The following is a 111,793-nucleotide window of genomic DNA, read 5'->3' as shown; positions in this document are numbered from 1 at the left end:
TGACGACGAGCGGGTTGATCTCCAGCATGGTGCCGTCGCAGTCGCGGAACGCCCGGTAGGCGTTCATGATCGTCTTCACCGCGGCCGAGACCTGCTTGATGTTGAGCCCGAGCTGGAAGGCGATCTCCCGCGCCTGGAACTGCTGCAGGCCGACCGCCGGCTCGACCACCACCTGGATGAGCGAGTCGGGCTCCTTGGCGGCGATCTCCTCGATGTCCATGCCGCCGCGCTGGCTGGCGATGACCCGCACGCGCTCGGCCTTCCGGTCCAGCACGTAGCCGAGGTAGAGCTCGCGCTCGAACGGGTCGGCGGTCTCGACGTAGACCCGCTGCACCGGCTTGCCCTCGGGGCCGGTCTGGTGCGTGACGAGGCGCTTGCCGAGGAGGTCCTTGGCGGCGTCGCGGACCTCGTTGTAGGTCCGGCACAGCTTGATGCCGCCGGCCTTGCCGCGGGCGCCGGCGTGGATCTGCGCCTTCACGGCCCAGAATGAGCCGCCGAGCTCTGTGGCCGCGTAGACCGCCTGGTCCGGGCTGAAGGCGATCGCGCCTTTCGGGACGGCCACGCCGAAGCTCGCGAGCAGCTCCTTGGCCTGATACTCGTGGACGTCCATTCGGCGCCTCCTCCGCGGTTCGTTGCCGCCGTTGACGCCCTCTACTTTAGTTGAGTCGAAAGATTACGCCCGTCAAATTTTTTAAGCTCCTGATTGACCGCGACTTTTTCGCGGTCGCAACACAGATCGTATTTCATATTGCGATGCAGCATACAGGAAAACAGCGAGGCCGGGAGCGCGATGCACCCGGCCTCGACTGTTGAATCGCTACAAAGTACGCCGGAACGCTTCGTTCAGGACGCTCTGTCCGTCATCGCGAGCGCAGCGACGTGACCCAGGGCAGCGCGACCTCTGAGATCGTGGCGCCGACTGGATTGCTTCACTGCGCTCGCAGAGACAGCGGCGTCGACGGGGCCGACCGGACACGCTGTGACGCGTGGTGCTGACCCAAGTCGCCGGGTCAGTTCACCTTGTCCTTGACGACCACGTAGACCTTCTCGGTGAGTGCGCCGGCCTCGCCGAGCAGATCCTCCAGCTCCTTCAGCCGCTCCTCGGCGAACGCGCGGTCCTCGAGACCCTTGGCGTTCACGTAGACGTTCAGCGCCGCGCTGCGCAGGCCGGCATAGGCGGAGAGCACCGCCACGCCGGCATCCGACACGACGTTGAGGTTGCCCTTGTCGGCGGTGATGGCCGCGAGGTCGATCACCGCGCGGCAGGCCCGGCAGCAGGCGAGCGGCACGTCGCAGGCGGTCTTGAGCGCCGCCTGGATCTTCTCGGCGCGGGCCGCCTTCTCGTCGTCGGTGTTCTTGGGCAGGCCGTAGGCGCCCATGACGGCGTCGAAGGCCTGGACGTCCTCGCCGATCATGCCGGTGAGCACGACCCGCAGGCCCTCGGACTTGGCCAGGACCTCCTTCAGCTCGGCCTCGACCTCGACGTACTTCTTCTTGCCGATGGTGAGGTTGCAGACCATCGACACCAGGGCCGCGCCCATGGCGCCGGAGATCGCCGCCGCGCCGCCGCCCCCGGGGGTGGGGGCAGCGCTCGCCAGCTCCGTCAGGAATTTCTCGATGCTGTCGGTCTCGGGGCGATGCGTCTCGGTCACCGGCGCCTCCTCAGGCCATCGTCTTGGCGAGGGCGTAGATCTCCTCGGCGTCGAGCACCTTGTCGGTGCTCTCGAAGAGCTGGCCGACGCAGGCCCGATGCAGCTTGAGCTTCAGGCCGCCGATGCCCAGCGCCCCGAAGGCCTGCTTGCCGTTGCGCTCCTTGCCCTTGTCCATCACGTCGATGCCTCCGATGCCCGTCGGGGGCTGGGCGTTGTAGTCGGCGACGAACTCGATCGACGATTCCTGCGCCCAGGCGGCTTCCGGCAGCAGCTCGACGCCGATGGCGCCGGCCGTGAACACGAGGTTCGTGCCCTTCACCAGAGCGACGCGGGAGGCCTCGTCGGGGGTCGCGGCGGCCTTCACGTTGACCTTGAAGCGCGTGTTGATCTGGTCCGCGGCGGCCTGGGTCTTGTCGAGGGCGCGGCCCGCGATGGTGACCTCGGCGCCCTCGCCGGCGAGCAGAGCGGCCGAGCGCATGCCGACCGGGCCGGTGCCCGCCAGCACGACGGCCTTCTTGCCCTGGAGCGAGCCCGCGGCCTTGGCCACCAGCGCGACGCCCGCGGCGGCCGTGGTGTTGGAGCCGTTGGAATCGAGCATCACCGAGACCCGGAACGGGCCGAAGAACCGCTTCTTGACGGCGGTGAACAGCGCCTCGCCCGCCGCCATGCTGCCGCCGCCGACGAAGATCGCCGTCGACTTCTTCTCGGAGCCGCCGCGGGTGTAGATCGTGCCGTCGACCAGGGCGCCGACATTGTCGGGATTCACGCCGCCGTAGCCGGTGATGTGGTCGGCGCCGCCGTCGTAGCCGACGACCGTGTCGAACACGTTCGGCACGGCATCGGTGTCGAACAGGAACAGCAGCTTCTTCGTCATTTTCCTGGGACCTTTCCGTCGCGCCCGTGGGGCGCCGGCGCTGATGTTGGTTGGGTCGGTGCGTGGACGCAGCCCCTCTTCGCCCCTTGCGGGAGGAGCCGGAGGTGGGGGTGGTGCTGAATCGCGCGGAGCGGTGTCTCCTGCACCACCCCCATCCCTGGCCCCTCCCCGCAGGGGGGAGGGGAACGCCCGTCGCTGATTTTGAGCTTAGGCTTCCACCACGTTCTGCGGCTTGCCCGCCACGAAGGCCTCGACGTTGTCGACGAGCTGATCGGCCAGGATCTGCATCGCCTCCTTGCTCGCCCAGGCGACGTGCGGCGTGACGATCAGGTTCGGCAGGTCGGCGTCGCACAGGATGTTGCCGTCCTTGGGCGGCTCCTGCGCCACCACGTCGAACCCGGCGCCCGCGATGGTGCCGTCCCTGAGCGCCTCGAGCAGCGCCGCCTCGTCCACGAGCCCGCCGCGGGCCGTGTTGATGAGGATTGCGCTCTTCTTCATCTTCTTGAGCTCGGCGGCGCCGATCATCCCCTTGGTGTCGGGGGTCAGCGGCACGTGCAGCGTGATCACGTCGGACTGCGTCAGGATCGTCTCGAAATCGACCAGCCCGTCCTGCGGGAACACGTCGTAGGCGATGACCTTCATGCCCAGCGCCTCGGCGCGCTTGGCGATCGACTTGCCCAGCGCCCCGTAGCCGACGATGCCGAGCGTCGAGCCGGCGATGTCGTAGATCGGATAGTCGAAGTAGCAGAACTGCTTGGACTTCGCCCAGTCGCCGCGCCGCACCGAGTTGGCGTAGGGCACGATCGCCCGGCGCAGGGCGAACATCAGCCCGACCACGTGCTCCGGCACGGTGTTGAACGCGTAGTTGCGGATGTTGACGACCGTGACCCCCTGGGCCTTGGCCTGGGCCTTGTCGACCACGTCGGTGCCGGTGGCGGCGACCGCGATCAGCTTCAGGTCGGGGAGCTGCTTCAGCGTCTCGGCCCGCATCGGGACCTTGTTGATCAGCGCGATCTCCGCGCCCTGGAGGCGGGAGACGATCTCCTCCGGCGTCCAGGTCGACTCGTGCTCGACGTATTCGTGGGGGAAATTGAACGGTCGGACCCTGGCATCGAGGGATTCACGATCCAGGAACACGATCTTCTTGGTCATAGGACCCCTCTCGTACGACGGGCGGTTTCCTCGATAGTCTTGTTCTTACTTGCGCGTCGGGGCGGGCCCGGCAACCCGGTCCCGCCCCGATCGCGGGCGCAGATCACGCCTTATGCAGCGGATTCTCGCGCAGGTAGCTGGAGGCGGCGGCGACGCCCGAGCCCGGGGTGACCTTGATGCCGCAATCGAGCATGGCCATCTCGGCGCCCGCGATGGCACCCAGCAGCGACAGCTCGTTCAGGTCGCCCAGGTGGCCGATGCGGAACACCTTGCCGGCGACTTTCGACAGGCCGGCGCCGAGCGAGAGGTTGTAGCGCTCGTAGGCGTGGGTGATCACCTTGGCGGCGTCGGCGCCCTCCGGCACCACGATCGCCGTGACCGTGTCGGAGTTCCACTTCGGCCCCTTGGCGCAGGGCTTGAGGCCCCAGGCCGCGACCGCCTGGCGGGTCGCCTCACCGAGCACGTGATGGCGGTGGTAGACGTTCTCCAGCCCCTCCTCCTTGACGATCTCCAGGGCCTCGCGGAGGCCGTAGAGCAGCGGCAGGACGGGGGTGTAGGGGAAGTAGCCGGTGGCGTTGGCGGCCAGCTGGTCCTTCCAGGCGAAGTAGGCGTGGCCGAGCCGGTCGTTGCGACCGGTGCCGCCCTCGGCGATCTTGAGCGCCTTCGGGCTGATGCAGATCAGGCCGAGGCCGGCCGGCAGCATGAAGCCCTTCTGGGAGCCCGCGATGGCGCAGTCGACCTTCCAGTCGTCCATGTAGAACGGCAGCGAGCCGATCGACGAGATGCCGTCCACGAACAGCAGGGCCGGGTGGCCGGCGGCGTCGATCGCCTTGCGCACCGCGCCAATGTCGCTGGTGACGCCCGTGGCGGTCTCGTTGTGGACGACCATCACGGCCTTGATCTTATGGTCCTTGTCGGTGCGCAGGGCCTCCTCGATCTTCTGCGGATCGGCGCCGGTGCCCCACTCCTCCTCCTGGACGACCACGTCGAGGCCGAGGCGCTGGGCCATGTCGACCCAGAGGTGGCTGAACTGGCCGTAGCGCGAGGTCAGCACCGTGTCGCCGCGGCAGAGGGTGTTGGACAGGGCCGATTCCCAGATGCCGGTGCCCGAGGACGGGAACAGGATGACCGTCCCGGCGGTCGAGCCGAACACCATCTTGGAGTCCTGCAGGAGCGGCTTCACCAGCTCGGGGAAGCTCGGCGAGCGGTGATCCTCCGACGGCACGTGCATGGCGCGCAGGACGCGCTCCGGGATGTTGGTGGGGCCCGGGATGAAGAGGTGGTTGCGACCGGGGCGCCGGGTTGCGGCCATGATGTTTCCTCCGAAAAGTCCATTGCGCGCGGGCGTGAACCCGCGCCGGGTTGTCCAAGCGTCCTCAGGGAGTCGGTCCGGCGCCGTCGAGAGCGGCTCGCGCCGCACCCCCTCGAACGCCATCCTCTGCCGTGATCGGGGGGTCTCCGCGGAGCGGCAGGCGGCCTCACGCCGCTCGCGTCGCGGCGCGCCCCCGCGCGCCGGTCGCCTCCGAATTGCCGTCCCGTCCAACGGCTCCAGGGCCGTCCTCGCCGCCTTCCTGTCAAGGTCCGGCCGTGCTCGTGCCGAGCGGCCGGTTCTTGGTATTATGAGGCGGTGACGCTCGAAAGGAAAACCGGAAAAACTTCCGGAACTTGCCAAAAAAATTTTTTGTGCGCCGCAACGAAGTCGTGCTCCGGTTGAGAGGCTTCGCGGCACCGCACACCGAAGTCTTTCCGCCCCGTCGGAACCCGCGTCATCAAACTGAGATCGGATCGCGCTCTGGATCCCGGCACCGTTCAGCCGCCGGGAGAGGATGCCGTGGCCGAGGTTGAGGAGATGCCGGTCCGCGTGCGGACGCTGTTCCTGTCCGACCTGCATCTCGGCACGCGCGGCTGCCAGGCCGGCCTGCTGCTGTCGTTCCTGAAGGACTACGACGCCGACACGATCTACCTCGTCGGCGACATCGTGGACGGCTGGCAGCTGCGCTCGGGCTGGTACTGGCCGCAGGAGCACAACGACGTGGTGCAGAAGCTCCTGCGCAAGGTCCGCAAGGGCGCGCGGATCGTCTACCTGCCCGGCAACCACGACGAGTTCCTGCGCGACTACGTGGGCACGAGCTTCGGCGGCATCGAGCTCGCCGAGACCGCGATCCACGAGGCGGCCGACGGCAAGCGCTACCTCGTCATCCACGGCGACCAGTTCGACATGGTCGTGCGCCACTCGCCGTGGCTCGCCCATCTGGGCGACGGCGCCTACACGCTGGCGCTCTCCCTCAACACGCTGATCAACAAGGTGCGGCGGCGGCTCGGCCTGTCCTACTGGTCGCTGTCGGCCTGGGCGAAGCTGCGCGTGAAGAACGCGGTGAGCTTCATCGGCCGCTTCGAGACGATCCTGGCCGAGGAGGCCCGCCGCCAGGGCGCCGACGGGGTGATCTGCGGCCACATCCACCACGCCGCGGACCGGCCGATCGGCGACCTGCGCTACCTCAACACCGGCGACTGGGTGGAATCCTGCACCGGGCTCGTGGAGCACTACGACGGCCGCATCGAGGTGCTGCACTACCCGAGCCTCCTGCGGGCGCGGGAGGCCGAGGTCGTGCCGCAGCCCCTGCCGGGCCGGCGCGCGGTGGCGTGAGGGCGCCGCCGTGAAGCTCCTGATCGCCAGCGACGCGTGGCACCCCCAGGTGAACGGCGTCGTGCGCTCCCTCGAGCAGATGGTCCGGCGCGCGCCGGGGCACGGCTTCGCCACGACGCTGCTGTCCGTGGCGGATTTCCGCTCGCTGCCGCTGCCGGGCTACCCCGAGATCCGCCTCGCCTATGCCGGGCGCGAGCGGGTGGCGGCGCGCTGGCGGGCCGAGCGGCCGAGCCACGTGCACATCGCCACGGAGGGGCCGGTCGGCCTCGCGGCGCGCCGGCACTGCCTCGCGCACGACCTGCCCTTCACGACGAGCTACCACACGCGCTTCCCGGAATACCTCGCCGCCCGCGCCCCGGTGCCGGAGGCGTGGTCCTACGCGTACCTGCGCCGGTTCCACGGCGCCGCCCGCGGGACGATGGTCAGCACCGCCTCGCTCCAGGGCGAACTCGCGGCGCGGGGGTTCGGCCGGCTGATGCGCTGGACCCGGGGCGTGGACACGGAGCGGTTCCGGCCGGCCGAGCCCGGGACGCCCGTGCCGGCGGAACTCGCCGGCCTGCCGGGGCCGCTGTTCCTCTACGTCGGGCGGCTGGCGGTGGAGAAGAACGTCGCGGCCTTCCTCGCCCTCGACCTGCCCGGCACCAAGGTGGTGGTGGGCGACGGTCCGGACCGCGCGCGGCTGCAGGCGCTCGCGCCGGCGGCGCACTTCCTCGGCACCCGCACCGGCGCGGACCTCTCGGCGGTCTACGCGGCCTGCGACGTCTTCGTCTTCCCGAGCCTCACCGACACGTTCGGCATCGTGCTCTTGGAGGCCCTGGCCAGCGGGCTCCCGGTGGCGGCCTTCCCGGTTCCGGGTCCGAACGACGTGGTCGGCGGCACGCGGGTCGGCGTGCTCGACCCGGACCTGCGGGTCGCCGCGCTGGCGGCCCTGCGCCTGTCGCGCGCCGAGTGCCGGGCCGAGGCCCTGCGCCGCGGCTGGGACGTGAGCGCGCGGCAGTTCTTCGGCAACATCGTCGAGGCGCATGGCGGCGCCCGGAGCACTCGCGACGCCGCCTGACGCGTGACGGCGTCCGCGCGGAATGGCAGGAGGGCGCGATGCCACCCGCCAAGCCGCCAGCCAAGCCGCCAGCCGGATCGCCCGCCGGACCGGCCGGGTCCGCCAGAGCCCGGCCCCCGGTCGCCGGGCCGTTCGATCCCGCCCGGGCCGCCGCCTATCCGGCGGCGATCGGCTGCGACGAGGTCGGGCGCGGCGCGCTCTGCGGGCCCGTGGTGGTGGCCGCGGTCTGGTTCGATCCGGCGGCGATCCCGGCCGACCTGCTCGCGGCCCTCGACGACAGCAAGCGCGTCCCCGAGCCCGTGCGCGACCGGCTGGCCCCCCTGATCCGCGCCCACGCGCGGGTCGCGGTGGCGGCGGGGTCGCGCGCCCTGATCGACCGGATCAACATCCGCGGCGCGACCCTCGACGCCATGGCGCGGGCGGTGGCGCGGCTCGGCCTCGCCGCGCCCGTGCTGGTCGACGGGCGCGACGCCCTGCCGGGCTTGCCCGGCCGCGCCGTCATCGGCGGCGACCGCTTGGTGCCCCAGATCGCCGCCGCGTCGATCGTCGCCAAGGTGCTCCGGGACCAGCTGATGCGGCGGCTCGCCCGGCGCCATCCCGGCTACGGCTGGGAGCGCAACGTCGGTTACGGGACGGCCGTCCACCGCGCCGGCCTGTCGCAGCTCGGGCGCAGCCCCCACCACCGGCTCAGCTTCACCCGCGGCTTCGACTGAGCCGGGCGACGGGTCACGCGGCCCGGACGCCGGTGAGGAAGCGCTCGACCTCCGCGGCGAGCTCCTCCGACTGACGCGTGAGCGCGGTGGCGGCCGTCAGCACGTGGTCGGCCGCGCGACCGGTCCGGTCGGCCGCCTGCGCCACGCCGGCGATGTTGCCGGTGACCTCCTGCGTGCCGGCATTGGCCTGGGCGACGTTGCGGACGATCTCCTGCGTCGCCGCCCCCTGCTGCTCCACCGCGGCCGCGATGGCGGCGGCCACGGCGTCGATCTCCCCGATCCGGCCGGTGATCGTCCCGATCGCCCGCACCGCCTGACCGGTCACGGTCCGGATCTCGCCGATCTGCCGGCCGACCTCGTCGGTGGCCCGACCGGTCTGGGCGGCCAGTTCCTTGACCTCGGTTGCGACGACCGCGAAGCCGCGCCCGGCCTCGCCGGCCCGCGCCGCCTCGATCGTGGCGTTGAGCGCCAGCAGGTTCGTCTGCGCGGCGATGCGGGCGATCAGCTCGACGACGGCGTCGACCCGGGCGACGGACGCGTTCAGCGCCGCCACCAGGGCGGCCGTCTGGTCGGCCTCGCCGACCGCGCTCCGGGCCAGCTCGGACGAGCCCTGGACCTGCCGCCCGATCTCCTGGACGGAGGTGCCGAGTTCCTCCACCGCGGCGGCCACCGTCCTGACGCCGGCGGACGCCTCCTCGGCGGCCGCGGCCACGGTATCGGACTGGCTGGCCGTCTCCTGGGCTGTGGTGGTCATCTCCCAGGCCGTGGTCTGCAGTTCGGCCGCGGCGGCGGAGACCTGCCCGACGATGCCGGCCACCGCCGCCTCGAAGGTCTGCGCCATCGTGTGCGTCATGGTCCGGCGCTGCGCCTCCGCGGCGCGCGCCGCCTCGTCCGCCTCTGCCTCCAGGGCGCGGGTGCGGACGAGGTTGTCCCGGAAGACCTCCACGGCCGCCGCCATCGCGCCGATCTCGTCCCGCCGCCCGCGGGCCGGGATCTCCACGGCGACGTCGCCGGAGGCGAGCGCCCGCATCGCCTGGATCATGGCCCGGAGCGGCCCGAGCACGCGGCGGACGACGACGACGGCGCCGGCACCGGCGAGCAGCACCGATGCGGCCAGGAACAGGCCGGTGTGCAGGAGCGTCGCCCCCGCCTCAGCGAAGAGTGCCTGCGCGCGGGCGACCATCGCGTTCAGCGCCGCCTCGGCGAGGTCGGCGATGGTGTTGACCTCCCGCGTGTTGCGGTCGCGCAGGTCCTGGATCGCGACGCCCGGCGGCTGGCCCCGGCTCAGGGCCGCCCGCAAGGCCTGCCGCCGCGCCGCGACCTCGCCCTCGAAGTTGCTGCTGCCCGCCCTCACGAAGGCGTCCTGGACCGCCCGCGGCAGCGTGTCGTCCATGTGATCGACGAGATTCGCCCAGCTCGCCGCGACGCGGCCGCGCTCCTCGGCCTCCGCGAGGCGCTCCTCCTCGGACCAGCCCGTGCCCCGCGTCACGGCCGTCTCGGCCCGCGCCACGTTGCCGCCGATCGCGACCCGCGTGATCCAGGCGGCGCGCTTGATGTCCAGGGCGCGGGCCAGCGCCGCGTCCCGGCGCGGGATCGTGACGTCGACGGCCCCGCTGGTCGCCGTGAGGGCGTCGAGCAGATCCCGGAAGGCGGTCGCGGCGACCTCCGCGGTCGCGGCCTCGCGCTCCGCGACCGGGACCGCGAGGGCCGCGTCGATCCGCGACGTCAGGCCGGTGACGGCCTCGTGCGCCCGTCGAAGCGGATCGACCGTCTTCGCCACCGCGGCGGTGTCGATCGCGCGCACCAGCCTCAGGAGCGCCTCCAGCCGGTCGATCCGGGTCGCGCGCTGTCGGGCGATCAGGGCCGCGTCGGCGGGCGGGATCCTGCCCGCGGCGATCAGCGCCTGCAGGGTCCGCCCCCGCTCGAGGCGCACGGCGAGCAGGATCTCGAGGAGGATACGGCTGCCTTCCGTGAGCGCGACGACGCGGCGGCTCTCCCGCTCCTGCACCCCGGCCTCCAGCGCCGTCCGGGCGCCCGCGGCCAGGAGCATGGCGCTGAGTGAGAACAGGATCGCGCACAGGATCGTGCCGATGGACGGACGCGGAAGACGCAGCATGAGGGTCGGGATCTCTCTTCGCGGTGCGTCGAGGCGTGCGGCCCGCCCCCGGGCTGCCCGGTTCGAGCAGGGCGGCCGGTCGGCCTCGGTCGACGGAAAGGCTGAGCGACGCGACAGGCACCCCGACGCGGCGCCGGCCCGGTTCGCTCGAAGGGCGCGGCGAGGGCGCGGCGAGTCCGGGGGCTCACCGGCGATCCCGGTCCGGTCATCGGACCGGGAGTTCGCCCGGTCGGCATCGGAGGTCGAAACCCCGACACGCTACCGTCTCAAGGAAGGCCGGCAGTCGCGACCGGCAGAACCGAGCCGGGCCGCGGCGCGCGGCTCGCCCGCGACCGGATCACGGCGCACAGCGTCCACTGGCGGGATCTGCGGACACGGACGCCGGACAAAATCGCGCTCTTACGCACAGAACGACCCTCAATATAGAACTGAAATTCGATAACTCAATCAAACTTGGTCAAAATCTCGCAGTAAACCTCGCGATCTCAGGCATTTGAACCACAATGACACAGATGTCAATCTTACGTTCTGCGATTTTCCTCACACGTTAGAAATCTAAAAATCCACTTTTGAAGCAAAATTTGAGTCGTTTTCTATCTTTGAAACTATATTTCTACGCCGCTTCCGGCCAAAATGACTGGAATTTTCGCTGAACCGTACTGTGGGACAGGTCCGCTGCCTCGCGCGCGCCGCCGCGTCGGTCGCGTGTCAGAACAGCGCCAGCTGCGCGCCGGGCTTCCGGAAGGCGTCGCGATTCAGCGCGATGCGCCCGAAGGCGAAACCGAGACGCGTGCCGGCGAGCCGGACCCGCTGGCCGATCATCGCCGCGTAGGCGCCCTCCCCGCGGAAGCGGTGGCCGAAGCGCGGGTCGTTCTCGCGCCCGCCCCGGGCTTCCCGCAGGAGTGCGAAGGCCCGCGCCCTGCGTTCGGGATAGTGCTCGGTGAACCAGTCCGCCACGAGGTCCGCGACTTCGCCCGGGAGGCGCAGCAGCGCGTGGCCGATCCGGCTCGCTCCATGCGCGCGCGCTTCGGCCAGGATCGATTCGATCTCGTGGTCCGTCAGGCCGGGGATGATCGGCGAGACGTTGACCATGACGGGCACGCCCGCCGCGCTCAGGCCCCGCATCGCCGCGAGCCGCTTGCCCGGCCGCGGCGCCCGCGGGTCGAGGCGGCGGGCGAGGTCCGGATCCAGCGTCGGCAGCGAGATCGCCGCCAGCACGAGGTTCTCCGCCGCCATCTCGGCCAGGAGGTCGAGGTCGCGCAGCACGAGGTCCGACTTGGTGGTGATGCTGACGGGGTGGCGGGCCTCCCGCAGCACCTCCAGAACTGCGCGGGTGAGCCGGTGCTCCCGCTCGACCGGCTGGTAGGGATCCGTGGCGGTGCCGAGGGCGATCGTGTCGGGCCGGTAGCCCGGCGCGGCGATCTCGCGGGCGAGGAGGCGGGCGGCGTCCGGCTTGGTGAAGATCCGCGACTCGAAGTCGAGCCCCGGCGACAGGCCGAGCCAGGCATGGGTCGGGCGCGCGTAGCAGTAGATGCAGCCGTGCTCGCAGCCCCGGTACGGGTTGATCGACCGGTCGAACGGGATGTCGGGCGAGCTGTTGTGCGCGATGATCCGGGCGGACCGCTCCGGCGTGACCTGCGTGCGCAGGGGTGCCGGAGCGTCCGCCGTCCAGGTCTCGTCGTGGAACGCCTCGCGCCGGGCGGATTCGTACCGGCCCGTCGGGTTGGCCGTCGCGCCGCGCCCGCGCCGGGCGGCCGGTTCCGCGACGCTCGGCCTGAGTCGCGGCGCGGCCCCGGATGCGGTCCCATCGCGCGTGTCCCCCATGACGACTCGCCTCCCTCGCGGATCCATACAAGAACATAGAGCGAACACGACGGCGAAGGGCGCCTTTTTTTCAGGCAAATGCGGCTCTGCAGACCGTCCGGGCGACGGCGCGTCGCCGCGCGGGCCGCGGGGCAGTTTACGGCGCCGCAGAATCGTCTATGCGCGCGCTCATGCTCTCCGCCGTGACCTATCTGGCCGAACCGGCCGATCCGGACGCGATCGATCGCCTGGCCGACACGCTCAGCGTGCTCGTCTCCGGCGTGGCCGGCGGCCTCGTCGGCGACGCGGTGATCGTCGCGGGCCGCGAGAGCGAGGCCGTGGCGGCCGTCGCGGAGGCCACGGGCGCGACCCTCGTGCTGCACCGGGGCGGCAATCCCTACGCGGCGGGCGCCGCCGCGGCCCGGCGGGACTGGATCCTGTGCCTTGAGGCCGGCGACGTCCCGGCCGAGGGCTGGATCCGCACCCTCGACCGCTTCGTCGGGACCGCGCGGCCGGAGACGGCGCTCGGCCGCCTGCACCGCCCGGCCGGGCACTGGCTCGGCCGGCTCGTCAGACGGGCGGAGACCGTCGTCGGCGCCCGGCAGGCCCGGGCCGGCGACGTCGTCCGGCGCGAGGCCCTGCGTGCCGAGGGCGCGTTCACGGGTCGCCTCAAGGTCAGACCACTGATCGCGCGGATCGAGCGCGCCTGACCGGAAAGATCTTGCTCGGGAGAATCTTGCTCGGAAGAATCTTGCGCCCGCTCACGTTGTTGTCGGTCGATCCGCCTCTACAACTCTGAAAGCGCGGCAGGATCGTCGCCGTCTCCGGACATGATGACGCGCGCTGAGCCACCCCGATCTGGAAGGATGGTGCAATGGATTCGTCGGGCCTGATGGGGCGCAAGTCGGTCGAGGACATCGTCGAGAGCGGCGAGGGCGAGCAGCAGCTCTCGAAGTCGCTGGGCGCCCTCTCGATCACCGCGATGGGCATCGGGGCGATCATCGGCGCCGGCATCTTCGTCCTGACCGGCACCGCCGCGGCCCAGTATGCCGGGCCGGGGATCATGCTGTCCTTCGTGCTCGGCGGCATCGCCTGCGCCTTCGTCGGCCTCTGCTACTCCGAGATGGCCGCGCTGATCCCGGTCGCCGGATCGAGCTACACCTACACCTACGCGACGCTCGGCGAGTTCTTCGCGTGGCTGATCGGCTGGGACCTGATCCTCGAATACGCCATGGGCGCCGCCACCGTGGCGGTCGGCTGGTCGGGCTACGTGACGAGCATCCTGAAGAGCGTCGGCATCGTGATCCCGGCGCAGTTCGCCAACGCGCCGGGCACGCCGATCGAGGGCGGCGGGACCGCGCTGCTGAACCTGCCGGCGGTCCTGATCGTAGCGCTGATCACGATCCTGCTGATGCGGGGCACGAAGGAATCGGCGCTCTTCAACAACATCATGGTCGCGGTGAAGCTCACCGTCGTGGTCGCCTTCATCGCCCTGGGCTGGGGCCACGTGAACGCCGCGAACTGGAGCCCGCTCATCCCGGACAACGACGGGACCTTCGGCCATTTCGGCTACAGCGGCGTCCTGCGCGGCGCGGGCGTGGTGTTCTTCGCCTTCATCGGCTTCGACGCGGTCTCGACCGCCGCCCAGGAGGCGCGCAAACCCCAGAAGGACATGCCCATCGGCATCCTGGGCTCGCTCGCGGTCTGCACGATCCTGTACGTGCTGGTCGCCGCCGTGCTGACTGGGCTCGTGCCCTACAAGGACCTGAACGTCCCGGACCCGATCGCCAAGGGCGTCGACGTGATCGGCATCGGCTGGTTCGCGTTCCTGATCAAGCTCGGGGCGCTGACCGGGCTGACGACGGTGATCCTCGTCCTGCTCTACGGCCAGAGCCGGATCTTCTTCACCATGGCGCAGGACGGCCTGCTGCCGAAGATGTTCTCCCACGTCCACCCGACCTACCAGACGCCGTATCGCAGCCAGGCGATGATCGGCGCCGCGGTCGCCGTGGTGGCGGCCCTGGTGCCGATCCACATCCTCGGCGAGATGGTGAGCATCGGCACGCTGGCCGCCTTCATCCTCGTCTGCGGCTCGGTGCTCTACCTCCGGCGGGCCGAGCGCACCATGAAGCGGCCGTTCCGGGCGCCCGCCGTGCCGGTCGTGCCGATCCTCGGCATCCTGTCCTGCCTGCTCCTGATGATCGGCCTGCCCCTCGACACGTGGCTCCGGCTGGTGATCTGGATGGCGCTCGGCCTCGTCGTGTACTTCTTCTACGGCCGCAAGCACTCGGTCCTGCGCCGCAAGGAGGGGAACCTCGCGTAGCGCGCGGCCTCACACCGTGAGGCTCGCGCCGCGCCGCAGGTGCTCGTCGAGGCGCGGCATGATCTCCACGAAATTGCAGGGCCGGTGCCGGTAGTCGAGCTGCTGGGCCAGGATCCCGTCCCAGGCGTCGCGGCAGGCGCCGGGCGAGCCCGGCAGCACGAACACGTAGGTCGCCCGCGCGACCCCCGCGGTGGCGCGGGATTGCAGGGTCGAGGTGCCGATCTTGTCGTACGAGATCCGGTGGAACACGGCCGAGAAGCCGTCCATGCGCTTCTCGAACAGCGGCTCCAGCGCCTCGGGGGTGACGTCGCGGCCGGTGAAGCCGGTCCCGCCGGTGGTGATCACCACGTCGACGCCGGGGTCGCGCAGCCACGCCTCCACCCGCGCGCGGATCGCCGGGACCTCGTCCGGGACGATCGCGCGGGCCGCCAGAGCGTGCCCCGCCGCGGTGAGGCGCTGGGTCAGGGTGTCGCCCGACCGGTCGTCCTCCGGGCGGCGCGTGTCGGAGACGGTCAGGACCGCGATGTTCAGGGGGATGAAGCGGCGGGCGTCGGTCTGATCGGCCATCGTGCGGGCTCTCCGGGGCGGGAGACCGATATGGGCCCGGCGGGACCGCTTGTCGCCCCCGGGCCGCCGCGCGCGCAGCCCCCTTGCGGCCCGCCGCGAAGTCGGCTGTGCTCGCTCGACCCCGTCGGAGACCGCTGACCCATGCACATGTACGGCAACTGGCGCTCGGCCGCGGCCTTCCGGGTGCGGATCGCCCTGAAGCTGAAGGGCATCGCCTACGAGGAGACCTTCATCGACCTCGACGCGGGCGACCAGCACGAGCCGGCGTTCCGGAAGATCAACCCGCAGGGCGCGGTGCCGGCGCTGTTCGACGGCGACGGGCCGCCGCTCACCCAGTCGCTGGCGATCCTCGACTACCTGGAGGAGACGCGCGGCGGCGTCCGCCTCCTGCCCGAGGAGCCCCGGGCCCGGGCCCGGGCCCGCTCGCTGGCGCAGGTGGTCGCGTGCGACACCCACCCGCTCTACGTGCCCCGGGTGCGCACCTTCCTGATGGAGCATTACGGCCTGCCCCGGGAGCGCATGCTGGATTTCCTGCGCAACGCCTTCGAGACCGGCCTCCGGACCCTGGAGACGCGCCTCGCCACCGAGCCGGGGACGGGCCGGTTCTGCCAGGGCGATTCGGTGAGCCATGCCGACCTCTGCCTCGTCAGCCTCTGGGTCGGGACGGACATCTTCGGCATCGACACGGCGGCCTACCCGACGGTCGCGCGAATCGCCGAGGCCTGCCTCGCCCTGCCGGCGGTCGCGGAGGCGCACCCGCTGCGCCAGCCTGGCGCCCCGCCGGCGTGACCGAGCTCCGCGCGCCGCCCGTCCGGTGCGCGACGTCGCACTCGTGACCGGGGGTCGCGGCCGGCGATGTGGTATTCGGCAACCCAGGCCGTGTAAGGAGGCCGGCGACTGATCCCGGTCCGGGAGGAGAAAGAGTGTCGATGGCATCCGTCGAGAACGAGTCGGGCCTTCATCGCGTCGTGGTGGTCGGCGGCGGCGCCGCCGGACTGCAGCTGGTCACGAAGCTCGGCGACAAGCTCGGGCGCGGCAAGCGCGCGCACGTCACCCTCGTGGACCGCGCCCGGACGCATATCTGGAAGCCGCTGCTCCACGAGGTGGCGGCCGGCAGCCTCGACGTCGGCCACCACGCGGTGGATTACCTGCACCACGCCCACATGCACGGCTTCCGCTACCGGATCGGGCGGATGACCGGGCTCGACCGGGAGGCGCGCACGATCCAGCTCGCCGCGAGCCACGACGCGGAAGGGCGCGAGATCACGCCCGAGCGCGCCGTCCCCTACGACACGCTGGTGATGGCGGTGGGCTCCACCACCAACGATTTCGGCACGCCGGGCGTCGCCGAGCACGCCATCGCCCTCGACACCCAGGACCAGGCGGTGCGCTTCCACCAGCGCCTCGTGAACGCCTCGCTGCGCGCGCACACGCAGGCCGGCCCGGTCCGGCCCGGCCAGCTCCACGTCACGGTGATCGGCGCGGGCGCGACCGGGACGGAACTCGCCGCCGAGCTCCACCGGACCCTGCGCCACGTCGTCTCGACCGGGCTCGACAAGATCGACCCGGGCAAGGACATCCGCATCACCCTGGTCGAGGCCGCCGACCGGATCCTGCCGGCGGTGCCGCAGCGCCTCTCGGCCGAGGTGATGCAGCTCCTCAGCAAGATCGGCGTCGACGTGCGCGTGAAGGCGCGGGTCACCGAGGTCCGCGCGGACGGCGTGCAGCTCGCCGACGGCACCTTCATCCCGTCCGAGCTGGTCGTCTGGGCGGCCGGCGTGAAGGCGCCGCCCTTCCTGCAGGGCATCGGCGGCCTGGAGACGACGCGGACCAACCAGCTGGTGGTGACGCCCACGCTGCAGACCACCCGCGACCCCGACATCTTCGCCATCGGCGACTGCGCCTATCTGGTCGAGGCCGGCTCCGACACGCCGGTGCCGCCCCGCGCGCAGGCGGCCCACCAGCAGGCGAGCCACCTGATCAGCCAGATCCCGGCCAGGATCGACGGCAAGCCGCTGAAGCCGTTCCGGTACAAGGATTTCGGCTCGCTGGTCTCGCTGGGCGAGTACTCGACCGTGGGCAGCCTGATGGGCTTCGTCCGCGGCAAGAACATGCTCATCGCCGGTCTGTTCGCCCGGATGATGTACCGCTCGCTCTACAAGATGCACGAGCGGGCGCTGCATGGCACGGCCAAGACCGCCCTCGACACCCTGGCCCGCGCGCTCACCCGGCGCACCGAGCCGCGGGTGAAGCTGCACTGACCGTCGCCGTACGAACCGAGGACGGGCGCCCGGATCGACCGGGCGCGACACAGGAAGGAAACGCCATGATCCTGGTAAGCGTGATGTACCCGGCCGGCCCGAGCTTCGACATGGGCTACTATCTCGGCCACCACATGCCGCTGGTGCGCGAGCGCTGGTCGTCCCTCGGCCTCCACGACGCGAAGGTCGTCAAGGGCGCCGGCACGCCGGACGGCGGCGCCGCCCCGTTCCAGGTGATGGCCCTGCTGACCTTCGAGTCGGTCGACGCCTTCAAGAAGGCCGTGGCCGCCCACGGCGAGGAGATCTTCGCCGACATCCCGAACTTCACCGCGGCGCAGGCCCAGGTGCAGCTCAACGACTTCGCGGAGAACCCGTGATCGACATCGTCAAGGCGGTGCAGGAGGCCGATCCGAGCCTCGGCAGCTACGTGGTCGTGCTGCGCACCGACGCCCGGGCCCTCGACGGCGCGGAGCGATTCACGCCGGAGGCGCAGGCCTGGATCGCCGAGAAGGCGCCCAGCGGCCGGCTCGCCCGGGTGCGCGTCCTGCTGGCGCCCTATCCGGGCGCGGAGCCGGCCGCGCGCGAGGTCACCGTGGCGGCCTTCGCCGACGCGCGGGAGCTCGCCGCCTTCGCGACGACCTGGACGGGCGATCCGCTGCCGGAGGAGCCAGGGGACTCTCTTCCCGACTGACGGCTCCGGAGCCGCCGTCTCTGCGAGCGGAGTAGGCGATCCAGGGCAGCGCGGCGCTCACCGGCGGCGCGCCGACCCTGGGTCACTTCGCTCCGCCCGCGACGACGGAAAGGGTCCTCGATACCGCGCGCGGACTCACGCCGCGCGCAGCTGCCGGATGGCTCGCAGCGCGGTCGCCCGCTGGATCTCCAGGCGCCGGATCAGCGGCATCAGGTCGGCGCCCGCGTGGGCGGCGGCCTCGACCTCCCGGCACAGGCTCGACAGGCCGACGAAGCCCAGCAGCCCGGCCGCCGCCACCAGAGCGTGCGCGTCGTGGGCGATCTGCAGGCGGTCGGTCTCGCTCGGCCGGAACCGCTCGGACAGCTCGTTCGCCAGGAGATCGAGCAGCGCCCCGACGCGATCGGTGCCGAAGCTCGCCTCCATCTCGGTCAGGACCGCCGCGTCGAGCACGGCCGAATCGACCTGCGGCAGGCGGCGCGGCACCTCGGCCCGCGCCGGCCGCCGCGCGCCCGGCGCCGTCCAGCGGCTGATCGTGGCGAAGAGGTCGGCCCGCCGGAACGGCTTGCCCACATGGTCGTCCATCCCGGCCTCGCGCAGCTCCTCGATCTGCGACGGCAGGACGTTGGCGGTCATGGCGACGATCGGGATGTCGCAGGCGGGCGGCGCGAGGGCGCGGATGCGGCGCGTGGCCGTGAGCCCGTCGACGCGGGGCATCTGGACGTCCATCAGCACGAGATCGTAGGCCCGGCCGGCCGCGACGGACGACCCGACCGCCGTGATCGCCTCGGCGCCGTCCCCGGCCACGTCCACCGCGTAGCCCTGGGATTCGAGCACCGCGCAGGCGAGTTCCTGGTTGAGCGGCACGTCCTCGACGAGGAGCAGCCGCAGCGGCGCGCCTAAGACCTCGCCGGCCGCCGGAGCCGCGGCTGGGGGCGGCCGCGACGGCCCACCCGCGTCGGCCGCGGCGCCCGGGGCCGCGGTGTCCCGCTCGCCGCGGGGCAGCACCAGCCGGAACCAGAAGGTCGAGCCCGCCCCCTCGCGGCTCTCGACCCCGATCTCGCCGCCCATCAGCGACACGAGGTGCCGGGAGATCGCGAGGCCGAGGCCGGTGCCGCCGAAGCGCCGGCTGATCGAGCCGTCGACCTGGCTGAACCGCTTGAACAGCCGGTCCTGCTGCGCCGGCGCGATGCCGATGCCGGTATCGACCACGGAGAACCGGACCGCGTCGCCGGGGCGCCCGTCGGGGGCGACGCCGTCGCCCTCCCGCTCCGCGGTCACCGTGACCGAGCCCTCGGGCGTGAACTTCACGGCGTTGTTCAGCAGATTGAGCAGCACCTGCCGCAGGCGCCCGGCATCGCCGACCACGAAGGTCGGCAGGGCCGGGTCGATCCGGGCCTCGATGGCGAGGCCGCTGCGGAGTGCGCTGCCCCGCACGATCGAGACCGTGCTGTCGACGGTCGAGGCCAGCGGGAAGGTGACCGGATCGAGGGTCAGCTCGCCGGCCTCGATCTTCGAGAAGTCGAGGATGTCGTTGACGACCGTGAGCAGGGCCGCGCCGGAACTCTGGATCAGCTCGAGGCGCCGCCGGTCCTCGTTCTGGATCGCGTCGCCGTCGAGGAGCAGCTCGGCATAGCCCAGGATGCCGTTCAGCGGGGTGCGGATCTCGTGGCTCATGGCGGCCAGGAACTCGCTCTTGGCCGCGCTCGCGCGCTCCGCCTCGGTGCGGGCCGCCTCGGCGTCGCGCGTGGCGGTGCGCAGCGCCGCCTCGACCGCCTTGCGCTCGGTGATGTCGAGGTGGAGGCCGACCATCCGCTGGGGCTGCCCGTCGGTGCCGCCGAGCGTCCGGCCCCGCGCGTAGAGCCAGCGCGCGCCGACCCGGAATTCGGCCGCGTAGGGGGTGCCGGACTCGACCGCCCGCCGGATCTCGTTCCAGACATCGGAGACGTCGTCCGGATCGATCAGCGCCGTCCACGCGGAGGCCGAGATCGTGTGGGCGCCGCCGGTCTCCGGCAGGCCGTGCATCCGCGCGCTCTCCGGGCTGAGGACGGCGAGCCCCGTGCGCATGTCCCAGTCCCAGGTGCCAGCCTCCGCAGCGTCGAGGGCGATGTCGAGCAGGCCGCTCGCCTCCTCGACGGCGAGCCGCGCCGTGACGATGTCGTCGACGTCGAGGGCGGTCCCGAGCCACTCCGCCACCGCGCCGTCCGCCGGGTCGAGGCGGATCGGGATCAGCGAGAGCTTGTGCCACCGGTAGACGCCGTCCTGACGCCGGATCCGCCACTGGCCGCTGTAGCCCGTGCCGGTCTCGACCGCCCGGATCCAGGCCGCCTCCATGGCGGCGGCATCCTCGGGGTGGTTCCGGACGAGGCGCTCCGCGCGCTCGGGCCCGATCGGCCCGTAATAGGACTGGAACTGCGCGTTGGCGTAGGTCGCCTGACCGTCCCCGACCCGCATGGTCCAGACCAGGAGCGGCAGCGCCTCGGCGAGGCCCCGGTAGCGCAGCTCGCTGCGGCGAACCTCGTCCTCGGCGCGCCGGCGCTCGGTCACGTCGATCAGGACGCCGAACAGGCCGGCGCCCGCCCCCTCCCCCCGGGCCATGCCGCGCACGACCACGTCGCGCAGCGCGCCGTCCGGCCGCAGCAGCCGGGCCTCGAAATCGAACCGGACCCCGCGGGCGATCGCGTCGGCGACGATCGCCTCGAGCCGGGCGCGGTCGTCGGGGTGGTAGATCTGCGCGAAGGCGTCGAGATGCGGCGGCGGGGTCGCCGGGTCGCGGCCCGCGATGGCGTAGAGGCTCGCCGACCAGACCGGCTGCCCGTCCGCGAGCTCCACGCGCCAGTTCCCGACGCTGGCGAGCTGCTCGGCCATGGTGAGCTGGAGGTTCGCCGCCTCCTGGGCGCGGGCCCGGGCGTTGATCTCCCGGTGCTGCTCGCGGATCAGCGCCTCGCGGATCGCCGCCTGCGCGATCTCCCGGTCGCGCCGCGCGTTGGCCTCCGTGAGGCGCAGATGCGCCACGACGATTTCGGCGAGGTCGCGGAAGGCGGCCGAATCCTCGGGCGAGAAGTCGGAGCGGGGCTCGGGATCGGCGAGGCAGAGTGTTCCGACCGGCAGGCCCGGCTGGAGGCTCAGGGCGATGCCCGCGTAGAACCGGATCCCGTCCGGCGCGGCGGCCACGGGCAGGTCGCGGAAGCGCGCGTCGAGCCGCGCGTCGGGGACGACCACGAGGGCGTCGCTGCGGATCGTGTGCTGGCAGAAGCTCTCGTCCCGCCGCATCGTGGTCGGCACCCCGGCACAGGGCGTCTTGAGCCACTGGTGCGTGTCGCCCAGGAAGGCCACGAACGCGCTGCGCACGCCGAACAGGCGCCGGGCGGTCCGGCAGACGGCCTCGAAATGCGGTTCCGGCGGTGTCCCGAGGATCGCGAGGGCCTCGAGGGCCGCGAGCCGGTCGCGCTCGTTGTCCGGCTGTGTGCTCACGTACCGTCTCCGGGTGCCGATCGGCCGCGACCGAGCGATGCCGCGCCTAGCGCCGCGTTTCAAGCGCGCCCGCCTGCGGCCGCGTGCCCATGCGCAACCGCGCGGCCTCCAGCGCCCAGACCATGCCCAGCATCATGTAGACGTGGCGCCACTTCTCGATGTCGATCTGGACGGCCTGCAGGAAGAACATCAGCAGCGCCGGCCAGACGATCTGGGCGTGCGCCCGGACCGGCGACGGCCGCGCCAGGAGCCGGAAGCCGACGAGGCCGGTCGCCACCACGAGGCCGATGAACACGGCCCCGCCGAGCCAGCCGCCGTTGGCGAAGGAGCCGATGTAGGAATTGTGCGGTTCGAGCCCGAAGATCAGCCGCCAGTGCATCGGCCCCATCCCGAACGGCCGCTCCAGCAGCATGGCGAAGCCGCGGATCTGGTTGCCGAAGCGGCCGGTCTCGCCCTGGTCGTAGTCCTGGGTCAGGGCCGCCCGGGTCTCGAACATCTTGTGGACGTGGTCGACCGAGAGCAGCCCGATCACCGCGACGGTGCCGAGAACGATGGTCGCCAGGGTCAGGAGCACGATGCGGCGGCGCAGGCGCGGGGAGTCGCTGCCGGCGTAGACCGATCCCACCATCAGCAGCACCGCGACGGCGCTCCCGCCCCAGGACCCGCGCGAGAACGACAGGAAGATGCCGGCCACGATGATCAGCAGGCCGGCGAGGGACACGAGCGGCCGGCGCGTGGAGCCGGTGAGCAGGCCGTGCATCAGGTAGAGCGCGCCGAGCGTCAGGAACGAGCCGAAGACGTTCGGGTCCTGGAACGTGCCCGAGGCCCGGTCGTACTTGTAGAACAGGTCCTCGATCCCGAGCCATTGCAGGTAGCCGACGATGCCCAGCGCCGCCGAGAACACGCAGCTCGCCGTGTAGGCCTTGAGCGCCAGCTCCATCCGGGCGTGCGTGTCGTCCGCGAAGAACATCGCGAAGAAGATGCAGGTGATCGAGAGGTAGACCAGCTGCACCGTCCAGGTGACCGGGAACTCCTCGTTCAGGTAGGGCAGCAGCGCGGTGACGATGCCCGCGAGGTAGAGGAGCAGGAGCGCCACCAGGGGCACCGCCCCGCGGTGCAGCCGGACGCCGAGGCAGAGCCAGAGCAGGATCGTGGGGATCGCGACCGCGTCGTAGGGCGAGGTCTCCGAGAAGGCGAAGCAGGCGAAGAATACGAACGCCGCGAACAGCGCCTTGCCCAGCCCCTCGACGGCCGCGATGAGCGGGATTCCGCCCGCCGACCCGGACGGGACCGGGCCTGCGGGCGCTGCGGTGTGGGCCATGGATACGCGGGCTCCGCGGGCCGGTTACGCGGGCCCGCGCCGTCCGTGATGCCACGGAAACGTTGAGAATCGCCTTCCCGGCGCGGGGCGCCGGGGAGGCGGCGCCCGTTCAGGCGCGGCAGGCCTCGAAGCCCTCCTTGATCGCCGCCGGATCGAGGTTGCGGCCGATGAACACCACCCGCGAGACCCGCTCCTCGTCCTGGCCCCAGTCGCCCTGCACGTCGCCGTCGAGGATCATGTGCACGCCCTGGAAGACGAAGCGCTTCGGCTCGTCGGGGAAGGCCACGATCCCCTTGCACCGCAGGATGTCCGGACCCTGCGACTGGGTGAGGTTCGAGATCCACGGCATGAACTTGTCCGGGTCGACCGCGCCCTCGATCTTGGCCGAGATCGAGCGGATGTCGGAATCGTGATGGTGGTGGTGCCCTGCCTCGAGGAAGTCGGGCTCGACGTCGAGGATGCGGTCGAGGTCGAAGGCGTTGCGCTCGAGGACCGCGTCGAGGGGCACGGCGCAGTTCTGCGTGCGGTGGAGCTTGGCCAGCGGGTTGATCGTGCGGATCTCGGCCTCGACGCGGTCGAGGTCGGCCGGGGAGACGAGGTCGCTCTTGTTGAGCAGGATCACGTCCGCGAAGGCGATCTGGTTCTTCGCCTCCGGCGCGTCCTTCAGGCGGTCGGACAGCCACTTGGCGTCGGCCACCGTCACCACGGCGTCGAGGCGGGCGGCCTCGCCGACATCCTGGTCGACGAAGAAGGTCTGCGCCACAGGGGCCGGGTCGGCGAGGCCGGTCGTCTCGACGATGATCGCGTCGAACTTGCCCCGGCGCTTCACCAGCCCGTCCATGATCCGGATCAGGTCGCCGCGCACCGTGCAGCAGACGCAGCCGTTGTTCATCTCGAACACCTCCTCGTCCGCGCCGACGACGAGGTCGTTGTCGATGCCGATCTCGCCGAACTCGTTGACGATCACGGCGTAGCGCTTGCCGTGGTTCTCGGTGAGGATCCGGTTGAGGAGCGTGGTCTTGCCCGCGCCGAGGTAGCCGGTGAGCACGGTGACCGGGATCTTGCCGGCGGCGGAACCGGGAGCGGCCGGGGCGGAAGCGTTGCTCGTATCGGACATGACGGCTTCTTCGGTGACGGGTGCGGGATCGCGCGGGCCTGGACCCGCGAGCGTTGTCATATTGTAACAAATCCCGTCAAAGGAAGACGGGGCCACACGGTTTCGCGACCGGGGCGCCGGATCGATTGCCTGTCGGACAAGCTTTGCTCTAGGCACGCCGTACCGCCCGAATCTTCCCGCGGCGCGCCATAGAAAAGCACCAGCGACCGCATTGATGTAGGCGTCGTCCGGGCACGTATCGTACTCTCGTCACCCAGCCCGGACTCTCGGTCCGGACCTAGAAGATCATCCGCATGGACGCCCGAAATCCGCTGGACCAGGACGAGGCCGTCGCCGTCCCCGCGCGCGGGCGCCGGTGGCCCGGCCTGCTGATCGCCGCCGTCCTGCTCGCGGCCGCCCTGGGCGCCGCCATCGCGTTTCCCGACCGGACCCGCGAGGCCGCCGCGCACCTCGTCGCGGCCGTGACCGGGCTGTTCGCCCCGGGCAACCCCGACCCGGGCATCGACGTGGAGAAGGCCGGCCCGGTGGAGCGGGTGTTCCGGCCCTCCAAGGAGCAGCGGGCCGCCTTCGAGATCCTGCCGGTCGCCAACCTCGTGTTCCGGCCCGAGGGCTCGGCCGAGGGACGGATCGCCCTCAACGAGGACGACAACGTCCCGGTGGTCTCGCCCTATGCCGGCCGGGTGACGAAGGTCCTGGTCCGCGCCGGCGACGACGTGAAGGCCGGCGACGTGCTGCTGACGCTCGAGGCCACCGACATGGTCCAGGCGCAGAACGACTATCAGGCGGCCGTGAACAACCTCCAGAAGCAGCAGGCGCTCCTGAAGCTCGACCAGACCATCGCGCAGCGCCAGCAGGAGCTGTTCCAGGCCCGCGCGACGGCACTGAAGGACTACCAGTCGGCCCAGAACGACGTCATCGCCGCCCAGAGCGACCTGAAGACCGCCGAGGGCGCCCTCGACGCGGTGCGAAGCCGCCTGCGCCTGCTGGGCAAGACCGACGCCGAGATCGCCGCCTTCGAGAAGAACGGCACGATGAGCGCCGAGACGCAGATCCGGGCGCCGATCGCCGGCACGATCGTCCAGCGCAAGGTCGGCATCGGGCAGTACCTCTCGGCCTCCAGCGACCCGGTCTTCGTGATCGGCGACCTGTCGACGGTCTGGCTCGTGGCCAACGTCCGCGAGAGCGAGATCCCCAAGATCCGCATCGGCCAGGAGGTCGAGGCGAAGGTGGCGGGCTTCGGCGCGCGGGTGTTCAAGGCCCGGGTGAACTACATGGCCTCCAGCCTCGACCCGGCGACGCGGCGCCTCGCGGTGCGCAGCGAGGTCGACAACCCGGACCGGGTGCTGCGCCCGGAGATGTTCGCCACCTACACGATCATCACCGGCAAGGGTGAGCCGAGCCCGAGCGTGCCGGTGGCCGCCATCGTGTACGAGGGCGACCGCACCCACGTCTGGGTGGCGCGGCCCGACGGCGCCGTGGAGGCGCGCGACATCAAGCTCGGCCTGATCAACGGCGACAACGCCCAGGTCGTCCAGGGCCTGAGCGCGGGCGAGCAGGTCGTCACCCGCGGGGCCCTGTTCATCGACCGGGCGGCCACCGGCGACAAGGCGTCCTGAGCGGGGATCCGATGAACGCCCTGATCGCCTTCTCGCTGCGCCAGCGCGTGCTGGTGGTGCTGCTGTTCGTCGTGATGCTCGGCGTCGGCTACGGCGCCTACACGCAGCTCAACATCGAGGCCTACCCGGATCCAGTCCCGCCGCTCGTCGACGTGATCACCCAGAATCCGGGCCAGTCGGCCGACGAGATCGAGCGCTACATCACCATCCCCCTGGAGGTGGCGCTCGCCGGCATCCCGAACGCCCAGGTGGTCCGGACGATCTCGCTGTTCGGCCTCTCGGACGTGAAGGTCCAGTTCAACTACGAGTACACGTACGAGCAGGCGCTGCAGCGGGTGCTCAACCGCCTGTCGCAGGCGCCGACCCTGCCCAACGGCGCCACGCCGCAGATCTCGCCGACGAGCCCTGTGGGCGAGATCATGCGCTACAAGCTCGTCGGCCCGGCGGGCTACTCGCCCATGGACATGAAGACCCTGCAGGACTGGGTGCTGCAGCGCCGGTTCAAGGCGATCCCCGGCGTCGTCGACGTCACGGCCTTCGGCGGCAAGGCCAAGGAGTACGAGGTCGCGGTCGACCTGAACCGCCTCCAGGCCCAGGGCCTGACCCTGGTGCAGCTGACCAACGCGCTGAACAACGCCTCGATCAACGTCGGCGGCCAGACGCTGAACGTCGGGCAGCAATCGGCGGTGGTGCGCGGCATCGGCCTGATCCGCGACATGGACGACATTCGCGACACGATGATCAGCCTCGTCAACGGCACCCCGGTGCTGGTGCGGGACGTGGCGGAGGTGCGCGTGTCGAACGCCCCGCGCCTCGGCATCGTCGGCCACGACAACCAGCCCGACATCGTCGAGGGCATCGTGCTCATGACCCGCGGCGGCAAGAGCCTGCCGACGCTGGAGCGGGTCGAGGCCGAGATCGACAAGATCAACAGCTCCACGATCCTGCCGCCCGACGTGAAGATCGAGCGGATCTACGACCGCTCGGGCCTGATCCACACCACCACCCACACGGTGATGCACAACCTCGTTTTCGGCGTGGTGCTGGTCTTCGTGGTGCAGTGGCTGTTCCTCGGCTCGCTCACGAGCGCGATCATCGTGGCGGCCACGATCCCGTTCGCGCTCGGCTTCGCGATCCTGATCCTGGTGGTGCGCGGCGACTCGGCCAACCTGCTGTCGCTCGGCGCGATCGATTTCGGCCTGATCGTCGACGCGACCGTGATCATGGTGGAGAACGTCTTCCGCCACATCGCCGAGCCCGATCACGTTAAGGGCGAGGATCCGCCCGACGGCCTCACCGGGCGGCTCGGCACGATCGCGATCGCCGGGCGCGAGGTGAACCGGGCGATCTTCTTCTCGGCGACGATCATCATCGTCGGCTTCCTGCCGCTGTTCACGATGACCGGCGTCGAGGGCCACATCTTCGGCCCGATGGCCAAGACCTACGCGTACGCGCTGCTCGGCGGCCTGCTGGCGACCTTCACGGTCTCGCCCGCGCTCTCGGCCCTCATGCTGCCGAAGAAGCTTGAGGAGCGCGACACCCTGATCGTGCGGGTGCTGCGCGTCGGCCACGAGGCGGCCCTGCGCTTCGGCCTGCGCAACCGGATCCTGGCGGTCGCCGTGATGCTGGCGGTTCTGCTGGTCTCGGGCCTCACGGCCCGCAATCTCGGCCTCGAGTTCCTGCCGCGTCTCGAGGAGGGCAACCTCTACGTGCGCGGCACGATGCCGTCCTCGATCTCGCTGGAGGCCGGCAACGGCTACGTCCAGCGCATGCGCAAGATCTTCCAGGAGGTTCCGGAGGTCACCACCGTCCTGTCGCACCAGGGCCGCCCGAACGACGGCACCGACGCCACCGGCTTCTTCAACGTCGAGATCCTGGCGCCGCTCAAGCCGATCGACCAGTGGCGCAAGGGCCTCGACAAGGAGACCCTGATCCAGGACCTCAGCAAGAAACTGGAGGCCGAATTCCCCGGTATCGAGTTCAACTTCTCGCAGTATATCGAGGACAACGTCCAGGAGGCCGCCTCGGGCGTGAAGGGCGAGAACTCGGTCAAGATCTACGGCAACGACCTCGCGCAGCTCACCAAGACCGCCAACGCCGTCAAGGCCGCGCTCGCCACCGTCCCGGGCGTCACCGACCTGTCGGTGTTCGAATCCCTCGGCCAGCCGACGGTGCGGATCGACGTCGACCGCCACAAGGCCGCCCGCTACGGCCTCTCGATCGGCGACGTGAACACCACGATCCAGGCGGCGATCGGCGGCCAGACCGCGGGCGACCTCTACGAGTACGGCTCCGACCGCCACTTCCCGATGCGGGTGCGGCTCGCCAAGGAGTACCGCTCCTCGCTCGCCGGCATCCGCAACATCGCGGTCGGCGCCCAGAACCCGAACGGCGGCGTGATCCAGGTGCCGCTCTCCGAGATCGCCGACGTCGACCTCGTCTCCGGCGCCTCGTTCATCTACCGCGAGGACCAGCAGCGCTACATCCCGGTGAAGTTCTCGGTGCGCGGCCGCGACCTCGGCAGCGCCGTGCTCGAGGCCCAGCGCAAGGTCGCCGACGCGGTCGACCTCCCGCCAGGCTACCGGCTGGAATGGGTCGGCCAGTTCACCAACCTGAAGGAGGCGGCCGCCCGCCTCAGCCTCGTGGTGCCGATCACGCTGCTGCTGATCGCGCTGCTCCTCTACATCAACTTCTCATCGGTGGCCGACATGCTGCTGACCCTGTCGGTCATCCCGATGGCGATGATCGGCGGCATCTTCGCCCTGGCGCTGACCGGCACGCCGTTCTCGATCTCGGCGGCGATCGGCTTCATCGCGCTGTTCGGGATCTCGACCATGGAGGGCGTGATCCTGCTCGCCTACTACAACCAGCTGCTCGACGAGGGCTGGAAGCGGCAGGAGGCGGTCTGGCACGCCGCCGTGGTGCGCATGCGCCCGGTGATGATGACCTGCGTGGCGGCCTGCGTCGGCCTGCTGCCGGCCGCGGTCTCCACCGGCATCGGCTCGCAGGTGCAGAAGCCGCTGGCGCTCGTGGTGGTGGGCGGCATCATCCTGGCGCCGAACCTGATCCTCGTGATCGTCCCGGTGCTGATCTCACTGTTCTCCCGCCGCCGCCCGAACCCGGACGCCCGGGCGCGGCCCGCGCACCGGGCCGCCGCGTGAGCCGGCTCACGACCCCGCGGGCCGGCGCGCGGCCCGTTGCAGGGGGGCCACAACGGCCACACCGCGCGCGCCGCCCGGGGATGGTCGGATTGACTTGGCAGCGGGTCGCGCCGCTCTACCGAGGTGAGGTTTTCGGGGGCGGGATGGTGAGCTTTGCGCCGAGACGGTGCGGACGGGCGACCGCGTGGCTGGCGGCCTCCCTGGGCCTGTCGGCCTGCGCGGTCGGCCCGAACTTCGTGGCGCCCGAGGCTCCGCCGGTCGGCCGCTACACCAGGGAACCGCTGCAGAATCCCTCCGCGGCCGACAACATCCGGACCCGGCAGGGCGGCTCGGCCGACCAGAGCTTCGTGTCCGGCGCCGACATCCCGGGCGAGTGGTGGAGGCTGTTCCACTCGAAGGCCCTGAACCGCGTCGTCGAGCAGGCGCTCGCCAACAACCCGACGCTGGAGGCCGCGCAGGCCTCCCTGCGGGTGGCGCAGCAGAACGTGCTGGCCCAGAAGGGCACCCTCTACCCGAGCCTGACCGCGACGCCACAGGTCCAGGGGGCGCTAGCGCCCGGCCTCGACCTGCAATCGCCCCTCAACAATCAGAGCCGGTACCTCTACAGCCTGTCCACGCCGCAGGCGGTGGTCTCGTACAATCCCGACGTGTTCGGCGGGAATCGCCGGCAGATCGAGTCGCTGGAGGCCACCACCGAGAACCAGCGCTTCCAGCTGGAAGCGGCCTACCTGAGCCTGACCGCCAACGTCGTCGCCGCCGCGATCCAGGAAGCGTCCCTGCGGGCGCAGATCGACGCGACCCGCAAGGTGATCCAGGCGCAGACCGAGGTCCTGCAGCTCTACAACAAGCAGCTCTCGCTGGGTCAGATCGCCGGGGCCGACGTGGTGCAGCAGCAGGCCGCGCTGGCGCTGTCGCAGCAGCTCCTGCCGCCGCTGGAGAAGGCGCTCGCGCAGCAGCGCAACCTGCTGACCGCGCTGGCAGGACGCCTGCCTTCCGACGAGGTCTCCGAGACCTTCGACCTCGCCGCCCTGCGCCTGCCGACCCGGCTCCCGGTGAGCCTGCCCTCGCGGCTCGTGCAGCAGCGGCCCGACGTGAAGGCGGCGGAGGCCCTGGTGCAGCAGGCGAGCGCCAATGTCGGCGTCGCGGTGGCGAACCGCCTGCCGCAGTTCAGCCTGACCGCCACGGGCGGCTCCAGCGCCACGCGGATCGCCCAGATCGCCAATCCGGGCGCGGCGTTCTTCACGATCGTCGGGCAGGCCACGGCGCCGATCTTCGATGCCGGCACCCTGTTCCGGCGCCAGCGGGCCGCCGAGGAATCGCTGACGGAGGCGCAGGCGCAGTACAAGGCGACGGTGATCACCGCCTTCCAGAACGTCGCGGACGCGCTGCGCGCGCTCCAGGCCGACGCGAAGGCCGTGGCCGCCGCCGACGCCGCGGTGAGCGCCACGAACCAGAGCCTCGCGCTGATCCGCAAGCAGTACACGGCCGGGGCGATCACCTCCTCGCAGGTGCTGATCGCCCAGCAGGGCTACCTCTCGGCGCTGGTGACCTCGGCGGCGGCGCGCGCCACCCAGTACGCCGACACCGCCGCGCTGTTCGTGGCCCTCGGCGGCGGCTGGTGGAACCGCGCCGACGTGGCACCGCCGCCACCCGAGAAGGACCCGCTGAAGTTCCTCTGACGGGGCCGCCTCAGGTGTACATCGCGATGGCGTCCTGCAGCATCTGGTCGGTGGTGCTCATGACCTTGGTGTTGGCCGTGTAGGCCTGCTGGGTCTCGATCATCTTCGAGAACTGATCCGAGATCCCGGCATTCGACTGCTCCACCGAGCCGGCCGTGATGGTCGCGCCGTTGAGGCCGTAGCTCGGCGTCCCGGACTGGCCGGTGGCCACGTAAGTGCCGCCATCGAGCGAGGCGAGGTTGTCCTGCATGCCGAACTGCGCCAGCTGCAGCGTGCCGAGGGCCAGGGTGCTGCCGTCCGCGGCCGTGCCCGTGAGGGTGCCGGCTGGCGAGACCGCGAGGCTCGCCAGGGTGCCCGCCCCGGTCGGAACCTGGACGGGGGTCGTCGCCGAGGGGCCGGCGAACAGGTAGTAGCCCGCGCCGTTGGAGAGGTAGCCGCTGGCGTCCGGCGCGAAGTCGCCGCGCCGCGTGTAGCCGGTGTCGCCGGCGAAGGCCGGGCTGTCCGGCGTCCCGGTGTTCTTCTTGACGACGAAGTAGCCGTTGCCCGAGATCGCGAGGTTGGTCGCCACACCGGTCGACTGCATCGTGCCCTGGATGTTGAGGCTGTTGCGCGTGCTCGGCAGCACGCCACCGGTCAGCTGCGTGCCGTCCCGGGTCTCGGCCAGCATGTCGGCGAACCGCGTCTCGGTGGACTTGAAGCCCACCGTCTGGGTGTTGGCGATGTTCCCCGAGATGTTGTTCAGGGCCAGCGACTGCGCCGAGGCGCCGGAAATCGAGTTCGAGAGCGCGGTGTAAAGGCCCATCGGGGTCTCCGTTCGCCGGAGCGGCACGGTCCCCGATCCGACGGAAGCCGATAAGGACCCACTATGGTTAACCGACGGTGTGTGACCGCGTGTTGCTGAGCCGGCCCGCGCCGCTCGCGCGACGCCGGCGGACGCGTCACGCCCCGAGGGCGCTCAGCACGATCTCCCGCCGGTGCGGCCGGTCGCGGTGCTCGATCAGGTAGATCCCCTGCCACGTGCCGAGCGCCAGCGCCCCGCCGACCAGCGGGATGGTCAGGGCCGAATCGGTGACCAGGGTGCGGATATGGGCCGGCATGTCGTCCGGCCCCTCGGCGCCGTGGACGTAGCCGGCGTGGCGCGGCGCGAAGCCGTCGAGCGCGGCCATCAGGTCGGTCTGGACGTCGGGATCGGCGTTCTCCTGGATGGTCAGCGAGGCCGAGGTGTGCCGGCAGAACACCGTGACGAGCCCGTCCCGGACGCCGCTGTCGCGCACGAACGCGGCCACCGCCGCGGTGAAGTCCGTGAAGCCCGGTCCCGGGGTCGCGACGGTGAGGCGCGCGCTGGCGTGACGCTCCACCGGACCGGAGGCCAGCGCCTCGACCGGCCCGATCCTGCTCTCCCGACCGTGTCCCTGCCTCATGTGATCGTCTCCGATAAGGTCGTGCCCGGCGCGATCTCGCGCTCGCCGCGGGCGAGGATCCGTTCCAGCACGTCGATCCGGTCGGCCTCCGCGGGCGGCTTGTCCCAGCGGATGCGGCTGACCCGGGGGAAGCGCATCGCCACCCCCGACTTGTGCCGGGTCGAGCGCTGCACGCCCTCGAAGGCGATCTCGAGGACGAGCCCGGCCTCGCGGCCGTGGGCGACCTCGCGCACCGGACCGAACCGCTTGGTGGTGTTGTTGCGGACGTAGCGGTCGAGCTTGGCGAGCTCGGCGTCGGTGAAGCCGTGATAGGCCTTGCCCACCGGCACCAGCTCGTCGCCCTCGGGGGCTTCCCGCCAGACGCCGAACGTGTAGTCCGAGTAGAAGGAGGAGCGCTTCCCGTGCCCGCGCTGGGCGTACATCATCACGGCGTCGACGATGTGCGGCTCGCGCTTCCACTTCCACCAGGGTCCCTTGGGGCGTCCCGGCAGGTAGGGGCTGTTGAGGCGCTTGAGCATAACACCCTCGATGGCGTCGGCATCCGCGCCGGCGCCCACCGAGGCCGGGTCCGCCCGGGCGGCCGCCAGGGCCTCCCAGTCCGCGAAGGGCACGAGCGGCGAGATGTCGATCCGCGCGTGGTCGAGGCGCGTGACCAGCGCCTCCAGCTTCCGCCGCCGCTCCGCGAAGGGTTCTGCCCGAAGGTCGTCGCTCTCCAGGGTGAGGAGGTCGTAGGCCCGCACGTGGGCCGGGAACTCCTCCAGGAGCTTGCCCGTCACGGCCTTCCGGTTCAGGCGCTGCTGCAGCACGTTGAAGCTCTGCACCCGCCGCTCGCGGAGGATCAGAAGCTCGCCGTCGAGGGCGCCCGCGAAGGTGATGGCCTCGGCGAGGTCCGGGAACGCCCCGGTGATGTCCTCGCCGGTGCGCGAGTAGACCTTCCCGACCTGCTGGCCGGCCCGGTCGAGACCGCCGACGAGCTGGACGCGGATGCCGTCCCACTTCCACTCGGCCGAGAATGCCTCGGCCTCCAGCTTCTCGAGGTCGGCCTCCTCCTCGATCGGGTGCGACAGCATCGGCGGCCGGAACGGCGCGGGGTTCAGGGTCTCGGGCCGCTCGGCCCGGCCCTCGACCCAGGCGAACAGGGTCTCGAAGGGCGGGGTCAGCCCGTGCCAGACCTCCTCGACGGCGTCGGCGTCGTGGCCGCCCAGCGCGCCGACCGCCGTCTTGGCGAGACGCGCCGAGACGCCGACCCGCAGGTTGCCGGTGACGAGCTTCAGGAGCGCCCAGCGCCCGGTCTCGTCGAGGGCGTCGAGCCAGTCGGCGAGATGGCGGGACAGCTCGCGCTTGGGGATGGTCGCGAGGGTTTCCACGACCTCGGCCAGGGTCGGGACATGCGGCGGCGGGTTGTTGTGGCCGGGCCCCGGTTCCCGCGGCGCCTCCGCCGGTCCCGGCCAGATCAGCGCCGTCGTCTCCGCGAGGTCGCCCACGTAATTGTGCGACAGCCGGAACAGCACCGGGTCGATCCGCTCCTCGACCAGTCCCCGGATCAGGGCCGGCTTGGCCTCGCGGAAGCTCAGCGTGCCGGTCATGGCGCCGAGCGCGTAGCCGCGCTCGGGATCGGGCGTGCGCGCGAAGTAGTCCTGGAGCATGCGCAGCTTGGCGTTGCGGCGCGGCTCGTAGGCGAGGCGGTCGAGCAGGTGGGCGAAGTCGTTCACGCCGCCGCCTCCGCCTCGGAGCCCGCCTCCGAGGTCCCCTCGACCTCGCCGTCATCGCCGTAGCCGAGCAGGTGGAGCGGCTTCGCCCGGATCCCCTGCGTCCCGCACCAGTGGACCAGCGCGTCCTCCTGGCCGTGGGTCACCCAGACCTCGCCGGCTCCGGTGTCGCGGATGGTGCGGCACAGGTCCGGCCAGTCGGAATGGTCGGAGATCACCAGCGGCAGCTCGACGCCCTTCTGGCGGGCGCGGGCGCGCACCCGCATCCAGCCCGAGGCGAAGCAGGTCACCGGGTCGGGGAACTTGCGGGACCACAGGTCCTGGATCGACGAGGGCGGGCAGAGCACGATCGCCCCGTGCAGGTCCTTCCGCTCGGCGGCCACGACCTTGGGCGTGTCGCCGAGCGGCACGCCCTCCTCCTTGTAGAGCGTCGTCAGCTTCTCCATGGCGCCGTGCAGGTGGATCGGGCGGTCCCAGCCCTCCTCGCGCAGGAGCGCCATCACCCGCTGCGCCTTGCCGAGCGCGTAGGCGCCCACGATGTGGGCGCGCTCCGGGAACAGCTTCACCGATTCGAGGAGCTTGCGGACCTCGCCCCGCGTATCGGGATGGGTGAAGACCGGCAGTCCGAAGGTCGCCTCGGTGATGAACACGTCGCAGGGCACGACCTCGAAGGGCAGGCAGGTCGGGTCCGGCGCGCGCTTGTAGTCGCCCGACACCACGACGCGGACGCCGTCCCGCTCGATGGCGATCTGTGCCGACCCGAGGACGTGGCCGGCCGGGGCGAAGCGCACGGTCACGTCGCCGACGCGGAGCGCCGCGCCGAGCTGCGCCTCCTGCCGCTGGCGGCAGAAATCCGCGCCGTAGCGCACCGCCATGATCCGCAGGGTCTCGGGCGTCGCTAGCACCTGGCCGTGGCCCGCGCGGGCGTGGTCGGCGTGCCCATGCGTGATCAGCGCGCGCTCCACGGGCCAGGTCGGATCGACGTGGAAGCGCCCGAGGGGGCAGTAGAGACCCTCGCGGGTCAGGGTGAGGAGATCGCTGGCGCGTATCGGCATCGGGTCCGTGCTGCCGGTGGAGTCCGCCGGTGGCCCCGGTATATAGGCGCCCCCGACCCGGCAGACGCATGGCCTCGCAGCTCAGTTCCGGCGACCTCCTCGCCGATCGCCGCTACCGCTACGCCGAGGCCTGCCTCGCCGACGGCGACCACGCGGGCGCCGCCGACCTCGCCGAGCAGGTCTTGGAACGCGCCCCGCGCTACGCGCCGGCCTGGCTCCTGCTGGGCCGGGCGCGCGCGGGTCTGGCCGCCGCCGGCACCGATCCGACCTTGCGCGACGCGGCGGCGCGGGCCTTTTCCCGCGCCCTCGACATCGATCCCGAGGACCGGCTGGGCGTGCGCGCGCACCTCGCCCGCCTGGGCGGCGGCGACACCCTCCCGGTCCTGTCGCCGGCCTATGTCCGCGCCCTGTTCGACGGCTACGCGCCGCGCTTCGAGCGCCACCTCGTGGACGGCCTCGGCTATGTCGGCCCGCAGCTCGTCCGCGACGCCCTGCCGCGCGTTCCGAAGCGCTTCGCGGTCGGTCTCGATCTCGGCTGCGGCACGGGGCTGATGGGTGAGGTCATGCGCGACCGGGTCGACCATCTCACCGGGATCGACCTCTCCCCCGGGATGTTGGCGGTGGCGCGGGCCAAGACGGCGCAGGGTCGGCCGCTCTACGAGCGCCTCGTCGAGGGCGACATCGGCGCCGCCCTGGCCGACCTGCCGGAGGCGTCGGCCGACCTCTGCCTCGCCGCGGACGTCCTGATCTACGTCGCGGACCTCGCGACGTTCCTGGCGCGGGTGGGGCGGGTCCTGCGGCCGGGCGGGCTCGGCGCCGTCACGGTGCAATCCCACGACGGCCCCGGTTCCGTCCTGGGCGAGGACGGCCGCTACGCCCACGCGGAAGCCCACATCGCGGCGACGGCAGCCGCGTCCGGATTGGAGCTGCTGACGACGAGACCGGCGGAAGTCCGTCGCGAGGGCGGACGACCGGTGCCGGGGCGCGTCGTTGTGTTGCGGCGCACATCGGCATGAAACCGCTCCGCTATTCGTCCATTGTCAGTCGACCGCGACTAGGCGCGGCGGCTCGATCGGGGGATCAGCATGGCGGAATACGGAAGTCGGACAGGTGGTGCAGCACCGGAGCGGAAACCTGAGCCACCGGCCGACAAGTCGTTTCCCGCCGATCCGCGAACCCGGATTCCCTTCGCGATCGCCCTCGCGGCGCTCGCGGGCTGCGCCGATTCCATCGGCTTCCTGGAATTCTCGCAGCTCTTCATGTCGTTCATGTCGGGCAACACCACCCGCTTCGGCGTGGCGGTAGCCAACGCCGACTGGGAGAACGTCAGCCGCGTCGCCAGCACGATCTGCATGTTCTGCTTCGGCGCCTTCCTAGGAACGCTGATCGCCGCCTGGGTCGGGCGCTGGCGCCTCGCCGTCCTGCTGACGCTCCAGGCCCTGCTGCTCGCCGGCGGCCTGCTGATGCCCTGGGGCACCTTCGCTTACCCGCTCCACGCCTACCCGATCGTCCTGGCGCTGGGCCTCCAGAACGCGACGCTGCAGGACGAGGGCGGCCGCTCCCTGGCGCTCACCTACGTCACGGGCGCCGTGGTGCGTTTCGGCACGGGCTGCGCCAACCTGCTGCTCGGCACGGTGGCGCCGTCCTTCTGGATCCAGGCGCCGCTCTGGGCCGGGCTCAGCACCGGCGCCGTCGTCGGCGGCCTGCTCGACATGCGCTACGGCGAATCGGCCTTCCTCTTCCCGGCGGCGCTGGCCGCCATCCTGGCGATGATCGCGATCGTCCTGACCATCGCCAAGCCGGGCAGCACCCTGGTGGCGGGCTCCTCCCCGGCACCCGACGCCAGCCCGAAGGCCGAGGTCATCGACGCGATCCACTGAGACCCGGCCGCGGCGGGATCGGGGTCAGCCGTCCGAATCCCGGACGCTGCCCCGGCCCTGCTTGATCGCGGCGCGGCTCTTCTTCGCGCCGATGCGCCGCTCCTGCGAGCCCCGGGTCGGCTTCGTGGGCCGGCGGATCGGCGGCGGCGGCTTGGCCGCCTCCGCCACCAGATCGACGAGCCGCTGCAGCACGTCGGCCCGGTTGCGCTCCTGCGTCCGGTGCCGCTGCCCGGCGAGGACGAGAACGCCGTCCTTGGTCATCCGCCGTCCGGCGAGCCGCACCAGATTGGCCCGCACCCGCTCGTCGAGGGCGGGCGAGGCCAGCGCCGCCCAGCGCAGCTGGACCGCGGTCTCGACCTTGTTGACGTTCTGTCCGCCGGCCCCCGAGGCGCGCATGAAGGACAGCTCGATCTCGTCCTCGTCGATGGCGATGCGCGGCGTCACGCGCAGGGCCATGGCGCCCTCCCCGGCTGCGCGACGACGGCGCGCCGCGCCCCCGCGTCGGGTGCGCAGCCCGCGAGCGGGCGGATGCGGATCGGCGGCTCCGTCACCATATCTGTCCCGTGCCTCCCGTCCCGTACCCCGTCGGCGCGATCCCGCCCGCGTCCCCAGCGGGGCCCCGATTCAGGCCGCCTCGGCCGGCGTGCGGGCGCGGAGCGCGAGGGCGTGCAAACCCCGCTTGAACGCGTCGTCGAGCAGCGCATTCACCAAGCGGTGCCGCTCGACGCGGCTCTTGCCCTCGAACGCCGACGCGACGATGTCGAGCCGGTAATGGGTCTCGCCCCCCGGCCGCGCTCCGGCGTGGCCGGCATGCAGATGCGACTCGTCGATCACGTCGAGCCGCGCCGGCGCGAGTTGCTCCCGCAGCCGCGCCTCCATCCAGTCCCGCAGGGTGCCGCCCGCGCCCGCACCGTCCGTCATCGTGCCCTCGCGTCGTGTCCGTGGGCGCCGTCAAGCCCGATCCCGCGCATGCGTCATCAGGCCCGGTGCCCTTGTGTCTCAGGTCCGCCCCCTCATAATCGGCCCGTCATGGATCTCAACTCGCGCCTGTTCGACAGCATCCGGATCAAGCCGACCTGCGACGAGCCGAAGCCCGCCGCGGAAGCCGGCTGCGAGAGCCCCGGCTGCACCCATCCGGGCCTGTACCGGGCGCCGAAGGGGCGGAAGGCGGAGGGCCAGTACTGGCGCTTCTGCATCGACCATGTCCGCGCCTACAACGCCACCTACAATTACTTCGATGGCATGAACGACGCCGCCGTTCAGGCCTACCAGAAGGACGCGATCATCGGTCATCGCCCAACCTGGGCGATGGGCGTGAACCGGACCGGCGAGGCCAAGCCGGCGGACGAGCCGGTTCGGGACTGGGCCTACGTCGATCCCCTCGGCATCCTGCGCGGCGAGGGCGTCGGCGACGCGCGCCGGCGTGCCCGCCAGCCCGAGGAGCCGCGCAAGCCCAAGCACTCGGCGACGGTGCGCCGCGCCCTCGACGTGATGGGCCTCGAGGAGGGCGCGGACGCGGCCGCCATCAAGGCGCAGTACAAGGTGCTGGTGAAGCGCTTCCACCCGGACGCCAACGGCGGCGACCGCTCCTTCGAGGAGCGCCTGCGCGACATCATCCGCGCCCACGACGTGCTCCGCGCGGCCGGTCTCTGCTGAGCGGCACGAACGATGCACGCCGGTTCGCACCCAGGATAGGGCAAACCGCGCGGGGCGGCCCTATATGGGATCCATGCCGGTCGGTGGCGCGCGAGCGCGCCGCCGTCTAAGGATGGCTCCGCCCCGCCGCGGAGGCCCGGCTCGACGTCCTTCCGCGCGGATGCTTCACTGTTTGGGAGTGGAGCGCCCGCGCCTCACGAGGTTCCGAATGCTCTCTGACGCTACGCCCGCCGCGCTGCCCGACCGCACCGTCTCCGTCCGCGATGTCTTCGGCATCGATCTCGACCTCAAGGTGCCGGCCTTCGCCGAGCCCGAGGAGCACGTGCCGGATGTCGACCCGGACTACATCTTCGACCGGGAGACGACGCTCGCGATCCTGGCCGGCTTCGCCCGCAACCGCCGCGTGATGGTCACCGGCTATCACGGCACCGGCAAGTCGACCCATATCGAGCAGGTCGCCGCCCGGCTGAACTGGCCGTGCATCCGGATCAACCTCGACAGCCACGTCTCGCGCATCGACCTCGTCGGCAAGGACGCCATCGTCCTGCAGGACGGCAAGCAGGTCACCGCCTTCCAGGACGGGATCCTGCCCTGGGCGCTGCAGAACAACGTCGCGCTCGTGTTCGACGAGTACGACGCCGGCCGCCCGGACGTGATGTTCGTGATCCAGCGCGTGCTGGAGCTCTCGGGCCGGCTGACGCTCCTCGACCAGAAGCGCGTGATCCGCCCGCACCCGGCCTTCCGGCTCTTCGCCACCGCCAACACGGTGGGCCTCGGCGACACGTCGGGCCTCTATCACGGCACGCAGCAGATCAACCAGGGCCAGATGGACCGCTGGTCGATCGTCACCACGCTGAACTACCTGCCGCACGACCGCGAGGTCGACATCGTGCTCTCGAAGGCGACGCATTACCGGGGCGACCAGGGCCGCGACATCGTCAACCGGATGGTGCGCGTGGCGGATCTCACCCGCAACGCCTTCATGAACGGCGACCTCTCCACCGTCATGAGCCCGCGCACGGTGATCACCTGGGCCGAGAACGCCGACATCTTCAAGGATATCGGCTTCGCCTTCCGGGTGACGTTCCTCAACAAGTGCGACGAGCTGGAGCGGACGCTGGTGGCCGAGTTCTACCAGCGCGCCTTCGGCAAGGAGCTGCCCGAGAGCGCGGTGAACGTCGCGCTGAGCTGACCCGCATGGAGGACGCGATGGCGCATCCGGCCCCGACGCGCGAGGACGCCCCGGCGACTGCGCACGCGCGGGGACGGACCCGCCACGCGGACGATCTCTACACCTGGGTTCAGGAGCAGGTGGCACTGCTCCGCGCCGGCCGGGTGGACGCGCTCGACCTCGACAACATCGCCGAGGAGCTGAGCGACGTGGGTTCGGAGCAGTACGATAAGCTCGAGAGCGCGATCGAGGTGCTTCTCGCCCACGCCCTCAAATGGGATCTCCAGCCCGAGCGGCGCAGCCGAAGCTGGTCGCTGACGATTGCGGAACAGCGCGTGCGGATCGACAGGCAGGTGCGCAAAAATCCAGGTCTCAAGCCGCGCATCGCCGAAGCCGCCAGCGAAGGCTACCGGATCGGTCGGATCCGAGCCGCTCGCGAGATGAAGCGATCGCCCGAAACCCTGCCCACGGACTGTCCCTACAGCTGGGACGAGATCCTGAACCGCCCCTTCGCGTTCGAGGACGACCGGTAGCGCTGATGTCCATCTCCAACCGCAAGCCCGGCGAGCGCCGCGAACCCGTGGCCGAGCCCCTGAAGCGCTCGGTGGCCGGGTGCCTGCGCGCCATCGCCCGGCGCTCCGAGGTCGAGGTCACCTACGCGACCGACCGGCCGGCGCTCACCGGCGACAAGGCCCGCCTCCCTGAGCCCCCGCGCAAGCTCTCGGCGCAGGACGTCGCGGTGCTGCGCGGCAATGCCGACGCCATGGCGCTGCGGCTGGGCTGCCACGACGTGGCCGTCCACCGCCGTCTCGCCCCCGAGAACGCACCCGCGCGCGCCGTGTACGACGCGGTCGAGCAGGCCCGGGTCGAGGCGATCGGGTCGCGCCGGATGGCGGGCGTGGCCAGCAACATCTCGGCGATGCTGGAGGATCGCTACCATCGCGGCGGCAAGTACGAGTCCATCACCGACCGGGCCGACGCTCCGATGGAGGATGCCGTCGCCCTGATGGTGCGCGAGCGCCTGACCGGCCAGAAGCCGCCCGAGGCCGCCACCAAGATCGTCGAGCTGTGGCGCGAGCATATCGAGGCCAAGGCCGGCCCGAACCTCGACGGGCTGCTCGGCTCGATCGAGGATCAGCGCAAGTTCGCCCGCTCGGTGCGCGACCTCCTCACCTCCCTAGACATGTCGGACGAGACGCCGTTCGACGCGGAGGACGACGAGAACGACGACGAGAACGACGCCCAGGACGACGAGCAGAACCCCAGCGAGGGCGATTCGGAGGAGAAGAGCCAGGGCGAGCGCGCCGAGATCGAGACCTCCGAGGAGGCCTCTGACGAGATCGAGGAGGGCGCCCAGGAATCCGCCGACGCACCGTCCGGTGAGTTGCCCGAGGAGGCCGAGGACGCGGAGTCGGAGGAGGCCTCGGAGGCCTCGCGCCCGCCGCAGCGGCAGGGCAACGAGGCGCGCGGGCCCGAGTACAAGGTGTTTAATCCGCGGTTCGACGAGGTCATCCACGCCGAGGAGCTGTGCGACGCCGACGAGCTGTCGCGCCTGCGCTCCTACCTCGACAAGCAGCTCTCGCACCTGCAGGGCGTGGTCGGCCGCCTCGCCAACCGGCTCCAGCGCCGCCTCCTCGCCCAGCAGAACCGCGCCTGGGAATTCGATCTGGAGGAGGGTCAGCTCGACCCGGCGCGGCTCGTGCGCGTGGTCATCGACCCGTACCAGCCGCTCTCCTTCAAGCAGGAGAAGGACACCAATTTCCGCGACACGGTGGTCACGCTGCTCCTCGACAATTCGGGCTCGATGCGCGGCCGGCCGATCACCGTGGCGGCGACCTGCGCCGACATCCTGGCGCGGACGCTGGAGCGCTGCGGCGTGAAGGTGGAGATCTTAGGCTTCACCACCCGTGCCTGGAAGGGCGGCCAGAGCCGCGAGGCGTGGCTCGCCGCCGGCAAGCCGCCGAATCCCGGTCGCCTGAACGACCTGCGCCACATCGTCTACAAGTCGGCCGACGCGCCCTGGCGGCGCGCGCGGAAGAACCTCGGGCTGATGATGCGCGAGGGGCTGCTCAAGGAGAACATCGACGGCGAGGCCCTGGACTGGGCGCACAAGCGCCTGCTCGGACGGCCGGAGCAGCGCAAGATCCTGATGGTGATCTCCGACGGCGCGCCGGTGGACGACTCGACCCTGTCGGTGAATGCCGGCAACTACCTGGAGCGGCACCTGCGCTGGATGATCGAGGAGATCGAGACGCGCTCGCCGGTGGAACTGCTGGCTATCGGCATCGGCCACGACGTGACCCGGTACTATCGCCGCGCCGTGACGATCATCGACGCCGAGGAGCTCGGCGGGGCGATGACCGAGAAGCTCGCCGAGCTGTTCGAGGAGGACGGCGCGGCGCCGACGGGGCGGATGCTGCGCGCAGCGGGCGGGCGGCGGTAATCACGCCCCGCGCTGCTGCGCGCAACAGACGATCCGCGTCGAGGAAGCTGGCAGATCCGGACCGAACCTCGACACGGTTCATGTTCGCAACTTGGACGGCGAAGCCCCCTCCGTCATCACGAGCGCAGCGAAGTGACCTAGGGCAGCGCGGGGCTTGTCCACGTGGCGCCGCCTGGATTGCTTCGCTCCGCTCGCAAAGACGGCGCAGGGGCATCGGCCGGACATTGACGGCAGCCTGCGGCCGAGCTCTGGATTGCTTGGAGTGGCATGCCAGACGCAAACAAGCGGAAACCGCCGCGGCCTCGACGGCCACGGCGGTTCAAACCGTCCGATAGGGGCGTGAAGCCCGACGACTCAGGCTGCGGCGGCCGGGGTCTCGGCGAGCTTCTTGTGGATCTCGCGCTTCAGGAGGCGCGCGGTCTGCGACAGGTCGCCCTCGCTGGCCTTGATCAGGAAGGCGTCGAGGCCGCCGCGGTGCTCCACCGAGCGCAGGGCGTGCGCGGTGACCCGCAGGCGGACGCGCTTGCCCAGCGCGTCGGACTGGAGGGTGACGTTGCACAGGTTCGGCAGGAACCGGCACTTGGTCTTGCGGTTCGAGTGGCTCACGAGGTGGCCGACCTGAACGGCCTTGCCGGTGAGTTCGCAGCGGCGCGCCATGATAAAAAACGATCCCGTCTCGTTCCGCCCGGTGAAGACCCGATCGCGGCCGGCGCGATCATCGTCGCAGCGGGCGGCGCCCATTGCGTGTTCCAGGTCCGGCGGAGTCCTGTTGAAGGCGCGAGCCTATAGGCGACGAAGGCGCGGTGCGTCAAGGTGCCGGCGGGGGCAGGCGGGGTCCGGCGTCGCGCCGGACGACCAACGGTCTGTTAACCACGATGCCGGGATATAGCCTTCTTCCACCTGCAGGAAGGCACCTCTCCCCGCTCCGTGCGTCGCAGAGGACGTCGGCGAGCGGGTGTGTTCGAGAGGGTGCGTTCGAGCGAGTGTCTTGGCCCGCCCGCCCTGGGATGCGATCCGGATCATGAGCGCCACGCCAATCCGTCGAATGATCAAGCCGTCGAAGAAGCACGCTGCCGGGCGCCTCGCGGGCAGCCTCCTCGCGGTCGCGGTCCTCGCGGCCCCGACCGATGCCGGCGCGCGGACGTCGCGGGCCAAGCGGGCCGCGCCCGCCGCCGCGACCGTGGCGGTCGATTACGGTATCAACCTCGCCGGTCTCCCGATCGGCACGGCCCGCCTCGCCGGCTCCTTCGACCGCGACCGCTACATGATGGACGTGTCGGCCGTGCTCACCGGCCTCGTCGGCGCGATCACCGGCGGCAAGGGCTCCGCCCGGGCCTCGGGAAGCTTCTCGGCCGCGCCGCAGCCCGGCGCCTTCGCCATCGCGACCCAGACGGCGAGTTCCGGCATCGCGGTGCGCATGGCCCTGGCGCGCGGCAACGTCGTCCAGGCCGAGATCACGCCGCCGCTCGTCGACATGCAGGACCGCGTGCCGGTCACCCCGGCCAACAAGCGCGGCATCATCGACCCGGTGAGCGCGCTGCTGATGCCGACCCAGGGGCGCGGCGAGCCGCTCGACCCGGAGAACTGCAACCGGACCCTGCCGGTCTTCGACGGCGCCACCCGCTTCAACGTGGTGCTGAGCTACGCCGAGACCCGCCCGGTGCAGAAGCCCGGCTATGCGGGGCAAGTCCTCGTATGCAACGCCCGCTACCAGGCGGTCGCCGGCCACCGGCCGGACCGGCCGGGCGTCAAGTTCATGGAGGAGAACCGCGAGATGTCGGTCTGGCTCGCCCCCGTCGAGGGGACGCGCGTCCTGATCCCGCTGCGCATCTCGGTGCTCACCACGATCGGCACCAACATCATCGAGGCCACACGCTGGAGCCAGAGCGGCACGCCGACGACCACCGGCACGGCCGGCGCCGCCGGCAACAGTGTCGCGCAGGCGAGCCTGTCCGGGCAGTAGCGGCGCGTCAGGGAGCGTTTGACCGGCGGCCGGTTTCCCGGCACCTCGGCGCGGCGCGGCAGCCGCGCGGGGAGGTCAGCAGTGCCCAAGGGCTACATCATCGTCCGGATGACGGTCACCGACCCGGACACCTACAAGGACTACGCCGCCATGGCCTCCGAGGCGATGCGCAAGTACGGCTGCAAGCCGCTGGTGCGCGGCGGCCGCTGCGAGGCGCTGGAGGGCGAGGGCCGTCCGCGCAACGTCGTGCTGGAATTCGAGTCCTACGAGGCGGCGCGCACCTACTACTTCTCGCCCGAGTACCAGGCTGCCGTAGCCAAGCGCCGGCCCGCGGGCATCGGCGAGGTGGTGCTCGTCGAGGGCGTCGACTGATCGACGTACCGGTCGCAGCCGGGCTCGACGCGGCCCGCGCCATCGGCGCGTGCTGCGAGATGACCCAGGGAGGCGCCGGGCCGGTGGGAACCCTCGCGGCGGGGACCGCGGCCGCGCGGGTGGAGGGAATCTTCACGTTCCCGGCGATAATGCCCGGATGTGCTCGCCTGCCCTCCGAATCGCCCTCGCCCTGGCCGCGCTCGCGGGGCCGGCCGCGGCGCAGTCCCTCAGTGCCGGGTCCGCCGATCCGGGGTGCGGCGGTGACGCCTTCTCGTCGGCCGAGGTCGTCGAGAACAGGCCGCCCCGCCGCGGTCCCCTCGTCGCGACCCCCGACACGCTCTGCGCCGACCTCGCGCCGCAGCCGGGCACGCCGACGACGCAGATCGACATCTACCCGATGATCACGCCGCAGGTTGGACCTGGGGGCGGCGGCATCCCATATGAGGGAGGATCGTTCCGGCCCTACCGTCCCTGACGCGACCGGCCGGTCGAACCCGCCTCCCCGCCCGCGCCGCGACGGCGCCGCGACGGCCTTCCCGCTCGAAGGAACCGCCGACCATCGACGCGCTGCTCCGCCCCACGCCCAGCCGCTCGCTGTCCCGCGAGGCCCGCGCCCGCGGTGTCACCGCGGTCCTCGGGCCGACCAACACCGGCAAGACCCACCTCGCCATCGAGCGGATGCTCGCCCACCCGACCGGCATGATCGGGCTGCCCCTGCGGCTGCTCGCCCGGGAGGTCTACCTGCGCGTCGTCGCCAAGGTGGGCCCCGAGAAGGTCGCGCTCGTCACCGGGGAGGAGAAGATCAAGCCGGACCGGCCGCGCTACTGGATCTGCACCATCGAGGCGATGCCCCGCGACATCGACGTCGCCTTCGTCGCCATCGACGAGATCCAGCTCGCCGCCGACATGGACCGCGGCCACGTCTTCACCGACCGCCTGCTCTACGTGCGCGGCCGGGAGGAGACCCTGCTGATCGGCTCCTCGACCGTGCTGCCGCTGGTCCAGAGCCTGATTCCGAACGTCCACACCACGACCCGGCCGCGGCTGTCGCAGCTCACCTTCGCGGGGGAGAAGCGGCTGTCGCGCCTGCCCCGGCGGACCGCCATCGTGGCGTTCTCGGCCGAGGAGGTCTACGCCATCGCCGAGCTGATCCGCCGCCAGCGCGGCGGCGCCGCGGTCGTGCTGGGCGCCCTGTCGCCGCGGACCCGCAACGCCCAGGTCGAGATGTACCAGGCGGGGGACGTCGACTACCTCGTGGCCACCGACGCGGTCGGCATGGGCCTCAATCTCGACGTCGATCACGTCGCGTTCGCGGCCAACTGGAAGTACGACGGCACCCGCTTCCGCAAGCTCACCCCCGCCGAGATGGGCCAGATCGCCGGCCGCGCCGGGCGCCACCTCTCGGACGGCACCTTCGGCTCCACCGGCCGCTGCCCGCCCTTCGAGGCCGAGCTGGTGGAGCGGCTGGAGAGCCACGACTTCGATCCCCTGCGCATCCTGCAATGGCGCAACCCGGATCTGAGCTTCGGAAGCCTGGAGGGCCTGCAGGCGAGCCTCGACGAGCACCCGCGCGAATCGGGCCTGACCCGCGCCCCCATGGGCGAGGACCAGCAGGCCCTCGAGATCCTCATGAAGGAGGACGACATCCGCGACCTCGCCCGGAACCCTGCCGGCGTGCGCCGGCTCTGGGACGTCTGCGGCGTGCCGGATTACCGCAAGGTCCACCCGCAGGTGCACGCCGACCTGGTGGCGCAGCTCTACCGATTCCTCATGAAGGGCATGGCCGGGCGCATCCCCGACACGTGGTTCGCCGAGCAGGTCGCGATGATCGACCGGACCGACGGCGACATCGACACGCTGTCCCGCCGGATCGCGCAGGGACGCACCTGGACGTTCGTTGCAAACCGTCCCGACTGGCTGCGCGACCCAGAACATTGGCAGGGCGAGACGCGTCGGGTAGAGGACAGGCTGTCCGACGCCCTGCACGAACGCCTCGCGAGCCGCTTCGTCGACCGGCGCACAAGCGTCCTGATGCGGCGCCTGAGAGAGAACACGATGCTCGAAGCCCAGATCACCGCCGACGGTGACGTCACCGTCGAGGGTCAGCATGTCGGCCACCTTCACGGATTCCTGTTCGTTCCCGATGCCAGCGCCGAGGGGCACGAGGCCAAAACCCTGAGGAGCGCCGCCGAGAAGGCGCTCGCCGGGGAGATCGAGTCCCGGGCCGAGCGGTTTTCGGCAACGGCCGATTCGACCCTCGTGCTCTCGCACGACGGCACGATCCGCTGGACCGGCGCGCCCGTCGCCAAGCTCACCCCCGGCGAGAAGCTGTTCGCCCCGCAGATCCGTCTGCTGGCGGACGACAGCCTGACCGGCGCGCATCGCGAGAAGGTCGAGGCGCGCCTCGACGCGTGGTTGAAGGCCTACATCGTGCGGCTGCTCGGGCCGCTGATGGAGATCGAGACCGCAGCAGACCTGACTGGCCTCGCCAAGGGAATCGGCTACCAAGTCGTCGAGGCGCTCGGCGTGCTGGAGCGCTCGAAGGTGGCGCACGAGATGCGCAGCCTCGACCAGGAGGGCCGCGGCGCCCTGCGCCGCCACGGCGTCCGGTTCGGCGCCTACCACATCTTCCTGCCGGCGCTGCTGAAGCCGGCGCCCCGCACGCTCGCGGCCCAGCTCTGGGCCCTGCGCAACGGCGGCCTCGACCAGCGCGGCCTCGACGAGATCGCGCATCTCGCCGGCTCCGGCCGCACCTCGATCAAGGTCGACCGCGAGATCGCCAAGGGCCTCTACCGCGCGGCCGGCTTCCGGGTCAGCGGCGAGCGGGCGGTGCGGGTCGACATCCTGGAGCGGCTCGCCGACCTGATCCGCCCGGCGATCGCCTACCGGCCCGGTACCACCCCGGGCGCCCCGCCGGACGGCACCGCCGACGGCGACGGCTTCGTGGCCACCGTCGGCATGACCTCGCTGGTCGGATGCTCGGGCGAGGATTTCGCCTCGATCCTGAAGTCGCTCGGCTACAATTCCGAGGCGCGCCCCGGCCCGGCCATCACGGTGCCGCTCGTCCCCGCTGCCGCCACCGCGCCGGCGGCGCCGACCGCCGCCGAGGCTTCCTCCGAGGAGGCTGTCGCCGCGCAGGCTGATGCCGCCGAGCCGGTCGGCGACGAGGCCCCGGCCGCCGAGGGTGTCGAGACCGCCGCCGATCACGCTGACGCGGCCGAGGAAGCCCCGGCCGCCCCCGAGGCGGAGCCCGCCGAGGGCGAGGCTGCGGACGAGTCGGCCGGCACGCCGGTCGACGCGGCCACCGAGGCGCCCGCGACCGAGGCGCTCGCGACCGAGACATCTGCGACCGAGTCGCCCCACGCCGAGGCGGAGCAGCCGGCCGAGGCGGAGCAGCCGGCCGAGGCGGACGCCGCGCCGGCGGCCGAACCCATCGCCGAGGAGACCGCGGCCGCCGAGGCGGAGCCCGACGCGGCCGAGACGGCCGAGAGGGCCGAGGCCGTTGGTGCCGAGGGCGAGGGTGCAGCCGAGATCCCGCAGATCGAGGTCTGGCGCCTGCAGCGCCACCAGCGCCCGGCCCACCAGCGCCCGCAGAACCGTCCCCGCGGGGCGGGTCGGGGCCGCGACGGTGGCCAGCAGGGCCAGCACCCGGGTCAGGGGCGTCCCGACGGTGGCCGGCCCGAGCAGCGCCGGGCCGAGGGCGACGGCGGCCCGCGCCCCGGCCGGGACCGCGGTCCGCGCCGCGACCGCTTCGAGGGCGGCCGTCCGGAACGCCGCGACGACCAGCGCGGCGCCGAGCAGCGCCATTCCGGCCCGCGGCCCGACCAGCGGCCGCCGCGGCGCGAGCGGGCGCCCGATCCGGACTCGCCCTTCGCCAAGCTCGCGGCCCTGAAGGCGCAGCTCGAGGCCGGCGACGGCGGGAAGCGCTGATCCGCGGCGGATGCGCGAGGACCGGCAGCGCCTCGACAAGTGGCTGTGGTTCGCGCGCTTCGCGCGGACCCGGTCGCTCGCGGCGCGGCTGGCCTCCGACGGCTTCGTGCGGGTGAACGGCAGCCGGACCGAGAACCCCGCGAAGGCCATCGGTATCGGTGACGTGGTCACGGTGGCGGCGCCCCACGCGACCCTGGCCGTGCAGGTACTCGGTCTCGGCCTGCGCCGCGGCCCGGCGTCGGAGGCGCGGCTCCTCTACGACGACCTGTCGGGCGGCACCCTGTCGGTCGAGGACGGGCCGGACGGGCCGTCCGAGTGATGAGGTCGCGCCACAGCGGCCGCGCGAGCGACCCGACGCGAACCCTTGCGGCGCCCGCACGCTTGTCAGTCCGGGAGGCAGCGTCTAGAGCCGTGGGCCTCCGAGATCCGTCCCCGTGTCGGGTCTCACCGGCGTTCCCCTCGCAGCACCCTCCGGGCGCGCGGGCCGTCTCCAGGCTCCGCCCGGGCCAAGTCGAGTTTTAGGACGAAGACATCCGATGACCTACGTCGTCACCGACAATTGCATCAAGTGCAAGTACACGGACTGCGTCGAGGTCTGTCCGGTGGACTGCTTCTACGAAGGCGAGAACATGCTCGTCATCCATCCGGACGAGTGCATCGATTGCGGCGTCTGCGAGCCGGAATGCCCCGCCGAGGCGATCAAGCCCGACACCGAGTCGAATCTCGACACGTGGCTGAAGCTGAACGCCGACTACGCCAAGTCCTGGCCCAACATCACGCAGAAGAAGGAAGCCCCGGCCGACGCCAAGGATTGGGACGGCAAGAGCGGTAAGCTCGAGGCGCATTTCTCGCCCAACCCTGGCTCGGGCGACTGACCCCGCGCCGGCCCCGCAGGTTCTGACGCCGGCCCGCGGCCCGCTTCCCAGATTGCGGGAAGATCTGTCGGGCCCGTGCCGCCGCTGAACCCCGCGGCGGGGCTGCGTCATACGAGGGCCTGATACGCGGCCAGGTCATTCCTGTCCCGCCGCACCAGTGTAAAACTCTTTGGCGCCGCGCTTGGTCCGCGCGTGCGTCTTCAGGGATGCTTTGATCTGCGCGCCGGATTGTGGTAGACAATCCGCCTGCCGTCGCTCGCGCCTGACGTGCTCCCTCCGGCTGAAACGCCTTCGCTTTTCGTGGGTTAGGAGTAGTACGCGCTCGACCGCTGGAGGCGACTTCGGCGGGCGGGCCAGGCGTTCGCACGGCCGCGCCGGGGAACGCCCGGATTCGTGCGCTCGGCGCCGGGTCCGGGAGCGGCGAGGCAGACCGGGTGTCCCGCCCGGAAGAACACGGTTTCGCGCGGCGCCGAACGCTGCGCGCCAGTGGAGGCCCTTCTCGCATGACCACAGCCAAGAAGACGACGACCGCAGGCCGGCAGGGCTTCAAGACCGGCGAGGCTGTCGTGTATCCGGCCCACGGCGTCGGTCGCATCACCGCGATCGAGGAGCAGGAGATCGCCGGCTACAAGCTTGAGCTGTTCGTCGTATCGTTCGAGAAGGACAAGATGGTCCTGCGCGTCCCCACCGCGAAGGCCAACAGCGTGGGCATGCGCAAGCTCGCCGAGCCGGAACTGGTCAAGAAGGCGCTCGACCTGCTGACCGGCCGCGCCCGGATCAAGCGCACCATGTGGTCGCGCCGCGCGCAGGAATACGAGGCCAAGATCAACTCGGGCGACCTGCTCGCCGTCACCGAGGTCGTGCGCGACCTCTTCCGGTCCGAGGCTCAGCCGGAGCAGTCCTACTCCGAGCGCCAGCTCTACGAGGCCGCCCTGGACCGGATCGTGCGCGAGATCTCGTCGGTGAACCGCATCACCGAGACCGAGGCCCTGAAGCTGATCGAGCAGAGCCTCGCCAAGTCGCCCCGTCGGGCGAAGAACGAGGCGGAGCCCGAGGCCGAGGCCGACGGTGACAGCGAGGGCGACGACATTCAGGAGGAGGCCGCCTGAGGCGCGCTTCCCCCCGCGGACGACATCGAACCCGGCCCCTGTGGCCGGGTTTTTTGTGCCCGGACCGGTCCGAACCGGCGCGCCGGCCCGGTCGTTTCGGGACATCCGGGCTGGACGGCGCGCGGCCGGATCCCATCTGATCGGAACAGAACACGATTTCGTGGCCGCCCGGTTGTCGCATTGTGGGGCATCGGGACGGAACTTTCGCGTTTTGCCTTCCGTTGTCGGTTGCCTGGCGTCGCCTCCCGGTGGCGCCTGCGCGTCGGGCTATCGGCTCGACGCCGCAACAGCACTCGACAACAAGAGGCAGGCGGATGGCTGAGATCGCGGGAATTCGACGGCAGTTCATACGGACTGCCATGGAGGCACCCTTCCTGGCCCGGGAAGAAGAGCGCGGCCTCGCCGTCCGCTGGAAGGACGAGCGCGACGAGCGGGCCCTCCACCGTCTGATCTCCGCCCATATGCGCCTCGTCATCGCCCTGGCGGGGCGTTTTCGTCACTACGGCCTGCCCATGGCCGACCTCGTCCAGGAAGGGCATGTCGGCCTGATGGAGGCCGCGGCCCGGTTCGAGCCCGAGCGGGACGTCCGCTTCTCGACCTACGCGACGTGGTGGATCCGCGCGTCGATCCAGGATTACATCCTGCGCAACTGGTCGATCGTGCGCGGCGGCACCTCCTCGGCGCAGAAGGCTCTGTTCTTCAACCTGCGGCGGCTTCGCGCCCGGCTTATGCAATCCACCGAGGAGCATGTCGGCGACGAGATCCACCGCCGCATCGCCAGCGCCATCGGCGTGTCGCGGGACGACGTCGCCCTGATGGACGCGCGCCTGTCCGGTCCCGACATGTCGCTCAACGCCCCGGTGGGCGAGGACAGCGACGCCTCCTCGGAGCGGATGGACTTCCTCGTCGACGGCGCCGACCTGCCGGATGAGACCGTGAGCGCCACGGTCGACGGCGAGCGTCGGTTGAGCTGGCTCCAGCAGGCCCTGACCGTGCTGTCGGAGCGCGAGCTGCGCATCCTGCGCGAGCGCCGCCTCGCCGAGGATCAGGCGACCCTGGAGGCCCTGGGCCAGCGGCTCGGCATCTCCAAGGAGCGCGTCCGCCAGATCGAGAACCGGGCCCTGGAGAAGCTGCGCCGCGCCCTGGCCGACCGCTTCCCCGCCGCCACCGGCAGCCCGCATATCGGCTGAGCCCACACGGTAGCAACACCGACGCGAAGCCCGGCCCCGAGGCCGGGTTTTCGCGTTTCAGAGGGCCCCGCGTCCCATACCCCGGATCGCCGCGCGGCGATCCGGGGTATGGGACGGCAGTCGGCGCGGCGTCGTCGGGCGGCACCGCAACGCGCGGGGGCGGCCGCGATCGGGTCCTATAGCGGGTCGACCCGGGTTTCGGTCGCGCGGCCGGTTCAGGCTCCCTGAGCGGCGGTGCTCCGCCGCTCCCGCCGGCGACTGCGCCGGCCGGGCTCCGGCGTCGCGTCGAGCCAGATCACCAGCGCGAGGGCGATGAGCGCCGGCAGGCCGAGAGCCAGGAAGGCGCCGGTCCAGCCGAACATCCCGTAGGACAGGCCACCGTACCAGCCCGACAGGGCGCCGCCGACACCCTGCACGGCGTTGACGCTGCCGATGGCCGTCTGGGTCCGGCCGGATCCCCAGGTCAGGTCGGCGACGATGACCGGCACCGCCACCCCGACGATGCCAGAGGCGACGCCGTCCAGCACCTCGGCGGCGATCAGCCAGACCGGATCGTCGATGAGGCCGGACAGCAGCGCCCGCACCGGCAGGACCGCGAAGGCGACCATCAGCAGCTGGCGGCGGCCGCGCTTGTCGGCGAGCGATCCGGCGAACAGCGCCACCGGGACCATCACCAACTGGGCCACCATGACGTAGCGGGCCGTCCAGGTCGTGGCGTCGGCCGCGGTCGCGACCAGCTTCTGGCCGAGCAGCGAGAGCATGCCGCCGTTCCCGAGATTGAACAGGGTCAGCGCCACGGTCAGCACCAGCAGGCGACGGTTCCCCAGGACCTGGCGGAGGCCGCTGCGCTCCGGCTCGTCCGAGTCGTCCTCCTTCCAGCCGACGGCGCGGCGGCGGCTCCACGCCTTGGCCGGCATCGTCGCCGTCGCGACGATCGCCGCCAGCGCCATACCGCCCAGCACCCAGAAGGCGATCGCCGGGCCGAAATAGCCGGTGCCGAGGCTGATGGCGCCCGCGGCGATCAGGATGCCGACGTGATTGAAGGCCTGGTTGCGCCCCTGCTGCGCGGGGAACCGGTCCTTGCCGACGATACCCAGGGTCAGCGCCGCGACGGCCGGCAGCAGCAGGGTGCCGCCGGCCGCCGCGAACAGCTGCGCGCACAGCACCGCCGGGAAGCTGCGGGCCGGCAGGAGCAGCAGCGTTCCCACCAGGATCGCCCCGCAGGCCAGCGCGATCAGCAGGCGCGGGCGCGGGAACCGATCGACCAGGGCACCGAACGGTCCGCTCAGGAACAGCGTGCCGATGCCGACCAGCGTGATGACGAACCCGACCCGCGCGGGGCTCCACGAGGCCGATTCTGCCAGCCAGGTCCCGAGAAAGGGTCCGAGGCCGCCCTGGATGTCCCCGATGAACAGGTTGATCAGGGCGAGGTTTGCGGTGGGGGCCATGCGATCCTGGAGCCGTTTCGGGCCCCGGACCTGTACTCCGCCCCCGGAACGGTCAAGCCCGGATCGCCGCCATCATCGCCGCACCGCTCCCGCGGCGGACTCGCTGCCCCGGCCTCACGGCTCCCGCGGGCCGTACTGCATCAGCCCCTCCCCGAATGACCAGTTCTCCGGGTTGACCTCGACGAGGTTAATGAAGACGTCCCCCGGCGCCACGCCGGGATCGCGGGCGAGGTTGCGGGTCACGGCGGCGTAGAGGGCGCGCTTCTGCGCGGTGCCGCGCGTCGCGTTGGCGGTGATCTGGACGATCACGAGGCGGTCGCTGCGCCGGATCCCGAGATACTCGGGACCGTAGACGAAGTCCGACGCGTCGTGCTGGTGCACCAGGGCGAACAGGTCGCCCTCCGGCACCGCGAAGGTCTCGCGCATGGCGTCGTAGACACCCGCGACGAGAGCGGCCCGGTAAGTCTCGGTCGTCCCGGCACGCAGGGAGATGCGGGTCAGAGGCATGGTCTCACTCCTCGATCGGTCCGAGATCAGCGGCCGCGCGCCGCGGCGAGGCCGGGCGCGGCGAGGTGGGCGATCGCGGTTCCGGACAGCCCGGCGGCCGGCTCGGCGCGGAGGGTGAAGCGTGTGAGACGCCATCCGTCGGGATCGAGCCCGGCCACGGTGGCGAGGACGTCGCGCCCGGCCGCGATGTCGCGCCCGCGCCCCCGCTCGTCGTCGCGCAGGGCGGCGAGATCCTCCGCCGGCCCGACGAGACGCGTCTCCTCCGAGAGGGCGCCCGCCGCGTCCCCCGGCCCGAACGCGGCTGCGACCGCCAGCCACGTCTCGATGCGCGGCCGGCCGAAGCTCGCGATCACGGCGCCGAACCCGGCCCCGGCCAGGAACGCGGCGGCAGCGCCGGCATCCTGCCAGAGATAGAGCGAGCTGTAGGCGTTGGCGGCGGCCCCGCGCGCCCGGTCCTCGACCGTGAAGGCCTTGAAGACGAGGCCGGGCACCGCGTCCCAGGCCGGCGCGCGGGCGGCGACGCGCGCGCGGATCCTGTCCATGGCGTAGTCGGCCGGCAGACGATGCCGGTAGCGGGTGATCAGCATGGGGCACTCCCGAAGAGGCCCGCAGGCTTGCACGCCGCGTCGATAACAGCGACATATCGGCGCCGATATCTACGATAAGAGTGCGTTATGGTCGCCGACCGTCCCCTCGACCTCGAAGGCGTCCTGGCCTTCGTGCGCGTGGTCGATCTCGGCAGCTTCACCCGTGCCGCCGAGGCGCTCGCCACGTCGCAGGCGGCGATCAGCCTGCGGCTGAAGCGGCTCGAGGACCGGCTCGGCACGCGCCTCCTGGACCGGACCCCGCGGCACGTGGACCTGACGCGCCAGGGCGCCCTGTTCCTGCCGGCCGCTCGGCGCCTCCTGGACGCCCATGACAGCGCCGTGGCCGACGCGGCGACGGCGCAGCCCGCCCGGCTCAGCCTCGGGATCAGCGACCACGTCGCCGGCCCCGACCTGCCGGTGCTGCTGCGGCGCCTGGGCCTGGATCGGGCCGGGCTGATCACGGAGGTGCGGATCGTCCCATCGCGCGACCTCGCGGCCGCGTTCGGATCCTCCGGCGAGGGCGGCTACGACGCGGTGATCTTCCGGACGGAGGACGAGGCCGGCCACGGCGGCGCGGTCCTGGCGGAGGAGCGGCTGGGCTGGTTCGCCGCACCGGATTTCCCGGCGCCCCGGCCGGGCGAGACGCTGCGGCTGGCGGGACTCGCGGGTCCCTGCACGGTCCGGGGCGCGGCGATGCGGGTTCTCGACGCGGCCGGGCTCCCCTGGACCGAGGTCTTCGTCGGCGGCGGCGTGCTGGCGGTGGGGGCGGCCGTGATGGCGGGGCTGGCGGTGGCGGCCCTGGCGCCGAGCACGGCACCGGCCGGCGCCGTGGAGGTCGGCGGCCGGTTCGGGCTGCCGGAACTGCCGCGCACCTTCGTGGTCCTGCGCGCCCGCCGCCTAGCCGGGCGCCCCGCCGAGGCGCTGCGCGCGCTGGCGGCGGCCTATCGCGGTCCCGGCGGCCGCTGACCGACCGCCGGCTCGTCCGGTCCTCAGGAGGCAAGCGGGCCCTGGGCGCCCTGCTGCTCCATCACCTTCTGCCGGTAGAGGCCGACGAAGTCGATCGGGTCGATGTACAGCGGCGGGAAGCCGCCGTTGCGCACCGCCTCGGCCACGATCTGGCGGGCGAAGGGGAAGAGCAGGCGCGGGCACTCGATCATCACCGCCGGATGGATCTGGTCGGCCGGGATGTTGAGGAGCCGGAACACGCCGGCATAGGTCACCTCGAAGGCGAACAGCACCTCGTTCTGGATCTTGGCGTCGCCCTCGAGCTTCAGCTCGACCTCGAAATCGGTCTCCGAGAGCTGCTGCGCGTTGACGTTCACCTGGATGTTGATCTGCGGCCCCTGGCCCTCCTTGGGCTGGAGCGAGCGCGGTGCGTTCGGATTCTCGAAGGACAGGTCCTTCGTGTACTGCGCCAGGGCGTTGATGGTCGGCGCATCGCCCTGCGGCATGCCGCCGCCGTTGCCGTTCGCTGCCGGGGAATCGGCCATGCGGATCATCCTTCTCGATCGACCGGCAGGGCCGGCGCGGGTTGTTGTCGCGGCGGGAGCGGCTGGATCACGCCGCGGAACTGCCCAAACGGCAGGGCCGCTAACACGCGGGCCGGGCCTGGACAAGCGAGCGGGCGCGGCGCTGGCGCCGGCGGCCCCCACGACCCATATCGACCGGATCGCAATTGACGCGTGGGTTCGATCGTCCGGCCGACACAACCGGCTCGCTCCCGACGCGTTGGTCGGATATGAGTCGGCCAGACCTCTGCGCGCTTAGCCGGCGCCGCACCGCGCGCGACCTGAGCAAGGGGCACAGGGTCTCGCCGCGGCCACCATCGGATCGGTGATGCAGGACAGTTTCGACGTTACGACGATCATCTTCCTCGCGCTGGCCGTCTTCGTGATCTGGCGTCTGCGCTCGGTGCTCGGTCAGAAGACGGGGGCCGAGCGCTCGCCGTTCAAGCCGGTCGACCGCAGCCGGACTGAGCCCCAGGCGCGCTCCGACGGCGACAACGTCGTTCGCCTGCCCGGCGCCGACCGGGTCCAGGCCGCGCCGCAGCCCGCCGCCCCGCGGGACTGGCGCGGGATCGCCGAGCCGGGATCCGAGGTCGCGCGCGGCCTGGAGGCCTGCATCCAGGCGGAGCCGAGCTTCGACCCCCGCGCCTTCATCGAGGGCGCCAAGTCGGCCTACGAAGCCATCATGATCGCCTTCGCCAAGGGCGACCGGAAGACCCTGCGCGGCCTCCTCTCGAAAGAGGTCGGCGAGGCGTTCGAGCGGGCGATCGCCGAGCGCGAGCGCAACCGGCAGACGCTCGAGACCACCTTCGTGTCGATCGACAAGGCCGAGATCGTCGCCGTCGAGGTGCGCAACCGCGTGGCGCACGTCACGGTCCGCTTCCTGTCGAACCTGATCACCGCCACCCGCGACGCCGACGGCAAGGTGGTGGACGGCAGCGCCGAGACGGTGGTCGAGGTGCCGGATGTCTGGACCTTCGCCCGCACGCTCGGCTCGCGGGACCCGAACTGGCAGCTCGTGGCCACCGAGGCCGGCGCCTGAGTCCGTGACCGGCGTTCCGTGACGATCTTGCCGTGCCGATGTCCCGCGCCCGGTCCGGACCAGTCCCGGCCGCCCTCCTCGCGTCCCTCCTGAGTCAGGCCGTGTCCGCCGCGCCGACGGCGGTCGGCGGCGCGGTGCTGACCCCCGTGGCCGCGGCCGACCTGCCGGGTTTCCCCGGTGCGGGGACGGAGGCGGCGCTCGACGCCTTCCGCCGCGTCTGCGCGGCCCCGCCGCCCGCCCTGCCCCAGCCCGACGGCGTCGTGGGAGATCCGGCCGCCCTCGCCGAGGCCTGCGCGGCCGCCGCCGGCCCCGTGCCCGACGCCGCCGCCTTCTTCCACGAGCGGTTCGAGGCGTTCCGCGTCGCGCGGCCCGGCGCGGACCGGCCCGGCTTCCTGACCGGCTATTTCGAGCCGGAACTCACCGGCTCCCTGGAGCCCGGCCCGGATTTCCAGACGCCGGTCCTGGCCCGCCCCGACGACCTGATCTCCCTCGGCCCCGGCGAGACCCGCCCGGGGCTCGACCCGGGCCTGCGTGCCGCCCGCGCCACCGCGGACGGCTTCGCCCCCTACCCCGACCGCGCCGCGATCGACGACGGCGCCCTCGGCGCGCGGGCGAAGCCGATCCTGTGGCTGCGCGACGCGGTCGACCTGCTGGTCCTGCAGGTCCAGGGTTCCGGGCGCGTCCGGCTGCCGGACGGGCGCGCGGTGCGGGTGCTCTACGACGGCCGCAACGGCCGCCCCTACACGGCGGTGGCCAAGCTGATCGTCCAGGAGGGCCACCTGCCCCTGGAGGGCCTGACGCTCGCCCGCTGGACCGGCTGGCTGCGCGCCCATCCCGAGACCGCCAAGCGCCTGATCCGCGCCAACGCCTCCTACATCTTCTTCCGCCTCGCTCCGGTCGCGGATCCGGCCCTCGGGCCGCCGGGCGCCGCGAACGCCCCGCTCAGCCCGGGCCGCAGCCTGGCGGTGGATTCGACCCTCTGGCGCTACGGCCTGCCGTTCTGGCTCGCCGGCCCCCTCCCCGGCGCGACTCCAGGTGAGGCCGGGCGCCTCGTCATCGCCGCCGATACCGGCTCGGCGATCGTCGGCCCTGCCCGCGGCGACCTCTTCGTCGGTACCGGTGCGGAGGCCGGCGTAGCCGCCGGCAACCTCCGCGACGCGATCGGCTTCGTGGTCCTGCTGCCGCGCCGCGCGGCGGTGCCCGGAGCCGCGCCGTGAGGGCCCCGCGCCGCGGGCGCCGCCTCACCGCGGGAGAGACCCGCCTCTGGGACGCGATCGCCAAGCTGGTCACGCCGCTGCAGGGCCGCGCCGCCCCGGTGCCCGAGACACCTCCGCCGCCGGGCCCGACCGCCACCATGCCGGCCCTCTCGGCGCCGATCCTGAAGCCCAGCGCGCCGCCGGCCGCCAAGAGGCCGCGGGCGAAGCACCCGCCGAAGCCGGCCTCGGAGCCGGCGCGCCCGGCCACCGCCGCTCCCTACCAGGCGCCGCCCCAGCGGCACGCGCCGAGTGCCGGTCTGGAGCGGAACGCCAAGCTCGGCCTGCGCCGGGGGCGGCTCGCGATCGAGGCGCGGATCGACCTGCACGGGATGGTGCAGGCCGAGGCCCACGCCGCGCTGACGGGCTTCCTGCTCCGCGCCCGGGCCGCCGGGCATTCCTACGTGCTGGTCGTCACCGGCAAGGGCGGCCCGGGCCACGCGGACGCCTTCTCCGAGCGGGGCGTCCTCCGCCGCAGCGTGCCGCACTGGCTGCGGGGGCCGGATCTGCGCGGCATCGTCCTCGGCTTCGAGGAGGCCGCCCGCCACCATGGCGGCGGCGGCGCCCTCTACGTCCGCCTGCGCCGCCGCTAAGACGGGCCTCGGCGCGGGACGCGCGGCAAACCGCGCTGGTTCCCCGCGGTTGCGGCCCGGACCGATCCCGCCGATATCCGGATCCGGCGCACGGGGCGCCGCGCACGGAGATGCCGCGAGAGCGATGCCGGAGCTTCCAGAGGTCGAGACCGTGCGGCGGGGATTGGCGCCCGCCCTGGTCGGCGCGCGGTTCAGCCGCGTCACCCTGCGCCGGCCCAACCTGCGCTTCCCGTTTCCCGAGCGCTTCGCCGCCCGCCTCGAGGGGCGGACCGTCACGGGCCTCGCGCGCCGGGCGAAGTACCTCACCGCCGCCCTCGACTCGGGCGAGACGCTGGTCATGCATCTCGGCATGAGCGGGCGGTTCGACGTGGCTCTGCCCGACGGCAGCAACCTGTCCCCGGGAGACTTCTACCTCGAGGGCGCCCAGGGCACGCCCCGGCACGACCACGTGGTCATGGCGATGAGCACCGGCGCCACGGTGACCTACAACGACGCCCGCCGCTTCGGCTTCATGGATCTGGTCCCGAGCGCGGAGCTCGCGGCCTGCCGCCACTTCGCCCGGATGGGCGTGGAGCCCCTCGACGGGCTGACCGGGGCTGTGATCGCGCAGCTCTTCCGCCACAAGATCGCGCCGCTGAAGGCCGCCCTGCTCGATCAGCGCCTGATCGCGGGCCTCGGCAACATCTACGTGTGCGAGGCGCTGCACCGGGCGCGCCTGCATCCGGAGGCGCCGGCCGGGAGCCTCGCCCGGCCGGACGGGCGCCCGACGCCCAAGGCCAACGCCCTGGCCAAGGCGATCGTGCAGGTCCTCGAGGAGGCCGTGAAGGCCGGCGGCTCGACCCTGCGCGACTACGCCCACACGGACGGCAGCGCGGGCGCGTTCCAGCACGCCTTCCGGGTCTACGACCGGGTCGGCCTGCCCTGCAGCCGGCCCGGATGCGCCGGCGCGATCACCCGCATCGTGCAGGCGAACCGCTCGACCTTCTACTGCGCCACCTGCCAGCCCCCGGGCTGAGCGCGCCGATCGGCGCCTATCGCGCCGCGGAACGGCAATTTCGCCACAAACCCGACTAGGGTTACGCCCCTCGACGTGCGCACCCGGTTGCGGGCAGCCGATCCCGGCCCGCGACGCGTGACGGGTCGCGCGGGCCCAGACAGGATCCCGATGTTCTTCCGCCGCTCAAAGACGCCCGCGCCCGAGACCGCCGCGCAGGATCCGACGGACGAGCCCGCCCTGCCGCAGCGGCTGTCGCCGCGCTCGCCCGGCGAGGCGATCAAGCCGACCGTCGCGCCCCCGCCGCCGGAGAAGCCCGAGCGCGAGCGGAGCGGCCTCGTGGGCCTGATCAGCGGCGCCCTGACCTTCGCGGTCGTCATCGCCATCGCGGCGATGATCGGGATCACGCTGTTCCAGCGGCAGGTGCGCGAGCCGGGACCGCTCGCGGCCGACAAGGTCGTGGTCATCCCGACCCACAGCGGAACGGCCGAGATCGCCGAGACCCTGAAGCGCGAGGGCGTGATCGACCATACCGGCCTGTTCGAGTTCGCCGCCCGCTTCGGCGGCCGGCCGGCGCTGCGGGCGGGTGAGTACGTCTTCAAGGCGCACGCGAGCATCTCCGACGCGCTCGACACGATCGCCACGGGCCGGCAGGTCCAGCACGCCATCACCTTCCCGGAGGGCCTGACCTCCGAGCAGATCGTCACCCGCCTCAACGACAACGACGTGCTCGCCGGCGAGATCAACGAGATCCCCCCGGAAGGCTCGCTCCTGCCGGACACCTACAAGTTCGAGCGCGGCGCCACCCGGCAGCAGATCGTCAACCTGATGAAGGCCAAGCAGCGCGAGGTCCTGAACCAGATCTGGCTGCGGCGCAGCGCCGACGTGCCGGTGCGGACCCCGGCCGAGATGGTGACCCTCGCCTCCATCGTCGAGAAGGAGACCGGCCGCGCCGACGAGCGGCCCCGGGTGGCCGGGGTCTTCATCAACCGCCTCAACAAGCGGATGAAGCTGCAATCCGATCCCACGATCGTCTACGGGCTCGTGGGCGGGCGCGGCACCCTCGGCCGCGGGATCCTGCGCTCCGAGATCGACCGGCCGACCCCCTACAACACCTACGTGATCGAGGGCCTGCCGCCGGGGCCGATCGCCAATCCCGGCCGCGCCGCCCTGGAGGCGGTGGCCAACCCGTCCCGGACCAAGGACCTGTACTTCGTCGCGGACGGCACCGGCGGCCACGCCTTCGCCGATTCCCTCGAGGCGCACCAGCGCAACGTCGCCCGCTGGCGGGCGGTCGAGAAGAGCCGGCAGGCGCCGCCGGACGCCGTCGACAAGGTCGAGCCGAGCCCGGACTCGACCACGCCGGGCCGCGCCTCGGCCTACGCGCCGGGCGGCGCCCCCGCGGGCAACGGGATCAACACCAACGCGGCCTTCGCCCTGGATACCGGCACGCCGGGCACGCGCGCCTTCGACGCCTCCGAGGGCACCCGCCTCGATCCCCTCAAGAACCGCAGCTACGATCTGGGCTCGCCCAAGACGGTCCCGACCCTGAGCGAGCCGGCACCGGCGCCGCGGGGCCGCCGCTAGGCAGCGGCGCCGGTCCGCGCCGCCGGCTTCGGCGCCGTCGAGGCCGCCCTCAATGCGCCCGCGGGTTCCGCGGGCGCCGCGGCGCCTCTGGCGGCTCACCCGACAGCGAGGCCGCGATCTGCCGTCCCAGCTCGTAGAGCAGCGCTTCGAGCAGCGGCTGCACCCGCGTCGCCTCGCCGGGCCCGAGATCGCCGACCAGCTCCCACAGGCGCATCGCGTAATCGGCCATCCGCTCGACGGCGGTCCCCGGCTCGGTCGGAGCCCCGAGAAAACCGACCGGCGGCTCGTACGGGCCGTCGACCCGGCTGTCGGTGATGTCGATCACGATGCCCCGACCGTAGATGTGCCCGTCCGCGCGGCGCTGGAACCGGCCCCGCGCCAGGACCCAGCGCACGACGCCCGGCGCGGGCACGATGCGGTGCTCCCAGGCGAAGAGACCGCCCTCCTCGCGGACGCGACGGCGCTCGCTCTGGTCCCGGGCGAGGTCCTCCGGGTGGAAGAGCGCGGAGAGCTGCTCCCAGGTGATGCCGTCCGCCGCCTCGGCCTCGGTCAGGCCGAAGATCCGCGCCATCGTCGCGTCCCCGCGCACGCATCCCGTGTGCGGCGCATCCTCCCAGATGCCGACGCCCAGCGCGGACATCCCGAACGGCGTGAGCGCGGTCCTCCCCAATACTGATCGCGGCATGCGCCATCCGAGTTCATGTGCAGACGAGCGGGATTTCGAGCACACCTTCACTGCGGAATGCAACGTCGGCCGCGCGACACGAAAGTGAAAACGTGACCACCGCGACCGCCCGGGCGACGGCGGACGGGGCCCGCTTCGCGGGCGGGCGGCCCTACCGGTCCCAACAGCGTGCCGGGTGCCGCTCGACTGCACGGCGCCGCCCGAGATGGCCGGGCGCGCGGCGCGTCCGACGCGCGCCCGACGCGCCTCGCGACGCGGCGACGGCGGCGACCGGCCTCTTCCCACCGGAGTGATCCGTGCTACAGGCCCCGATCTTCACGGGGACGGGGGTCGGCGTGGCCCAGATCGCGAGCATGACCGGTTTCGCCCGGACGGCGGGCAGTGCCGGACCGGTGCACTGGGCCTGGGAGGTCCGCAGCGTCAACGGGCGCGGCCTCGACGTGCGCACCCGCGTGCCGGCGGGCTATGACGGGCTCGGCGAGACCGCGCGCACCGCGCTCCAGAAGACACTCACCCGCGGGCAGTGCCAGGTGACGCTGACCCTCACCAAGCCGGAGACGACCGCGCGGGTGCGGATCAACGAGACGCTCCTGGCGAGCCTCGCCCAGGCGGTGGCCCGGGTGCCGGTCCCCGAGGGCGTGGCCCCCGCCACGATGGACGGGCTGCTCGGCGTGCGCGGCGTGATCGAGGTCGAGGACGAGGCGGCCGACACCGACACCCTCGCCCGGGACCTGGCCGCGGGCGTGGTCCAGCTGGTCGCGGATCTCGTCGAGGCGCGCCGCGCCGAGGGGCGCCAGCTCGAGCAGGTCGTCACCGCCCAGGTCGACCGGATCGCCGCGCTGACCCAGGCGGCCGAGGAGAACCCGGCCCGCCAGCCCGAGGCCGTGCGGGCACGGCTGGACGCGGTTGTCGCGGCCCTCGGCGGCAGCGGCCTCGACCCGGACCGCCTGCACCAAGAGGCGATGCTGCTCGCCGGCAAGGCGGATGTCCGCGAGGAGCTGGACCGGCTCCGCGCCCACGTGGCGAGCGCCCGGGACCTACTGGCGGCCGGTGGCGCGATCGGCCGGCGGCTGGACTTCCTGGCCCAGGAATTCGGCCGCGAGGCCAACACCCTGTGCGCCAAGGCCAACGATATCAGCCTGTCGCGGATCGGACTCGACCTGAAGGCCGTGGTCGAGCAGTTCCGCGAGCAGGTGCAGAACATCGAATGATGCCGGGCACGATGCTGGGCACGATGCCGGATCGGGACGTGAGGATACGGATGCGAAACGTCTGGGAGCCACGCGCATGACCGAGCCGGCCGGGAGCGTCTCCGACTCGATCGCGCGGCGCGGGTTGATCCTGATCCTCTCCTCGCCTTCGGGCGCGGGAAAGACCACCCTGACGCGGGCGATCGCGCAGGATCCGAGCTGGGCGCTCGACCTGTCGATCTCGGTGACCACGCGGGGGCGGCGCCCCTCGGAGATCGACGGGCGGCACTACCATTTCATCGATCGCGAGGCGTTCGACGACCTGCGCGAGCGCGACGATCTGCTCGAATGGGCCGAGGTGCACGGCAACTTCTACGGCACGCCCCGTCGGCCGGTGGAGAAGGTGCTGGGCTCCGGCCGGGACATGATCTTCGACATCGACTACCAGGGCACGCGGCAGGTGCGCTCCAAGCTCGCCCAGGACGTGGTGACGGTCTTCATCCTGCCGCCCAGCATGGCCGAGCTGCGCCAGCGCCTGGAGCGCCGGGCGGAGGATTCCGCCGAGACGATCGAGAAGCGTCTCGCCAACGCCCGGACCGAGATCCAGCGCTGGGTCGAGTACGACTACGTCATCGTCAACGACGACCTGCAGAACGCCTTCCGGGCCCTCCAGGGGATTCTGGCGGCCGAGCGTCTCCGGCGGGCGCGCCGCACCGGACTCGCCCCCTTCGTCGAGGGCCTGCTGGCCGAGACGCCGTGATCCGGCCCTGGAGCGCTCTCCGCCGAAGTGGATACCGGTCCGGCGCAAGAGAGCGTGTCAAGACACAGGCTTGGAGCCGTGCTCGGTTGCTGCGCGATCGCGCACGGCTCTAGCGGCGGATCAGCACGACGCCGCCGATCAGGAGCGCGATCCCCAGGAGGCGCGGCAGGTCGACGGGCCGCTGCGCGAGGCCGAGCAGGCCGGCGTGGTCGAACAGCACCGAGGCGACCATCTGGCCCGTGACGAGGAGCGCGAAGAAGGTCGCGGCGCCGAGCTTCGGGACCAGCAGGATCGCGAGGCCGATGAACACCGCGCCGAACAGGCCGCCGCTCCAGGTCCACCACGGGATGCGCTCCGCCACGCCGGCCGTCGGCACCGGGTCGCGCAAGGCGGCGGCGAGGAGCGCCATGCAGGCGAGCCCGACCGCGTAGCTGGAGACGCCGGCCCAGGACGCCGAGTCGAGGCCCGCGCGGAGATTCGCGTTCAGGATCTGCTGCAGGACGAGGCCGGCGCCCGCCAGCACGGCGAGCAGGGCGGAGAGCGCGAAGGCGAGCATTGCGGGACGGGTCTCGGGGTCGGGACGGCGGGCGGCATTGACAACCGTCCCGGCCGATGCCGTCAAATGCCGCGCTGACCCGCGTCCATGCAGTTTCGGCATGATGAACCCCGCACATCTCGACCTCTTCCGCGCCGTGATGCGCCACGGCGGCATGACGCGGGCCGCCGAGGTCCTGGGCATCGGGCAGCCCCATATCAGCCGCGCCATCGCGCAGCTGGAGGCGGCCCTCGGCTTCGCGTTGTTCGTGCGCGGGCACGGCAACGCGTTCCCGACCCCGGAGGGCGAGGCCTTCGCCCAGGAGGTCGCGCAGACCTACGCGGGCCTCGATCACCTGCAGCAGGCCGCGCGCCGGATCCGCGAGCGCGGCACCGGCGGATTGCGCGTCGCCTGCCAGCCCTCCCTGGCCGCCGGATTGCTGCCGCGCGCCATTCGCCGCCTCGACGCGGAATGCCCGGATCTGCGCATCTCGGTCCACGTCCCCAGCCCCGACACGATCTGGTCGTGGACCGCCTCGGGCCAGTGTGACCTCGGCCTCGCCCGGCCGCGCTCCGGCCATGCCGGGGTGAGCGCCGAGCCGTTCCTGCGGGTCGCGGCCGTGTGCGCGCTGCCCCGCGGGCACGCCCTGGCCCGCCGGCGCGTCGTCACGGCGGCGGACCTCGCCGGGGTGCCGCTGATCGCGGCCGGGTCGAGCCCCGTGCAGTCGGCCACCGAGGCGGCCTTCGCGAGCGCCGGCGCGACGCCGCGCTTCGCCCTGATGGCCGCGTACACGGCGGCCCGCTGCGGCCTCGTCGCCGAGGGACTCGGCGCCGCCATCGTCGATCCGGTCCCGGCACGGGCGCTCGGCGGGCTGCCCATCGTGCTGCGGCCGTTCCGGCCCGAGATCCCCATCGAGACGCTGCTGCTCCGGCCGGCAGGCCGGCCACCGGGGCGGCTCGTCGAGCGGCTGATGCTCCATCTGGCGGCGGAGCGCGACGCCCTCGGCGCCGCCTGAGCGGCTCAGGCGGCGGCCGGCAGCTCCGGGACCGGGCAGAGCCACGCGCGCATCGCCGCGAAGGTCGACACGGCCGCGCCAGTGAGCGCGGCCTCCGCGGCCGGGTCGTCGCCGAACGCGTCCAGGCGCGTGCGGAAGGCGGCCCACATCGCCCCCGCGGCGGGCCCGTGCGCCCGGTAATAGGCGAGCCCCGCGTCGGAGAAGCCGTGCAGGCCGGCGATGTGGCGGCCGATCAGCTGCCCGCCGAGGGTCGATCCCTCCAGCACGTAGAGCGCGCCCGTGGCGGCGGCCGGCCCGCGGAGAACCGGAGCGGCCGGTCTCGGGAGCGCCGCGACCGCGCCGGGCTGGAGGCCGAGATGGACGAGGTCGGCCGCGAGGAGCGCGAGTCGGCGGCGCGGCGCCAGGAACGGCTCGTCGGCGAGCCCGGACCCGATGGCCGATTCCCAGACCGCGTGGAAGCCGTAGAGGCGTCCCAGCAGATCCCGGTAGCCGCCGAGCGTCGCCACCCGCGCCTGCCAGTCGAGGGACGCCTCCAGCGCCCGGTGGGCCGGATCGGTCGCGGCGCGCAGCCGCGCGTGCAGGCCTTCGCGGGATCTCACGCGGTGATCGTGAAGCAGGCGCCGGGGGTGTTGGCGACGGTGAGCTTGGCGTTGATCTGGTCGAGCATCGCCCGGATCAGCTTCATGCCCAGGCCGGAGCCCTTGCTCCGCGCCTTGGCGTCCGCCCAGTCGTCGGGCAGGCCGGCCCCGTCGTCGCAGACGCGCAGCTGGATCTCGCCGGGGCCGGAGGCCGAGACTCTGACCTCGACGCGGCCGATGCCCGCCGGGTTGGCCGCGTATTTGAAGGCGTTGGTGACGAGTTCCGTGGCGATCAGCGAGAGCGCCACGGCCTTGCGGTAGGGCACCATCAGGCCGGGCTCCGCCGACAGGTCGACCGCGTGCCCGTCGCCGGCCAGCCCCGCGAGGTCGTTGCACAGGCTCTCGATGGTCTGGCCGAGATCGACCTCGTCGAACCGATCCGCTTGGTACAGGCTGTCGTGCACCCGCGCGACGCTCATCACCCGCGCGGAGGTGTCGGCGAAGGCCTGCCGGGCCTCGCCGTCGGCGATCTGGCGCCGCTGCATCTGCAGGAAGGCCGAGACGATCTGCAGGGAGTTCTTGACCCGGTGGTCGATCTCCCGCGTGAGCAGGTCCTTCTGCTCGAGCAGACGCTCCTTCTCGGCGAGCAGGCCGGTGAGCTCGTCGATCTTGCGCCGCTGGCGCAGTACCACGCCCTCGACCGCCTCGGCCAAGGAGCCGGCCAGTTGGACCTGCCATTCCGCGAACGGCGCGGCGAAGCCGGTGCGCTCCTCGACCCAGCGCTCGAACGAGCGGCGGGGCAGCACCGCCACGGGACCGCTTCCGGCGAGCACGGGCTTGCGCGGGTCGCCGCCCCACGTGACCGTGCTGGGCACCTCGGGCCGGAACCAAACCAGCAAGTTCTCGCGCGAATCGTCCACGAAGGCCGCGAGCAGGCCGCTGGCGATCTCGCGATGCGGCCCGGCCTCCGGAAAATCGGCGCCGAAGCTGTCGCTGCTGTAGACGACCTCGCCCTCCGGCACGCGCGCCCGCAGCCAGCTGGCGATCGCCGCCACCATCTCGGCCGGCGGGGTCCGGCCGATCAGCGTGACCCGCTCGCCCGAGACGATGCCGGCGCCGGTGGCGCTGAACAGGTCGAGCAGCGTCGTCGTCCCGGCCGTCAGGGCGGCCACGAAGTCGTCGGATCGCGTCAGGCCGCGCACGAGGCGCCCCTCGACGTCGAGATGCGCCTGCCGCTCGGCCCAGAGGCGGCGCGACTCGATCTCCTGCACCCGCATGGCGAAGGCGTCGGTGAGCACCGTGGCGGCCGCGCGCGTCTCCGGCGTGACGTAGTGCGGGCGGCGGTGGTGGCCGATCATCAGGCCCCACAGCCGTCCCTCGACCATGATCGAGATCGACATGGACCCGTTCACGCCGAGGTTGCGCTGGTACTCCAGGTGGATCGGCGAGAGCGTGCGGTGCTGGGCGAAGGTCAGGTCGATCGGGCCGTTGCCGGCGCCGGGGGCCGAGACCAGCCCGACCGGGACGCTGTCACGGTCGATGACGAAGCGGCTCTTGGCCTTGGTGTAGAGGGCCCGGGCCTGGGCGGGAATGTCGGAGGCGGGGAAACGCAGGCCCAGCAGGCTGCGCGACCAGCCCGGCACCTTGTCCTCGGCCACGGCCTCGCCGTTCCAGTCCGGGTCGAAACGGTAGACCAGCACCGCCTCGAAACCGGTCAGGGCCCTGATCTCGAGGGCCGCGATCCGGGCGGCCTCGGCCAGGGTCCCGGCCTCGCGCAGGCGACCGACGGCCAGCTCGGTATCGACCTGGCTCGCCGTGGCGAAATCGTCGGCCGAATCCGGCTCCAGTTCCATCTCGACGATGACGCGGCCGGCATGGGCGTGGACGACGGCGTGATAGGCGCCGCGATCCGGGAAGGTCAGGGTCCGGCGGATGGAGGCGCCGTCCTCGAGGGTCCCGCTCGCCAGCCGCGCGCGGATCGCCGCGACGACCTCCGCCGGAAGCACGTCCGCCAGGGGCCGGCCCGCCAGCGGCGGCTCGATCGGGTCGATGATCTCGCCGACATTGGCCGAGTAGGCCGCGACCAGGAGGGTTCCGGCATCGGCCGCGAGCATAACGGCGTTGGGCTGGATCGAGCCCGGGATGTGGATCGGCTCGCGCTCGCAGAGGCTGGCATCCACCGGCTCGGCGCGCACCCGCCGGCCGATCGCCGCCATCACGGCCTCGCGCGACAGGTCGGCGCCGAGGCTCTCGACGGGATCGATGGTCAGCCACGTCACCGGGCGCGTGCCGCCGATCTGGCCGTGACGCATGTGGATCCGGGCCCGGAGCGGCTGCGGTAGCCGGCCGAAGACGTATTCGAAGGTCTCGTCCAGGGCGCCGCGGCGCGCCCCCGCCAGGAACCGGCCGCGGAAGCTCGGCACGTTGGTGCCCGGCATCACGTCGCAGAAATAGTCGCGCCCGAGGACGGCCTCGCGCGACAGCCCGGAGATCGCGCTCGCGCCCTCGCTGAAGGCCACGACGGTGCCGGCCGCATCGAGCCCGATCACGCCCTGGTCCAGGCGGTCGAGCGCGTCCGGCGCGATGACGTCGAGATCGACGTCCGTATCGGGGGCCTGGCTGGGCGGCATCAGGAGCGAAACCGGCTCATTCAGACCGGTATGGCGACCGAAATGGCCGAGCGCAATGCTAGTGATGTCAGCAAGATCAACGCCTCAGCTTCTCTGTATGATCTTAGACATAATACTGATAAGCCCTTCTTCAACCGTAGGATGGTACACCGGGCGATCATGCACGGCCTGGGCCGTCTGCTTGTCGGCGACGGCGTACGTGAGCAGGTGCGCGAGGTGTTCCACGGCCGGCCCGAGCATCTCGCCCCCGAGCAGTCGCCCGGACCGATCGGCCCAGATCCGCATGCCGCCGCGGTTCAGTCCCTCCACGCGGGCGCGCCCCTGGTCGGAGAAATCCAGGGCGCCGACGATCCGTCGATCGTCCTCCGGGTCGTAGGGTGCGCCGATCACCGCCGCCTGGGGATGGGTGAAGACCATCGCGAGGCTCGTCCACGGCTCCGGCGTCGCGACCGGGCGGCCCGCCACGAGGGCGGCCGCGTTGGCGCCCGCGATCGTGCCCTGGCGGCTCGCCTCGTGCAGCACCGGTCGCCAGCCGTCGACGTCGCCGGCGATCAGGATCGGTGCCCCGGCGCAGACGAGGCTGCGCCGGTCGAAGTCCGGCACGCCCGTCTCGCCGATTCGAAGGCCGGTCGCCTCCAGCCCGAGGGGCTCCAGGTTCGGAGAACGGCCGGTGGCGGCCAGCACCCGCGCCGCCCGCGTGACCTGGTCGCGACCGTGGCGGTCGACCCAGTCGAGACGCACGCCGTCGCTGTCCGCAACGGCGTCCCGAACCTCGGCGCCGAGGTGAAGATCCATCTCCGAAGCGAAGATCGCGGCGGCCTGCCGGGCGAGGTCGGGCTCGGTCAGGCCGGCGACGGTGTCGCCCGCGTCGATGACCGTGACGGCGACGCCGAGCCGGGCCATGGCCTGGGCGATCTCGATCCCGACGGCACCGGCCCCGAGAACGGCCAGCGAGGCCGGGAGATCGGGGATCTCGAAGAGCGTGTCGGTGGTGAGGACGTCCGCGCCGAGGCCCCGCAGGGGCTCCGGGACGATCGGGCTCGAGCCCGTGGCGATGACCGCGGCCCGGAAGCGGATCCGGATCGCGTCGTCGATCAGCAGGGTGCGGTCGCTCTCGAACCGCGCCGTGCCGCCGAGGCGCTCGTCTTCGGGGAGATCGTCGAGACCTTCGAGGACGCTGCCGACGAACCGGTCGCGCTCTTCGCGGAGGCGCCGCAGCACGGCGGGCCCGTCCACCGCGACGTCCGGAACCCGGATGCCGAACTGGTCGGCGGTGCGGGCCGCGTGGGCGGCGGTGCCCGCGGCAATCAGGAGTTTCGAGGGCATGCAGCCGACCCGCGCGCAGGTCGTGCCGCCGGGGCCGCGCTCGATCAGGACCGACCGCGCCCCCGCCGCCGTCGCGGCGCGATGGGCCGCGATTCCGGCGGTCCCGGCACCGATCACCGCCACGTCGTAGTCGAGTTCGCGCATCAGCATTCCGGACCGTCCGCCGGGGCCAAAGCGTCACGGCTCAGGTTCGTTCCGCCTGCGCGCTCTCGTCTCAGCCCGGCCTGGACCGGCCGGGGCCCCGCGCGCTCAGGCGGCGCGGAGCCGGCGTGTCAGGCGCTGCGGCCAGGGGCCGTGCCGCCGAGGTGGAACACCCGGTGCGGGACCAGCTCGCCGCGCTCCACGTCGCCCACGGCGACCAGGATCCCGGCGCAGGTCGCGAAGGCCTTGCCCTCCACCGGGGCGTCGCGGCCCCGCAGGATGACCGACTGCCCCCGCATCAGGCGCAGGCCCAGATCGCGCGACACCGCGACCTCCGGGATGGCGTCGAGGGCCGTCTCCACCGGTCGCAGGTAGGCGAGGGCCGCCTCGGGGCTGCCGTCGGTCAGGGCCGAGACCGGGCAGGCCTCGGCTTCCGAGAAGGGGCCGACGCGGGTCCGGCGCAGGGCGGCCACGTGGCCGTAGCAGCCGAGCATCCGGCCGAGATCGCGGGCCAGCGCCCGCACGTAGGTGCCCTTGCCGCACTCCGCTTCGATCACGGTGCGCTCGCCGTCGTGCTCGACGATGGCGAGCCGGTCGATCTGCACCGGCCGGGCGACCAGTTCCACGGTCTCGCCCTCGCGGGCGAGGTCGTAGGCGCGCTCGCCCTGGATCTTGATGGCCGAGTAGCGCGGCGGCACCTGCTCGATCGCGCCCACGAAGGCCGGCAGCGCCGCCTCGACCGCCGCCCGGTCCGGGCGGGCGTCGCTCGTCGCGACGGGACGCCCCTCGGCATCGTCGGTGTCGGTCTCGATGCCCCACTGGACGGTGAACCGGTAGGCCTTGCGGCCGTCCATCACGAACGGGACGGTCTTGGTCGCCTCGCCGAGGGCGATCGGCAGGATGCCGGAGGCCAGCGGGTCGAGGGTGCCGGCGTGGCCGGCCTTCTTGGCGTTGAAGGCGCGCTTCACCACTGCGACCGCGTGGGTCGAGGTCATGCCGACATGCTTGTCGAGGATCACCCAGCCCGAGACGTCCCGGCGCTTCGGCCGGTCCGGACGCGGCCCGCGCTGCGGACGGCGCCCCTCCGGCCCGCGGCGCTCAGCGCTCGGCGGGGGAGCCTGGCGCTCGGCCGGCGGAAAATCTTCCATGGAAACCGTCATGTCCGCGTGTCCCCCGGGGTCGATGCCCCGTCCCTTTCTGCTTGGTATCGGGACTCAATGCCCCGTCCCAGTCTCCGGTTCGTCGTCCTCGGGCCCGGACTCGAGGTCCCGCTGGACCCGCTCGTCCCGCAGCAGCCGGTCGATGCGCGCGGCCTCGTCGAAGGTCTCGTCCCGCCGGAACCGCAGTTCCGGCGCGAATTTCAGGTTCACCCGCCGGGCCACCTCCTGGCGCAGCACCTTCCGGTGGCGCTCCAGGGCGGCGATCACCGGCGCCTCGTCGAGGCCGCCGAGCGGCATCACGTAGGCCGTGGCGAGCTTCAGGTCCGGCGACATCCGCACCTCCGGCACGGTCACGACATGCGTGCCGAGCACCGGATCCTGGATATCGCCGCGCTGGAGCACCTCGGCCAGCGCGTGGCGCACGAGTTCGGCCACGCGCTGCTGGCGCTGCGAGGGGCCGGTGGAGGTCGGTTTCTGGGCCATTCTGTCTCGGGCCGGCCCGCCGGAGCGGACGGCGCACGTCCTGAAAAAAGAAAAGACGGCCGCGGCAGGTGCCGCGGCCGCCCTGTCCGGATGAGTCCGGAGCGTCAGAGGGTGCGGCGGATCTCCTCGACCCGGTAGCACTCGATCACGTCGCCCGCGCGCATGTTCTCGAAGTTCTCGAAGGCCATGCCGCACTCCTGACCGGAGGTGACTTCCTTCGCGTCGTCCTTGAAACGCTTGAGCGTCTTGAGCTTGCCCTCGTGGATCACGACGCTGTCGCGGATGAGGCGGACATGCGCGCCGCGCTCCACGATGCCGTCGGTGACGCGGCAACCCGCGACCTTGCCGACCTTGGAGACCTCGAAAACCTCCTGGATCGTCGCCTCGCCCAGGCGCTCCTCGCGGAGCGTCGGCGGCAGCATCCCCGACAGCGTGGCTTTGATGTCGTCCACGAGGTCGTAGATGATGTTGTAGTAGCGGATCTCGATGCCCGCCCGCTCGGCGGCCTCGCGGGCCTCCTTGTGGGCGCGCACGTTGAAGCCGATGACGACGGCCTTCGACGCCTGCGCCAGGGTGATGTCCGACTCGGTGATGCCGCCGACGCCGGCCAGGAGGATGCGGGCCGCGACCTCGTCGTTGCCGAGCTTCTCCAGGGCGCCCGAGATCGCCTCGACCGAGCCCTGCACGTCGCCCTTGATGACGACCGGCAGCTCCTTGCGGCCGGCGCCTTCCTTGAGGTCGCGCATCATGTCGACCAGCGAGCGGTTGGCACCGCCGGTCCGCGCGTTCTGGCGCTCCCGCTTCTGACGGGCGCGGTATTCGGTGACCTCGCGGGCGCGGGCCTCGTTCGGCACCACGATCACGCGGTCGCCGGCATCCGGCGTGCCGTTGAAGCCCAGCACCTCCACCGGCACCGACGGCCCGGCGTACTGCACGTTCTCGCCGAGATCGTCGATCAGGGCGCGCACGCGGCCCCACTCGGCGCCCGCGACGACGATGTCGCCGGTGAACAGGGTGCCGCGCTGGACCAGGACCGTGGCCACGGGGCCGCGGCCGCGGTCGAGCTGGGCCTCGATGACCGTGCCCTCGCCGTCGCGCTTCTCGTTCGCGCGCAGGTTCATGATCTCGGCCTGGATCTGGATGCCCTCCAGGAGCTGCGGCAGGCCGGCGCCGGTCTTGGCCGAGACCTCGAACTCGAGGGTCTCACCGCCCATCGACTCGACCTGGATGTCGTGCTGCAGCAGCTCCGTGCGGACCCGCTCCGGCTTGGCGTCCGGCTTGTCGATCTTGTTGACCGCGATGATCATCGGGACACCGGCCGCCTTGGCGTGCTGGATGGCCTCGATGGTCTGGGGCATGACGCCGTCGTCGGCCGCCACCACGATCACCACGATATCGGTGACCTTGGCGCCGCGGGCGCGCATCGACGTGAACGCCGCGTGGCCCGGGGTGTCGATGAAGGTGATCATGTCGCCGGAGGGCGACGCGACCTGATAGGCGCCGATGTGCTGGGTGATGCCGCCGGCCTCGCCCTCGACCACGTTCTCCTTGCGGATCGCGTCGAGCAGCGACGTCTTGCCGTGGTCGACGTGGCCCATGATGGTGACCACCGGCGGACGGGGATCGAGATCCTCCTCCAGATCCGGCTCGTCGGAGGAGAGGCCCTCCTCGACGTCGGACTCGGCGACGCGGCGCACCGTGTGGCCGAGTTCCTCGGCGATGAGCTGGGCGGTGTCCGAGTCGATCACGTCGGTGATCTTGTGGATCTGGCCCTGCTTCATCAGCAGACGGATCACGTCCACGGCCCGCTCCGACATGCGGTTGGCGAGTTCCTGGATGGTGATCGTCTCGGGGATCGTCACCTCGCGGGACAGCTTCTCCTTCTGCTCCACGTGGCCGCGGCCGCTCATGCGCTGCTGGCGGCGGCGGAACGAGGCGACCGAGCGCGTGCGCTCGTCCTCGCCCGAGGTCGCGTTGGCGATGGTCAGGCGGCCGCGGTTGCGGTCGCCGCCCGGGGATTTCGGGGTCTTCGGCGGCGCGATGATCTTGAGCGGCATGCCGGGACGGCGGATCACCCGCTTGGTCTCGGACTCGTCCTCGTTGGTCTGGGCACCGCGACCGGCGGGGCGCGCCGCGGCCCCCGCGCCGGCGGGACGCGCGGCGGTCGCCGGCGTCGCGCTCTTCTCGGGCTCGGGCGCCGGAGCCGGACGGGCCATGAAGTTGAGGTCGCGCGGCTTGCGCGAGTCGGCCGTGATGGTCTTGCGCGGCTCGCCCGTGGAGGGGCGCGGCGTCAGCGGCGGGCGCGGAGCGGCCGGAGCCGCGGCGGAGGCAGCCGGGCGCGCGGCGGCCGGACGGGCCGCCTCGGGCTGACGGGCCGGCGCTGCCGCGGGGCGCGCCGGCGCCGCGGCGGCGGGACGGGCAGCGGCCGGCTGGGCCGGCGCCTCGGCCGGACGGGCCGGTGTCGCGGCGGGGGCGTCGGCCGCGGGTGCGGGTGCGGGGGCGGCGGCCTGAGCCTCGGCGGCCTTGGCAGCGTCAGCCGCCGCCGCAGCGGCGGCCGCAGCCGCGGCCTTGCGCTCCTCGTCCTCGCGACGGCGGGCCTCGGCGGTCTCGCGCTCGCGGCGGGCCTGCTCCTCGGCCTCGCGACGGCGCGCCTCGGCCTCGGCCTCCACCTTGCGGCGGGCCTCGGCCTCGCGGCGCTGCGCGTCGGCGAGGGCGGCGGCGCGGGCCGCACTCTCCTGCTCGCTCAGGGTGCGCAGGACGACCCCCGAAGCGGCGCGCTGCGCCGGACGCGGGGCCGGCGCCGTCGGCGCGGGGGCCGCCGGGCGCGGGGCGGGCGCGGGTTCACGGGCAGGGGCGGCCGGCGCCGCACCGATGACGCGGCGCTTCACCGTCTCGACCACGACCTGCTTGGAGCGGCCATGGGAGAAGCTCTGACGCACGGTGCCCGCCTCGATCGGCCGCTTGAGGCCGAGCGGCTTCGGGGAAGTCCGGTTCAGAGTCTTGTCGCCCGGGTTGTTCGTATCGCTCATTCAGCCTGAACCCTGAGGGTTTCCATCGTCCCGTGAACCGACACCCGGTGGCGCCGGTCAAAATAGTCCTGCGTCGTCAACGTGAGGCTTCGTCGATCCCGCCGATTCGGGCTGGATCGGGCTCCCCGGTCGCCGCGGCGGCGCCCTCGAAGGAGCGTAGCCGACGCCAACGCGACAGGCAGCCGGCGGCTCCGGCTCCTGCGACGAGCGCAGCGTGTATCACATGATCCCGACCTAAGGCCATGTCCAATTCGTCCTCGGACAGGTCATCGATGATCGGGATCCTTGACATGGCCCCGCCGTGGCGCCTGTGCAAGGCCGACGCGATCTTCCGCCGGCCGTCCGGGCTCGCCTCGGCGGCATGAATCACCGCAATGGCGCCCGGCTGCCCGCCGATCGCGGCCTCGACCTTCGAGAAGCCCGCGACCACGCAGCCCGCCTTGTTGGCCATGGCGATGGCCTGCCGCAGGTCGTCCCGCAGCCCGGCGGCGATCCGGTCCGGCAGGTCGGGGGCGGCCGGGGTCGGCCCCTTGAACGCCCGCGAGAACAGGTTCTTCCGCACCGCGGTCGCGACAGCCTCGCGCCGGGCGCTGATCCAGGCGCCGCGGCCCGGAAGCTTGGCGCGCAGGTCGGGCACGACGCTACCGTCCGGCCCGCGCACGAACCGGATCATCGCGTCCGGCGCCTGGACGACGCGCGTGACGATGCAGGTCCGCTCGGGCGAGCGGCGGCCGGGGCCGGCATCGAGCCCCCCGGCATCCAGCCCGTCCTCGGGCAGGGTCGTGTCGACCGCGACCATCGCGCCTCCGCCGCCGGCGCCCGCCTCAGGCCTCGGCCTGCGCGGGGGCGGCCTCGTCGCCCTCGGCCGCCTCGGCACCCTCCTCGGCCTCCGGCTCCGGCAGGGCCTCGATCCAGCCGGCCTTCAGGCGGGCGGCCATGATCAGGGCCTCGGCCTCGGCGCGGGACAGGTCGAACCCGTCGAGGTAGCCGGCGTGGCGCACGGCCTCGGGACCGCGGCCCTCCGTGTAGCCGACGAGGTCGTCGGTGGCGCAGCCCGCCAGATCCTCGACGGTCTTCACGTCGTTCTCGCCGAGGGCGACCATCATGGGCGTGGTGATGCCCTCGATCTCGCGCAGCTCGTCGGCGACGCCGAGCTCGGTGCGGCGGGCGTCGTGCGCCTGCTCGATCCGGGCGAGGTGGTCCTGGGCGCGGGCCTGGATCTCCGTGCCGGTCTCCTCGTCGAGACCCTGGATGCCGGAGAGCTCCTGGATGTCGACGTAGGCGATCTCCTCGACGTTGCGGAAGCCTTCCGCGGCGAGCAGCTGGCCGACGGTCTCGTCGACGTCGAGCGCCTCCATGAACACCTGGGTCCGCTCGGCGAACTCCTTCTGGCGCCGCTCCGATTCCTCGGCCTCGGTCAGGATGTCGATGTCCCAGCCGGTGAGCTGCGAGGCGAGGCGCACGTTCTGGCCGCGGCGGCCGATCGCCAGCGACAGCTGGTCGTCCGGCACCACCACCTCGATGCGGTCGGCCTCCTCGTCGAGCACCACCTTCACCACCTCGGCGGGCTGGAGGGCGTTGACGATGAAGGTCGCCTCGTCCTCGGACCACGGGATGATGTCGATCTTCTCACCCTGCAGCTCGCCGACGACGGCCTGCACGCGAGATCCCCGCATACCCACGCAGGCGCCCACGGGATCGATGCTGCCGTCGCGCGAGATCACCGCGATCTTGGCGCGCGAGCCCGGATCGCGGGCCACCGCCTTCACCTCGACGATGCCGTCGTAGATCTCCGGCACTTCCTGGCCGAACAGCTTGGCCATGAACTGCGGGTGCGAGCGCGACAGGAAGATCTGCGGGCCGCGCACTTCCGAGCGCACGTCGAACAGGTAGGAGCGGATGCGGTCGCCCGGCCGGAAGGTCTCGCGCGGGATCATCTCGTCCCGGCGCACGATGCCCTCGCCGCGGCCGAGATCGACGATGACGTTGCCGTACTCGACCCGCTTCACGATGCCGTTGAGGATCTCGCCGATGCGGTCCTTGTACTCGTCGAACTGGCGGGCGCGCTCGGCGTCGCGCACCTTCTGGACGATGACCTGCTTGGCCGACTGCGCGGCCACGCGGCCGAAATCGAAGGGCGGCAGGGTGTCGGAGATGACGTCGCCGACCAGCGCGCCCGGGTTGTAGCGGCGGGCCTGGTCGAGGGTGATCTCGCGGGCGTCGTTCTCCACCTGATCGACGACCAGGAGGTGGCGCGAGAGGCGCAGCGCCCCGGTCTTCGGGTCGATCTCGGCGTGAACGTCGGTCTCGGCGCCGTAGCGCGAGCGGGCGGCCTTGGCGATCGCCTCCTCCATCGCGTCGATCACGATGGAGCGGTCGATCACCTTCTCGCGGGCGACCGCGTCGGCGATCTGGAGGAGTTCGAGCCTGTTGGCGCTGACGACGGCCATCGGTGTCGGTCCTTCTCTTCCGTCAAATCTTCGGGCCGGCCGCCGGGCGGCCGGCGCGGGGGTCTCAGTGCAGGGAGTCGCGGTCCTTGAGCCGGGACGCCTTGGTCACGACCGGCTTCTTCGGGCCGGTCCGGGCCTGTTTCTGGGGCTTGGCCGCGGGGCTGGCCTTGCGGGGGCCCTTCGGCTGGAACGGCGCGCGCGCCGGCGGCGCGCTCTCCGCGGCGTCCTCCTCGTCCTCGGCCTCGTCGGCCTCGTCCGTGGCGGGCGGCCCGCCGCGGCGCAGCGACTCGCGGATCAGCTCGTCGGTGAGGACGAGATGGGCCTCGGCGAGGTCCTTCAGCGGCAGGTCGATGCGGCTCGGCAGCCCTTCCTTCACGTCGGGCAGGTCGATCGGGACGGTCGCGCCCGTCGGGTCCGGCGCGCCGAGGATGCCGCGGAAGCGCTTGCGCCCGTCGAGCGGCGGGCTCAGCTCGACCTTGGCCTCGTAGCCGGCCCAGCGGGCGAAGTCCGAGACCCGCACCAGCGGCCGGTCGATCCCCGGCGAGGACACTTCGAGGTTGTAGGCGCCGCCCACCGGGTCGTCGACGTCGAGGATCGGCGAGATCGCGCGGCTCACCGCCTCGCAATCGTCGATCGTGAAGGTGCCGTCCGGCCGCTCCGCCATGATCTGCACGGTGCAGCCGTTGACGTTGGACATCCGCACCCGGACCAGCCGGAAGCCGAGGCCCGCGAGTGGCCCCTCGATCGCCTGCGCGACGCGCGCGGCGACTCCGGCCTCGCGGACGAGGCGCTTCTCGGACAGATCCGCTTCAATCTCGGACGACATGGGTGTTTAGCGCGCAACCTTCGCGGCGTTCTGCCTGGCCGCCCGCGGCGTGGGGCCTCGCGCGGCGAGAGGGTGTGCGGCGAAAAAAAAGAGCGGACCCGGTGGGGCCCACTCCCGAACCGCAGCCTCTCGACTGCCATCAGAACTGTTGAGAGCTAGATAGCGGCCCTCGGCCCGGAGCGCAAGGTGGATCCGCCGCGCCGCGCAACCCTGCCCGTCCCCAGCTCCGCCTCATCCTTCGATGTCGCGCTTCGCGGCCACCTCAGGATGAGGGGATCGGTCGAAGATCGGCCGCGTCTCAGCCGCTGCGCGGCACCCGCCCCTCCAGCGGATAGGCCGGATCGTTGTAGCCCGGCGTCGTCGGATGCCCCGCGGCCACGAACCCGTCGACCAGCGCCTCGTCCTCCGGGGTGAAGGCGTAGTCGAGGGCGCCGAGATATTCCTGCCACTGCGCCTCCGTCCGCGGCCCGGCGATCACGCCCGTGACGAGGCGGTTGTTCAGCACCCAGGCGGTGGCGAACTGGCCGGCCGTGATGCCGCGGGCCTCGGCGTGCTCCCTCAGGGTCCGGGCGATGCGCAGGGATTCCGGGCGCCACTCGGTCTGCATCATCCGGGCGTCCTGGCGGCCGGCGCGCGACTCGGCCGGCGGCGGCGCGTCGGGGTCGTACTTGCCGGTGAGCACGCCGCGCGCGAGCGGCGAGTACGGCATCACGCCGAGCCCGAAATGCGCGCAGGCGGGCAGGTGCTCGGTCTCGGGCATCCGGTTGAAGGCGTTGTAGTAGGGCTGGCTCACCACCGGCCGGTCGATCCCGGCCTCGTCGCAGAGCCGACAGATCTCGGCGACCCGCCAGGAGCGGTGATTCGAGACGCCGAAATGGCGGATCTTGCCCGCCCGCACGAGGTCGGCGATCGCCCGGACCGTCTCGGCCAGCGGCGTGTCGTGGTCCTCCTTGTGGAGGTAGTAGATGTCGATGAAATCCGTGCCGAGGCGGCGCAGGCTGTCCTCGGCCGCCTTCATCACGTGGACCCGCGAGAGGCCGCGGTCGTTGACGCCCGGCCCGGTCGGGTTGGCGACCTTGGTGGCCAGGACCCAGGCGTCGCGCTCCGCCCGGATCGCCCGGCCGGTGATCTCCTCCGAGCGGCCCTCCGTGTAGACGTTGGCCGTGTCGATGAAGTTGATCCCGGCCTCCCGGGCGCTGGCGACGACGCGGCCGGCCGTGGCCTCGTCGGTGGGGCCGCCGAACATCATCGTGCCGAGGCAGATCGGCGAGACCTTGAGGCCCGAGCGGCCGAGCGTGCGATACTGCATGGGATCCCTCCAACGTCCGTCGTCCCGCTATCTCGCCGCGGGAACGGCGCGGTCAACCACAACACAGGTCAACGCCGCCCTGTAACCCGCGAACGCCCGCGGCGAACCGACCCGTGACGGCACCGATGGCCCGGGCAGCCGTTCCCGCCGGTGGCCCGGGCCATCGGCGCGGCGCCGTCGTCCACCGCGAAGCTTCCGTTCGGACCCATGATCGATCGCTCGGCCGCCGCCCTCGGCATCCCCCTCCCCTGGCTCGACCGGGCCGGCCGCCTCTCCTGGCTGAAGCTCGCGGTGTTCGCGTGCTGCGTCGCGCCCGCGCTCTACCTCGCGGCCGCCTACCGGCTCGACGCCCTCGGGGCGAAGCCGATCACCGCGCTGATCCACGCCACCGGCGAGTGGGCGGTGCGCTTCCTGCTCTTCTCGCTGGCGATCTCGCCGCTGCGCCGCCTCGCGGACTGGCCGAAGGTCCTCGTCGTGCGGCGCATGCTCGGCGTCACCGTGATGGCCTACGCGGTGGCCCATCTGACCCTCTACGCCGTCGACCAGAACCTGATCCTCACCAAGGTGATCTCCGAGATCGCGCTCCGGCTCTACCTGACGATCGGCTTCGTGGCCCTGATCGGCCTGATCGCCTTAGGGTTGACCTCCACGGACGCGGCGATCCGCAACCTCGGCCCGAACTGGAACCGCCTGCACCGCCTCACCTACACGATCGCCGTGGCGGCCCTGGTCCACTACTTCCTGCAGTCGAAGATCGACGTCACCGACCCGGTCTTCTCGGCGGGCCTGTTCCTGCTGCTGATGGGCTGGCGGGTGATGCGGCGCTTCCAGTGGCCGGAGCGGCCCTGGTCGCTCCTCTTCCTGGCGATCGTGGCCGGGCTCGCGACCGCCGGCCTGGAGGCCGCGTGGTACGGCCTCGCCAGCGGTGTGCCGGCCAACCTCGTCCTCGCCGCCAACCTGGACTTCTCCGGGCCGATCCGGCCGGCCTGGTGGGTGCTGGCCGTCGGCCTGTCGCTCCCGCTCGTGGCGCTCGTGCGCGGCCCGAAGGCCCCGGCACCGGGCAGGCGACCGGACCGGGCGGCCCGCCGGGTGCCTATCCGGGAACCCGTCCGGGAGCCCGTCCGGGAGCCCTTGTCGCCGTCGGCCTGATGCCGCAGAACCCGCTCCCGGTCCTCCGCCGCCGGCGGCCCCGGGCCCAGCGGAGCTTTCGAGACGCCATGCGCGGCACGCCTCTCCTGATCGCGGGCTTGCTCGCGCCGACCCTCGCCTTCGCGACGCCCCCCGCGACCCAGGCCGCGAAGCCGGCCGCCAAGGCGGCGCCCGCCGCGCCGCCGGCCGCCGCCGCGCCGGCAGCCGCGGCCTGCACGCCGCCCGCGCCGCCGCCGGCCTCCGCGCGCCCGGCCAAGCCGGAGCTGCCGCCGAAGCCCGCCTGCCTCGACGCCAAGGAGGGCTGCCCGGGCTGGGAGGCCTACAGCTACAACGACGCGATCAAGGCCTATAACCTGCAGGCGCAGGCCTTCCGGCCGATCGCCGAGGCCTACCTGCAGAAGCTCAATGCCTACGTGAAGGCGAGCGCGGACTACGCCCAATGCGAAGTGAACGCGATGCAGAAGTAGCCGGCTGAACGGCGGCCGACACCGCGGCTCGGAGGCGGTTCAGGCACCCGGTCGCATCTTCCGGCGATGATGGCCGCGATCCCCGCGTGCCCGCTCACGCCGAGGCCACCGTGCCCGCTCGTCGTCTCCTCTTACGAACCGGCTTCTGCGCCCTGCTCCTCGCCGCCGGCCCGGCCCTGGCCGCCGATTTCGACGGCCCCTACCCGCCGCACGGCGACGGCGGGCCCGCCCAGGACGACGAGCCGGAGCGCCGGCCACCGCCGCCCCCGCCCCCTCCGGGACCGCGGCCCGAACCCGAAATCCGCGGTCCCCGCTTCACAGCGGCGCCCCCAGAAGCGTCCCCGGAGGCGTGCCGGGAATTCGTGCGGCGGCGCTTCGGTCCGGACGGGGAGCCGGTGCTGCGACGGGTGCGGGTCTGCGACGAGCCGGTCGTCGACCGCGGGCCGCCGCCGCCTCCCCCGCCGCCGGAGGACATCCCGCCCCGTCGCTGGGGCGGGCCGCGCTGGTAGCGCGGGAATCCGGCTCAGATGCGGGCCGGCGCCTTCCTGAGGGCGGCCGCGAAGGCCTTGAGCTGGCGGTTCAGATCCGCCAGCTCGTTCAGCGCGATGGTCTTGTGGCCGTCGCGGACCGCGCGCTCGATATCCTCGACCTGCAGGTCGACGAGGCGGCGGATGGCGGTGGCGACTTGTTGTCGGGTCATCGATTCGAGCGTCTCGTCCGAGCGTCCTGGCGGGCCTCAACGGACGGCCGGTGCGCGGCCGTCGACACGTTTCGGTGATAGGCCGGTAGGCTTAACCGATGGTGTCCGCGGCCCCGCCGTTCACAGGGGATCGGGCCCTAGCGGCGCTCGCGCATCTCGCTGCGGCGCATCGGCATCGCGTCGATGGTGGCGAACAGCCTCTGCGGCGCGATCGGCGCCGCTTCGGTGATCTTGGCACCCCCGTCCTTGCCGACCAGGACCGCGCGGAAGCTGTCCGCGGGCAGGCCGAGGCGCTCGCGCAGGGCCCGCGCCTCGGCCCCCGCGCCGACCGCTTCGAGCACCACGAGGTCGCGCTCGGCGACGCCGGTGCGGACCGAGGCCAGCGCCGTCCGCTGCGCCCGGAGCTGCGCGTCCCCGGCCTCGGGCGCCGACAGCACCAGCACCCGCGCCCGGTCGCGATAGACGTCGAGGGGACCGGCCAGGGCGGCCCCCGCCGCCATAGCTGCCAGCCCGAGTCCCAGTGCCGTCTCCCGCATGCAACCGCTCCGCGCTCTCGAGTCGGGACAACGCGCGACTCGGCCGCGCGATCGCGGCGGCGCGATCGCGGCGGCGCGTTTGCCTCGCGGGCCCGGCGCCCCAGATCGGGGCGGAAGCCCGTGTCCCGGAGTCCGGAATGACCACCGCCATGAACCGCCGCATCGTCCTGGCCTCGCGCCCGCACGGCGAGCCGCGGCCCGAGAATTTCCGCCTGGAGGAGGTGCCGGTGCCGCAGCCCGGACCCGGCCAGGTCCTCCTGCGCACCCGCTGGCTGTCGCTGGACCCCTACATGCGCGGCCGGATGAGCGACGCGAAATCCTACGCGGCGCCCGTCGAGATCGGCGCGCCGATCACCGCCGAGACGGTGGGCGAGGTGGTCGCCTCCAACCACCCCGATCACGCCGTGGGCGACCTGCTGACAGCCTTCGCGGGCTGGCAGGAGTACGTCGTCACCGACGCCAAGGGCTCGCGCAAGGTCGACCCCGATGCCGCCCCGCCCTCCACGGCGCTGGGCGTGCTCGGGATGCCGGGCATGACCGCCTATACCGGCCTCCTCAACATCGGCCGGCCGAAATTCGGCGAGACCGTCGTGGTGGCCGCCGCCGCCGGCCCCGTGGGCTCCCTGGTCGGCCAGATCGCCAAGATCCACGGCGCCCGCGCCGTCGGGATCGCGGGCGGCCCCGAGAAGTGCCGCTACCTCACCGAGGAGCTCGGCTTCGACGCCGCGATCGACCATCGCGGGTCCGACCTGCCGGGCGCGCTGGCGGCCGCCTGCCCGAAGGGCATCGACGTGTACTTCGAGAATGTCGGCGGCGCGGTCTTCGCCGCCGTGCTGCCGCTGCTCAACCCGTTCGCGCGGATCCCGGTCTGCGGCCTCGTCTCCGCCTACAACGCCACCGAGGTGCCCCCCGGCCCGGACCGCCTGCCCGGCCTGATGCGCGCGGTCCTGACCAACCGGCTGCACATCCAGGGCTTCATCGTCTGGGACTTCGCCGAGCAGGCGGACATGTTCCGCAAGGAGGTCGCCGGCTGGATCCAGGACGGGCGCGTCCGCTACCGCGAGGACGTGGTCGAGGGGCTGGAGAACGCCCCGGACGCGTTCATCGGCCTGTTGAAAGGTCGGAATTTCGGCAAGCTCGTCGTCCGCGTCGCCTGAGAGCGGCTTGCTGCCGAAACGGAACGGATATAGAACAAATCGATCCGTCGGCGCTGCGGAAAGCGGGCACAAGCCCGCCCCGCCGGTTGCCGCTCCGGAGGCCCGGGCGCATGGTTCGCGCGCCGCCGGGCAGATGCCCTGTGAGATCCGTACGACTAGGAGAGAGCGATGGCGGGCAGCGTCAACAAGGTGATTCTGGTGGGCAATCTCGGGCGCGATCCCGAGATGCGCCGCCTCGGTTCGGGCGACCCGGTCTGCAACCTCCGGCTCGCGACGTCGGAGTCGTGGAAGGACAAGGCAACCGGCGAGCGCAAGGAGAAGACCGAGTGGCACTCGGTCGTGATCTACAACGACAACCTCGCCCGGGTGGCCGAGCAGTACCTGCGCAAGGGCTCGAAGGTCTACATCGAGGGCCAGCTCCAGACCCGGAAGTGGACCGACAATTCCGGCGTCGAGAAGTACACGACCGAGGTGGTGCTCCAGCGCTTCCGCGGCGAGATGACGATCCTCGACGGGCGCGGCGGCGGCGGCGGCGACTTCGCCGGCGAGGACGAGGGCGGCGGCCAGATCAGCCGCGGCGGCGACTTCGGCGGTGGCCGGGGTGGTGATCGCGGCGGCGATTTCGGCGGCGGTCGGGCCCAGGGCGGCGAGCGGCGTCCGGCCCCGGCCTCCTCGGGTGGCGGCGGTGGCGGTGGCAGCCGCGGCGGCTACGACCTCGACGACGACATCCCCTTCTAGGACCACCGGCGATCCGGAGGCCCTGTACCGTCACCCGAGTCGGCCTGCCCGACCCGGGTGACGCGGACATCTGGGCTGCGTCAGCGCAGCCGTTTCAAGGCAGCATCCCGGGACCGCGCGGCGGTGCCCGGGATCCAGATCCGCCTGCGTACGTCTCGGTCCGCCCGCCTTCGGCGCCCCGGAGCGCCGCCGCTCAGCCCTTGAGCTGCCGGTTGCAGGCCGAGTAGTAGCCGCCGCCCTTCTCGATCCACTTCATGCCGCCCAGCGTGCCGGCAGCCTTCGCGGCGTTGTAGCTGTCGAGGCAGGTGTGCATCCGGGCCTTGCCGGCCGATTCCTTGGCGTATTTCGGATCGACGGCGCGGGGGAACGTGGCCGACGCCGCGGCGGCGGACGTCGTCCCGGCGCGCGGGGCGGCCGGCGGCGCGGCCGGAGCTGTCGTCGCGGTCGGCGAGACAGGGTTCGGCGCGGTCGTCGGGGCGTTGTCGGCCGCCGCACCGCACTCGGCCTTGCGGAAATCGTTCCACTTCTGGCCGTTGAGCGTGCCGGCCTGCTTGGCGGCCTGATACTTGACTGAGCAATCCTTCGCGGAGAGCGCGGCGGCCGGCGCGGCGCCGGCCACGAGGCCGGCGATCATCAGGGATGCAAATACATAGCGACTCATGACGAAGAATCTCCGGGACACTATGTTGCGTCCCGAAAGAGATTAATACGGCTCTATGCCGTCGTGAATATGGGTTTGTCCGTTCCAGGGGGACAACACGGTGGCCGAGCACTGACCCGGCACCGGCCGGTCGCGGATCCGGATCGCGCGCGGCGGGCCGAGCTCCGGACGCGGCGACCCGAACTCGGGTCGCCGACGCGGATCACCAGCCGCCGTAGGATCGGCGCGGGCCCTCGTAGCCGCCGTAGCCGCCGTAGCCTCGGTCGTAGCCGCCGTAGCCGGGCCGGCCGCCGTAGGGTCCCCGCGGTCCGCCCCAGCCCCAGCCGCGATCGTTCGGCCGGCAATGGCCCCAGGGATTGGGATGGAAGCCCGGACCGCAGCCTCCGGCCACGCGCTCGATCACCGATCCGGCGTCGGGCGGCCCGTAGCCGAACGGCGCCGCGTTGGCCGTCGTGGCGGTCGCGAGAGCCGCGGCGGCCACCGCGACGAGGCCGATCACCTTGGCGCGCATCATGACACGATCTCCTGAACCTGCGGCCCGGACGCGCCGGGCCGATGACAGGAGGATGCGCCGGCCGCTGTGAACCCGGACACGCTCGGGCATTCATCGAGCCGACACTCTCGGCCGGCCGGGCCTCCGCGCGGCGGGTCGGTCAGGCGGCCTGGAGCTGGATCGGCGCCGGTTCGGGCGCCCGCGAGCGCGCGAAGAGGTCGGCGCCGACCGTTTCGCCCGCAGCCCTGACCAGCGTGGCCTCGTCGCAGGAGCGCGCGACCTTCAGGCCGAGCGCCTCGAGCCGCGCGTGCTCGGCGCAGTAGGCGGCGATCCGGGCGCGGCCGTAGGCCGGCATCGGCGCGAGCAGCCGGTCGCGCTCCGCGTCGTCGGCGCGGAACAGGGCCGAGATCAGCTCGATCGGAACCGGATACCGCGCCAGGGCGCTCGGGTGGGGTCGGTTGCCGTCGCGCGCCATGGGTGCCTCTCCGCTTCGCTGTGCGGTGGAAGGTTCGGCAACCATAGTTAACGATCAGTTGTGATCGCGGCGGGAGCCCCGGTGAGCCGCCCCGCAGCGCCTCAGCGGCGGGGCGGACTCACCCAGGTTCCGCCGGCGGCGCGATCCGATTCCGGCGCCGCGAACGGGGGTCGCGCGTCCGCCCAGCGGGCGACCGGGCCCGCGGCCGGCGCGATCGAGCCCGTCGTCTCGGGGTCGGTCCAGACGGGGGCGCCCGCGGCGACCAGCGCGGGTGACGCGGACGGATCCGGCAGGTTCCGCTCGTAGCCGGCGACGACCGCCGCGAGGGCGATCGCCACGAGGACGAACGCTAGACCGTCGACGATCATGGAGCCGAGTCTCGGCATGGTGCCCGCGCCTGTTGACCAAGCCTCCGGGCTACCGCGGCAGGGTTAACGAACCCTGTCCGAACCCGGCGGATCGGGCCGACGCGTTCAGATGTTGCGCGCGCCGCGCAGCGTCTTCAGGCCGATTCCCGTCGACTCGAAGCCGCCGTCGACGGCGAGCTGCTGACCGGTGATGTAGGAGGCGCGCTCCGAGCAGAGGAACACGATCGCCTCCGCGAGCTCCGTCTCCAGCCCGTAGCGGCCGAGCGGGACGGCGTCGTGGTAATCCGCCCGGATCTCGGGGCTGTGCACCGCCTTGGCCATCGCGGTGTCCACCGGACCGGGGGCGACGGCGTTCACGCGGATCCCGTACTGCGCCAGCTCGGCGGCCTGCTGCTTGGTGAGCTGCGCGAGGCCCGCCTTGCTGGTGCCGTAGGCGGTGCGGAGCGTCGAGGCGCGCAGGCCCGAGATCGAGGTGATGTTCACGATGGCGCCGCCGCGCTCGGACAGGAGCGGGACGGCCGCCTGCGTGCACAGGAACGGGCCGGACAGATTGACGGCGAGCACCCGCGACCAGTCGGCGAAGGTGGTCTCGGTCAGCGGCTTGAAGATCGCGATGCCGGCATTGTTGACCAGGGCGTCGAGGCGGCCGAACCGGTCGGCGACCTGCTGGATCGCCGCCGCCACCGCCTCGGGCTCGGAGACGTCGGCCGTCACCGCGAGCGTGGCCTCCGGGCGGCCGAGCCGCTCGGCCGCCGCCGCCGCGCCCGGGCCGTCGATGTCGAGGAGGGCGACGTTCCAGCCGTCGGCGAGGAAGCGGGTCGCGGTGGCGAGGCCGATGCCGCGGGCGGCCCCCGTCACCAGCGCAGTCCGGGCCTGGGCGTCGCTCATGGTCGTCTCCGTCGGGATCGGCGGCGCCCGGATGGCGCGGGTCAGCGTTCGGGTCAGCGGCGGTGCCATCACCGCGCGCCGGACCCGGGCGGCCTTCCGGGCCGTCCCGCCGTTGTGAACCGATCCGCCCGCAACGTCTGATGGATCGCGCGCGCCGTCGAGGGTCTGCCCGAACATCCGCCCGGCGATGACCGGCGTCAGCGAAGCGACCCGGGAGCGCCACGCCCGGCGGATGTCCCGCGGGTCCGGGTCGCGTCGCAGCGCTCGGGACGACGGCGTAGTGCCGCCGCAAAGAGCGGCGACGGGTGCGGGATCAGAGCATCGGCATGCCGCCGGTGACCGGCACCAGTGCCCCGGACATGTAGCTGCCCTCGCGTGAGGCGAGCAGCACGTAGGCCGGCGCGAGTTCCGCGGGCTGGCCGGCGCGGCCGAGCGGCGTCTGCGCACCGAGCTGCTCCATCTGCTCCGGGCTCTTCACGATCGGCTGGATCGGCGTCCAGACCGGCCCGGGGGCGACGCAGTTCACCCGGATGCCCTGCGGCGCCAGCAGGTTCGACAGGCCGATGGTCAGGCTCGCGATCGCGCCCTTGGTGGCGGCGTAGATCAGCATGTTCGGCCCGGCGACCTTGGCCTGCACGCTGGTGCTGTTCACGATCGCGCCGCCCGGCTTCATGTGCGGCACCGCCGCCTGGGCGAGGTAGTACATGGCGAAGACGTTGGCGCGGAACGAGCCCTCGATGTCGGACGCCGCCAGATCGTCGAGGCCCTCGTTCACCACCTGGGCGGCGGCGTTGTTCACGAGGATGTCGAGGCGCCCGAAGGCTGCGACGGTGCGCGCCACGAGATCCCGGCACCGGGCCTCGTCGCGGATATCGCCGGGGAGGAGCAGGCAGCGGCGGCCGGCCTTCTCGACCCAGGCCTTCGTGTCCTCGGCATCCTCCTGCTCGACCTCGAGATAGGAGATCGCCACGTCGGCGCCCTCGCGGGCGTAGGCGATGGCCACCGCCCGGCCGATGCCGGAATCGCCGCCGGTGATCAGCGCCGCCTGACCCGTGAGCAGGCCTTTGCCGACGTAGCTCTCCTCGCCGTGGTCGGGGCGCGGCGTCATCTTCGTGGTGAGGCCCGGGCGGGTCTGCTGCTGGTCGCCGGGGAAGGGCGGCCGGGGGCCGGCCTCGCGCGGGTCCTGGGTCATCGGGTGCGGCTCCTCGGCTTGGGACCCGCAGGATCTAGGGCCGTCGCTGCGGCCACCGCCTGCGCCCGGGGGTCACAGGCGGTGGCCGCGACCGGGCCGTCTCAGAAGGCCCGGTTGCGGTTGGCGTGCGGGCCGCCGTAGCGGCGACGGAGGTAGGACACGACCTTGGGAAGCAGGAAAGCGATCAGGATCTTGCGCATCGGGGCTCGCTCGCGTCACGGGTTCGTGAGCGGGCAATGCTCGGACCGCGCCGCAGTTCCGCGCCCGGTCACAGCTCCAGCGTGAGGGTCACCGGGGCGTGGTCGGAGGGGCGCTCCCAGGCGCGGGCCTCGCGCAGCACCTCGACCTTGCGGACGGTCCCGGCGAGGTCGGGCGACACCCAGGCATGGTCGAGGCGCCGCCCCTTGTTGGCGGCCGACCAGTCGGGGGAGCGGTAGCTCCACCACGTGTAGATCTTCTCCGGCTCCGGGGTGAGGTGGCGCGCCGCGTCGATCCAGCCCGCCTCCCCGCGCAGCACCTCCAGCGCCTCGGTCTCCACCGGCGTGTGGCTCACCACGTCGAGGAGCTGCTTGTGCGACCAGACGTCGTGCTCCAGGGGCGCGACGTTGAGGTCGCCCACGAGGATCGCCGGCCCGGAGACGCGCCTGCCGCCCCAGGCGCGCAGTTCGGACAGGAAGTCGAGCTTGTGGGCGAATTTCGGGTTCAGGTCGCGGTCCGGCACGTCGCCGCCGGCCGGGACGTAAAAATCGTGCAGCACGATGCCCGAGGCCGCCCCGGCCTCCGGCCCCAGCACCGCCGAGATGTGGCGGGCGTCCTGACGCTCGCAAAAGCCCATCACGGCGCGGGTGTGCAGGGGGAAGCGGGAGAGGATCGCGACGCCGTTGTAGCCCTTCTGGCCCGCGAACATCACGTGCTCGTAGCCCGAACCGCGCAGGGCCTTCAGCGGGAAGGCGTCGTCCGGGCACTTGGTCTCCTGGAGGCAGAGCACGTCCGGTCTGTGCTCGGCGAGGAAGCGCAGCACGAGGTCGATGCGCAGGCGCACCGAGTTGATGTTCCAGGTGGTGACGGTGAATTGCACGGGCGGCGCTGGGGTTCTGACGGCGTTGCGCTCCGATAGCCGATTTCGCGGCCCGCGACAGTCCGCTCACCGCCCGCCCGGCGAAAGGCCGTGCGCGCCCGGCCGGCAGGCGCTATGTCCGGGCCCTGCCCTGTCCCGGGCCCCTCGTCGAGGCCCGCCATGGCGCACGCCCGCTCGCTCCTGTTCGCCGTCTACTGGGCCGCCTGGACGACCCTGTTCCTCGCGCCGCTGGCGATCTTCCTCCTGTCCGGATCGCCCCAGCGGCCGATCCGCCGGGCGACGCGGCTCTGGGCCCGCGGGATCCTGGGCGGCCTGCGGCGCATCGTCGGGCTGCGCTACGTCGAGGAGGGCCGCCAGCACCTGCCGGACGAGCCCTGCCTGATCGTCGCCAACCACCAGTCGACCTGGGAGACACTGGCCTTCCTCGTCCTGGTGCCGGACGTGGCGATCGTCGCGAAGCAGGAGCTGCTGGCGATCCCGGTGGTCGGCTGGTTCCTCCGCCGCTCGCCGATGATCGTCATCGACCGGGCCAAGGGCACCCAGGCCCTGCGCACCATGATCGACGGCGGTCGGGAGGCGGTCGCGGCGGGCCGGTCGGTCCTGATCTTTCCCGAGGGCACCCGCGGCGCGATCGGCGAGCCGCTGCGCTTCAAGCGCGGCGTCGAGCTGCTCTACGGCCGGCTCGGCCTGCCGGTGGTGCCGGTGGCGCTCAATTCCGGCCTGTTCTGGCCCGGGGGCGCGGCGACCCGGTCCGGCACGGTGGTGGTGAGCTACCTCGCGGCCCTGGCCCCCGGCCTGTCGACCGCGGAGTTCCTGCACGGGACGGAGGGCGCGATCGATCGGGAGTTGAACCGGTGGCGGCCCGGCGACGCGGCCGGGCTCGGCGCCCCCTGACGGGGCGACCCCGTCACTTCTGCGATTGCTGGATCTGCTGCTGCATCGCCTTGTCCTCGGACCGTCCGTAATTGATGAAGAACAGGCTGCCGTCGACGCTCTTGCCCTTCTGCAGGTTCGAGAGCGTCACCGTGGTGACGTAGCCCTGCGGGTCGGTGATCCGCCACTGCGACAGGGTCTTCATCTCGGCGTCGAAGAACAGCTGGATCTTCGAGGTGCCGCCGAGGGTGGCGCGGTCCTCCAGGCTGATGCGGACGCTGCCCGGATCGCTCGCCACGTCGGTGACGGTGAGGTCGCGGGCGAGGTCGATCTTCTCGCGCAGGAGGAATTTCAGCGGCGTCTGGGCGATGAAGTAGAGGTCCTGGGTGTTCAGCTTGCGGTCGCGCACCGCCACCGAGGTCCCGTCGGCGACCACCTCCAGCGGCGAGGGCTGGTCGTAGTCGAAGCGCAGGCGGCCGGGCTTGACGAGCGTCAGCTTGCCGCCGATCCGGCGGCCGTCGGCGCCGATCTGCACGAAATTGCCCGTCAGGGTGTTGATGCCGTTGAAGTAGGCGTTGGCCTGCGCCAGCAGCGCGGCGGGATCGGCCGAGTCGGCGGTGACGATCGCCGTCGGCGCGCCCACCGCCGCGACCTTCGGCTCGGATGCCTTGTGGTCGGTTTTGTCAGCGGCCTTGTCGCCGCCCTTGCCGGACTTGGCCGTGCCGGGCTTCGTCTCCTTGCTCGCCTCCTTGGCCTTGGGCGCGGCCTTCTTGGCCGGCGCGGGGGCCGCCGGGGCGGCCTCCGGCTGTGGGGCGGGCTCCTCCTTGTGGCCGAACAGGCTGTCGATGAAGGCGCCGACCTGCGCGTGGGCCGGGTTGGCGGTCGCGAGCCACAGCCCGGCGGCGATCACGGAGCCGGCTGTGCGGGTGCGGCGGCCGATCATCGGCAGAGTCTCCTGAGGAGCCGCGGGCAAGCTCCGGCGGCGAAACAGAGGTGGGCGGGCCGCTGCGGACGCCTTGCCGTCCCCTCGTCTTCGCGAGCGGAGCGAGGCAATCCAGGTGCGCCACGATACCGGAGGTCGCGCTACTCTGGGTTGCTTCGCTCCGCTCGCAGAGACGGGGCGGGTTTCGCAGCCCCCTTTTAGAACCTCGCCCTGTGGCGAAGATGCGACGTCCGGGCCGCCCCGTGGCGAGGCGGCCCGGACAGCGTCTCACTCGTCGTCGTACATCCCGGCCGAGCTGTGCGTCGCCCCGGCGACCAGGATCTCGCGCTTGCCGGCGTGGTTGGCCGGGCCGACGATGCCCTCGATCTCCATCCGCTCCATGATGGAGGCGGCGCGGTTGTAGCCGATCTGCAGCCGGCGCTGGATGTAGCTCGTCGACGCCTTCTGGTCGCGCAGCACCACCTCGATCGCCTGCTTGTAGAGGTCGTCGGAGTCGCCGCCGCTCGCCGCCGCGAAGGCGCCGATGTCGAAGACGGGGGCCTCCTCCTCGGGCTCGTCGGACCGCTCGGCCTTGTCGGCCGCGGCCGCCTTGCCTCGGCCGGACCGGCCACCCTCCTTAGCGGGCTCTTCGGGCGAATCGTCGGCGGTGACGGCGTCGAGGTAGCTCGGGCGGCCCTGGCGCTTGAGGTGGGCGACCACGCTCTCGACCTCGCTGTCCGAGCAGAACGGTCCGTGCACCCGCGTCGTGCGCCCGCCCCCGGCCATGAACAGCATGTCGCCCTGGCCCAGAAGCTGCTCGGCGCCCATCTCGCCCAGGATCGTGCGGCTGTCGATCTTGCTCGTCACCTGGAAGCTGATCCGGGTCGGGAAGTTCGCCTTGATCGTCCCGGTGATCACGTCCACCGACGGGCGCTGGGTCGCCATGATCAGGTGGATGCCCGCCGCGCGCGCCATCTGCGCCAGACGCTGGATCGCCCCCTCGATGTCCTTGCCGGCCACCATCATCAGGTCGGCCATCTCGTCGACCACGATCACGATGTACGGCAGCGGCGCCAGGTCCATCGCCTCGTCTTCGTACACGGCCTCGCCGGTGTGGCGGTCGAAGCCGGTCTGGATGGTGCGGGTGATGGTCTCGCCGCGGTCGGGGGCCTCGTTGATGCGGGCGTTGTAGCCGTCGATGTTGCGGACGGCGATCTTGGCCATCTTCTTGTAGCGCTCTTCCATCTCGCGCACGGCCCACTTGAGGGCGATGACCGCCTTCTTGGGGTCGGTGACGACCGGGGAGAGCAGGTGCGGGATGCCGTCGTAGACCGACAGCTCCAGCATCTTCGGGTCGACCATGATCAGGCGGCACTCCTCGGGCTTCAGCCGGTAGAGCAGCGACAGGATCATGGTGTTGATCGCCACCGACTTGCCCGAGCCGGTCGTGCCGGCGACCAGGAGGTGCGGCATGCGCGCGAGGTCGGCGATGATCGGCTCGCCGCCGATGTTCTTGCCCAGGCACAGCGCCAGCTTGTGCTTGCTCTCGGCGAAGTCGGCCGACGAGAGCAGCTCGCGCAGGAACACGGTCTCGCGGGTCTCGTTCGGAAGCTCGATGCCGATGACGTTCCGGCCGGGCACGACCGCGACGCGGGCCGAGACCGCCGACATCGACCGGGCGATGTCGTCCGACAGGCCGATCACGCGGCTGGACTTGGTGCCCGGCGCGGGCTCGAGCTCGTAGAGGGTGACGACCGGGCCCGGCCGCACCGCCAGGATGTCGCCGCGCACGCCGAAATCCTGGACCGTCTGCTGCAGGTTGAGGGCGTTCTGCTCCAGCACGTCGGCGTCGACCTCCTCGCTGCCGCCCGGCGCCGGCAGGGCGAGCAGTTCGAGGGACGGCAGCTCGTAATCGGCGTTCTCGATCGGCGCGATCTCGAGGTGGCGGCCGGCCGGGATCAGGTGTGCCCGCGGCGCCACCAGGGGGACCGACGCCGGCGCGGGGGCCGGCAGGGCCGCGTTCTCGATCGTCTCGACGGCAGCGGCGACCGGCTCGGCCTCGACCCCGATCTCCGCCTCGATCTCCGCCTCGACCGGCTCCGGCTGCGGCGCCAGCTTGCCGCGGAGCAGGACCGGGCGCGGCGTCATCGGGATCACAACGCGCTCCGCCTCGGCGCGCGCGGCGACCGGCGCGGCAACGACCGGGGCGGGACCGGCTTCGGGCACGGCCGGGGGTGCCGGCGGGACGGCGGTCGGCTGGCCGGCCGCGCGGATCGCCGCCCGGGCCGCCATGGCGCTGAGAGCCGGCGCGCGGCGGGGCGCCTCGGACGCGGGGGCGGCCGGAGGCTCGGCCGCGGCGCTGCCGGGGCCGAAGACCAGCGACAGGCCGGACGCGGCCGGCGGCGCGACGGGCGGCAGGAAGGCGCTCCGGATCGAGGCGGCCTCGTCCATCCGCTGGCCGGTCTCCGTCCCGTTATCCTGCCCGTCGGCGGGGCGTGGCGGCTGGTCGAACCGGACGAGCCGGTCGAGCACGTAGACCGGCCGCGGCGGCAGCGACCGCAGGTGCGAGATATCGAGGGGCATGGAGACGAAGCGCTCGTCGGACGCCGCCGGCGCCGAGACGGCGGCCGGGGTCGGCGCGACCTCGGCGGGCTGCGCCTCCAGGGCCGACCAGGCATCGACGGACGACCAGTCGCCGCCGTCGAACCAGGGCTGGACCTCGGACCAGTCCGGCAGGTCCGACCAGTCGCGGGCCGGGGCCTCGGTGACCGTCTCGACCGGTGCGGCGGCGACCAACGCGGCCGCGACCGGGGCGATCGCCGCCGTGGAGGCGGCCAGCTCGACCGCGGGTCGGACCGGGCGGCGGTCCGGCGTGCGGAAGAAGCGGACGCCCGGCGGCGCGACGAAGGGCTGGCGCCACAGCGGCACCGGCTCCGCGTCCGGCGCGGCGGCTTCGGGCAGGGCCGGCACGGCTGCGGCGCGCTCGGCCGCCTCGGCCGCCTCGGCCGCGATCCGCGCGCGCTCGACCCGCTCCTGCTCGGCCTCTTCGCGGGCGGCCCGCTCGGTCTCCAGGGCGAGGGCAGCGGCCTGCGCCTCGGCACGGGCGCGCTCCAGGGCGACGCGCTCGGCCTCGAGGGCGCGCTGGCGGCGCTCCTGCAGAACCGAATCGGGGGTGCGGGTGTAGCGCACCGCCGAGGGCGCGGCCGGTTCCGGCGCGGCGACCGGCGTCGCGACATGGTCGGTCACGTGGCCGGTCACATGGCCAGCGGCATGGCCCGCGAGCGGAGCCGCGGCCGGCGCGTATTCCGGGGCGATGGCGGCGGGCCGGCGCGGCTGGCGCACCAGCACGCCCGGCGAGGAGGCGCTGCGATCGATCCGGCTCTCGTAGGCCGGGGCGTCCAGGGCGTCGAGGCTCGCCCGGTCGTCGAAGACCTGGGCCGGCCAGTGCGGCTCGGGCGCCGCGGCGCGCGCCGCGCGCTCGGAGGCGTCGCGGCCGACCATCGCGCCCGGCGGCGTGAGCCAGCTGGGCTCGGCGCGGCGCCCGGGGGCGCCGTAGGACGGGCGCGCGGGCAGGCCCGCGGGGGAGCCGGAGAGGCGGCGGGTGAGGCTCGCGCGGAGCGCCATCAGCCGGTGCGCCAGGGCTCCCAGAGAGAGGCCCGAGCGGTCGCCGCCGCGGACGGGGCGGGCGGGGTCACGGTGGGAGTACGGAGGCCGTCCCGATGCGCGCATGGGTTCTCAGACGATACTCGAAACAGGGATCCGCCGACGCGCGGCGGCTGTTCCTGAGTTAGGCCATTCGTCGTTAATGGAGGCTTGCCGCCGGCCGCGGTGCGGAAACCATGCCGGCAATCGAACCGTCGTCGCGGGCAGCCCGACGCGATCCGGCGGCGGCGCGATCGCCGGGACCGCGCGCGTCCCATATGTTACCCGCAGCCACCCCTCATCCGGACAGGTGACCGTGTCTCCACCCGCCTCCGAATCGCCGGCGCGCTTCCGCTCCCTCTACCGCCACGGCTTCGCCCGGGTCGCGGCCTGCACCGGCCGGAGCCACCCGGCCGAGCCCGAGCGCAACGCCGGCGTGATCCTCGACCTCGCCCGGACCTGCCACGAGTCGGGGGCGGCGCTCGCCGTCTTCACCGAGCTCGGCCTGTCGGCCTACGCGATCGAGGACCTGCTGCTCCAGCAGACCCTGCTCGACGCGGTCGAGGTCGCGGCCGCCCGCGTGGTCGCCGAATCGGCGAATCTGCGGCCGCTTCTGATCGTCGGCGCGCCCCTGCGCTGGCGGCACCGCGTCTACAACTGCGCGCTCGCCATCCAGGGCGGCCGCGTTCTGGGCGTCGTCCCGAAGACCTTCCTGCCGAACTACCGGGAGTTCTACGAGAAGCGCCACTTCGCCTCGGGCGCCGGGATCGCCGGCGAGACCATCCGGGTCGCCGGCCACGAGGCGCCCTTCGGCACCGACCTGCTGTTCCCGGCCGAGGACCTGCCGGGCCTCGTGGTCGGGGTGGAGATCTGCGAGGACCTGTGGGTGCCCGAGCCCCCCGGCATGCGCGCGGCGCTCGCCGGAGCCACCGTGCTGGCGAATCTCTCGGGCAGCCCGATCACCGTCGGCCGGGCCGAGTCGCGGGCGCTCCTGTCCCGGGCGGCCTCGATGCGCGGCGCCTGCGCGTACGTCTACGCGGCGGCCGGCCAGGGCGAATCGACCACCGACCTGTCCTGGGACGGCCAGACCAGCGTCGACGAGCTGGGCGTGCGGCTCGCCGAGGGCGAGCGGTTCCCCGAGAAGCCGGTGACGACGCTGGCCGATATCGACCTCGACCTGATCGCCCAGGAGCGCCTGCAGGCGGGCAGCTTCGACGACGACGCGCGCGGCCGCGCCCTGCCCTATCGCCGGGTGCCGTTCCGGCTCAACCCGCCCGAGGCCGATCTCGGCCTGATGCGGCGGATCGAGCGCTTCCCGTTCGTGCCGGCCGACCCGACGCGCCTCGCGCAGGATTGCTACGAGGCCTACAACATCCAGGTCGCCGGCCTCGCCAAGCGCCTGGAGGCCACCGGCACCCGCAAGGCCGTGATCGGCGTCTCGGGCGGCCTCGATTCGACCCACGCGCTGATCGTGATCGCCAAGGCCTTCGACCGGCTCGGCTACCCGCGCTCGGACATCCTGGCCTACACGCTGCCGGGCTTCGCCACCTCGAACGCCACCAAGACCAACGCCCACGCGCTCATGAAGGCCCTGGGCTGCACGGCCGCCGAGATCGACATCCGCCCGGCCGCCAAGCAGATGCTCGCCGACATGGACCACCCCTTCGCCAAGGGCGAGGCGGTCTACGACGTCACCTTCGAGAACGTGCAGGCCGGCCTGCGCACCGACTACCTGTTCCGGCTGGCCAACCACGCCGGCGGCATCGTGGTCGGCACCGGCGACCTGTCGGAGCTCGCCCTCGGCTGGTGCACCTACGGCGTCGGCGACCAGATGAGCCACTACGCGGTCAATGCCGGCGTGCCCAAGACCCTGATCCAGCACCTGATCCGCTGGGTGATCGGCAACGGCGAGGTCGGGCCGGACGAGGCGCGCACCCTCCAGGCGGTCCTCGACACCGAGATCTCCCCCGAGCTGGTGCCGGTGGACCAGGACGACAGCCCCCAGAGCACGGAGGGGACGATCGGCCCCTACGCGCTGCAGGACTTCAACCTGTTCTACACGCTCCGCCACGGCTTCCGGCCCTCGAAGATCGCCTTCCTGGCGCTCCACGCCTGGGGCGACCGGGAGCGCGGTACCTGGGCGCCGGACTTCCCGGAGACCAAGCGGGTCGCCTACGACCTCCCCGAGATCCGCCGCTGGCTCGGGGTGTTCCTGACCCGCTACTTCGGCTTCAGCCAGTTCAAGCGCTCGGCGCTCCCGAACGGGCCGAAGGTCTCGGCGGGCGGCTCCCTGTCGCCCCGGGGCGACTGGCGCGCGCCCTCCGACGGGTCGGCGCGGATCTGGATCGACGAGTTGAACCGAAACGTCCCTGAAACTTGACCGTCACAAACTCGACCGATTGTGCCATTATGAGCACGGTCAAGCCGATTCTTCGCAATGCGAAATCTTGTATTGGGAAAATTGGCTTCGAGGGCGGCCAGGCGGAGGACTTCGGATGCGAAGCTACAACCTGTTCCAGCTCAAGGGCGAGGAGGGCCTCTGCTGCGCTGTGCCGGAGGCCAGCACGGTCCCGCCCTTCATCGGCGCGGGTCGCTGGACCTTCGGCGGCAAGCTGGGCGACGGCGGCCGGCAGCCCCTCGACTTCGACGGGCGGGCCGCCGACACCGCGGTGCGCTTCAACGGCTTCTACCTGTTCCAGACCGTGGACCGGCGCTTCATCGCCTGAGCGGGCTCCGTCCGTCACGGCGAGCAGGACGGCGTCGGGACGATCGGCGCGGCGCTGCCGGGTCGCCGCTCCGGCCACGGAATGACGAACCGAAGTCGTCGCGCGTAAATCGGACCGGCCCGGGGCGCGGACTCGCTCTTCCGGAGCCTTGGCGGCAGCACGTTACCGGTATCGAGCCCTATAGCGGGCCTCGACTCGGCGATCGCGACCAAGATTCCTTAAGGGCTCGCGTGCAGGTTTCGCGGAACCGTCAGCAGTCCGGAGCCGCCCGCATGTCGGAGCATCGCAGAGAGGCGCGCCAGAGGGTCTTCCTCAAGGGCCGCATCGTCTTCAACAACGGGTCGTCGAGCCTCGACTGCCTGGTGCGCGACATGTCCCCCACGGGCGCGCGCCTCGTGATGAGCGAGGCCACCACGCTTCCGGACGCGTTCGATCTCTACATCCCGCAGAAGGACCGGACCTACCGGGCCACCCTGCGCTGGCGCCGGGAAGACGGCATCGGCGTGACCTTCGAGGCGCCGGCCCGGGCCGGCACCGCGCCCGCTTCGCCCGATCCGGCCGCGACGGACGCCTCCGTGACCCTGCTGCTGAAGCGCATCAGCGAGCTCGAGACCGAGAACGCCGCCCTGCGCCGGCTTCTCGCCAGCATGGCCCAGTCGGGCGACTCGGCGAGCGCGGCCTGATCCTCAGGCCTGACCGTCAGGCCTGAGCCTCGAGCGCCGCGCGGATGCGGGCGGCGTGCTCGGCGAGGACCCCGCTATCGGCCATCCCGCCCTCGTGGCGCTTCAGCGGCACGCCCTCGCGCCGTGGGATGACGTGGACGTGCAGGTGGAAGACGGTCTGGCCGCCGGCCGGCTCGTTGAACTGGAACACGGTCAGACCCTCGGCCCGGAACGCCGCCTTCACGGCGCGGGCGACCTTCTGGACGCTCGCCATCAGGGCGCCGAGCGAGTCCGGGTCGGCGTCGAGCAGGCCCCGGGCCGGCGCCTTCGGGATCACCAGCGTGTGGCCCTCGCCCTGGGGCATCACGTCCATGAAGGCCAGGGTGTGGGCGTCCTCGTAGACGCGGTGGCAGGGGATCTCGCCCCGCAGGATCTTGGCGAAGATGTTGTCGGGATCGTAGCGGGCGTCGGCCATGCTGCCTCCGGGACTCCTTGAGCGGCCGCAGGTTGCACGGGGCACCGGCCCGCGTCCACACGGGAACAACCTGCGCGCCGCGACGCTTGCATCGCCGCGGCGGCGGCGCCGTGCCGGGGTCCGAGAGCCCGGTGTCCCCCAGACCGCGCAGGGAGTTCCGGATGGCGCACGAGAGCACGGGAGCGATCTACGCGGCGGCGGGCGCCAACCTCGCCATCGCGGCGGCGAAGTTCGTGGGCGGGGCGCTGACCGGCTCGACCGCCATGCTCGCCGAGGGCGTGCACTCGGTGGTCGACACGGCGAACCAGGTGCTGCTCCTCGTCGGCATGAAGCGGGCCGAGCGCCCGGCCGACGCCCGCCACCCGTTCGGCTACGGGCGCGAGATCTACTTCTACGCCTTCGTGGTCGCGCTGATGATCTTCCTCGGCGGCGGACTGTTCGCCGTCTACGAGGGGATCGAGCGGGTCCGCCATCCCGAGCCGGACGTCGATGCCGAGCTGTTCGGCTACCGCCTGCCCGGCCTCTGGGTGAACGTCGCGATCCTGGGCTTCGCCATCGCGGCGGAGGGCACGTCGTTCTTCGTTGCGATGCGCCAGTTCTGGGCCGAGAAGGGCAAGCACTCGGCCGTGCGGGCGATCCGGCGCAGCAAGGACCCGACCCTGTTCACGGTGCTCGCGGAGGACACCGCCGCCCTGATCGGCCTGCTGATCGCGCTCGCCGGCGTGGCCCTGTCCCACCTCCTAGAGATGCCGAGCCTCGACGGCTGGGCGTCGGTCGGCATCGGCCTCGTGCTGATCGGCATGGCGGCGTTCCTGATGGTCGAGACGCACGGTCTGCTGATCGGCGAGGCGGCCGATCCCGAGGTCGTAGCGGCGATCGCGGAGCTGGTCCGCGGCGAGCCGGGCGTGGTCCATGTCAACGAGGTGCTGACCCAGCACCTCGGCCCGTCCGACATCCTGGTCAATCTCAGCATCGACATGACCGACGATCTCAGCGCCGGCGAGGTCGAGAGCCTCGTCACGCGCCTCGACCGGGCGCTGAAGGCGCGCAGCCCCGACGTGACCCGGGTCTTCATCGAGATCCAGCAGCAGGGCGACCACAAGGTCCGGGCGGCGGCCTGAGGGGTGCCGCCTCGCCGGCGCGCACGGACCTCTGTCAGGCGGCCGCACCGGGCGTCGGGGCCGGCGCGAGCACGCCGTCCCAGGGGACAGGCGACGGGAAGACCTCGTCGAGGAAAGCGAGGAACGCCCGCACGTTCGGGCTGCCGCGCCGGCTCTCCGGCCAGAGCGCCGTGAAGACCGAGCGCTCGACCGCGAAGTCCTGCAGGATCGGGATGAGCGCGCCCCGCCCGACATGCGGGGCGGCGATGTAGGTCGGCGAGATGCCGATACCGCCACCGGCCACCAGCACCGCCGTCACCGCGTCGCTGAAATCCGCGACGATGCCGGTATCCGGCGTGATCTCGACCCTGCGGCCGCCCACGTGGAACGGCCAGCGCAGGGCCTGCCCCGTGCTCTGGAAGCGGAAGTTCACGCAGTCGTGGTGGACCAGATCGTCTGGATGCCGCGGCGTGCCGCGCCGCGCCAGATAGGCCGGGGCCGCGAAGGCACAGACCCGGTGCGGCGCGAGGCGGCGCGAGACCAGCCGGGAATCCGCGAGGTCGCCGACCCGGATCGCGACGTCGATGCCCTCCTCGATTAGGTCCACGAAGCGGTCGCTCAGGCGCAGGTCGACCGACAGCTTCGGATGGCGCGCGCGGAAGCGCGGCAGGGCCGGCGCGAGCAGGTGGACGCCGACCGGGATCGACGCCGCCACCTTCAGGGTGCCGGCGGGCTCGGAGCGTGCCGCGACCGCGGCCTGCTCGATCGCCTCGGCCTCGCGGAGGAGCCGCAGCGCGCGCTCCTGCAGGTCGCGCCCCTCCGGCGTCAGGGTCAGCGAGCGGGTGGTCCGGGTGAAGAGGCTCACGCCGAGCCGCGCCTCCAGCCGCTGCACGCTCTTGCTCACCGCCGAGGGCGAGATGCCGAGGGAGCGGGCGGCCGCCGAGTAGCTGCCGAGGGAGGCGGAGCGGGCGAAGGCGACGATGCCCGTGAGCCGGTCGAGGCCGATCTGTTCCATGACGGCACGACTGAAGCGAAGAGCGGACCGATTATCAAGGAGGGGTCGCTGGCCCAATCTCCCGTCCATCGGCGCCGCGCTGGCGACGACCGGCCAGGTTTCCCGCCATGAGCAGCACCCTTCAGGATCGCACCGTCGTGGTCTTCGGCGGCACCTCGGGCATAGGCCTCGCGGCCGCCCGCCAGGCCAGGGCGGCGGGCGCGGAGGTCGTCGTCGTCGGCCGCCACGCGGTGGGCGCCGAGCGCGCCGCGGCGGAGAACGGCTTCGCCGGCTGGCGCGCCGCCGACGTGACGCGGCCCGAGACGATCGCGACCGCTCTGGCCGACATCCCCCGCGTCGACCACCTCGCGCTGCTGGCCGGGACCTTCGTGGCCGGCAGGGTCCTCGAGGCCGAGGTCGAGCACCTCGCGCGGGCCTTCGACGAGCGAATCTGGGCTGCCATTCATGCCCTGCGCGCCCTCGGCGGCCGGCTCGCCGGGGACGGCTCGGTCACCCTCATCTCCGGCGCCCTGGCGGACCGCCCGAGCGCGCAGGGGACCGCCGTGCTGGCGGCGGCGTCGGCCGCGATGGAGGCCTTCGCCCGCGGCCTCGCGCTCGAACTGGCACCGGTGCGGGTGAACGCGCTCTCGCCCGGCACCACCGACACCCCACTCCTGGCCCGCACACTCGGCGCCCACCGCGACGCCTACGTGGCCGGGCTGACCGAGAGGCTGCCGCAGAGACGCCTCGGCACCGCCGAGGAGGCCGGTGCCGCCGTCGTCTTCCTGATGAGCAACGGCTTCATGAACGGCGAGACCCTGCACATCGACGGCGGCGGCCGCCTGATATGAGCCGCCGGCCGCCGCGCGGCACGCCCGACAACCCCCTTCGAAGGAGACGCGCGATGTCCGATGGCACGGAGGCCGCGCCGGCGGCACAGCCCGACTACGACCGGCTGCTGCGCGCCAATCTCGCGCGGATCTTCAACGCGCGGGACGCCGGCGCGCGGGCGGCCGCCCTGGCCGAGCTCTACGTGGCCGAGCCGACCCTGTTCGAGCCGGACAACGTCGTGCGCGGGCGGGCCGCGATCGCCGCGGTCGCCGGGGCGCTCCTGGACCGGTTCGGGCCGACCTTCCGCTTCGTGCCCGTCGGCACGGCCGCCGGACACCACGGCGTGGGATCGCTGCGCTGGGAAGCCGGTCCGGAGGGCGGCCTGGTCGCGGTCACCGGGACGGACGTTGCCGAGATCGTGGACGGCAGGATCGCGCGACTCTGGGTGCTGCTCGACCCGCCGCCCCCCTGAGACCGCCGCCACCGAACGCTCCGATCTTCAGTCGCTCCGGCCCATTTGCCGGAGGCTCAGCGCCCAGAGCCGCTCCTGGACGGCCTCGTCGCGGCTCTCGGCCGAGGAGACCTTCGGCCGACCGTGGGAGAAGTATCGGCCCGTGACCCCGTCCAGGCCCGGGTCGCTGGCCACGTGGAGGGAGGTCCGCGCGCCCTTCTCGGGCGTGATCAGCAACGGCCGCATCAGCGCCCAGGCCGCGCCGAGCAGGCCGCCGGTGTTCTTGGCGAAGCCGGTATTGACCACCCCCGGATGGACGGCGTTCGCCGTGATGCCGCTGTCGCGCAGGCGCCGGGCGAGCGCGTAGGTGAACAGCACGTTGGCGAGCTTGGCCTGGGCATACGCGCCCATCGCCCGGTAGCGCCGGGCACCCTCGACGTCGTCGAAGTCGATGTGCCCCCGGTAATGGGCCGCCGAGGCGACGTTGACGATCCGCGGCTTCCCGCCCGCCGCCGCCGCGTCCTTCAGCGTGTCGAGGAGTTCGAGGGTCAGGAGCACGTAGCCCAGATGGTCGAGCGCCCAGGTCCGCTCGATCCCGTCGACGGTCAGCGTGCGCCGGTCGAAGATCGCGCCGGCATTGTTCACCAGCACGTCGAGGCGCGGATAGGCCGCCCGCAGGGTTCCGGCGAGCCGGCGGATCTCGGCCTGCGCGGACAGGTCCGCGCGGTGCGGCTCCACGGCGGCGCCGGGCACCGCGGCGCGGATCCTGTCGGCGCAGGCCTGCAGCTTCCCGCTGTCCCGGCCGACCATGGCGACCCGCGCGCCGAGGCGCGCGAGACCGAGAGCCGTCTCGTAGCCGATGCCGCCGGTCGCCCCGGTGACGAGGCAGACCGCGCCGCGCACCGCGCCGGCCTCAGAACACCGCCTGGCCGACCGCGAAGGCGATGACCACGATCACGATGGCGATGAGCAGGAACAGGCCGAACAGGATGCGGGCCAGCGAGCCGGCGCCGGAGGCGATGCCGGTGAAGCCGAGACCGCCGGCGATCAGCGAGATCACGAAGCAGATGAGGGCCCATTTCAGAAGGGTCATGGCGTCACTCCGGCTGCGCCCCGGCGCGGGGCCTGATGCTGCTGCCTCAACCGACGCCAAGCGAGACCGTTCCGCGGATTCCGGACCGGTCCGCTTTTATTCTTACCCGCGTCCGGCCGCTCGGTCGGGGACGCGGTCAGCCGGTCTTCGCCACGGGCTGCGCCGGCACGTCGGCCCGTTCCAGCATGATCTCCGCCAGCGTGTGGTAGAGGCCGCCGCGGCAGATCGCCTTCGAGGCCGCGTCGGCCAGGAGCGCCGCGACCATCAGGGGGATCACCATCGCGTGGTTCTGGGTCATCTCGGTGACGATGACGAAGCTGGTGATCGGCGCCTGCAGCACGCCCGTCAGGTAGGCCACCATCCCGATCAGCACGACGGCGCCGACGGGCATGCCCGGCAGGAATCCGTGGACCGTGCCGCCGAGGCCGGCCCCGACCGCCAGGGACGGCGCGAACAGGCCGCCCGGGATACCGCTGATCGAGCTGAGCACGGTGGCGGCGAATTTCAGGGGCGCGTAGGTCCAGCCGGCCGTCGCGTCGCCGTGGAGGATGGCCTTGGCCTCCTCGTAGCCGGTCCCGTAGGCGGCGCCCCCGGAGGCGAGGCCGCACAGGGCGACGCACAGCCCGCAGGTCGCCGCGAAGATCACGGGCCGCTTCCGGATCATCCGTCCGGCCGCGCCCGGCAGGCCGCGGGCGAACAGGATGACGAGGCGGCTGAACAGGCCGCCCGCGAGGCCGCCGACCACGGCGATCAGCGGCACGATCCAGCTGGCCGCCAGCGGCAGGGCGGCGTCGGTCGTCCCGAAATAGGTATAGTTGCCGAGGAGCCCGAGCGAGGTCAGGCCCGCGGCCACGATCCCGGCCACGATCAGGCCGGAGGAGCGCGCCTCGTAGGCGCGTCCCAGTTCCTCGATGCCGAACACGATGCCGGCGAGGGGCGTGTTGAAGGCCGCAGCGACCCCGGCCGCGCCGCCCGCGAGGAGCAGCCCGGGCAGGCGCTCCGGGGTCAGGCGGCCGAAGGCGGCCATGATCGCGGCGCCGACCTGCACGGTCGGCCCCTCGCGGCCCGCGGAGGCGCCGCAGAACAGGCCCAGGAACAGGACCAGCACCTTGCCGAAGGCCACGCGCGGCGAGATCAGGGAGTAGCGGAAGCCGGTATCCCGGGCGTGGCGGGCGGCGATCACCTGCGGGATGCCCGAGCCTTGCGAGTTCGGGAAGACCGTGAGGGCGAGCAGCGCCGCGAGAGCGAAGCCCGCGGGCGTCAGCACCAGGGCGATCAGCGGCGACGGCGCGGTGAGCCGCCGGAACCCGTCCTGCGCGAGGTCGGCGCCCTTGGCCATCAGCACGGCGGCGAGGCCCACGCCGATGCCGCCCACGAGGAAGAGCAGCCGCCCGCGCCAGAGCGGATAGGCCTCCATCGAGGCCGACCGCAGGCGCATGATCGAGCGGCGGTAGCGCGACCGTTGCGGGGGCGGAGCCTCCGTCGTGTCCGGCACCTCGTCCCGCTTCTCGACCATGAAAGAGCACCTCGTCCGCGCAGTGAGAGCGGACGCTATAGCGCAATGGTCAAGGAAAGGCCCCCTGCGCGGGACGGCCGAGGGCCGGCACCGGCGTGCCGGCCCCGCCGCTCAGCCGATCACCACCTGTGGTGCCAGGCGGCCCGATGCCAGCCGCCGTGATGGTGCCAGCCCCAGGGGCGACGCCAGCCCGCGTGGCGCCAGCCCCACCGATGGTGCCAGCCCCGGGGACGGCCCCAGCCGTAGGCCACCGGTCGGGCGTAGTAGACCGGGCGGTACGCGTAGGGGCGCCAGTTCGGCTTGCACCAGCCTGACCAGCCCCGGTGGAAGCCCGGGCCGCAGCCCTGGGCAGCCTCCGCCGTACCGGCCGTGGCGGCCAACGTTCCGAGCGCGAGGAGTGCTGCGCCTGCCAGCTTCATCCGCATCGTCGTCCTCCGTTCAGTTTCGAGCAGCGCGATGATCCAGCCCCGGTCCGACCGAGTTGTCGCCGGATCATGTCCGGCCGTCCGCGACGGGCCGGAAGTGGGCTCGAAACATCCGAGGCCGGGGAAGCGTTTCTTCACGAACCTGTGCGCGCGAGACGACTGAGCCTCCGCGGAGACAAGCGTCGCAATACGCTGCCGCCCGGTCCGGTCATCGTGCGACGATTGCGAGGATACCGAAGCGCCCCAGCGGCCGCGCGGCCGTCCCGCCTCAGCCCTCGGCGGCGCAGAGCTTCTCCACCGCCCGCACATAAGCCTTGGCGTCGAACTTCTTGAGCGAGTTCTCGCTCTGATAGCGGACCGTGCCGAAGATCTCGCGCTTCTGCCAGGGCCGGTCGTGCAGGCCGTACACCCAGGCGACGTTGGTGAAGGAGTTCGGATCGCGCCCGTCGAGGAAGTAGCGGTTGTTCAGGCGGAGCGTCCGCGCGAAGCCCTCCTCGGGCGACGGGGACCATTCGAGGATCTTCTTGCCCCAGTACATCCGCAGCTGATTGTGCATGTAGCCGGTCTCGCGCATCTCGCGCATCGCGGCGTTCCAGTAGCGGTCGTGGGTCTCGCCGGCGGCGAGCTGCGCCTCCGAGTAGGCGTGGGGGCGCTCGTCCTTCGCGTGCTCGGCCAGGGTCTTGCGCGCCCAGTCCGGCACGGCCCTGTCGTAGGCGTCGTAGCCCTCCGTGTAGAAGACGTGGTTCATGGCGAGCTCGCGCCGGACGATCAGCTCCTCCAGGTAGGCGCCGCGGTCGTCGGCATCGCCGACCTTGGCCTCCCGCACCGCCAGGGCGATCTCCACCGGCGAGATCTGCCCGAAATGCAGGTAGGGGCTCATGTGCGAGGCGGCGGCCGCCTCCGGCATGTTGCGCCCCGCGCCGTAGCCCGAGAACCCGTCCTTCAGGAACGCCTTCAGGCGCTTACGGGCCTGCGTCTCGCCGCCCGTGAAGCGCTTCACCGGGCCGACCTCCCGGTCGAGGGTCATGCCGGCCAGCACGGCCTCCGGATCGGAGACGTCGATCGCGCTCTTCAGCGTCAGGCGATCGGCCGCGCGCTTCACCCGGTGGGGTTTCAGCGCCGCGAGGAACGGGTCCCACAGCCGGTTCAGCTTCGGCCTCAGCGTCCGGGCGGCGTACTCGTGCTTCGGCGAGGCCGTCTCGACCGGCACGACGACGTCGCCCTCGACCTGGACGATCCGCGTCTTCACCGACTTAGCGATCTCCCGGTACCAGCCCTTCTGGATCGCGAGGTAGCCGCGGTCGAGCACGAGGAGCGCGGCGTCCTCGGCGAGGGCGATGGCGATCTCGGCGGGCGAGCACTTGCGCATGACGAAGCCGATCCCGCGCTTCTCCAGGCCTGCCTTCGCCTCCGCGAGACCCTGGAGCAGGAAGGCATAGTGCCGGGCATTGGCCTCGGGAAAGCCGCTCGCGCCGTCCAGCAGGCCGAAGCAGGCGACGACCGGCAGATCGAGGCGGTTTCCCTCCTTGATGGCGAGTTCGAGAGCCGGATTGAACGTCGCCCGGTTCGCCTGCTGCAGGAGATACAGGACGTAGGCGCCGTCTTCGCGCGGCTCGACATCGTTGAGGATCCGGATCCGTTCGCCCTGGATCGCCATGCTCACCTGCTCCTTGCTTGGCGCGCCGCGCCGGAACCTTGGCCGGAGAAGGTAGAGCGGGCGGGATTTTCGTCCGTCCGGACCGGACGGATGAAAAGCCGCAGTCGAGGCGACGGGCCGAACTCCGGCTCCAGCCGCCAAAACCCCGCCTCATCAGGGACTTGCACGGCGATCGATCGGTCCCGCCCGCGACAATGCAGGTTTCGATCGCGCTCGACGGCCTGCGACATTTTCAACACAGGCGGGAAGCGACGCGTGCGCGAGCGCACGAAAGGACAGCCCTGCTGTCCTGATGCTCTTGAATTTTCCGTCGAGGAGCGCAGATTGTGCAGCGCGGGAAGGCGATGGCGTCGCCCTTCCGCAGCCCTTCTTGGGCGTTTCCTCCCTAGACTTCGGGCCGCTCCTTCGGGAGTGGCCTTTTTTCTGTCCGGAGCAGGCGCGGGCCCCGGTCCGGCCCTTTCACGGGCGCGTTGAGGGGCAGCGCGCTTCCCGCGCAGGCGGGGCGCCCGGAGCGCGACGGACCCCTCTCCGGCGGCCCTGCCTCCCTGGGAGATCCGCGCCGCCGGCGATCCGACAGGCCCTCGGCCACGGCGTGTCAGCGCGTCGCGCTGGACCCCGCCCGGCTCGCCGCCAGCGCGGCGGCCTTGCCGCCCGCCGTGTAGAGGTCGAGGCGCGCGTAGACGCCGAATTCCGAGCCGTCGTCGAGGAAACCGCCGCCTGGCCCCTGCGTCTCGGTGAGGATCGCGTTGGCCTCGTCGAGCGTCAGCGCCGGGAAGGCCGCGGTCAGCAGGTGGCCGGCCTCCGGCGCGACCTTGCCCACGTCCTCCCGCCGGCCGGCGGTGTCCGGATGCACCACGGGCAGGCCGTAGGTCTGGGTCGCCGCGTAGAAGGCGGCGTTGGCGGCCGCGTCCTTGAACCGGCCGGTATCCTTCGCCGCGCAGGCCGACACCGCGTCGCCGCAGCCGGCCTTCAGCGCCTCGGTCATCGCCGCGCGGGCCTCCGTCAGGAGCGCCCGGTAATCCGTCACGCCGACCGTCCTGTCGGCCTCGGCGGACGCCTTGTCGAGGACGGCCGGGTTCTTCCGGATCTGGCCGACATAGGCCGGATCGTTGGCGAGCAGGTGCGCGAGGGCGTGCAGCGAGGTCGCCCGGCCGCCCAGCACGTCCATGGCGTAGTGCGCCCCGACGATGATCCGGTCGTTGCCGTACTCGGCGGCGCGGGCGACCATCTGCTGGTAGCGCTCGGGCACGAGCAGCGCGAGCACCATGGACTCGGTGTAGCCGTAGGTGGTGTGCCCGCTCGGGTAGGACGGGCTGTTCACGAGGTCCTGCGAGGGGCCGCGCAGCCAGTCGAGGCTGTCGGACGCGTCACCGAAATAGTCCTTGCCGCGATACGAGAGGAGGCGTGGCAGGGTCTGGAATGGCCGCGAATTGCCGTAGCGGTCGGCGCCGGGGCTCCCGGCCGGCCGGTCGTAGGCCTTGCCGAACACGTCGGTGACGGCGCCGTTCGACAGGATCGCGGCGGCCTCGTCCGAGACCGGATGCTTGCCGTTGGTCGTGGCGTTGGCGAAGAAGTACTTGCCGGAATTCGAATCCGACTTGGTCACGTTGTTGGTGTAGCCGATCAGGTTGGCGACCGCCGGCGCGATGCTGGTGAAGGTCTTGTAGTCGCTGTAGGTCGCCTTGGCGTGGTAGGCGCGGGCGAGCGTGGTGCCGAGGCCGTCGGCGAGGTTGGCGGCGTTGCCGTCGGTGATGAAGCAGTCCTGCAGGGCGAGCTGCTGCTGCTCGGGGAACGGCAGGAGCAGCGGCTGTTTCAGCGCGCCGCTCTGGATGTCGCCGGTGACCCGCAGGTTCGCGTCGAGCGCCGCCTTGCCGTCGGGCGTCATCTGCAGCCGGGCCACCGGGACCAGCCCGCGCAGGGCCGACAGGTTGGCGGCCGACTGTGCGAGGGCCTGGAGGGGCAGCGCCGCCCCGAGCAGAGCCAATCCGACCCGCAGCGTCCCGAACATGCAGCCCTCCCCTCGCCGATGCCGTGCCGGACGCTAGAGCCGTTCCCGATCGCGTGGCAATCGGGCGCGGCCCCGACGTCCCCATCTTTGAAGCGCCCCGGGGCGCCGCGCCGGCCTCCCGCGGCGGCGCGCGCCTCAGCCCCGCGCCCGGGCGCGGATCATGAAGTTGTCGTAGGTGTACTCTGCCACCTGGAACCAGAGGTACTCCTCGTTGCGGAAGGTCCGCATCGCCTCGTAGACACGGCGGAAATCGGCGTTCTTGGCGGCGATCTCGGCGTAGACGTCATTGGCGTTCTTGAGGGCGGCCTCCATGACGTCCTGGGGGAACGGCCGAAGCTGCGCGCCCCCGGCCACCAGCCGGCGCAGGGCCTGCGGGTTGCGGGCGTCGTACTTGGCCTGGACGTCGGCGCCGACCTCGGCCGCCGCGGCCCGGAGGATCCCCTGGTAGGATTTCGGCAGCGCCTTCCACTTCTCGGCGTTGAACCAGAAGTGCAGCAGGGCGCCGCCCTCCCAGAAGCCGGGATAATGGTAGATCGGCGCGACCTTCTGCAGGCCGAGCCGCTCGTCGTCGTAGGGCCCGATCCACTCGGCGGCGTCGAGCTTCTTGCTCTCCAGGGCCGCGTAGATCTCCGGGCCCGGCACCGCCTGCGGCTGGACGCCGAACTTGGCGAGCACCTGGCCGCCCATGCCGCCGATCCGGAACTTCAGGCCCTGCAGGTCCGCGAGGGTCTTGATCTCGCGACGGAACCAGCCGCCCATCTGGGCGCCGGTGTTGCCGCCCGGCAGGCAGACCAGCCCGGCCTTGGCGAAGACCTCGGCGAAGAGTTCGGCGGCGCCGCCCGCCTGCCACCACGCGGCGGCGCCCCGGGCGTTGAGGCCGAAGGGCACCGCGGTGGCCAGCGCGAAGGTCGGATCCTTGGCCATGCCGAGGGTCGCAGGACCGTGTCCCATCTCGACAGTGCCGGCGGCCACGGCGTCGAGCAGGCCCTCGGCCGGGACCGGCTCGCCGGGGCCCTGGACCTGGATCTGGAAGCGCCCGTCGGTGGCCTCCGCGACGATCCGGCTGAGCGCCTCGGGGGCGCCGTACAGGATGTCGAGGGTCTTCGGGTAGGCGGAGGACAGGCGCCAGCGCAGCTCCGGGGCGGACTCGGCCCGGGCCGGCGCGGCGAGCGGCCCGGTCAGGGCCGCGGCGGCGCCGAGGCCGGCGGTCAGCACGCTGCGGCGCCGCGTCCCGGCCGCGGGGGATCGCGCGAGGTGAGGTTCGTCCAACGGCATCTCGTCCGAGCAGGTCCGACCCGTCCGGGCCGGATCGGGGGTCGCAGGTAGCACGTGCGTGCCGGTTCTCGAAAGCCGCGGGCGGCCCGGGCAGTTCCGTGGCGCCTCGAAACCGGATCGTGCCCGTGCTAGGCGCCCGGGATGCGAACCGAGCCCGCCGTCACCCTGCACACCGTCTGCGGCCTGGAGGAACTGGCCGGCCACGGCGCGCGCGGCGTGAGCCACGTCCTGTCGCTGCTCGATCCCGGCACGCCGGAGCCCGCGGCCTTCACCGCCTACGGCGTCCATGCCCGCACGACCCTCCGGTTCCACGACTGCCTCGGCCCGGGCGACGGTCTCGTCCCGCCCGAGCCGGAGCACGTCGCGGCGATCCTGGATTTCGGGCGGGCGCTCGACGGGGCCGGCCATCTCCTGGTCCACTGCCATTACGGCCTGTCGCGCTCCACGGCGGCGCTGCTGACCCTGTTCGCGCAGGCCGAGCCGGACGCGTCCGCCGCCGCACTGGTGGAGCGGCTCCACGCCCTGCGCGAGCCGGCTTGGCCGAACGCGCGCATGATCGGCTACGCCGACGCGATGCTCGGGCGGGACGGGGAACTCAGCGCGGCGGTGCGGCGGTTGCACGCCCTGCAATTGCGGGTCCGCCCGCATCTGGCAGAGCTGCTGCGCGGCCTCGGCCGCGGCGCGGAGGTCGAGGCCGCAGAGACCTTGTGAGGTTGCCTGTGCGGGGTCCGCCCCTCACTTGCCGGCCGGCGTGAAGCTCCCGTCCTTCCACACGTAGAGCACGTAGCCCTGGGCGGTGACGTCGCCCTTGGCATCGAAGCCGACGGTGCCGAGCACGAGATCGAAGCGCTCGGTGTGCAGGGCCTGCGCGATCGGCCTCGGCTCAGTGGAGTGGGCGAAGTTGCCGGCCGCCACCAGCGCCTGCATGGCCGCGTACCCGTAGATCGTCGAGCCCGTGGGATCGACGCCCTCGGCCTTGAAGGCCTTCACGACGGCCGCGGCGGCGGGCTGCCGGCTCGGGTCGAGGTAGAAGGTCATCAGCACGCCGTTGCTGGCCGATCCGGCGATCTTGGCGAAGTCCGGCGTGGCGATGGCCGAGGTACCGAACCATTGCGGCCGGAAGCCCCGGTCCGCCGCGATCTTCACGAGGCGGCCCATCTCGGCGGCGTCGCCGCCGTAGTAGACGACCTCGATCCCCGCGCCCTTGAGGCGGTCGACCAGGGCGGCGTCGTCGGCGTCGCTCGGCGAGAAGGACAGGAACAGCGCCTCGTTCACGCCGATGCGGTTGAGGTTGTCCTTGGTGGCGGCGGCGAGGCTGCGCGCCGCCGGCGTCTGGTCCTGGATCAGCGCGATCTTCCGGTCGCGGAACCGCTCGGCCAGCACGGCGGCGGACAGGCGCGCCTGGTCGTCGTCGCGGCCGCAGACCCGGAAGATGTTCGGCAGCCCCCGGTCGGTGAGCCGGGCCGCCACCGAGGCCGCGGTGATCATCACCACCCCGTTCTGGGCGTAGATGTCAGAGGCCGCGATGGAGGCGTTGGAGCAGACATGGCCGACGACGAGACGGACGTTCGACCGGACGAAGTGGTTGGCCACCGCCATGGCGGTGTTCGAGTCGCAGGCGTCGTCCTGCACGTCGAGGGTCACGGGCTGGCCGTCGAGGCCACCCATGGCGTTGGCGTCCCGGGCGGCGGCCTCGACGCCGCGCAGAACCTGCTCGCCGACCGCCACGTAGGGACCAGACCGCGGAACCGCGACGCCGACCACCACGTCGGCCACCGCTTGGGTGGCGGGCAGGAGCGCGAGACACAGGCTCAGGGTGATCAGCGCGGGCCGGAGCGGCCCGTGGGCGGGGACGAAACGTCCGATCTTCATCGGGCTCTTCTGGGCATCCTTGCGCGACACGTCGGCGCGACGGCGGATGCGGCTCCGTAGCCTCGATCCCGCCCCGCACCCAGTGCCCATACGCGAGGACGCGGCGAAACGCGATTTTTTTCCGCGGCGGTCCTGTCGACGACCTGGCCCCTACTTGGCGTAGGCGTAGGCCGTCGCGGCGGAGGCGACCGGTCCGGTGACGCCGTTGAAGGCGGTGAGGACCTTCTGGACCTCGGTGAAGGGCGCGTTCGACACGTAGATCAGGTCGCGGTTGCGCATCCGGAACGCCTGGGACACGAACAGGCTGTTGGGATCGCGCATGTCGATCCGGTAGACCACCGGCACCAGAGGCGTGCCGAGCAGCTTCGAGCCGGGGCTGAGCCGGCGCACGACGCTGGCCGGCTCGAACCGGAAGATGAACGTCCCGGCCGGGTCGGCGGCGAAGTCCGACAGGCCGCGCGCCTTGGCCAGCGCCTGCGCCAGCGTGATGCCGTCGGCCTGGAACGGCAGCTCGGTGCTGTTGCCCAGCGCGCCCACCGCGATGAAGGTCTGCGGGTCGCGCACGAGCGTCAGCACGTCGTTGGGCCGCAGGTAGATGTTCTCACGCGGGTTCGACACCACCGTGGTCAGCGGCACGGTCGCGGTCACCGGCCCGCGCGAGAGCCGCACGAAGGTCTCGTTGACCGGCGCGCGGTTGCCGCCGGCGGCGGCGATGACGTCGAGGATGCGGTCGCCGTGGCC

Annotated in this window: 103 protein-coding genes and 1 pseudogene (1 of these 104 cut by a window edge); 48 read left to right on the top strand and 56 right to left on the bottom strand. The window is 72.2% G+C overall.

The window, feature by feature from the left end; all coding sequences use genetic code 11:
• The 5 genes from BM314_RS02600 to BM314_RS02580 form a co-directional block, all read right to left on the bottom strand.
• On the bottom strand, window positions 1-610 hold the 5' portion of the coding sequence (locus BM314_RS02600; RefSeq protein WP_020092653.1) for a malate--CoA ligase subunit beta. It extends 569 nt beyond the left edge of the window; only the first 610 of its 1,179 coding nucleotides appear in the window; the start codon lies at window positions 608-610; the stop codon falls past the left edge of the window.
• A 400-nt stretch (window positions 611-1,010) separates the two neighbouring features.
• Window positions 1,011-1,652, bottom strand: coding sequence for a methenyltetrahydrofolate cyclohydrolase (gene fchA / locus BM314_RS02595; RefSeq protein ID WP_091976759.1), 642 nt, complete (start codon window positions 1,650-1,652; stop codon window positions 1,011-1,013).
• Between the two features lie 10 nt (window positions 1,653-1,662).
• Window positions 1,663-2,526, bottom strand: coding sequence for an NADP-dependent methylenetetrahydromethanopterin/methylenetetrahydrofolate dehydrogenase (locus BM314_RS02590; RefSeq protein ID WP_042673897.1), 864 nt, complete (start codon window positions 2,524-2,526; stop codon window positions 1,663-1,665).
• Window positions 2,527-2,733: 207 nt separating this feature from the next.
• Entirely contained in the window at window positions 2,734-3,678 is a 945-nt protein-coding gene (locus BM314_RS02585; protein ID WP_091976758.1) for a D-2-hydroxyacid dehydrogenase, read from the bottom strand.
• Window positions 3,679-3,781: 103 nt separating this feature from the next.
• Window positions 3,782-4,990 (bottom strand): aminotransferase class V-fold PLP-dependent enzyme, encoded by a 1,209-nt coding sequence (locus tag BM314_RS02580; RefSeq protein WP_091976756.1) that lies wholly within the window; start codon window positions 4,988-4,990, stop codon window positions 3,782-3,784.
• Between the two features lie 519 nt (window positions 4,991-5,509).
• On the opposite strand from BM314_RS02580, the gene BM314_RS02575 reads away from it, so the two are divergent.
• Genes BM314_RS02575 through BM314_RS02565 form a run of 3 tightly spaced genes read left to right on the top strand, consistent with a single transcriptional unit; the run spans window position 5,510 to window position 8,095 of the window.
• Window positions 5,510-6,325, top strand: a complete 816-nt coding sequence (locus BM314_RS02575; protein ID WP_020092658.1) for a UDP-2,3-diacylglucosamine diphosphatase — start codon at window positions 5,510-5,512, stop codon at window positions 6,323-6,325.
• A 10-nt stretch (window positions 6,326-6,335) separates the two neighbouring features.
• Complete coding sequence (locus BM314_RS02570) at window positions 6,336-7,382, top strand: glycosyltransferase family 4 protein (RefSeq protein ID WP_091976755.1); 1,047 nt, start codon at window positions 6,336-6,338, stop codon at window positions 7,380-7,382.
• Between the two features lie 38 nt (window positions 7,383-7,420).
• Window positions 7,421-8,095 carry a ribonuclease HII gene (locus BM314_RS02565; RefSeq protein ID WP_091976753.1) on the top strand — a complete coding sequence of 225 codons (675 nt, stop codon included), beginning with the start codon at window positions 7,421-7,423 and terminating at the stop codon, window positions 8,093-8,095.
• 13 nt (window positions 8,096-8,108) lie between these two features.
• On the opposite strand, the gene BM314_RS02560 is transcribed toward BM314_RS02565, so the two are convergent.
• Window positions 8,109-10,211: a methyl-accepting chemotaxis protein gene (locus BM314_RS02560; protein WP_091976752.1), complete on the bottom strand. Its 2,103-nt coding sequence runs from the start codon at window positions 10,209-10,211 to the stop codon at window positions 8,109-8,111.
• A 708-nt stretch (window positions 10,212-10,919) separates the two neighbouring features.
• Window positions 10,920-12,035 carry a PA0069 family radical SAM protein gene (locus BM314_RS02555; RefSeq protein ID WP_091976750.1) on the bottom strand — a complete coding sequence of 372 codons (1,116 nt, stop codon included), beginning with the start codon at window positions 12,033-12,035 and terminating at the stop codon, window positions 10,920-10,922.
• A 158-nt stretch (window positions 12,036-12,193) separates the two neighbouring features.
• Between BM314_RS02555 and BM314_RS02550 the strand changes: the two genes are divergently transcribed.
• Window positions 12,194-12,724 carry a hypothetical protein gene (locus tag BM314_RS02550; protein WP_091976749.1) on the top strand — a complete coding sequence of 177 codons (531 nt, stop codon included), beginning with the start codon at window positions 12,194-12,196 and terminating at the stop codon, window positions 12,722-12,724.
• 164 nt (window positions 12,725-12,888) lie between these two features.
• On the top strand, window positions 12,889-14,337 hold the full coding sequence (locus BM314_RS02545; RefSeq protein ID WP_091976748.1) for an amino acid permease: 1,449 nt from the start codon (window positions 12,889-12,891) through the stop codon (window positions 14,335-14,337).
• 9 nt (window positions 14,338-14,346) lie between these two features.
• Here the strand turns inward: BM314_RS02545 and moaB are convergent, their stop codons facing one another.
• Entirely contained in the window at window positions 14,347-14,904 is a 558-nt protein-coding gene (gene moaB, locus BM314_RS02540; protein ID WP_091976746.1) for a molybdenum cofactor biosynthesis protein B, read from the bottom strand.
• 141 nt (window positions 14,905-15,045) lie between these two features.
• On the opposite strand from moaB, the gene maiA reads away from it, so the two are divergent.
• The 4 genes from maiA (at window position 15,046) to BM314_RS02520 (ending at window position 17,856) form a co-directional block, all read left to right on the top strand.
• Complete coding sequence (maiA, locus tag BM314_RS02535) at window positions 15,046-15,693, top strand: maleylacetoacetate isomerase (protein WP_091976744.1); 648 nt, start codon at window positions 15,046-15,048, stop codon at window positions 15,691-15,693.
• A gap of 140 nt (window positions 15,694-15,833) precedes the next feature.
• Window positions 15,834-17,165, top strand: coding sequence for an NAD(P)/FAD-dependent oxidoreductase (locus tag BM314_RS02530; protein WP_091976743.1), 1,332 nt, complete (start codon window positions 15,834-15,836; stop codon window positions 17,163-17,165).
• Between the two features lie 65 nt (window positions 17,166-17,230).
• A complete protein-coding gene (locus BM314_RS02525) occupies window positions 17,231-17,542 on the top strand; it encodes an EthD family reductase (RefSeq protein WP_091976741.1) in 312 nt (103 codons plus the stop codon).
• Window positions 17,539-17,856 carry a hypothetical protein gene (locus BM314_RS02520; protein ID WP_091976740.1) on the top strand — a complete coding sequence of 106 codons (318 nt, stop codon included), beginning with the start codon at window positions 17,539-17,541 and terminating at the stop codon, window positions 17,854-17,856. Before BM314_RS02525 ends, BM314_RS02520 begins: the two co-directional genes overlap by 4 nt.
• Window positions 17,857-17,991: 135 nt before the next feature.
• On the opposite strand, the gene BM314_RS02515 is transcribed toward BM314_RS02520, so the two are convergent.
• From BM314_RS02515 to BM314_RS02505, 3 genes are all read right to left on the bottom strand, one after another.
• Window positions 17,992-21,327: a GAF domain-containing hybrid sensor histidine kinase/response regulator gene (locus BM314_RS02515; protein ID WP_091976738.1), complete on the bottom strand. Its 3,336-nt coding sequence runs from the start codon at window positions 21,325-21,327 to the stop codon at window positions 17,992-17,994.
• A 46-nt stretch (window positions 21,328-21,373) separates the two neighbouring features.
• Complete coding sequence (locus BM314_RS02510; protein WP_091926133.1) at window positions 21,374-22,648, bottom strand: O-antigen ligase family protein; 1,275 nt, start codon at window positions 22,646-22,648, stop codon at window positions 21,374-21,376.
• Window positions 22,649-22,757: 109 nt separating this feature from the next.
• Complete coding sequence (locus BM314_RS02505; protein WP_091679649.1) at window positions 22,758-23,765, bottom strand: CobW family GTP-binding protein; 1,008 nt, start codon at window positions 23,763-23,765, stop codon at window positions 22,758-22,760.
• A gap of 293 nt (window positions 23,766-24,058) precedes the next feature.
• Here BM314_RS02505 and BM314_RS02500 point away from each other — a divergent pair, with 293 nt between their 5' ends.
• The 3 genes from BM314_RS02500 to BM314_RS02490 all read left to right on the top strand — a co-directional run bounded on the left by BM314_RS02500 (window position 24,059) and on the right by BM314_RS02490 (window position 30,221).
• Entirely contained in the window at window positions 24,059-25,381 is a 1,323-nt protein-coding gene (locus BM314_RS02500; RefSeq protein ID WP_091679652.1) for an efflux RND transporter periplasmic adaptor subunit, read from the top strand.
• An 11-nt stretch (window positions 25,382-25,392) separates the two neighbouring features.
• Window positions 25,393-28,542 (top strand): efflux RND transporter permease subunit, encoded by a 3,150-nt coding sequence (locus BM314_RS02495; RefSeq protein WP_091976736.1) that lies wholly within the window; start codon window positions 25,393-25,395, stop codon window positions 28,540-28,542.
• A gap of 143 nt (window positions 28,543-28,685) precedes the next feature.
• Window positions 28,686-30,221, top strand: coding sequence for an efflux transporter outer membrane subunit (locus BM314_RS02490; RefSeq protein WP_091679658.1), 1,536 nt, complete (start codon window positions 28,686-28,688; stop codon window positions 30,219-30,221).
• 10 nt (window positions 30,222-30,231) lie between these two features.
• Here the strand turns inward: BM314_RS02490 and BM314_RS02485 are convergent, their stop codons facing one another.
• The 4 genes from BM314_RS02485 to BM314_RS02470 form a co-directional block, all read right to left on the bottom strand.
• On the bottom strand, window positions 30,232-31,023 hold the full coding sequence (locus BM314_RS02485) for a flagellar hook basal-body protein (RefSeq protein WP_091976734.1): 792 nt from the start codon (window positions 31,021-31,023) through the stop codon (window positions 30,232-30,234).
• Window positions 31,024-31,159: 136 nt separating this feature from the next.
• Window positions 31,160-31,642 (bottom strand): secondary thiamine-phosphate synthase enzyme YjbQ, encoded by a 483-nt coding sequence (locus BM314_RS02480; protein WP_091976733.1) that lies wholly within the window; start codon window positions 31,640-31,642, stop codon window positions 31,160-31,162.
• The gene (locus tag BM314_RS02475; RefSeq protein WP_091976731.1) at window positions 31,639-33,354 is read right to left on the bottom strand and encodes a cisplatin damage response ATP-dependent DNA ligase; all 1,716 of its coding nucleotides are present in this window, start codon (window positions 33,352-33,354) and stop codon (window positions 31,639-31,641) included. Before BM314_RS02475 ends, BM314_RS02480 begins: the two co-directional genes overlap by 4 nt.
• Entirely contained in the window at window positions 33,351-34,406 is a 1,056-nt protein-coding gene (locus BM314_RS02470; protein WP_056525831.1) for a ligase-associated DNA damage response exonuclease, read from the bottom strand. The genes BM314_RS02475 and BM314_RS02470 overlap by 4 nt, the downstream gene beginning before the upstream one ends.
• Before the next feature lie 68 nt (window positions 34,407-34,474).
• On the opposite strand from BM314_RS02470, the gene BM314_RS02465 reads away from it, so the two are divergent.
• On the top strand, window positions 34,475-35,422 hold the full coding sequence (locus BM314_RS02465; protein WP_091976730.1) for a class I SAM-dependent DNA methyltransferase: 948 nt from the start codon (window positions 34,475-34,477) through the stop codon (window positions 35,420-35,422).
• Window positions 35,423-35,491: 69 nt separating this feature from the next.
• A complete protein-coding gene (locus BM314_RS02460) occupies window positions 35,492-36,286 on the top strand; it encodes a YoaK family protein (protein ID WP_056525824.1) in 795 nt (264 codons plus the stop codon).
• A 24-nt stretch (window positions 36,287-36,310) separates the two neighbouring features.
• On the opposite strand, the gene arfB is transcribed toward BM314_RS02460, so the two are convergent.
• The gene (arfB, locus tag BM314_RS02455) at window positions 36,311-36,742 is read right to left on the bottom strand and encodes an alternative ribosome rescue aminoacyl-tRNA hydrolase ArfB (protein ID WP_091926121.1); all 432 of its coding nucleotides are present in this window, start codon (window positions 36,740-36,742) and stop codon (window positions 36,311-36,313) included.
• A gap of 168 nt (window positions 36,743-36,910) precedes the next feature.
• Window positions 36,911-37,207 (bottom strand): BolA family protein, encoded by a 297-nt coding sequence (locus BM314_RS02450; RefSeq protein WP_020092683.1) that lies wholly within the window; start codon window positions 37,205-37,207, stop codon window positions 36,911-36,913.
• A gap of 108 nt (window positions 37,208-37,315) precedes the next feature.
• Between BM314_RS02450 and BM314_RS02445 the strand changes: the two genes are divergently transcribed.
• The 4 genes from BM314_RS02445 to cobT all read left to right on the top strand — a co-directional run bounded on the left by BM314_RS02445 (window position 37,316) and on the right by cobT (window position 41,556).
• Window positions 37,316-37,942, top strand: coding sequence for a J domain-containing protein (locus BM314_RS02445; protein ID WP_020092684.1), 627 nt, complete (start codon window positions 37,316-37,318; stop codon window positions 37,940-37,942).
• A gap of 208 nt (window positions 37,943-38,150) precedes the next feature.
• On the top strand, window positions 38,151-39,134 hold the full coding sequence (gene cobS / locus BM314_RS02440; protein ID WP_012320633.1) for a cobaltochelatase subunit CobS: 984 nt from the start codon (window positions 38,151-38,153) through the stop codon (window positions 39,132-39,134).
• A 5-nt stretch (window positions 39,135-39,139) separates the two neighbouring features.
• On the top strand, window positions 39,140-39,646 hold the full coding sequence (locus BM314_RS02435) for a DUF29 domain-containing protein (protein WP_091976728.1): 507 nt from the start codon (window positions 39,140-39,142) through the stop codon (window positions 39,644-39,646).
• 5 nt (window positions 39,647-39,651) lie between these two features.
• A complete protein-coding gene (cobT, locus tag BM314_RS02430) occupies window positions 39,652-41,556 on the top strand; it encodes a cobaltochelatase subunit CobT (RefSeq protein WP_020092686.1) in 1,905 nt (634 codons plus the stop codon).
• A 354-nt stretch (window positions 41,557-41,910) separates the two neighbouring features.
• Here cobT and rpmB read toward each other — a convergent pair whose 3' ends face one another.
• Window positions 41,911-42,213 (bottom strand): 50S ribosomal protein L28, encoded by a 303-nt coding sequence (gene rpmB / locus BM314_RS02425; RefSeq protein ID WP_091976893.1) that lies wholly within the window; start codon window positions 42,211-42,213, stop codon window positions 41,911-41,913.
• Window positions 42,214-42,577: 364 nt separating this feature from the next.
• Here rpmB and BM314_RS02420 point away from each other — a divergent pair, with 364 nt between their 5' ends.
• The 8 genes from BM314_RS02420 to BM314_RS02385 all read left to right on the top strand — a co-directional run bounded on the left by BM314_RS02420 (window position 42,578) and on the right by BM314_RS02385 (window position 50,995).
• Window positions 42,578-43,519, top strand: a complete 942-nt coding sequence (locus tag BM314_RS02420) for a DUF3108 domain-containing protein (protein WP_234081223.1) — start codon at window positions 42,578-42,580, stop codon at window positions 43,517-43,519.
• Between the two features lie 81 nt (window positions 43,520-43,600).
• Window positions 43,601-43,891, top strand: a complete 291-nt coding sequence (locus BM314_RS02415) for a DUF1330 domain-containing protein (protein WP_020092689.1) — start codon at window positions 43,601-43,603, stop codon at window positions 43,889-43,891.
• 157 nt (window positions 43,892-44,048) lie between these two features.
• On the top strand, window positions 44,049-44,366 hold the full coding sequence (locus tag BM314_RS02410; protein WP_091976727.1) for a hypothetical protein: 318 nt from the start codon (window positions 44,049-44,051) through the stop codon (window positions 44,364-44,366).
• A 203-nt stretch (window positions 44,367-44,569) separates the two neighbouring features.
• Window positions 44,570-47,821, top strand: a complete 3,252-nt coding sequence (locus tag BM314_RS02405; protein ID WP_091976725.1) for a helicase-related protein — start codon at window positions 44,570-44,572, stop codon at window positions 47,819-47,821.
• A 10-nt stretch (window positions 47,822-47,831) separates the two neighbouring features.
• Window positions 47,832-48,140 (top strand): RNA-binding S4 domain-containing protein, encoded by a 309-nt coding sequence (locus BM314_RS02400; protein WP_091976724.1) that lies wholly within the window; start codon window positions 47,832-47,834, stop codon window positions 48,138-48,140.
• Between the two features lie 217 nt (window positions 48,141-48,357).
• On the top strand, window positions 48,358-48,696 hold the full coding sequence (fdxA, locus tag BM314_RS02395; RefSeq protein WP_020092693.1) for a ferredoxin FdxA: 339 nt from the start codon (window positions 48,358-48,360) through the stop codon (window positions 48,694-48,696).
• Between the two features lie 503 nt (window positions 48,697-49,199).
• Window positions 49,200-49,805, top strand: a complete 606-nt coding sequence (locus BM314_RS02390) for a CarD family transcriptional regulator (RefSeq protein WP_020092694.1) — start codon at window positions 49,200-49,202, stop codon at window positions 49,803-49,805.
• A 314-nt stretch (window positions 49,806-50,119) separates the two neighbouring features.
• Window positions 50,120-50,995 (top strand): RNA polymerase factor sigma-32, encoded by an 876-nt coding sequence (locus BM314_RS02385; RefSeq protein WP_012320644.1) that lies wholly within the window; start codon window positions 50,120-50,122, stop codon window positions 50,993-50,995.
• A 215-nt stretch (window positions 50,996-51,210) separates the two neighbouring features.
• Here the strand turns inward: BM314_RS02385 and BM314_RS02380 are convergent, their stop codons facing one another.
• From BM314_RS02380 to BM314_RS02370, 3 genes are all read right to left on the bottom strand, one after another.
• A complete protein-coding gene (locus tag BM314_RS02380) occupies window positions 51,211-52,443 on the bottom strand; it encodes an MFS transporter (RefSeq protein WP_056525810.1) in 1,233 nt (410 codons plus the stop codon).
• 114 nt (window positions 52,444-52,557) lie between these two features.
• The gene (locus tag BM314_RS02375; RefSeq protein ID WP_091976722.1) at window positions 52,558-52,950 is read right to left on the bottom strand and encodes a tautomerase family protein; all 393 of its coding nucleotides are present in this window, start codon (window positions 52,948-52,950) and stop codon (window positions 52,558-52,560) included.
• Between the two features lie 26 nt (window positions 52,951-52,976).
• Complete coding sequence (locus tag BM314_RS02370) at window positions 52,977-53,537, bottom strand: DUF4865 family protein (RefSeq protein WP_091976721.1); 561 nt, start codon at window positions 53,535-53,537, stop codon at window positions 52,977-52,979.
• 87 nt (window positions 53,538-53,624) lie between these two features.
• Here BM314_RS02370 and BM314_RS02365 point away from each other — a divergent pair, with 87 nt between their 5' ends.
• Window positions 53,625-54,503, top strand: coding sequence for a LysR family transcriptional regulator (locus BM314_RS02365; protein WP_091679692.1), 879 nt, complete (start codon window positions 53,625-53,627; stop codon window positions 54,501-54,503).
• A gap of 23 nt (window positions 54,504-54,526) precedes the next feature.
• Here the strand turns inward: BM314_RS02365 and secB are convergent, their stop codons facing one another.
• Window positions 54,527-55,027: a protein-export chaperone SecB gene (gene secB / locus BM314_RS02360; RefSeq protein WP_026604852.1), complete on the bottom strand. Its 501-nt coding sequence runs from the start codon at window positions 55,025-55,027 to the stop codon at window positions 54,527-54,529.
• 346 nt (window positions 55,028-55,373) lie between these two features.
• Between secB and BM314_RS02355 the strand changes: the two genes are divergently transcribed.
• From BM314_RS02355 to mltG, 5 genes are all read left to right on the top strand, one after another.
• Complete coding sequence (locus BM314_RS02355) at window positions 55,374-56,084, top strand: Tim44/TimA family putative adaptor protein (RefSeq protein WP_091976719.1); 711 nt, start codon at window positions 55,374-55,376, stop codon at window positions 56,082-56,084.
• A 38-nt stretch (window positions 56,085-56,122) separates the two neighbouring features.
• Window positions 56,123-57,301, top strand: coding sequence for a murein transglycosylase A (locus BM314_RS02350; protein WP_091976717.1), 1,179 nt, complete (start codon window positions 56,123-56,125; stop codon window positions 57,299-57,301).
• Window positions 57,298-57,930 (top strand): Smr/MutS family protein, encoded by a 633-nt coding sequence (locus BM314_RS02345; protein WP_091976716.1) that lies wholly within the window; start codon window positions 57,298-57,300, stop codon window positions 57,928-57,930. Before BM314_RS02350 ends, BM314_RS02345 begins: the two co-directional genes overlap by 4 nt.
• Window positions 57,931-58,054: 124 nt before the next feature.
• On the top strand, window positions 58,055-58,945 hold the full coding sequence (mutM, locus tag BM314_RS02340) for a bifunctional DNA-formamidopyrimidine glycosylase/DNA-(apurinic or apyrimidinic site) lyase (protein WP_056525801.1): 891 nt from the start codon (window positions 58,055-58,057) through the stop codon (window positions 58,943-58,945).
• Window positions 58,946-59,095: 150 nt separating this feature from the next.
• The gene (gene mltG / locus BM314_RS02335) at window positions 59,096-60,511 is read left to right on the top strand and encodes an endolytic transglycosylase MltG (protein ID WP_091976715.1); all 1,416 of its coding nucleotides are present in this window, start codon (window positions 59,096-59,098) and stop codon (window positions 60,509-60,511) included.
• 49 nt (window positions 60,512-60,560) lie between these two features.
• Here mltG and BM314_RS02330 read toward each other — a convergent pair whose 3' ends face one another.
• Complete coding sequence (locus BM314_RS02330; RefSeq protein WP_244539826.1) at window positions 60,561-61,196, bottom strand: PAS domain-containing protein; 636 nt, start codon at window positions 61,194-61,196, stop codon at window positions 60,561-60,563.
• Between the two features lie 353 nt (window positions 61,197-61,549).
• Between BM314_RS02330 and BM314_RS02325 the strand changes: the two genes are divergently transcribed.
• Window positions 61,550-62,407, top strand: coding sequence for a YicC/YloC family endoribonuclease (locus BM314_RS02325; protein WP_091976892.1), 858 nt, complete (start codon window positions 61,550-61,552; stop codon window positions 62,405-62,407).
• A gap of 76 nt (window positions 62,408-62,483) precedes the next feature.
• The gene (gene gmk / locus BM314_RS02320) at window positions 62,484-63,146 is read left to right on the top strand and encodes a guanylate kinase (RefSeq protein ID WP_056525786.1); all 663 of its coding nucleotides are present in this window, start codon (window positions 62,484-62,486) and stop codon (window positions 63,144-63,146) included.
• Between the two features lie 109 nt (window positions 63,147-63,255).
• On the opposite strand, the gene BM314_RS02315 is transcribed toward gmk, so the two are convergent.
• A complete protein-coding gene (locus BM314_RS02315; RefSeq protein WP_020092709.1) occupies window positions 63,256-63,702 on the bottom strand; it encodes a DMT family transporter in 447 nt (148 codons plus the stop codon).
• 100 nt (window positions 63,703-63,802) lie between these two features.
• Here BM314_RS02315 and BM314_RS02310 point away from each other — a divergent pair, with 100 nt between their 5' ends.
• Window positions 63,803-64,696, top strand: coding sequence for a LysR family transcriptional regulator (locus tag BM314_RS02310; protein ID WP_091976711.1), 894 nt, complete (start codon window positions 63,803-63,805; stop codon window positions 64,694-64,696).
• A 5-nt stretch (window positions 64,697-64,701) separates the two neighbouring features.
• On the opposite strand, the gene BM314_RS02305 is transcribed toward BM314_RS02310, so the two are convergent.
• The 10 genes from BM314_RS02305 to BM314_RS02260 all read right to left on the bottom strand — a co-directional run bounded on the left by BM314_RS02305 (window position 64,702) and on the right by BM314_RS02260 (window position 78,628).
• Complete coding sequence (locus tag BM314_RS02305; protein WP_091976710.1) at window positions 64,702-65,295, bottom strand: biliverdin-producing heme oxygenase; 594 nt, start codon at window positions 65,293-65,295, stop codon at window positions 64,702-64,704.
• Window positions 65,292-67,904 carry a histidine kinase dimerization/phosphoacceptor domain -containing protein gene (locus tag BM314_RS02300; RefSeq protein ID WP_091976708.1) on the bottom strand — a complete coding sequence of 871 codons (2,613 nt, stop codon included), beginning with the start codon at window positions 67,902-67,904 and terminating at the stop codon, window positions 65,292-65,294. The genes BM314_RS02305 and BM314_RS02300 overlap by 4 nt, the downstream gene beginning before the upstream one ends.
• 84 nt (window positions 67,905-67,988) lie before the next feature.
• Window positions 67,989-69,374: a dihydrolipoyl dehydrogenase gene (locus tag BM314_RS02295; RefSeq protein ID WP_091976890.1), complete on the bottom strand. Its 1,386-nt coding sequence runs from the start codon at window positions 69,372-69,374 to the stop codon at window positions 67,989-67,991.
• A gap of 128 nt (window positions 69,375-69,502) precedes the next feature.
• On the bottom strand, window positions 69,503-70,519 hold the full coding sequence (gene truB, locus BM314_RS02290; protein WP_056525771.1) for a tRNA pseudouridine(55) synthase TruB: 1,017 nt from the start codon (window positions 70,517-70,519) through the stop codon (window positions 69,503-69,505).
• Window positions 70,520-70,585: 66 nt separating this feature from the next.
• The gene (gene rbfA / locus BM314_RS02285) at window positions 70,586-71,014 is read right to left on the bottom strand and encodes a 30S ribosome-binding factor RbfA (RefSeq protein WP_020092715.1); all 429 of its coding nucleotides are present in this window, start codon (window positions 71,012-71,014) and stop codon (window positions 70,586-70,588) included.
• A gap of 104 nt (window positions 71,015-71,118) precedes the next feature.
• Window positions 71,119-74,043, bottom strand: a complete 2,925-nt coding sequence (gene infB / locus BM314_RS02280) for a translation initiation factor IF-2 (protein ID WP_091976707.1) — start codon at window positions 74,041-74,043, stop codon at window positions 71,119-71,121.
• 76 nt (window positions 74,044-74,119) lie between these two features.
• Window positions 74,120-74,842, bottom strand: coding sequence for an RNA-binding protein (locus tag BM314_RS02275; RefSeq protein ID WP_020092717.1), 723 nt, complete (start codon window positions 74,840-74,842; stop codon window positions 74,120-74,122).
• Between the two features lie 25 nt (window positions 74,843-74,867).
• Window positions 74,868-76,493, bottom strand: coding sequence for a transcription termination factor NusA (nusA, locus tag BM314_RS02270; RefSeq protein WP_091679718.1), 1,626 nt, complete (start codon window positions 76,491-76,493; stop codon window positions 74,868-74,870).
• Between the two features lie 64 nt (window positions 76,494-76,557).
• Window positions 76,558-77,319 (bottom strand): ribosome maturation factor RimP, encoded by a 762-nt coding sequence (gene rimP, locus BM314_RS02265; RefSeq protein WP_091679719.1) that lies wholly within the window; start codon window positions 77,317-77,319, stop codon window positions 76,558-76,560.
• A 298-nt stretch (window positions 77,320-77,617) separates the two neighbouring features.
• The gene (locus tag BM314_RS02260) at window positions 77,618-78,628 is read right to left on the bottom strand and encodes an aldo/keto reductase (RefSeq protein ID WP_091976705.1); all 1,011 of its coding nucleotides are present in this window, start codon (window positions 78,626-78,628) and stop codon (window positions 77,618-77,620) included.
• A 207-nt stretch (window positions 78,629-78,835) separates the two neighbouring features.
• Between BM314_RS02260 and BM314_RS02255 the strand changes: the two genes are divergently transcribed.
• The 3 genes from BM314_RS02255 to BM314_RS30075 all read left to right on the top strand — a co-directional run bounded on the left by BM314_RS02255 (window position 78,836) and on the right by BM314_RS30075 (window position 80,753).
• Window positions 78,836-79,777 (top strand): protein-methionine-sulfoxide reductase heme-binding subunit MsrQ, encoded by a 942-nt coding sequence (locus tag BM314_RS02255; protein WP_091976889.1) that lies wholly within the window; start codon window positions 78,836-78,838, stop codon window positions 79,775-79,777.
• A 68-nt stretch (window positions 79,778-79,845) separates the two neighbouring features.
• A complete protein-coding gene (locus tag BM314_RS02250; RefSeq protein ID WP_020092722.1) occupies window positions 79,846-80,244 on the top strand; it encodes a hypothetical protein in 399 nt (132 codons plus the stop codon).
• 110 nt (window positions 80,245-80,354) lie between these two features.
• Complete coding sequence (locus BM314_RS30075; protein ID WP_170868021.1) at window positions 80,355-80,753, top strand: hypothetical protein; 399 nt, start codon at window positions 80,355-80,357, stop codon at window positions 80,751-80,753.
• 14 nt (window positions 80,754-80,767) lie between these two features.
• On the opposite strand, the gene BM314_RS30450 is transcribed toward BM314_RS30075, so the two are convergent.
• Both BM314_RS30450 and BM314_RS02245 read right to left on the bottom strand, forming a co-directional pair.
• Window positions 80,768-80,944 (bottom strand): hypothetical protein, encoded by a 177-nt coding sequence (locus BM314_RS30450; RefSeq protein ID WP_012320668.1) that lies wholly within the window; start codon window positions 80,942-80,944, stop codon window positions 80,768-80,770.
• A 137-nt stretch (window positions 80,945-81,081) separates the two neighbouring features.
• Complete coding sequence (locus BM314_RS02245; RefSeq protein WP_091976703.1) at window positions 81,082-81,480, bottom strand: DUF4174 domain-containing protein; 399 nt, start codon at window positions 81,478-81,480, stop codon at window positions 81,082-81,084.
• A 137-nt stretch (window positions 81,481-81,617) separates the two neighbouring features.
• Between BM314_RS02245 and BM314_RS02240 the strand changes: the two genes are divergently transcribed.
• Both BM314_RS02240 and ssb read left to right on the top strand, forming a co-directional pair.
• Window positions 81,618-82,637: an NADP-dependent oxidoreductase gene (locus BM314_RS02240; RefSeq protein WP_091976702.1), complete on the top strand. Its 1,020-nt coding sequence runs from the start codon at window positions 81,618-81,620 to the stop codon at window positions 82,635-82,637.
• A gap of 168 nt (window positions 82,638-82,805) precedes the next feature.
• Window positions 82,806-83,375: a single-stranded DNA-binding protein gene (gene ssb / locus BM314_RS02235; protein ID WP_020092725.1), complete on the top strand. Its 570-nt coding sequence runs from the start codon at window positions 82,806-82,808 to the stop codon at window positions 83,373-83,375.
• Between the two features lie 193 nt (window positions 83,376-83,568).
• On the opposite strand, the gene BM314_RS02230 is transcribed toward ssb, so the two are convergent.
• The 7 genes from BM314_RS02230 to xth form a co-directional block, all read right to left on the bottom strand.
• Entirely contained in the window at window positions 83,569-84,036 is a 468-nt protein-coding gene (locus BM314_RS02230; protein ID WP_091679723.1) for a hypothetical protein, read from the bottom strand.
• A 202-nt stretch (window positions 84,037-84,238) separates the two neighbouring features.
• Window positions 84,239-84,550 (bottom strand): GCG_CRPN prefix-to-repeats domain-containing protein, encoded by a 312-nt coding sequence (locus BM314_RS02225; protein WP_091679725.1) that lies wholly within the window; start codon window positions 84,548-84,550, stop codon window positions 84,239-84,241.
• A gap of 139 nt (window positions 84,551-84,689) precedes the next feature.
• Window positions 84,690-85,004, bottom strand: a complete 315-nt coding sequence (locus BM314_RS02220) for a hypothetical protein (RefSeq protein WP_056525743.1) — start codon at window positions 85,002-85,004, stop codon at window positions 84,690-84,692.
• Window positions 85,005-85,105: 101 nt separating this feature from the next.
• Window positions 85,106-85,390 carry a hypothetical protein gene (locus BM314_RS02215; RefSeq protein WP_244539825.1) on the bottom strand — a complete coding sequence of 95 codons (285 nt, stop codon included), beginning with the start codon at window positions 85,388-85,390 and terminating at the stop codon, window positions 85,106-85,108.
• Window positions 85,391-85,477: 87 nt separating this feature from the next.
• Entirely contained in the window at window positions 85,478-86,260 is a 783-nt protein-coding gene (locus tag BM314_RS02210; RefSeq protein WP_091679793.1) for an SDR family NAD(P)-dependent oxidoreductase, read from the bottom strand.
• 313 nt (window positions 86,261-86,573) lie between these two features.
• Complete coding sequence (locus BM314_RS02205; protein WP_091976700.1) at window positions 86,574-87,452, bottom strand: SDR family oxidoreductase; 879 nt, start codon at window positions 87,450-87,452, stop codon at window positions 86,574-86,576.
• A 268-nt stretch (window positions 87,453-87,720) separates the two neighbouring features.
• Window positions 87,721-88,530: an exodeoxyribonuclease III gene (gene xth, locus BM314_RS02200; RefSeq protein ID WP_091679731.1), complete on the bottom strand. Its 810-nt coding sequence runs from the start codon at window positions 88,528-88,530 to the stop codon at window positions 87,721-87,723.
• 159 nt (window positions 88,531-88,689) lie between these two features.
• On the opposite strand from xth, the gene BM314_RS02195 reads away from it, so the two are divergent.
• Window positions 88,690-89,424 carry a lysophospholipid acyltransferase family protein gene (locus BM314_RS02195; RefSeq protein WP_091976699.1) on the top strand — a complete coding sequence of 245 codons (735 nt, stop codon included), beginning with the start codon at window positions 88,690-88,692 and terminating at the stop codon, window positions 89,422-89,424.
• A gap of 13 nt (window positions 89,425-89,437) precedes the next feature.
• On the opposite strand, the gene BM314_RS02190 is transcribed toward BM314_RS02195, so the two are convergent.
• Complete coding sequence (locus tag BM314_RS02190) at window positions 89,438-90,346, bottom strand: LolA family protein (RefSeq protein ID WP_091926078.1); 909 nt, start codon at window positions 90,344-90,346, stop codon at window positions 89,438-89,440.
• A 267-nt stretch (window positions 90,347-90,613) separates the two neighbouring features.
• On the bottom strand, window positions 90,614-93,949 hold the full coding sequence (locus tag BM314_RS02185; protein ID WP_091976697.1) for a DNA translocase FtsK: 3,336 nt from the start codon (window positions 93,947-93,949) through the stop codon (window positions 90,614-90,616).
• 334 nt (window positions 93,950-94,283) lie between these two features.
• On the opposite strand from BM314_RS02185, the gene BM314_RS02180 reads away from it, so the two are divergent.
• From BM314_RS02180 to BM314_RS02170, 3 genes are all read left to right on the top strand, one after another.
• Window positions 94,284-96,347, top strand: a complete 2,064-nt coding sequence (locus tag BM314_RS02180; protein ID WP_091976887.1) for an NAD(+) synthase — start codon at window positions 94,284-94,286, stop codon at window positions 96,345-96,347.
• A gap of 115 nt (window positions 96,348-96,462) precedes the next feature.
• Entirely contained in the window at window positions 96,463-96,693 is a 231-nt protein-coding gene (locus BM314_RS02175; RefSeq protein WP_020092738.1) for a hypothetical protein, read from the top strand.
• A gap of 272 nt (window positions 96,694-96,965) precedes the next feature.
• On the top strand, window positions 96,966-97,376 hold the full coding sequence (locus tag BM314_RS02170; RefSeq protein WP_020092739.1) for a PilZ domain-containing protein: 411 nt from the start codon (window positions 96,966-96,968) through the stop codon (window positions 97,374-97,376).
• A gap of 16 nt (window positions 97,377-97,392) precedes the next feature.
• Here the strand turns inward: BM314_RS02170 and BM314_RS02165 are convergent, their stop codons facing one another.
• Window positions 97,393-97,830: an HIT family protein gene (locus BM314_RS02165; protein ID WP_020092740.1), complete on the bottom strand. Its 438-nt coding sequence runs from the start codon at window positions 97,828-97,830 to the stop codon at window positions 97,393-97,395.
• 161 nt (window positions 97,831-97,991) lie between these two features.
• Here BM314_RS02165 and BM314_RS02160 point away from each other — a divergent pair, with 161 nt between their 5' ends.
• The gene (locus BM314_RS02160; protein ID WP_020092741.1) at window positions 97,992-98,951 is read left to right on the top strand and encodes a cation diffusion facilitator family transporter; all 960 of its coding nucleotides are present in this window, start codon (window positions 97,992-97,994) and stop codon (window positions 98,949-98,951) included.
• A gap of 34 nt (window positions 98,952-98,985) precedes the next feature.
• Here the strand turns inward: BM314_RS02160 and BM314_RS02155 are convergent, their stop codons facing one another.
• Entirely contained in the window at window positions 98,986-99,945 is a 960-nt protein-coding gene (locus BM314_RS02155; RefSeq protein WP_056525717.1) for a LysR family transcriptional regulator, read from the bottom strand.
• Between the two features lie 107 nt (window positions 99,946-100,052).
• Here BM314_RS02155 and BM314_RS02150 point away from each other — a divergent pair, with 107 nt between their 5' ends.
• Window positions 100,053-100,775, top strand: a complete 723-nt coding sequence (locus tag BM314_RS02150) for an SDR family oxidoreductase (protein ID WP_056525714.1) — start codon at window positions 100,053-100,055, stop codon at window positions 100,773-100,775.
• A gap of 53 nt (window positions 100,776-100,828) precedes the next feature.
• Window positions 100,829-101,227 carry a nuclear transport factor 2 family protein gene (locus BM314_RS02145; protein WP_091976696.1) on the top strand — a complete coding sequence of 133 codons (399 nt, stop codon included), beginning with the start codon at window positions 100,829-100,831 and terminating at the stop codon, window positions 101,225-101,227.
• Between the two features lie 27 nt (window positions 101,228-101,254).
• Here BM314_RS02145 and BM314_RS02140 read toward each other — a convergent pair whose 3' ends face one another.
• The 7 genes from BM314_RS02140 to BM314_RS02110 all read right to left on the bottom strand — a co-directional run bounded on the left by BM314_RS02140 (window position 101,255) and on the right by BM314_RS02110 (window position 109,174).
• Entirely contained in the window at window positions 101,255-102,109 is an 855-nt protein-coding gene (locus tag BM314_RS02140; protein WP_091976694.1) for an SDR family oxidoreductase, read from the bottom strand.
• 10 nt (window positions 102,110-102,119) lie between these two features.
• Window positions 102,120-102,299 (bottom strand): DUF1328 domain-containing protein, encoded by a 180-nt coding sequence (locus tag BM314_RS02135; protein ID WP_010685332.1) that lies wholly within the window; start codon window positions 102,297-102,299, stop codon window positions 102,120-102,122.
• A gap of 136 nt (window positions 102,300-102,435) precedes the next feature.
• Window positions 102,436-103,815: a chloride channel protein gene (locus BM314_RS02130; protein ID WP_091976693.1), complete on the bottom strand. Its 1,380-nt coding sequence runs from the start codon at window positions 103,813-103,815 to the stop codon at window positions 102,436-102,438.
• A 119-nt stretch (window positions 103,816-103,934) separates the two neighbouring features.
• Window positions 103,935-104,240: a GCG_CRPN prefix-to-repeats domain-containing protein gene (locus BM314_RS02125; RefSeq protein WP_091976691.1), complete on the bottom strand. Its 306-nt coding sequence runs from the start codon at window positions 104,238-104,240 to the stop codon at window positions 103,935-103,937.
• Window positions 104,241-104,508: 268 nt separating this feature from the next.
• A complete protein-coding gene (locus BM314_RS02120; protein ID WP_091976690.1) occupies window positions 104,509-105,897 on the bottom strand; it encodes a deoxyribodipyrimidine photo-lyase in 1,389 nt (462 codons plus the stop codon).
• A 595-nt stretch (window positions 105,898-106,492) separates the two neighbouring features.
• Window positions 106,493-107,905, bottom strand: coding sequence for a phosphatase PAP2 family protein (locus BM314_RS02115; protein WP_091976688.1), 1,413 nt, complete (start codon window positions 107,903-107,905; stop codon window positions 106,493-106,495).
• Between the two features lie 135 nt (window positions 107,906-108,040).
• Entirely contained in the window at window positions 108,041-109,174 is a 1,134-nt protein-coding gene (locus BM314_RS02110) for a TRAP transporter substrate-binding protein (protein WP_244435295.1), read from the bottom strand.
• A 147-nt stretch (window positions 109,175-109,321) separates the two neighbouring features.
• On the opposite strand from BM314_RS02110, the gene BM314_RS02105 reads away from it, so the two are divergent.
• Window positions 109,322-109,891 (top strand): tyrosine phosphatase family protein, encoded by a 570-nt coding sequence (locus BM314_RS02105; protein WP_091976687.1) that lies wholly within the window; start codon window positions 109,322-109,324, stop codon window positions 109,889-109,891.
• 24 nt (window positions 109,892-109,915) lie between these two features.
• On the opposite strand, the gene BM314_RS02100 is transcribed toward BM314_RS02105, so the two are convergent.
• Complete coding sequence (locus BM314_RS02100) at window positions 109,916-111,052, bottom strand: branched-chain amino acid ABC transporter substrate-binding protein (RefSeq protein ID WP_091976885.1); 1,137 nt, start codon at window positions 111,050-111,052, stop codon at window positions 109,916-109,918.
• Between the two features lie 150 nt (window positions 111,053-111,202).
• Window positions 111,203-111,793: pseudogene (locus BM314_RS02095) on the bottom strand (sugar transporter); the annotation flags it as partial.

Origin of the sequence: Methylobacterium sp. 13MFTsu3.1M2 (assembly GCF_900112625.1) — a bacterium.
Classification (GTDB): Bacteria; Pseudomonadota; Alphaproteobacteria; order Rhizobiales; family Beijerinckiaceae; genus Methylobacterium.
Note: the sequence above shows the minus strand (reverse complement) of the source record. Positions and strands in the feature narration are given on the sequence as shown.

Excerpts from the sequence above, each read along its gene's own strand:
- BM314_RS02590 (WP_042673897.1), bottom strand. The coding sequence starts at position 2,526 with ATGACGAAGAAGCTGCTGTTCCTGTTCGACACCGATGCCGTGCCGAAC.
- BM314_RS02585 (WP_091976758.1), bottom strand. The coding sequence starts at position 3,678 with ATGACCAAGAAGATCGTGTTCCTGGATCGTGAATCCCTCGATGCCAGG.
- BM314_RS02580 (WP_091976756.1), bottom strand. The coding sequence starts at position 4,990 with ATGGCCGCAACCCGGCGCCCCGGTCGCAACCACCTCTTCATCCCGGGC.
- BM314_RS02565 (WP_091976753.1), top strand. The coding sequence starts at position 7,421 with ATGCCACCCGCCAAGCCGCCAGCCAAGCCGCCAGCCGGATCGCCCGCC.
- BM314_RS02560 (WP_091976752.1), bottom strand. The coding sequence starts at position 10,211 with ATGCTGCGTCTTCCGCGTCCGTCCATCGGCACGATCCTGTGCGCGATC.
- BM314_RS02555 (WP_091976750.1), bottom strand. The coding sequence starts at position 12,035 with ATGGGGGACACGCGCGATGGGACCGCATCCGGGGCCGCGCCGCGACTC.
- BM314_RS02550 (WP_091976749.1), top strand. The coding sequence starts at position 12,194 with ATGCGCGCGCTCATGCTCTCCGCCGTGACCTATCTGGCCGAACCGGCC.
- BM314_RS02545 (WP_091976748.1), top strand. The coding sequence starts at position 12,889 with ATGGATTCGTCGGGCCTGATGGGGCGCAAGTCGGTCGAGGACATCGTC.
- moaB (WP_091976746.1), bottom strand. The coding sequence starts at position 14,904 with ATGGCCGATCAGACCGACGCCCGCCGCTTCATCCCCCTGAACATCGCG.
- maiA (WP_091976744.1), top strand. The coding sequence starts at position 15,046 with ATGCACATGTACGGCAACTGGCGCTCGGCCGCGGCCTTCCGGGTGCGG.
- BM314_RS02530 (WP_091976743.1), top strand. The coding sequence starts at position 15,834 with ATGGCATCCGTCGAGAACGAGTCGGGCCTTCATCGCGTCGTGGTGGTC.
- BM314_RS02525 (WP_091976741.1), top strand. The coding sequence starts at position 17,231 with ATGATCCTGGTAAGCGTGATGTACCCGGCCGGCCCGAGCTTCGACATG.
- BM314_RS02510 (WP_091926133.1), bottom strand. The coding sequence starts at position 22,648 with ATGGCCCACACCGCAGCGCCCGCAGGCCCGGTCCCGTCCGGGTCGGCG.
- BM314_RS02505 (WP_091679649.1), bottom strand. The coding sequence starts at position 23,765 with ATGTCCGATACGAGCAACGCTTCCGCCCCGGCCGCTCCCGGTTCCGCC.
- BM314_RS02500 (WP_091679652.1), top strand. The coding sequence starts at position 24,059 with ATGGACGCCCGAAATCCGCTGGACCAGGACGAGGCCGTCGCCGTCCCC.
- BM314_RS02495 (WP_091976736.1), top strand. The coding sequence starts at position 25,393 with ATGAACGCCCTGATCGCCTTCTCGCTGCGCCAGCGCGTGCTGGTGGTG.
- BM314_RS02490 (WP_091679658.1), top strand. The coding sequence starts at position 28,686 with ATGGTGAGCTTTGCGCCGAGACGGTGCGGACGGGCGACCGCGTGGCTG.
- BM314_RS02485 (WP_091976734.1), bottom strand. The coding sequence starts at position 31,023 with ATGGGCCTTTACACCGCGCTCTCGAACTCGATTTCCGGCGCCTCGGCG.
- BM314_RS02480 (WP_091976733.1), bottom strand. The coding sequence starts at position 31,642 with ATGAGGCAGGGACACGGTCGGGAGAGCAGGATCGGGCCGGTCGAGGCG.
- BM314_RS02470 (WP_056525831.1), bottom strand. The coding sequence starts at position 34,406 with ATGCCGATACGCGCCAGCGATCTCCTCACCCTGACCCGCGAGGGTCTC.
- BM314_RS02465 (WP_091976730.1), top strand. The coding sequence starts at position 34,475 with ATGGCCTCGCAGCTCAGTTCCGGCGACCTCCTCGCCGATCGCCGCTAC.
- BM314_RS02460 (WP_056525824.1), top strand. The coding sequence starts at position 35,492 with ATGGCGGAATACGGAAGTCGGACAGGTGGTGCAGCACCGGAGCGGAAA.
- arfB (WP_091926121.1), bottom strand. The coding sequence starts at position 36,742 with ATGGCCCTGCGCGTGACGCCGCGCATCGCCATCGACGAGGACGAGATC.
- BM314_RS02450 (WP_020092683.1), bottom strand. The coding sequence starts at position 37,207 with ATGACGGACGGTGCGGGCGCGGGCGGCACCCTGCGGGACTGGATGGAG.
- BM314_RS02445 (WP_020092684.1), top strand. The coding sequence starts at position 37,316 with ATGGATCTCAACTCGCGCCTGTTCGACAGCATCCGGATCAAGCCGACC.
- cobS (WP_012320633.1), top strand. The coding sequence starts at position 38,151 with ATGCTCTCTGACGCTACGCCCGCCGCGCTGCCCGACCGCACCGTCTCC.
- BM314_RS02435 (WP_091976728.1), top strand. The coding sequence starts at position 39,140 with ATGGAGGACGCGATGGCGCATCCGGCCCCGACGCGCGAGGACGCCCCG.
- cobT (WP_020092686.1), top strand. The coding sequence starts at position 39,652 with ATGTCCATCTCCAACCGCAAGCCCGGCGAGCGCCGCGAACCCGTGGCC.
- rpmB (WP_091976893.1), bottom strand. The coding sequence starts at position 42,213 with ATGGCGCGCCGCTGCGAACTCACCGGCAAGGCCGTTCAGGTCGGCCAC.
- BM314_RS02420 (WP_234081223.1), top strand. The coding sequence starts at position 42,578 with ATGAGCGCCACGCCAATCCGTCGAATGATCAAGCCGTCGAAGAAGCAC.
- BM314_RS02410 (WP_091976727.1), top strand. The coding sequence starts at position 44,049 with ATGTGCTCGCCTGCCCTCCGAATCGCCCTCGCCCTGGCCGCGCTCGCG.
- BM314_RS02405 (WP_091976725.1), top strand. The coding sequence starts at position 44,570 with ATGCTCGCCCACCCGACCGGCATGATCGGGCTGCCCCTGCGGCTGCTC.
- BM314_RS02400 (WP_091976724.1), top strand. The coding sequence starts at position 47,832 with ATGCGCGAGGACCGGCAGCGCCTCGACAAGTGGCTGTGGTTCGCGCGC.
- fdxA (WP_020092693.1), top strand. The coding sequence starts at position 48,358 with ATGACCTACGTCGTCACCGACAATTGCATCAAGTGCAAGTACACGGAC.
- BM314_RS02390 (WP_020092694.1), top strand. The coding sequence starts at position 49,200 with ATGACCACAGCCAAGAAGACGACGACCGCAGGCCGGCAGGGCTTCAAG.
- BM314_RS02385 (WP_012320644.1), top strand. The coding sequence starts at position 50,120 with ATGGCTGAGATCGCGGGAATTCGACGGCAGTTCATACGGACTGCCATG.
- BM314_RS02380 (WP_056525810.1), bottom strand. The coding sequence starts at position 52,443 with ATGGCCCCCACCGCAAACCTCGCCCTGATCAACCTGTTCATCGGGGAC.
- BM314_RS02375 (WP_091976722.1), bottom strand. The coding sequence starts at position 52,950 with ATGCCTCTGACCCGCATCTCCCTGCGTGCCGGGACGACCGAGACTTAC.
- BM314_RS02370 (WP_091976721.1), bottom strand. The coding sequence starts at position 53,537 with ATGCTGATCACCCGCTACCGGCATCGTCTGCCGGCCGACTACGCCATG.
- BM314_RS02365 (WP_091679692.1), top strand. The coding sequence starts at position 53,625 with ATGGTCGCCGACCGTCCCCTCGACCTCGAAGGCGTCCTGGCCTTCGTG.
- secB (WP_026604852.1), bottom strand. The coding sequence starts at position 55,027 with ATGGCCGATTCCCCGGCAGCGAACGGCAACGGCGGCGGCATGCCGCAG.
- BM314_RS02355 (WP_091976719.1), top strand. The coding sequence starts at position 55,374 with ATGCAGGACAGTTTCGACGTTACGACGATCATCTTCCTCGCGCTGGCC.
- BM314_RS02350 (WP_091976717.1), top strand. The coding sequence starts at position 56,123 with ATGTCCCGCGCCCGGTCCGGACCAGTCCCGGCCGCCCTCCTCGCGTCC.
- mutM (WP_056525801.1), top strand. The coding sequence starts at position 58,055 with ATGCCGGAGCTTCCAGAGGTCGAGACCGTGCGGCGGGGATTGGCGCCC.
- mltG (WP_091976715.1), top strand. The coding sequence starts at position 59,096 with ATGTTCTTCCGCCGCTCAAAGACGCCCGCGCCCGAGACCGCCGCGCAG.
- BM314_RS02330 (WP_244539826.1), bottom strand. The coding sequence starts at position 61,196 with ATGCCGCGATCAGTATTGGGGAGGACCGCGCTCACGCCGTTCGGGATG.
- BM314_RS02325 (WP_091976892.1), top strand. The coding sequence starts at position 61,550 with ATGACCGGTTTCGCCCGGACGGCGGGCAGTGCCGGACCGGTGCACTGG.
- gmk (WP_056525786.1), top strand. The coding sequence starts at position 62,484 with ATGACCGAGCCGGCCGGGAGCGTCTCCGACTCGATCGCGCGGCGCGGG.
- BM314_RS02315 (WP_020092709.1), bottom strand. The coding sequence starts at position 63,702 with ATGCTCGCCTTCGCGCTCTCCGCCCTGCTCGCCGTGCTGGCGGGCGCC.
- BM314_RS02310 (WP_091976711.1), top strand. The coding sequence starts at position 63,803 with ATGATGAACCCCGCACATCTCGACCTCTTCCGCGCCGTGATGCGCCAC.
- BM314_RS02300 (WP_091976708.1), bottom strand. The coding sequence starts at position 67,904 with ATGCCGCCCAGCCAGGCCCCCGATACGGACGTCGATCTCGACGTCATC.
- BM314_RS02295 (WP_091976890.1), bottom strand. The coding sequence starts at position 69,374 with ATGCGCGAACTCGACTACGACGTGGCGGTGATCGGTGCCGGGACCGCC.
- truB (WP_056525771.1), bottom strand. The coding sequence starts at position 70,519 with ATGGAAGATTTTCCGCCGGCCGAGCGCCAGGCTCCCCCGCCGAGCGCT.
- rbfA (WP_020092715.1), bottom strand. The coding sequence starts at position 71,014 with ATGGCCCAGAAACCGACCTCCACCGGCCCCTCGCAGCGCCAGCAGCGC.
- infB (WP_091976707.1), bottom strand. The coding sequence starts at position 74,043 with ATGAGCGATACGAACAACCCGGGCGACAAGACTCTGAACCGGACTTCC.
- BM314_RS02275 (WP_020092717.1), bottom strand. The coding sequence starts at position 74,842 with ATGGTCGCGGTCGACACGACCCTGCCCGAGGACGGGCTGGATGCCGGG.
- nusA (WP_091679718.1), bottom strand. The coding sequence starts at position 76,493 with ATGGCCGTCGTCAGCGCCAACAGGCTCGAACTCCTCCAGATCGCCGAC.
- rimP (WP_091679719.1), bottom strand. The coding sequence starts at position 77,319 with ATGTCGTCCGAGATTGAAGCGGATCTGTCCGAGAAGCGCCTCGTCCGC.
- BM314_RS02260 (WP_091976705.1), bottom strand. The coding sequence starts at position 78,628 with ATGCAGTATCGCACGCTCGGCCGCTCGGGCCTCAAGGTCTCGCCGATC.
- BM314_RS02255 (WP_091976889.1), top strand. The coding sequence starts at position 78,836 with ATGATCGATCGCTCGGCCGCCGCCCTCGGCATCCCCCTCCCCTGGCTC.
- BM314_RS02250 (WP_020092722.1), top strand. The coding sequence starts at position 79,846 with ATGCGCGGCACGCCTCTCCTGATCGCGGGCTTGCTCGCGCCGACCCTC.
- BM314_RS30450 (WP_012320668.1), bottom strand. The coding sequence starts at position 80,944 with ATGACCCGACAACAAGTCGCCACCGCCATCCGCCGCCTCGTCGACCTG.
- BM314_RS02245 (WP_091976703.1), bottom strand. The coding sequence starts at position 81,480 with ATGCGGGAGACGGCACTGGGACTCGGGCTGGCAGCTATGGCGGCGGGG.
- BM314_RS02240 (WP_091976702.1), top strand. The coding sequence starts at position 81,618 with ATGACCACCGCCATGAACCGCCGCATCGTCCTGGCCTCGCGCCCGCAC.
- ssb (WP_020092725.1), top strand. The coding sequence starts at position 82,806 with ATGGCGGGCAGCGTCAACAAGGTGATTCTGGTGGGCAATCTCGGGCGC.
- BM314_RS02230 (WP_091679723.1), bottom strand. The coding sequence starts at position 84,036 with ATGAGTCGCTATGTATTTGCATCCCTGATGATCGCCGGCCTCGTGGCC.
- BM314_RS02225 (WP_091679725.1), bottom strand. The coding sequence starts at position 84,550 with ATGATGCGCGCCAAGGTGATCGGCCTCGTCGCGGTGGCCGCCGCGGCT.
- BM314_RS02220 (WP_056525743.1), bottom strand. The coding sequence starts at position 85,004 with ATGGCGCGCGACGGCAACCGACCCCACCCGAGCGCCCTGGCGCGGTAT.
- BM314_RS02215 (WP_244539825.1), bottom strand. The coding sequence starts at position 85,390 with ATGCCGAGACTCGGCTCCATGATCGTCGACGGTCTAGCGTTCGTCCTC.
- BM314_RS02210 (WP_091679793.1), bottom strand. The coding sequence starts at position 86,260 with ATGAGCGACGCCCAGGCCCGGACTGCGCTGGTGACGGGGGCCGCCCGC.
- BM314_RS02205 (WP_091976700.1), bottom strand. The coding sequence starts at position 87,452 with ATGACCCAGGACCCGCGCGAGGCCGGCCCCCGGCCGCCCTTCCCCGGC.
- BM314_RS02195 (WP_091976699.1), top strand. The coding sequence starts at position 88,690 with ATGGCGCACGCCCGCTCGCTCCTGTTCGCCGTCTACTGGGCCGCCTGG.
- BM314_RS02190 (WP_091926078.1), bottom strand. The coding sequence starts at position 90,346 with ATGATCGGCCGCCGCACCCGCACAGCCGGCTCCGTGATCGCCGCCGGG.
- BM314_RS02185 (WP_091976697.1), bottom strand. The coding sequence starts at position 93,949 with ATGGCGCTCCGCGCGAGCCTCACCCGCCGCCTCTCCGGCTCCCCCGCG.
- BM314_RS02175 (WP_020092738.1), top strand. The coding sequence starts at position 96,463 with ATGCGAAGCTACAACCTGTTCCAGCTCAAGGGCGAGGAGGGCCTCTGC.
- BM314_RS02170 (WP_020092739.1), top strand. The coding sequence starts at position 96,966 with ATGTCGGAGCATCGCAGAGAGGCGCGCCAGAGGGTCTTCCTCAAGGGC.
- BM314_RS02165 (WP_020092740.1), bottom strand. The coding sequence starts at position 97,830 with ATGGCCGACGCCCGCTACGATCCCGACAACATCTTCGCCAAGATCCTG.
- BM314_RS02160 (WP_020092741.1), top strand. The coding sequence starts at position 97,992 with ATGGCGCACGAGAGCACGGGAGCGATCTACGCGGCGGCGGGCGCCAAC.
- BM314_RS02155 (WP_056525717.1), bottom strand. The coding sequence starts at position 99,945 with ATGGAACAGATCGGCCTCGACCGGCTCACGGGCATCGTCGCCTTCGCC.
- BM314_RS02150 (WP_056525714.1), top strand. The coding sequence starts at position 100,053 with ATGAGCAGCACCCTTCAGGATCGCACCGTCGTGGTCTTCGGCGGCACC.
- BM314_RS02145 (WP_091976696.1), top strand. The coding sequence starts at position 100,829 with ATGTCCGATGGCACGGAGGCCGCGCCGGCGGCACAGCCCGACTACGAC.
- BM314_RS02135 (WP_010685332.1), bottom strand. The coding sequence starts at position 102,299 with ATGACCCTTCTGAAATGGGCCCTCATCTGCTTCGTGATCTCGCTGATC.
- BM314_RS02130 (WP_091976693.1), bottom strand. The coding sequence starts at position 103,815 with ATGGTCGAGAAGCGGGACGAGGTGCCGGACACGACGGAGGCTCCGCCC.
- BM314_RS02125 (WP_091976691.1), bottom strand. The coding sequence starts at position 104,240 with ATGCGGATGAAGCTGGCAGGCGCAGCACTCCTCGCGCTCGGAACGTTG.
- BM314_RS02120 (WP_091976690.1), bottom strand. The coding sequence starts at position 105,897 with ATGGCGATCCAGGGCGAACGGATCCGGATCCTCAACGATGTCGAGCCG.
- BM314_RS02115 (WP_091976688.1), bottom strand. The coding sequence starts at position 107,905 with ATGTTCGGGACGCTGCGGGTCGGATTGGCTCTGCTCGGGGCGGCGCTG.
- BM314_RS02105 (WP_091976687.1), top strand. The coding sequence starts at position 109,322 with ATGCGAACCGAGCCCGCCGTCACCCTGCACACCGTCTGCGGCCTGGAG.
- BM314_RS02100 (WP_091976885.1), bottom strand. The coding sequence starts at position 111,052 with ATGAAGATCGGACGTTTCGTCCCCGCCCACGGGCCGCTCCGGCCCGCG.